The sequence below is a fragment of the Rhizobium sp. WYCCWR 11146 genome, assembly GCF_013591995.1.
GTDB classification, from domain to species: Bacteria; Pseudomonadota; Alphaproteobacteria; order Rhizobiales; family Rhizobiaceae; genus Rhizobium; species Rhizobium indicum.
In genome coordinates, this window is record NZ_JACCEY010000038.1 from 201,035 (window position 1) to 307,601 (window position 106,567).

At 59.9% G+C, this 106,567-nt stretch carries 121 protein-coding genes and 3 pseudogenes (1 of these 124 only partly in view); 59 read left to right on the forward strand and 65 right to left on the reverse strand.

From position 1 onward, the window contains the following. From HX899_RS30295 to HX899_RS30310, 4 genes are all read left to right on the forward strand, one after another. Window positions 1-163, forward strand: the end of a protein-coding gene (locus tag HX899_RS30295) for a phosphoadenylyl-sulfate reductase (protein ID WP_180195696.1). It extends 596 nt beyond the left edge of the window; only the last 163 of its 759 coding nucleotides appear in the window; the start codon falls outside the window, past its left edge; the stop codon is at window positions 161-163. A 132-nt stretch (window positions 164-295) separates the two neighbouring features. After that, entirely contained in the window at window positions 296-1,249 is a 954-nt protein-coding gene (gene cysD / locus HX899_RS30300; protein ID WP_003546395.1) for a sulfate adenylyltransferase subunit CysD, read from the forward strand. Window position 1,250: 1 nt separating this feature from the next. Next, window positions 1,251-2,747 carry a sulfate adenylyltransferase subunit CysN gene (cysN, locus tag HX899_RS30305; RefSeq protein WP_171599283.1) on the forward strand — a complete coding sequence of 499 codons (1,497 nt, stop codon included), beginning with the start codon at window positions 1,251-1,253 and terminating at the stop codon, window positions 2,745-2,747. Window positions 2,748-3,246: 499 nt separating this feature from the next. After that, window positions 3,247-3,888 (forward strand): peroxiredoxin-like family protein, encoded by a 642-nt coding sequence (locus HX899_RS30310; RefSeq protein WP_138328629.1) that lies wholly within the window; start codon window positions 3,247-3,249, stop codon window positions 3,886-3,888. 62 nt (window positions 3,889-3,950) lie between these two features. Here the strand turns inward: HX899_RS30310 and HX899_RS30315 are convergent, their stop codons facing one another. Next, window positions 3,951-4,817, reverse strand: coding sequence for a LysR family transcriptional regulator (locus tag HX899_RS30315; RefSeq protein ID WP_181294091.1), 867 nt, complete (start codon window positions 4,815-4,817; stop codon window positions 3,951-3,953). Between the two features lie 69 nt (window positions 4,818-4,886). Here HX899_RS30315 and HX899_RS30320 point away from each other — a divergent pair, with 69 nt between their 5' ends. Continuing rightward, complete coding sequence (locus HX899_RS30320; protein WP_181294092.1) at window positions 4,887-5,861, forward strand: quinone oxidoreductase; 975 nt, start codon at window positions 4,887-4,889, stop codon at window positions 5,859-5,861. Window positions 5,862-6,127: 266 nt separating this feature from the next. Then, complete coding sequence (locus HX899_RS30325) at window positions 6,128-7,081, forward strand: NmrA/HSCARG family protein (RefSeq protein ID WP_181294093.1); 954 nt, start codon at window positions 6,128-6,130, stop codon at window positions 7,079-7,081. A gap of 1 nt (window position 7,082) precedes the next feature. Here HX899_RS30325 and HX899_RS30330 read toward each other — a convergent pair whose 3' ends face one another. Further along, window positions 7,083-8,003 carry a LysR family transcriptional regulator gene (locus HX899_RS30330; protein WP_181294094.1) on the reverse strand — a complete coding sequence of 307 codons (921 nt, stop codon included), beginning with the start codon at window positions 8,001-8,003 and terminating at the stop codon, window positions 7,083-7,085. A 108-nt stretch (window positions 8,004-8,111) separates the two neighbouring features. Further along, on the reverse strand, window positions 8,112-9,149 hold the full coding sequence (locus HX899_RS30335) for a LacI family DNA-binding transcriptional regulator (RefSeq protein WP_138328634.1): 1,038 nt from the start codon (window positions 9,147-9,149) through the stop codon (window positions 8,112-8,114). Between the two features lie 552 nt (window positions 9,150-9,701). On the opposite strand from HX899_RS30335, the gene HX899_RS30340 reads away from it, so the two are divergent. After that, window positions 9,702-11,201 (forward strand): DegQ family serine endoprotease, encoded by a 1,500-nt coding sequence (locus HX899_RS30340; RefSeq protein WP_181294095.1) that lies wholly within the window; start codon window positions 9,702-9,704, stop codon window positions 11,199-11,201. A 111-nt stretch (window positions 11,202-11,312) separates the two neighbouring features. On the opposite strand, the gene HX899_RS30345 is transcribed toward HX899_RS30340, so the two are convergent. After that, the gene (locus HX899_RS30345) at window positions 11,313-11,687 is read right to left on the reverse strand and encodes a hypothetical protein (protein WP_138328984.1); all 375 of its coding nucleotides are present in this window, start codon (window positions 11,685-11,687) and stop codon (window positions 11,313-11,315) included. A 69-nt stretch (window positions 11,688-11,756) separates the two neighbouring features. Further along, window positions 11,757-12,161, reverse strand: coding sequence for a hypothetical protein (locus HX899_RS30350; protein ID WP_138328636.1), 405 nt, complete (start codon window positions 12,159-12,161; stop codon window positions 11,757-11,759). Between the two features lie 190 nt (window positions 12,162-12,351). Here HX899_RS30350 and HX899_RS30355 point away from each other — a divergent pair, with 190 nt between their 5' ends. The 8 genes from HX899_RS30355 to HX899_RS30390 all read left to right on the forward strand — a co-directional run bounded on the left by HX899_RS30355 (window position 12,352) and on the right by HX899_RS30390 (window position 15,628). Next, a complete protein-coding gene (locus tag HX899_RS30355; RefSeq protein ID WP_018449489.1) occupies window positions 12,352-12,654 on the forward strand; it encodes a hypothetical protein in 303 nt (100 codons plus the stop codon). A 145-nt stretch (window positions 12,655-12,799) separates the two neighbouring features. Beyond that, window positions 12,800-13,063 carry a DUF1488 domain-containing protein gene (locus tag HX899_RS30360; RefSeq protein WP_181294096.1) on the forward strand — a complete coding sequence of 88 codons (264 nt, stop codon included), beginning with the start codon at window positions 12,800-12,802 and terminating at the stop codon, window positions 13,061-13,063. 79 nt (window positions 13,064-13,142) lie between these two features. Further along, window positions 13,143-13,505: a hypothetical protein gene (locus HX899_RS30365; RefSeq protein WP_138328638.1), complete on the forward strand. Its 363-nt coding sequence runs from the start codon at window positions 13,143-13,145 to the stop codon at window positions 13,503-13,505. 71 nt (window positions 13,506-13,576) lie between these two features. Further along, the gene (locus tag HX899_RS30370) at window positions 13,577-13,723 is read left to right on the forward strand and encodes a hypothetical protein (protein WP_017959492.1); all 147 of its coding nucleotides are present in this window, start codon (window positions 13,577-13,579) and stop codon (window positions 13,721-13,723) included. Between the two features lie 66 nt (window positions 13,724-13,789). Continuing rightward, the gene (locus tag HX899_RS30375) at window positions 13,790-14,233 is read left to right on the forward strand and encodes a pyridoxamine 5'-phosphate oxidase family protein (RefSeq protein WP_138328639.1); all 444 of its coding nucleotides are present in this window, start codon (window positions 13,790-13,792) and stop codon (window positions 14,231-14,233) included. 210 nt (window positions 14,234-14,443) lie between these two features. After that, the gene (locus tag HX899_RS30380; RefSeq protein ID WP_017959490.1) at window positions 14,444-14,680 is read left to right on the forward strand and encodes a hypothetical protein; all 237 of its coding nucleotides are present in this window, start codon (window positions 14,444-14,446) and stop codon (window positions 14,678-14,680) included. A gap of 228 nt (window positions 14,681-14,908) precedes the next feature. Next, a complete protein-coding gene (locus HX899_RS30385; protein WP_017993328.1) occupies window positions 14,909-15,091 on the forward strand; it encodes a DUF3606 domain-containing protein in 183 nt (60 codons plus the stop codon). A gap of 336 nt (window positions 15,092-15,427) precedes the next feature. Continuing rightward, window positions 15,428-15,628, forward strand: coding sequence for a hypothetical protein (locus tag HX899_RS30390; RefSeq protein ID WP_138328640.1), 201 nt, complete (start codon window positions 15,428-15,430; stop codon window positions 15,626-15,628). 612 nt (window positions 15,629-16,240) lie between these two features. On the opposite strand, the gene HX899_RS30395 is transcribed toward HX899_RS30390, so the two are convergent. The 10 genes from HX899_RS30395 to HX899_RS30440 form a co-directional block, all read right to left on the reverse strand. Continuing rightward, entirely contained in the window at window positions 16,241-16,426 is a 186-nt protein-coding gene (locus HX899_RS30395) for a hypothetical protein (RefSeq protein ID WP_012556939.1), read from the reverse strand. Window positions 16,427-16,554: 128 nt separating this feature from the next. Further along, complete coding sequence (locus HX899_RS30400; protein ID WP_181294097.1) at window positions 16,555-16,983, reverse strand: DUF1515 domain-containing protein; 429 nt, start codon at window positions 16,981-16,983, stop codon at window positions 16,555-16,557. 16 nt (window positions 16,984-16,999) lie between these two features. Next, window positions 17,000-18,607: a hypothetical protein gene (locus tag HX899_RS30405; protein ID WP_181294098.1), complete on the reverse strand. Its 1,608-nt coding sequence runs from the start codon at window positions 18,605-18,607 to the stop codon at window positions 17,000-17,002. Further along, complete coding sequence (locus HX899_RS30410) at window positions 18,604-18,816, reverse strand: hypothetical protein (protein ID WP_181294099.1); 213 nt, start codon at window positions 18,814-18,816, stop codon at window positions 18,604-18,606. The genes HX899_RS30405 and HX899_RS30410 overlap by 4 nt, the downstream gene beginning before the upstream one ends. Window positions 18,817-18,835: 19 nt before the next feature. After that, window positions 18,836-19,198: a hypothetical protein gene (locus HX899_RS30415; protein WP_181294100.1), complete on the reverse strand. Its 363-nt coding sequence runs from the start codon at window positions 19,196-19,198 to the stop codon at window positions 18,836-18,838. Next, complete coding sequence (locus tag HX899_RS30420) at window positions 19,198-19,662, reverse strand: lysozyme (protein ID WP_181294101.1); 465 nt, start codon at window positions 19,660-19,662, stop codon at window positions 19,198-19,200. The genes HX899_RS30415 and HX899_RS30420 overlap by 1 nt, the downstream gene beginning before the upstream one ends. Beyond that, window positions 19,637-19,891 (reverse strand): hypothetical protein, encoded by a 255-nt coding sequence (locus HX899_RS30425; protein WP_138387826.1) that lies wholly within the window; start codon window positions 19,889-19,891, stop codon window positions 19,637-19,639. The genes HX899_RS30420 and HX899_RS30425 overlap by 26 nt, the downstream gene beginning before the upstream one ends. A gap of 299 nt (window positions 19,892-20,190) precedes the next feature. After that, window positions 20,191-20,751: an acyltransferase gene (locus tag HX899_RS30430; RefSeq protein WP_029874374.1), complete on the reverse strand. Its 561-nt coding sequence runs from the start codon at window positions 20,749-20,751 to the stop codon at window positions 20,191-20,193. A 50-nt stretch (window positions 20,752-20,801) separates the two neighbouring features. Beyond that, window positions 20,802-22,160 (reverse strand): hypothetical protein, encoded by a 1,359-nt coding sequence (locus HX899_RS30435; RefSeq protein WP_181294102.1) that lies wholly within the window; start codon window positions 22,158-22,160, stop codon window positions 20,802-20,804. A 260-nt stretch (window positions 22,161-22,420) separates the two neighbouring features. Continuing rightward, complete coding sequence (locus HX899_RS30440) at window positions 22,421-24,100, reverse strand: hypothetical protein (RefSeq protein WP_181294103.1); 1,680 nt, start codon at window positions 24,098-24,100, stop codon at window positions 22,421-22,423. A gap of 410 nt (window positions 24,101-24,510) precedes the next feature. On the opposite strand from HX899_RS30440, the gene HX899_RS30445 reads away from it, so the two are divergent. From HX899_RS30445 to HX899_RS30475, 7 genes are all read left to right on the forward strand, one after another. Continuing rightward, entirely contained in the window at window positions 24,511-25,578 is a 1,068-nt protein-coding gene (locus HX899_RS30445) for a lysylphosphatidylglycerol synthase transmembrane domain-containing protein (RefSeq protein ID WP_246697207.1), read from the forward strand. A 3-nt stretch (window positions 25,579-25,581) separates the two neighbouring features. Next, window positions 25,582-26,913: a glycosyltransferase family 2 protein gene (locus HX899_RS30450; RefSeq protein ID WP_181294104.1), complete on the forward strand. Its 1,332-nt coding sequence runs from the start codon at window positions 25,582-25,584 to the stop codon at window positions 26,911-26,913. A gap of 2 nt (window positions 26,914-26,915) precedes the next feature. After that, a complete protein-coding gene (locus HX899_RS30455; RefSeq protein ID WP_181294105.1) occupies window positions 26,916-27,698 on the forward strand; it encodes a methyltransferase domain-containing protein in 783 nt (260 codons plus the stop codon). A 2-nt stretch (window positions 27,699-27,700) separates the two neighbouring features. Continuing rightward, complete coding sequence (locus tag HX899_RS30460; protein ID WP_181294106.1) at window positions 27,701-28,450, forward strand: FkbM family methyltransferase; 750 nt, start codon at window positions 27,701-27,703, stop codon at window positions 28,448-28,450. Between the two features lie 16 nt (window positions 28,451-28,466). Then, a complete protein-coding gene (locus HX899_RS30465; protein WP_024322753.1) occupies window positions 28,467-29,330 on the forward strand; it encodes an FkbM family methyltransferase in 864 nt (287 codons plus the stop codon). A gap of 309 nt (window positions 29,331-29,639) precedes the next feature. Continuing rightward, complete coding sequence (locus tag HX899_RS30470; protein ID WP_181294107.1) at window positions 29,640-30,647, forward strand: fatty acid desaturase family protein; 1,008 nt, start codon at window positions 29,640-29,642, stop codon at window positions 30,645-30,647. 18 nt (window positions 30,648-30,665) lie between these two features. Next, complete coding sequence (locus tag HX899_RS30475) at window positions 30,666-31,628, forward strand: bifunctional 2-polyprenyl-6-hydroxyphenol methylase/3-demethylubiquinol 3-O-methyltransferase UbiG (protein WP_181294108.1); 963 nt, start codon at window positions 30,666-30,668, stop codon at window positions 31,626-31,628. Window positions 31,629-31,747: 119 nt separating this feature from the next. Here HX899_RS30475 and HX899_RS30480 read toward each other — a convergent pair whose 3' ends face one another. From HX899_RS30480 to HX899_RS30550, 15 genes are all read right to left on the reverse strand, one after another. Continuing rightward, window positions 31,748-33,757 (reverse strand): hypothetical protein, encoded by a 2,010-nt coding sequence (locus HX899_RS30480; RefSeq protein WP_246697208.1) that lies wholly within the window; start codon window positions 33,755-33,757, stop codon window positions 31,748-31,750. Further along, on the reverse strand, window positions 33,757-34,131 hold the full coding sequence (locus tag HX899_RS30485; RefSeq protein WP_246697209.1) for a hypothetical protein: 375 nt from the start codon (window positions 34,129-34,131) through the stop codon (window positions 33,757-33,759). The genes HX899_RS30480 and HX899_RS30485 overlap by 1 nt, the downstream gene beginning before the upstream one ends. After that, window positions 34,131-35,135 carry a tail fiber domain-containing protein gene (locus HX899_RS30490; protein WP_181294109.1) on the reverse strand — a complete coding sequence of 335 codons (1,005 nt, stop codon included), beginning with the start codon at window positions 35,133-35,135 and terminating at the stop codon, window positions 34,131-34,133. Before HX899_RS30490 ends, HX899_RS30485 begins: the two co-directional genes overlap by 1 nt. Beyond that, window positions 35,101-35,517 carry a GNAT family N-acetyltransferase gene (locus tag HX899_RS30495; RefSeq protein ID WP_171599272.1) on the reverse strand — a complete coding sequence of 139 codons (417 nt, stop codon included), beginning with the start codon at window positions 35,515-35,517 and terminating at the stop codon, window positions 35,101-35,103. Before HX899_RS30495 ends, HX899_RS30490 begins: the two co-directional genes overlap by 35 nt. Next, on the reverse strand, window positions 35,514-37,337 hold the full coding sequence (locus tag HX899_RS30500; RefSeq protein ID WP_171599271.1) for a hypothetical protein: 1,824 nt from the start codon (window positions 37,335-37,337) through the stop codon (window positions 35,514-35,516). The genes HX899_RS30495 and HX899_RS30500 overlap by 4 nt, the downstream gene beginning before the upstream one ends. After that, window positions 37,334-38,041 carry a hypothetical protein gene (locus tag HX899_RS30505; protein WP_171599270.1) on the reverse strand — a complete coding sequence of 236 codons (708 nt, stop codon included), beginning with the start codon at window positions 38,039-38,041 and terminating at the stop codon, window positions 37,334-37,336. Before HX899_RS30505 ends, HX899_RS30500 begins: the two co-directional genes overlap by 4 nt. A 16-nt stretch (window positions 38,042-38,057) precedes the next feature. After that, entirely contained in the window at window positions 38,058-38,630 is a 573-nt protein-coding gene (locus HX899_RS30510; protein ID WP_181294110.1) for a hypothetical protein, read from the reverse strand. A 258-nt stretch (window positions 38,631-38,888) separates the two neighbouring features. After that, on the reverse strand, window positions 38,889-39,674 hold the full coding sequence (locus HX899_RS30515) for a hypothetical protein (protein WP_181294111.1): 786 nt from the start codon (window positions 39,672-39,674) through the stop codon (window positions 38,889-38,891). 22 nt (window positions 39,675-39,696) lie between these two features. Continuing rightward, entirely contained in the window at window positions 39,697-40,671 is a 975-nt protein-coding gene (locus HX899_RS30520; RefSeq protein WP_017990701.1) for a phage major capsid protein, read from the reverse strand. 15 nt (window positions 40,672-40,686) lie between these two features. After that, a complete protein-coding gene (locus HX899_RS30525) occupies window positions 40,687-41,751 on the reverse strand; it encodes a hypothetical protein (protein ID WP_181294112.1) in 1,065 nt (354 codons plus the stop codon). Window positions 41,752-41,783: 32 nt separating this feature from the next. Continuing rightward, window positions 41,784-42,095, reverse strand: coding sequence for a hypothetical protein (locus HX899_RS30530; RefSeq protein WP_181294113.1), 312 nt, complete (start codon window positions 42,093-42,095; stop codon window positions 41,784-41,786). Window positions 42,096-42,107: 12 nt separating this feature from the next. Then, complete coding sequence (locus HX899_RS30535) at window positions 42,108-44,228, reverse strand: hypothetical protein (RefSeq protein WP_181294114.1); 2,121 nt, start codon at window positions 44,226-44,228, stop codon at window positions 42,108-42,110. Next, on the reverse strand, window positions 44,228-45,799 hold the full coding sequence (locus HX899_RS30540; protein ID WP_181294115.1) for a terminase: 1,572 nt from the start codon (window positions 45,797-45,799) through the stop codon (window positions 44,228-44,230). Before HX899_RS30540 ends, HX899_RS30535 begins: the two co-directional genes overlap by 1 nt. Next, complete coding sequence (locus tag HX899_RS30545) at window positions 45,765-46,238, reverse strand: terminase small subunit protein (protein WP_181294116.1); 474 nt, start codon at window positions 46,236-46,238, stop codon at window positions 45,765-45,767. Before HX899_RS30545 ends, HX899_RS30540 begins: the two co-directional genes overlap by 35 nt. Before the next feature lie 22 nt (window positions 46,239-46,260). Next, entirely contained in the window at window positions 46,261-46,497 is a 237-nt protein-coding gene (locus HX899_RS30550; protein WP_012756512.1) for a hypothetical protein, read from the reverse strand. A gap of 948 nt (window positions 46,498-47,445) precedes the next feature. Between HX899_RS30550 and HX899_RS30555 the strand changes: the two genes are divergently transcribed. Both HX899_RS30555 and HX899_RS30560 read left to right on the forward strand, forming a co-directional pair. Continuing rightward, on the forward strand, window positions 47,446-48,480 hold the full coding sequence (locus HX899_RS30555; protein ID WP_138387846.1) for a nitronate monooxygenase family protein: 1,035 nt from the start codon (window positions 47,446-47,448) through the stop codon (window positions 48,478-48,480). Between the two features lie 197 nt (window positions 48,481-48,677). Next, window positions 48,678-49,559, forward strand: a complete 882-nt coding sequence (locus tag HX899_RS30560; RefSeq protein WP_181294117.1) for a dienelactone hydrolase family protein — start codon at window positions 48,678-48,680, stop codon at window positions 49,557-49,559. 106 nt (window positions 49,560-49,665) lie between these two features. On the opposite strand, the gene HX899_RS30565 is transcribed toward HX899_RS30560, so the two are convergent. The 5 genes from HX899_RS30565 to HX899_RS30585 all read right to left on the reverse strand — a co-directional run bounded on the left by HX899_RS30565 (window position 49,666) and on the right by HX899_RS30585 (window position 52,198). Beyond that, the gene (locus HX899_RS30565) at window positions 49,666-50,142 is read right to left on the reverse strand and encodes a hypothetical protein (RefSeq protein WP_181294118.1); all 477 of its coding nucleotides are present in this window, start codon (window positions 50,140-50,142) and stop codon (window positions 49,666-49,668) included. A 14-nt stretch (window positions 50,143-50,156) separates the two neighbouring features. Beyond that, a complete protein-coding gene (locus HX899_RS35325; RefSeq protein WP_348647948.1) occupies window positions 50,157-50,681 on the reverse strand; it encodes a hypothetical protein in 525 nt (174 codons plus the stop codon). 163 nt (window positions 50,682-50,844) lie between these two features. Beyond that, entirely contained in the window at window positions 50,845-51,318 is a 474-nt protein-coding gene (locus HX899_RS30575; protein WP_181294119.1) for a nucleoside deaminase, read from the reverse strand. Window positions 51,319-51,332: 14 nt separating this feature from the next. Beyond that, window positions 51,333-51,752, reverse strand: a complete 420-nt coding sequence (locus tag HX899_RS30580; protein WP_181294120.1) for a nuclear transport factor 2 family protein — start codon at window positions 51,750-51,752, stop codon at window positions 51,333-51,335. Next, entirely contained in the window at window positions 51,749-52,198 is a 450-nt protein-coding gene (locus tag HX899_RS30585) for a VOC family protein (RefSeq protein WP_181294121.1), read from the reverse strand. The genes HX899_RS30580 and HX899_RS30585 overlap by 4 nt, the downstream gene beginning before the upstream one ends. Window positions 52,199-52,249: 51 nt before the next feature. Here HX899_RS30585 and HX899_RS30590 point away from each other — a divergent pair, with 51 nt between their 5' ends. Further along, window positions 52,250-52,852 carry a TetR/AcrR family transcriptional regulator gene (locus HX899_RS30590; RefSeq protein WP_138328671.1) on the forward strand — a complete coding sequence of 201 codons (603 nt, stop codon included), beginning with the start codon at window positions 52,250-52,252 and terminating at the stop codon, window positions 52,850-52,852. 22 nt (window positions 52,853-52,874) lie between these two features. Here the strand turns inward: HX899_RS30590 and HX899_RS30595 are convergent, their stop codons facing one another. Next, complete coding sequence (locus tag HX899_RS30595) at window positions 52,875-53,813, reverse strand: AraC family transcriptional regulator (protein WP_138387852.1); 939 nt, start codon at window positions 53,811-53,813, stop codon at window positions 52,875-52,877. Between the two features lie 79 nt (window positions 53,814-53,892). Between HX899_RS30595 and HX899_RS30600 the strand changes: the two genes are divergently transcribed. After that, window positions 53,893-54,720, forward strand: coding sequence for an oxidoreductase (locus HX899_RS30600; RefSeq protein WP_181294122.1), 828 nt, complete (start codon window positions 53,893-53,895; stop codon window positions 54,718-54,720). 25 nt (window positions 54,721-54,745) lie between these two features. On the opposite strand, the gene HX899_RS30605 is transcribed toward HX899_RS30600, so the two are convergent. The 3 genes from HX899_RS30605 to HX899_RS30615 form a co-directional block, all read right to left on the reverse strand. Further along, a complete protein-coding gene (locus tag HX899_RS30605) occupies window positions 54,746-54,985 on the reverse strand; it encodes a hypothetical protein (RefSeq protein WP_181294123.1) in 240 nt (79 codons plus the stop codon). Then, the gene (locus tag HX899_RS30610; RefSeq protein WP_181294124.1) at window positions 54,982-55,302 is read right to left on the reverse strand and encodes a hypothetical protein; all 321 of its coding nucleotides are present in this window, start codon (window positions 55,300-55,302) and stop codon (window positions 54,982-54,984) included. The genes HX899_RS30605 and HX899_RS30610 overlap by 4 nt, the downstream gene beginning before the upstream one ends. Window positions 55,303-55,376: 74 nt before the next feature. Continuing rightward, on the reverse strand, window positions 55,377-56,096 hold the full coding sequence (locus HX899_RS30615) for an SOS response-associated peptidase (protein ID WP_181294125.1): 720 nt from the start codon (window positions 56,094-56,096) through the stop codon (window positions 55,377-55,379). A 197-nt stretch (window positions 56,097-56,293) separates the two neighbouring features. Here HX899_RS30615 and HX899_RS30620 point away from each other — a divergent pair, with 197 nt between their 5' ends. From HX899_RS30620 to HX899_RS30630, 3 genes are all read left to right on the forward strand, one after another. Next, on the forward strand, window positions 56,294-56,884 hold the full coding sequence (locus HX899_RS30620) for a TetR/AcrR family transcriptional regulator (RefSeq protein WP_138328677.1): 591 nt from the start codon (window positions 56,294-56,296) through the stop codon (window positions 56,882-56,884). 71 nt (window positions 56,885-56,955) lie between these two features. Further along, on the forward strand, window positions 56,956-57,585 hold the full coding sequence (locus HX899_RS30625) for a hypothetical protein (protein WP_181294126.1): 630 nt from the start codon (window positions 56,956-56,958) through the stop codon (window positions 57,583-57,585). 237 nt (window positions 57,586-57,822) lie between these two features. Further along, on the forward strand, window positions 57,823-58,401 hold the full coding sequence (locus tag HX899_RS30630; protein ID WP_181294127.1) for a DUF308 domain-containing protein: 579 nt from the start codon (window positions 57,823-57,825) through the stop codon (window positions 58,399-58,401). 176 nt (window positions 58,402-58,577) lie between these two features. Here HX899_RS30630 and HX899_RS30635 read toward each other — a convergent pair whose 3' ends face one another. Continuing rightward, window positions 58,578-58,958, reverse strand: coding sequence for a hypothetical protein (locus tag HX899_RS30635; protein WP_138328680.1), 381 nt, complete (start codon window positions 58,956-58,958; stop codon window positions 58,578-58,580). 374 nt (window positions 58,959-59,332) lie between these two features. On the opposite strand from HX899_RS30635, the gene HX899_RS30640 reads away from it, so the two are divergent. Continuing rightward, entirely contained in the window at window positions 59,333-61,267 is a 1,935-nt protein-coding gene (locus HX899_RS30640) for an adenylate/guanylate cyclase domain-containing protein (protein ID WP_138387858.1), read from the forward strand. 119 nt (window positions 61,268-61,386) lie between these two features. Further along, window positions 61,387-62,121, forward strand: a complete 735-nt coding sequence (locus HX899_RS30645; RefSeq protein ID WP_138328682.1) for a phosphotransferase enzyme family protein — start codon at window positions 61,387-61,389, stop codon at window positions 62,119-62,121. A gap of 149 nt (window positions 62,122-62,270) precedes the next feature. On the opposite strand, the gene HX899_RS30650 is transcribed toward HX899_RS30645, so the two are convergent. Further along, window positions 62,271-62,765, reverse strand: coding sequence for an SRPBCC family protein (locus tag HX899_RS30650; RefSeq protein ID WP_181294128.1), 495 nt, complete (start codon window positions 62,763-62,765; stop codon window positions 62,271-62,273). Further along, a complete protein-coding gene (locus HX899_RS30655; RefSeq protein WP_138387860.1) occupies window positions 62,746-63,108 on the reverse strand; it encodes a helix-turn-helix transcriptional regulator in 363 nt (120 codons plus the stop codon). Before HX899_RS30655 ends, HX899_RS30650 begins: the two co-directional genes overlap by 20 nt. A 379-nt stretch (window positions 63,109-63,487) precedes the next feature. On the opposite strand from HX899_RS30655, the pseudogene HX899_RS35330 reads away from it, so the two are divergent. The 5 genes and pseudogenes from HX899_RS35330 to HX899_RS30680 all read left to right on the forward strand — a co-directional run. After that, window positions 63,488-63,727 (forward strand): annotated as a pseudogene (locus tag HX899_RS35330) (SRPBCC domain-containing protein); the annotation flags it as partial. Between the two features lie 14 nt (window positions 63,728-63,741). Beyond that, window positions 63,742-64,074, forward strand: coding sequence for a helix-turn-helix transcriptional regulator (locus HX899_RS30665; protein WP_181294129.1), 333 nt, complete (start codon window positions 63,742-63,744; stop codon window positions 64,072-64,074). Then, the gene (locus tag HX899_RS30670; RefSeq protein ID WP_181294130.1) at window positions 64,067-64,552 is read left to right on the forward strand and encodes an SRPBCC domain-containing protein; all 486 of its coding nucleotides are present in this window, start codon (window positions 64,067-64,069) and stop codon (window positions 64,550-64,552) included. Before HX899_RS30665 ends, HX899_RS30670 begins: the two co-directional genes overlap by 8 nt. After that, window positions 64,545-65,165, forward strand: a complete 621-nt coding sequence (locus HX899_RS30675) for a glutathione S-transferase family protein (RefSeq protein ID WP_181294131.1) — start codon at window positions 64,545-64,547, stop codon at window positions 65,163-65,165. The genes HX899_RS30670 and HX899_RS30675 overlap by 8 nt, the downstream gene beginning before the upstream one ends. A gap of 106 nt (window positions 65,166-65,271) precedes the next feature. Continuing rightward, window positions 65,272-65,646, forward strand: coding sequence for a VOC family protein (locus HX899_RS30680; RefSeq protein WP_003557411.1), 375 nt, complete (start codon window positions 65,272-65,274; stop codon window positions 65,644-65,646). 359 nt (window positions 65,647-66,005) lie between these two features. Here HX899_RS30680 and HX899_RS30685 read toward each other — a convergent pair whose 3' ends face one another. Next, on the reverse strand, window positions 66,006-66,938 hold the full coding sequence (locus HX899_RS30685; protein WP_181294132.1) for a LysR family transcriptional regulator: 933 nt from the start codon (window positions 66,936-66,938) through the stop codon (window positions 66,006-66,008). Window positions 66,939-67,059: 121 nt separating this feature from the next. On the opposite strand from HX899_RS30685, the gene HX899_RS30690 reads away from it, so the two are divergent. Further along, complete coding sequence (locus HX899_RS30690) at window positions 67,060-67,752, forward strand: type 1 glutamine amidotransferase domain-containing protein (protein WP_181294133.1); 693 nt, start codon at window positions 67,060-67,062, stop codon at window positions 67,750-67,752. Window positions 67,753-67,817: 65 nt separating this feature from the next. Here HX899_RS30690 and HX899_RS30695 read toward each other — a convergent pair whose 3' ends face one another. Continuing rightward, on the reverse strand, window positions 67,818-68,291 hold the full coding sequence (locus HX899_RS30695) for an AtaL-like protein (protein ID WP_181294134.1): 474 nt from the start codon (window positions 68,289-68,291) through the stop codon (window positions 67,818-67,820). Window positions 68,292-68,324: 33 nt separating this feature from the next. Then, window positions 68,325-69,194 carry an SDR family oxidoreductase gene (locus HX899_RS30700; RefSeq protein ID WP_138328691.1) on the reverse strand — a complete coding sequence of 290 codons (870 nt, stop codon included), beginning with the start codon at window positions 69,192-69,194 and terminating at the stop codon, window positions 68,325-68,327. Window positions 69,195-69,298: 104 nt separating this feature from the next. Here HX899_RS30700 and HX899_RS30705 point away from each other — a divergent pair, with 104 nt between their 5' ends. Continuing rightward, entirely contained in the window at window positions 69,299-70,189 is an 891-nt protein-coding gene (locus HX899_RS30705) for a LysR family transcriptional regulator (protein WP_181294135.1), read from the forward strand. A gap of 189 nt (window positions 70,190-70,378) precedes the next feature. On the opposite strand, the gene HX899_RS30710 is transcribed toward HX899_RS30705, so the two are convergent. Continuing rightward, window positions 70,379-70,957: a pyridoxamine 5'-phosphate oxidase family protein gene (locus HX899_RS30710; protein ID WP_181294136.1), complete on the reverse strand. Its 579-nt coding sequence runs from the start codon at window positions 70,955-70,957 to the stop codon at window positions 70,379-70,381. A gap of 49 nt (window positions 70,958-71,006) precedes the next feature. Further along, window positions 71,007-71,999, reverse strand: a complete 993-nt coding sequence (locus tag HX899_RS30715) for an MBL fold metallo-hydrolase (protein WP_181294137.1) — start codon at window positions 71,997-71,999, stop codon at window positions 71,007-71,009. Window positions 72,000-72,138: 139 nt separating this feature from the next. Here HX899_RS30715 and HX899_RS30720 point away from each other — a divergent pair, with 139 nt between their 5' ends. Further along, window positions 72,139-73,035, forward strand: a complete 897-nt coding sequence (locus tag HX899_RS30720) for a LysR family transcriptional regulator (protein ID WP_173863004.1) — start codon at window positions 72,139-72,141, stop codon at window positions 73,033-73,035. A gap of 469 nt (window positions 73,036-73,504) precedes the next feature. Continuing rightward, window positions 73,505-76,411, forward strand: a complete 2,907-nt coding sequence (locus tag HX899_RS30725) for a winged helix-turn-helix domain-containing protein (RefSeq protein ID WP_171599239.1) — start codon at window positions 73,505-73,507, stop codon at window positions 76,409-76,411. Here the strand turns inward: HX899_RS30725 and HX899_RS30730 are convergent. Continuing rightward, the gene (locus HX899_RS30730; RefSeq protein ID WP_138328697.1) at window positions 76,408-77,550 is read right to left on the reverse strand and encodes an MFS transporter; all 1,143 of its coding nucleotides are present in this window, start codon (window positions 77,548-77,550) and stop codon (window positions 76,408-76,410) included. The two genes, HX899_RS30725 and HX899_RS30730, sit on opposite strands and share 4 nt — an antisense overlap. A gap of 247 nt (window positions 77,551-77,797) precedes the next feature. On the opposite strand from HX899_RS30730, the gene HX899_RS30735 reads away from it, so the two are divergent. The 8 genes and pseudogenes from HX899_RS30735 to HX899_RS30770 form a co-directional block, all read left to right on the forward strand. Continuing rightward, window positions 77,798-78,649 carry a VOC family protein gene (locus HX899_RS30735; RefSeq protein ID WP_171599238.1) on the forward strand — a complete coding sequence of 284 codons (852 nt, stop codon included), beginning with the start codon at window positions 77,798-77,800 and terminating at the stop codon, window positions 78,647-78,649. A 92-nt stretch (window positions 78,650-78,741) separates the two neighbouring features. Next, window positions 78,742-79,170: a putative quinol monooxygenase gene (locus HX899_RS30740; protein WP_180195651.1), complete on the forward strand. Its 429-nt coding sequence runs from the start codon at window positions 78,742-78,744 to the stop codon at window positions 79,168-79,170. Between the two features lie 124 nt (window positions 79,171-79,294). Then, window positions 79,295-80,014 carry an SDR family NAD(P)-dependent oxidoreductase gene (locus tag HX899_RS30745; RefSeq protein WP_181294139.1) on the forward strand — a complete coding sequence of 240 codons (720 nt, stop codon included), beginning with the start codon at window positions 79,295-79,297 and terminating at the stop codon, window positions 80,012-80,014. An 841-nt stretch (window positions 80,015-80,855) separates the two neighbouring features. Next, window positions 80,856-81,842: an aldo/keto reductase gene (locus HX899_RS30750; protein WP_210273883.1), complete on the forward strand. Its 987-nt coding sequence runs from the start codon at window positions 80,856-80,858 to the stop codon at window positions 81,840-81,842. A gap of 89 nt (window positions 81,843-81,931) precedes the next feature. Then, window positions 81,932-82,399 (forward strand): cytochrome P460 family protein, encoded by a 468-nt coding sequence (locus HX899_RS30755; protein WP_171599235.1) that lies wholly within the window; start codon window positions 81,932-81,934, stop codon window positions 82,397-82,399. Beyond that, the gene (locus HX899_RS30760) at window positions 82,399-83,076 is read left to right on the forward strand and encodes a DUF4405 domain-containing protein (protein ID WP_138328702.1); all 678 of its coding nucleotides are present in this window, start codon (window positions 82,399-82,401) and stop codon (window positions 83,074-83,076) included. The genes HX899_RS30755 and HX899_RS30760 overlap by 1 nt, the downstream gene beginning before the upstream one ends. A gap of 354 nt (window positions 83,077-83,430) precedes the next feature. Next, window positions 83,431-83,970 (forward strand): BA14K family protein, encoded by a 540-nt coding sequence (locus HX899_RS30765; RefSeq protein ID WP_138328703.1) that lies wholly within the window; start codon window positions 83,431-83,433, stop codon window positions 83,968-83,970. A gap of 59 nt (window positions 83,971-84,029) precedes the next feature. After that, window positions 84,030-84,360: pseudogene (locus HX899_RS30770) on the forward strand (transposase); the annotation flags it as partial. Between the two features lie 79 nt (window positions 84,361-84,439). On the opposite strand, the gene HX899_RS30775 reads toward HX899_RS30770, so the two are convergent. Then, window positions 84,440-84,928 (reverse strand): limonene-1,2-epoxide hydrolase, encoded by a 489-nt coding sequence (locus HX899_RS30775; RefSeq protein ID WP_246697210.1) that lies wholly within the window; start codon window positions 84,926-84,928, stop codon window positions 84,440-84,442. Window positions 84,929-84,983: 55 nt separating this feature from the next. Between HX899_RS30775 and HX899_RS30780 the strand changes: the two genes are divergently transcribed. Beyond that, window positions 84,984-85,901: an AraC family transcriptional regulator gene (locus HX899_RS30780; RefSeq protein ID WP_138328704.1), complete on the forward strand. Its 918-nt coding sequence runs from the start codon at window positions 84,984-84,986 to the stop codon at window positions 85,899-85,901. On the opposite strand, the gene HX899_RS30785 is transcribed toward HX899_RS30780, so the two are convergent. Both HX899_RS30785 and HX899_RS30790 read right to left on the reverse strand, forming a co-directional pair. Then, window positions 85,858-86,385 (reverse strand): glutathione S-transferase family protein, encoded by a 528-nt coding sequence (locus tag HX899_RS30785; protein ID WP_246697211.1) that lies wholly within the window; start codon window positions 86,383-86,385, stop codon window positions 85,858-85,860. The two genes, HX899_RS30780 and HX899_RS30785, sit on opposite strands and share 44 nt — an antisense overlap. Before the next feature lie 174 nt (window positions 86,386-86,559). Next, complete coding sequence (locus tag HX899_RS30790) at window positions 86,560-87,306, reverse strand: glucose 1-dehydrogenase (RefSeq protein ID WP_138328707.1); 747 nt, start codon at window positions 87,304-87,306, stop codon at window positions 86,560-86,562. Between the two features lie 107 nt (window positions 87,307-87,413). On the opposite strand from HX899_RS30790, the gene HX899_RS30795 reads away from it, so the two are divergent. Beyond that, complete coding sequence (locus HX899_RS30795; protein WP_138328708.1) at window positions 87,414-87,758, forward strand: helix-turn-helix transcriptional regulator; 345 nt, start codon at window positions 87,414-87,416, stop codon at window positions 87,756-87,758. 609 nt (window positions 87,759-88,367) lie between these two features. Here the strand turns inward: HX899_RS30795 and HX899_RS30800 are convergent. Both HX899_RS30800 and HX899_RS30805 read right to left on the reverse strand, forming a co-directional pair. Then, the gene (locus tag HX899_RS30800) at window positions 88,368-88,907 is read right to left on the reverse strand and encodes a hypothetical protein (RefSeq protein WP_246799821.1); all 540 of its coding nucleotides are present in this window, start codon (window positions 88,905-88,907) and stop codon (window positions 88,368-88,370) included. A 1-nt stretch (window position 88,908) separates the two neighbouring features. Next, on the reverse strand, window positions 88,909-89,358 hold the full coding sequence (locus HX899_RS30805; RefSeq protein ID WP_407073941.1) for a hypothetical protein: 450 nt from the start codon (window positions 89,356-89,358) through the stop codon (window positions 88,909-88,911). Window positions 89,359-89,497: 139 nt separating this feature from the next. On the opposite strand from HX899_RS30805, the gene HX899_RS30810 reads away from it, so the two are divergent. Continuing rightward, a complete protein-coding gene (locus tag HX899_RS30810; RefSeq protein WP_181294141.1) occupies window positions 89,498-90,481 on the forward strand; it encodes a phosphotransferase enzyme family protein in 984 nt (327 codons plus the stop codon). A 266-nt stretch (window positions 90,482-90,747) separates the two neighbouring features. Beyond that, entirely contained in the window at window positions 90,748-91,554 is an 807-nt protein-coding gene (locus tag HX899_RS30815) for a class I SAM-dependent methyltransferase (protein ID WP_138328710.1), read from the forward strand. A gap of 257 nt (window positions 91,555-91,811) precedes the next feature. Here HX899_RS30815 and HX899_RS30820 read toward each other — a convergent pair whose 3' ends face one another. The 3 genes from HX899_RS30820 to HX899_RS30830 all read right to left on the reverse strand — a co-directional run bounded on the left by HX899_RS30820 (window position 91,812) and on the right by HX899_RS30830 (window position 96,270). Continuing rightward, window positions 91,812-92,921, reverse strand: a complete 1,110-nt coding sequence (locus HX899_RS30820; RefSeq protein WP_210273868.1) for a sulfite oxidase — start codon at window positions 92,919-92,921, stop codon at window positions 91,812-91,814. 332 nt (window positions 92,922-93,253) lie between these two features. Further along, complete coding sequence (locus tag HX899_RS30825; RefSeq protein WP_138387879.1) at window positions 93,254-95,143, reverse strand: adenylate/guanylate cyclase domain-containing protein; 1,890 nt, start codon at window positions 95,141-95,143, stop codon at window positions 93,254-93,256. Between the two features lie 239 nt (window positions 95,144-95,382). After that, a complete protein-coding gene (locus HX899_RS30830; RefSeq protein ID WP_181294143.1) occupies window positions 95,383-96,270 on the reverse strand; it encodes a LysR substrate-binding domain-containing protein in 888 nt (295 codons plus the stop codon). A gap of 116 nt (window positions 96,271-96,386) precedes the next feature. Here HX899_RS30830 and HX899_RS30835 point away from each other — a divergent pair, with 116 nt between their 5' ends. Then, window positions 96,387-97,091 carry an SDR family oxidoreductase gene (locus HX899_RS30835; RefSeq protein WP_171599226.1) on the forward strand — a complete coding sequence of 235 codons (705 nt, stop codon included), beginning with the start codon at window positions 96,387-96,389 and terminating at the stop codon, window positions 97,089-97,091. A gap of 88 nt (window positions 97,092-97,179) precedes the next feature. Beyond that, the gene (locus tag HX899_RS30840; protein WP_171599225.1) at window positions 97,180-97,749 is read left to right on the forward strand and encodes a pyridoxamine 5'-phosphate oxidase family protein; all 570 of its coding nucleotides are present in this window, start codon (window positions 97,180-97,182) and stop codon (window positions 97,747-97,749) included. 179 nt (window positions 97,750-97,928) lie between these two features. On the opposite strand, the gene HX899_RS35705 is transcribed toward HX899_RS30840, so the two are convergent. Next, window positions 97,929-98,396 (reverse strand): GNAT family N-acetyltransferase; N-acetyltransferase, encoded by a 468-nt coding sequence (locus HX899_RS35705; protein WP_407073946.1) that lies wholly within the window; start codon window positions 98,394-98,396, stop codon window positions 97,929-97,931. Between the two features lie 254 nt (window positions 98,397-98,650). Beyond that, entirely contained in the window at window positions 98,651-99,301 is a 651-nt protein-coding gene (locus tag HX899_RS30850; RefSeq protein ID WP_181294145.1) for a pyridoxamine 5'-phosphate oxidase family protein, read from the reverse strand. A gap of 489 nt (window positions 99,302-99,790) precedes the next feature. Between HX899_RS30850 and HX899_RS30855 the strand changes: the two genes are divergently transcribed. After that, window positions 99,791-100,063 (forward strand): BON domain-containing protein, encoded by a 273-nt coding sequence (locus HX899_RS30855; RefSeq protein WP_025393594.1) that lies wholly within the window; start codon window positions 99,791-99,793, stop codon window positions 100,061-100,063. A gap of 53 nt (window positions 100,064-100,116) precedes the next feature. Next, window positions 100,117-100,416 (forward strand): annotated as a pseudogene (locus tag HX899_RS30860) (hypothetical protein); the annotation flags it as partial. A 37-nt stretch (window positions 100,417-100,453) separates the two neighbouring features. Here HX899_RS30860 and HX899_RS30865 read toward each other — a convergent pair. From HX899_RS30865 to HX899_RS30890, 6 genes are all read right to left on the reverse strand, one after another. Then, window positions 100,454-100,711 (reverse strand): GlsB/YeaQ/YmgE family stress response membrane protein, encoded by a 258-nt coding sequence (locus HX899_RS30865; protein WP_138328718.1) that lies wholly within the window; start codon window positions 100,709-100,711, stop codon window positions 100,454-100,456. Between the two features lie 161 nt (window positions 100,712-100,872). Continuing rightward, window positions 100,873-101,091 (reverse strand): hypothetical protein, encoded by a 219-nt coding sequence (locus tag HX899_RS30870; protein WP_138388037.1) that lies wholly within the window; start codon window positions 101,089-101,091, stop codon window positions 100,873-100,875. A gap of 342 nt (window positions 101,092-101,433) precedes the next feature. Beyond that, window positions 101,434-102,045 (reverse strand): ATP-dependent Clp protease proteolytic subunit, encoded by a 612-nt coding sequence (locus tag HX899_RS30875; protein ID WP_138328721.1) that lies wholly within the window; start codon window positions 102,043-102,045, stop codon window positions 101,434-101,436. A gap of 46 nt (window positions 102,046-102,091) precedes the next feature. Further along, complete coding sequence (locus HX899_RS30880) at window positions 102,092-102,451, reverse strand: SRPBCC domain-containing protein (protein WP_181294146.1); 360 nt, start codon at window positions 102,449-102,451, stop codon at window positions 102,092-102,094. Continuing rightward, window positions 102,448-102,762, reverse strand: coding sequence for a helix-turn-helix transcriptional regulator (locus HX899_RS30885; RefSeq protein WP_003557361.1), 315 nt, complete (start codon window positions 102,760-102,762; stop codon window positions 102,448-102,450). The genes HX899_RS30880 and HX899_RS30885 overlap by 4 nt, the downstream gene beginning before the upstream one ends. A gap of 128 nt (window positions 102,763-102,890) precedes the next feature. After that, entirely contained in the window at window positions 102,891-103,502 is a 612-nt protein-coding gene (locus HX899_RS30890; protein ID WP_181294368.1) for a TetR/AcrR family transcriptional regulator, read from the reverse strand. A 137-nt stretch (window positions 103,503-103,639) separates the two neighbouring features. Between HX899_RS30890 and HX899_RS30895 the strand changes: the two genes are divergently transcribed. From HX899_RS30895 to HX899_RS30905, 3 genes are all read left to right on the forward strand, one after another. After that, the gene (locus tag HX899_RS30895) at window positions 103,640-104,029 is read left to right on the forward strand and encodes a RidA family protein (RefSeq protein ID WP_138328723.1); all 390 of its coding nucleotides are present in this window, start codon (window positions 103,640-103,642) and stop codon (window positions 104,027-104,029) included. Window positions 104,030-104,372: 343 nt separating this feature from the next. Further along, entirely contained in the window at window positions 104,373-104,690 is a 318-nt protein-coding gene (locus tag HX899_RS30900; protein WP_138387889.1) for a PepSY domain-containing protein, read from the forward strand. Between the two features lie 17 nt (window positions 104,691-104,707). Further along, window positions 104,708-105,304: a general stress protein gene (locus HX899_RS30905; RefSeq protein WP_171599220.1), complete on the forward strand. Its 597-nt coding sequence runs from the start codon at window positions 104,708-104,710 to the stop codon at window positions 105,302-105,304. Window positions 105,305-105,426: 122 nt separating this feature from the next. Here the strand turns inward: HX899_RS30905 and HX899_RS30910 are convergent, their stop codons facing one another. Then, on the reverse strand, window positions 105,427-106,290 hold the full coding sequence (locus HX899_RS30910; protein WP_407073942.1) for a ferritin-like domain-containing protein: 864 nt from the start codon (window positions 106,288-106,290) through the stop codon (window positions 105,427-105,429). Window positions 106,291-106,567: the final 277 nt, after the last annotated feature.

The following is a 106,567-nucleotide window of genomic DNA, read 5'->3' on the forward strand; positions in this document are numbered from 1 at the left end:
GCTGCACGCTCGCGGTTATCCCTCGATCGGCTGCGAACCCTGCACGCGGGCGATCAAGCCTGGCGAGCCGGAACGCGCCGGCCGCTGGTGGTGGGAGCAGGACGAAACGCGCGAATGCGGCCTGCATGTCGCCGAAGAGGCCGCAGCGATCGCCGCACAGTAAATCACCCCACGGCTTTCCCAATCAGGGCGCGGCGACCGCCGCAGCCTTGGGAAAGCCAACTTCCCGGGGAAAACCAACATCAAGGAATTGCTTTGCGGGCACCCGCAAACGATCGACAGTCTGGAGTAAAACATGCCCGATAGCCGTCCGGATACGGAACTCAGCAACCCGCAGAGCGCCAAGGCGCCGCTCGACCCGCATCTGAAAGCGCTGGAAAACGAATCCATCCACATCTTCCGCGAGGTTGCGGCCGAATTCGAGCGTCCCGTCATGCTCTATTCGATCGGCAAGGATTCCTCGGTGCTGCTGCATCTGGCGCGCAAGGCCTTCTATCCCGGCCGCGTGCCCTTCCCGCTTTTGCATGTGAACACCGGCTGGAAGTTTTCCGAGATGATCGCCTTCCGCGACGAAACCGCGAAGAAGTACGATCTCGATCTGATCGAACACATCAATCCGCGCGGCAAGGCCGAAAACATCACGCCGTTTACGCATGGATCGGCCGCCTTCACCGACATCATGAAGACCGAGGGGCTCCGCCAGGCGCTCGATGCCGGCCAGTTCGATGCGGCTTTCGGCGGCGCACGGCGCGACGAGGAAGCAAGCCGCGCCAAGGAGCGGATCTATTCCTTCCGCACGCCGGATCATCGCTGGGATCCGCGCAATCAGCGGCCGGAACTCTGGAACATCTATAACGGCATGATCCGCAAGGGCGAGAGCGTGCGCGCCTTCCCGCTGTCGAACTGGACCGAAGTCGACATCTGGCGCTACATCCAGGCCGAGGACATTCCGCTGGTGCCGCTCTATTACGCCAAGAAGCGGCCGTTCGTGGAGCGCGATGGCATGATGATCCTGGCCGAGGATCCGCGCCTGGAACTGCTGCCCGGCGAAGTCCGCCAGGAAGGCATGATCCGCTTCCGCACCCTCGGCGACTTCCCGCTGACCGGCGCCATCCGCTCACAGGCCACCACCCTCGAAGAGGTGATTGCCGAACTCGAAATCGCAACGGTGTCCGAACGCCAGGGCCGCGCCATCGATCGCGACCAGTCCGGCTCCATGGAAAAGAAGAAGCGTGAAGGATATTTCTGAGATGACCGCAGCCCAAACCGCCGTCTCGGCCGCAACCGTCGTCAACCTGCCCGCCGCCGAGCCGCTCAAGGCCGTGCGCGATACCAGGCCGCTGCGCCTCATCACCTGCGGCAGCGTCGATGACGGCAAATCGACCTTGATCGGCCGCCTGCTCTGGGACACCAAGGCGGTCAAGGAAGACCAGGCCGCCACCCTGCAGCGCGATTCCACCGGCAAGCAGAACGATCTCGGCCTGCCCGACTTCGCATTGCTGCTCGACGGCCTGCAGGCCGAGCGCGAACAGGGCATCACCATCGATGTTGCCTATCGCTATTTCTCGACCGACAAGCGCTCCTTCATCGTCGCCGACACGCCCGGCCATGAGCAATATACCCGCAACATGGCGACCGGCGCCTCGACCGCCGATCTCGCCATTCTGCTGATCGATGCGCGCTTCGGCATTCTGGAGCAGACGCGCCGGCACGCGACGATCGCCTCGCTGCTCGGCATCAAGCAGTTTGTGCTTGCCATCAACAAGATCGACCTGACGGGCTATGACCGCGCCGGCTTCGACAAGATCAGCCATGATTTCCGGGAATTTGCCCTGTCGCTCGGCGTCAAGCAGATTACCGCCATTCCGATGTCGGCGCTGAAGGGCGAAAACGTCGTCTATTCCGGCCAGGCCGCCATGCCCTGGTACAGCGGCCCGACGCTGGTGGAAACGCTGGAGCTTGCCACGGTGCGCTCGTCGCAGACGGTCGGCTTCCGCCTTTCTGTCCAGCGCGTCTCGCGTCCCGGCGAAAGCTTCCGCGGCTATCAGGGCACGGTTGCCGGCGGCTCGGTCAAGCCGGGCGACAGCGTCATGATCCTGCCGTCCGGCATGGTCGCCAATGTCTCCAAGATCGTCACCTTCGATCTCGTCCGCAACGCGGCCGTTGCCGGCGACGCGATCACGCTGGTGCTCGACCGCCAGGTCGACGTGGCGCGCGGCGACATGATCGTCTCGATCGACGCCCAGCCGCAGGTCGGCCTTGCCTTCGACGCGCAGATCGTCGCGCTGCAGCCTGAGGGTATCGAGCCCGGAAAACGCTACTGGCTGAAGAGCGGCAGCCGCCGCCAGCGCGTTCAGGTGCAGCCGCTCAGCCAGTTGGAACTGAAGACCGGCACCTGGAATGCCGCCCAGCGGCTCTACATGAACGCCATCGGCAAAGTCCGGCTCGTCTTCGACGAAGCGGCGATCTTCGACCCCTATGAGCAGAACCGGCTTTCCGGCTCCTTCATCCTGATCGATCCGGAGACCAACAATACGGTCGCCGGCGGCATGGTAACCGGCAAGCGCACGGAACTTGGCGGTCTGCACAATGGCGAAGCCCGCGTCATCCTCTCGCTTCCGGCCGACCTTGCCGAGCAGATCATGGCAAGCGAACTCTTCGCCAGCCGCAGCCACGAGGCCGAGGTGCGGCGCATGACGGCGGCAGAAGCCGCCGACCTCTGGTCGAGCGCTGCAAGCGATATCTGACAAGGGAATAAGGGATAAGGGGCCAGCAAGACTGGCCCCCTCACCGCAGCCAAATCCGCTGGCTGCAGGGCTGGCGGATTCCCTGTCGAGCGGCAAAGAACCGATCAAGGGCTTCGTGTCCGCTTCCGGCCGAATAGTGTTGAAAAAGTCGAAAATCCGGACTTAACGAAAAGTCAGCCAATTCGTGATTTGAGCGAATGTTGCCGCTTGATGCTGTTTTACTTCCGCTGCGCGGCCCCACACTGCTTGAACGCAAAATTGACAGGTCCCCCAGCTCAATTTTCTGTGTCTACCGCCCCTAAAAAAATCGGAGTTTGCAGAAAACGGACTTTTTCAATTCACGATTCGCTGTTTACCGCTTGCCCGCGGGCCAATGTGGGGCCATTCTTAGATCGGATCCTGGCGGTGCGGTAAAACGAGAGGTCAGGTCTTGCAACGCTCAATCTCGACCTCGAAGCACTGCCTTTTCTCGACTGATCCCCGAGCGAGGAGGTTGTCCATGTCCACGCGCTATGTCGACCATCCGCTACAACCGGGCGACCGGGTCCCGAACGTTGTGTTTGATGCGATCTCGAGCGAGGGGAAGATCGCACTTGATGATTTTCGTGGCCGCAGCCCATTGTTGATCGGTTTGTTTCGAGGCCTGCATTGTCCGTTCTGCCGGCGCCATGTCGCGGCCATGGCATATCTCAACCCGATGCTGCGTGAGAAAGGCGTCCAATCCCTGGCGGTGGTAAACACCCCGGTTGAACGCGCACGGCTCTATTTCCGTTACCATCCGATACCCGATCTTCTTGCTGCTTCCGACCCGGTACGGGCTTCGCACCAAGCCTTCGGCCTACGCGAGGTCGGGATCGACACGGCCATGGCGATACTGATCGATCTTCCGGGCGAGTTGCCCGAGCCTATGGGCGTGATGGCAATGGACGAATTTCTCAACGAGAAGGAAGGATATCAGATTACGGAAGCCGATCAGCAGATGATGACTGCCGACCACGGGCAGCTTGTCGGTCAGTTCCTAATCGACCGGGAGGGTATCGTACGCTGGAGCTTCACTGAAGTTCTGGAGGCTGGGCTCCAGACATTCCAGGCACCGAATTCCCAGGAATTGATGTCGGTAGCTTCCCAAGTCGTACATTAACAACGAAAAACTCGCTCGACGACCTACCGCCTGGGTGGTGCTCAAGCCAACTGAGCGGACTACTATTTCCCGAGAGCGTTTTTCAGCGCATCGACCACGACGCGGACTGAGGGAACGTCTTTGATGTCCGAATGGACAACCAGCCAGACTTCTCTTGTCAAAGCCTGTTCGGTCTCAATGCGTTGGAGACCGCTGGACTCCAGGACGGCGAAATCGGGGAGCATGACGACACCGGCGCCAAGGCATGCGGTTGCGGCCTGAAACTCCAGAACGGACGACCGCACGGCGATCGGCCGGCCGGCGGCCAGTTCGATCAACCGCAGCTGCTGCGGCGAGGCGTTCATGGTTTCGTCGTAACCGATGAAGGTCCAGTCGGATGGTGGAACCGTTTCGAGATAGGTCTTTGATGCGTAGAGATGGAAGCTTGTCTCGCCGAGCTTGACGATAGAGTAATCGCCGTCTTCCGGACGCGACATTCGCACGGCGATATCGGCCTCTCGTCTGTTCAGGGATGCGAGGCGCTTTTCTCCGACGAGCGTGATCTGAACACCGGGATGGCCTCGCCTGACGGCCGCGATCGGCTTTGCCAGCAGCACGCTTGAGAGAGCGGGAGGCGCGCTGATCCTCACATGGCCACGCAATTCCGTGGCGCTGCTGCGGCCAAGCTGCTCGATTGCCGCAGTCTGCACGGCGACAAGAGCTGCGTACCTGGCAACCTGCTCTCCCTCCGAGGTTAACATGATGCGCCGTCCGCGGCGGTCTACGAGCTTGCGACCCAGGCCGGCTTCAAGCGACGAAACGCGCCGGCTGATCGTCGCGTGTTCGACACCGAGCTGCTTTGCTGCACCAAGCAACGTTCCCGACTGCGCGAGCGCCAAGAAATGCCGAAGGTCGTCCCAGTCGATTTTTGTGAATTCTCTCCCATTCATTGTGAAACAATAGGGAATTTTCACACATCACGCCATCGCTTAATTTGTGCCCATGAAGGAGCACGAGAGATGACCGACCAAATCATATGGCTGAACGCCCCCGGTGACATCACCCAATTCCATGTCGAGGAGCATCACCATTCTGAACCTCCCTGTCATGGCGAGATAAAAATCCGCCATCAGGCGATCGGAACCAACTTTCTCGACATCTATCACCGAAAGGGCATCTATCCGATGCCGTCCTACCCCTCGGTGATCGGTGCCGAGGCGGCGGGCATCGTCGACGATGTCGGTCCTGGCGTCTCCATGATCAAAAAAGGTGACCGCGTCGCCTATGCCGGGCCTCCGGTTGGCGCCTATCGCTCGACGAGGAATATTGCCGCCGAAAGGGCAATCAAGCTTCCGGATACCGTTTCAGTAAAGACGGCAGCGAGTTCGCTGCTCAAAGGCATGACCGCCTACATGCTGTTGAAAAAGACCTATGATGTGGGTGCAGGAACTCAGGTGCTGATCCATGCGGCCGCGGGTGGGCTCGGGAGCATCCTCGTTCGTTGGGCCAGATCGCTCGATGCCACCGTGATCGGGACGGCGGGCTCTTCCGAAAAGGCCGCACTCGCCGCATCTTATGGAGCCGATCACCTTATTGTTGGACGAGGCGCCGATATCGTCGCGGAAGTGAAGCGGCTCACGAACGGGCTTGGCGTCGACGTCGCCTATGACGGGATAGGCGGCGATACACTTCTCAAAAGCATACGCTCTGTCCGCCCATTCGGCATGGCTGTCACCATCGGTCAGGCCGCCGGTGCTATTCCACCGGTGCCTGTCGAGGAACTTCGCCCGGGCAAGGCGCTCTGCCATCCGAGCATCATGGCTTGGTGCGCTGACGTCGGACAGTATCGCGAGGCCGCTCTGGCTGCAGTCGGCGCGATGGAAACAGGGATCGTTTCGCAGATCGGTGCCGAATATCGTTTGGCCGATGTTGCCAAGGCGCACGAGGAGATGGAATCCGGACGCTCGGCGGGCAGTGTCCTGCTGATCCCTTGATGAGCCAGAGAAACAGCGCCGGCAGAGTCCATGGATCGCTGTCGGCGCCTTTCAGTCCTCGGTGCGGGTTTCGACGCGCTTGGCCGGCGCCATTTATCCATAAAACGGCATTATGTTATGTATTTCAGATATCTATAGCCATGGACCTTGTTGAGATAGGGTGCCCGCCATTGCGGTGGGCTCTCGGCACAGGCCGACCGCTCTCCCGCAAAATGACGCTTGGCACCGCAGTCGGCGGCCAATGACAGGGAAAGGTTTACAGCTCTATGTCTGCACATGAAAAGCCACTTATCGCGATTGCCGGTGCAACGAGCAAACAGGGGCGCAGCGTCGCCGCGACACTCCTTGACAGCCAACGTTTCCGGGTGCGTGCTTTCACCCGGAAAAAGGATTCCCCTGAAGCTTTAAGTCTGGAGGAACGCGGCGCTGAAATCGTAACCGTCCCTCTCGAACTTGGCCTTCAGAAAGACCTCGTCGCTGCATTCAAGGGCGCCGATGGCGCATTTCTGATGACGCCGCCGATCGCCCCGCCAGAGACAATCGAGGCGCCTCTCGGCCGACAACTGGCGGATGCCGCCGTTGAGGCCGGCGTCGGGCATATTGTTTTCAGCACGCTTGAGAATGTCGACGAGATCACCAGGGGCACGAAGTATGCGCCGCATTTTACCGACAAAGCGCGTGTTGCAGACTATATTCGCAGCCTGCCGATCTCGCATTCCTTCGTCATGCTGGCATTCTTTTATACGAATCTTCTCGAATATTATGTGCCGCGCATGGAGGGCGATACGCTGCTCCTGCCGGTTTATCTTCCTGAAGATTTCCGAGCGCCTTTTGTCGATCCCTTGACGGCGACCGGGCCGGTCGTCCTCGAAATTTTCTCAAATCCCGAGCGTTACAACGGCAAAACGCTGCCGATCCTTGGCGACATCATTTCTCCGCGCGAGATGGTCGAAACCTTTCAGCACGTGACCGGGCTCAAGGCCGCGTATCGAAACGCTTTCACCCGGGATGGCCTGCTGCACTATTTTCCAGAGTTTGCCGCCAACGAACTTCTCGTTCGGGAGCTTCTGGGGATGGTCGAATATGCCGCCGAATATGGCTATTTCGGCAAGGAGCACGATCTCGAATGGAGCCGCCGCCTGAACCCCGACACGCTCAACTGGGAGCAGTATCTACGGAAGACGGGGTGGCGTGGCGATAAGCGGTCCTTCGGATTCTAAATTATGACGACCGGATTCCCGGCAATTTCAAAATCTCGGCGACGAGAAAGTCGACGAGAAGCCGAACGCGGGCAATGGCTGCACGCTCCGGAACGATCAGCAAGCTCACCGGAACCGGTAAAGGACGATAGTCGCCAAGCACGACCTCGAGCTGGCCGTCGTCCAGAAGATCGTGGACCAACCAGAGGTGTGCAGGACCAATGCCGCGTCCGGCGGCAAAGGCTTCGCGCGCCGCAAGCCCGTGATCGACGCGCAGCTTGCCACTGACGGGGATCATCAGGCTTGTGCCATCGGCAGAGGAAAGAACGAGCCGATCGCTTCCCGCCACATTGGACATCACGACGGTTTCATAGCGTGACAGATCGGCTGGGCGCTCCGGCCGTCCGTGTGCGGACAAATAGGCCGGAGCGCCCACCAGCAGCCGATGGCTCTCTCCGAGCGCATGAAGTTTCATCGCGCTGTCAGCGAGGGGTCCAAGACGCAGTGCCACGTCGACGCCTTCGCGAACCAGATCGATCCGCTCGTCCGTCAGGTTGAGGTCGACCCGGATGTCCGGATGCTTGTTCTGGAAATCAAAGATCAGGCGCGTGACGTGCATCACGCCGAGCGCTGCCGTACAAGAAAGCCGAACAGCGCCCGCGGGGGCCTGACGGGCATCTCGCGCTTCTTCGGCAGCCTGTTCGACCAGGCGCAATATCTGCAGGCAGTTGGTATAATAGCGGCTGCCTTCGTCGGTCAGGGTGACGCGGCGCGTGGTTCGGCTGAGAAGCGGTACGCCGACAGCCTCTTCAAGCTCATTGAGGTGCCGCGTCACGGTGGATTGACCGACACCCAGCTCTCTTGCGACCATCGACAAATTGCCGCGTTCGGCGACTCGGACAAAGGTGCGCATTCTTTCGAGAGACAATCCCGCACTATCCATTTTTCAGCACAATGATCCTCATTCCCTCCGTATAGGGAATAATCTGGAATGTGCCTAGTTCGAGCATACGACAGTTCGGTCGCATTTCATTCGGCAGATCGTATCGGATTACCGCGTCGAGCCGCGTGGGATGATGGAGAAGCCGCAATCGACCTTGTCTTCGCCGGGCGGCTCGTCGCGGATGGCGCGCAGCAGCATGTCGGCGACGCGGTAGCCGATATCGTAGCGTGCAATCTGCACCGTCGTCAGCGTCGGCTGGGTGAAGGCCGAAAATTCCAGATCGTTGAAGCCGCAGATGCCGACATCCTCCGGCACGCGGATACCGCGCACGGCGCATTCGATGAGGACGCCGAGCGCCAGATCGTCGCTTTGGGCAAAGACGGCATCGATATCCGGCACGCGCTGCAACAGGCGGGCAAATAATTCCCTGCCGAGGCCGGTGCTGCTTCCCTCATCTCCGCCAATGGCGAGATCGGGATCGAAACGGCCGGCTTCCCGCAGCGCGGCCTCATAGCCTTCCTTCCGGCGACGCGAGCGAATATCCGTGCCGCGGCCGATGAAGCCGATCCTCTCATAACCCCTCGACAGCAGGAAGCGGGTGGGTTCGGCGCCTGCCGCATGATGATCGAGGCCGACGACGAGCGTTGCCGGCTCCTGGCTGAGATCGGTGATATGGGCGATCGGACAGGTGGCATTCTCGATCAGCGGCAGAAGATCACGATAGGATTCGGCGCCGGCGATGATGACGCCGGCCGGCTTCTGCGTCAGGACGGATTTGAGCTCGCCGGCCTCGCCGTCGGCATGGTGGAGCGTATTGGAATATTGCACGCGGAATTCGGTGGCGCGCAAGCAATCCTCGATGCCGATCATCAGGCCGGCGAAGCCGTGCTGGTGCAAAGCGGGCGTGATGACGCCGATGATGCCGTTATGGCGGCCGGCCAGCGCCCGGGCGGCAAGATTGGGGATGTAACCCATTTCCTCCACCGTGCGCAGGATGGTCTGGCGCAGATCCTCCGAGACGATTTCAGGATTGCGAAGCGCGCGCGAAATCGTGATCGGGCTGACCCCCACCTTCTTCGCCACATCGCTCAACTTCACCTGCGCACCGCGCCTGGCCTTCCGCCCCCGCTCCACTGCTGCCCTCATCGCCCCGTTATATCTAGCCCGCGAGACTCATTTGCCCTCGAATCGCGGCCCTTACTTTCTGAAGAGGAAATAATTTAGAGTCTACTAACATTTTATATTCGCAACAGGATCCCGGAATATAACTTCCGGAAAGAGCAACAAGTTCGTCTGTCGGCGAATTACGGAGGCATACGGCGAACGGATCACCGCCTCCGGGAATAAGTCCATTTATTTTCGAATGAAAACATCGCGAAGGACGCGAGCGCGGCAAAATCGGGCCGGATTTTTTGAGGAGCTCAAACGCTGGGGGAGCGAAGATTAAATTCCAGTCATATCTTACAAATCAGCAATATAAACATGATCAAACTTTAATTTGTAAATCCGCTCGGTGGGATCATATGAATCCCGAGCGCCAATTCTTCTCTTCCCCCCGGTCGCCGCCCCCGACGACTGCGCGTTCCCAAGAGGAATTGGCGCCAAACGCCATCCGACGCCAGGTCCCAGGACATGGAACCACGACGCCATCCAAAACCAACGCTCTCGCAAGGGATCATCACCCAAGGGACCACCACCATGTCACACATCCTCCGCAACCATCGCGCAGCAGCGCTTGTCGGGGCCGCGTTCATCGCCGGCGCGGCATGCCTACCCTTCGCCATCAACGCCTCCAATGCCGTTGCCGGGCCGTCGGATACCGGCGGTACTCTCGCCCCCAGCGGCTCGTTTGCCTCCATCGTCGATGCCGACAAGCCTGCCGTCGTCACCATTACCACCACAATGAAAGCCACCGATGTCAGCGAGCAGGAATCGCCGATGGACGAGCAGTTCCGCCAGTTCTTCGAGGATCAGGGCATCCCGCTGCCGCGCCAGGCACCGCAAAAGCGGCCTTCGCAGCAGGCGATGGCGCTCGGCTCCGGCTTCATCATCAGCCCGGACGGGGTGATCGTCACCAACAACCATGTCATCGACAATGCCGTCGATATCAAAGTGACGCTGGATGACGGCACGGAACTGCCGGCCAAGCTGATCGGCACCGACCCGAAATCCGATGTCGCCGTGCTGAAGATAGAGGCGGGCAAGCCGCTGCAGACCATTGCCTGGGGCGATTCCGACAGGCTGAAGCTCGGCGACCAGATTCTGGCGATCGGCAACCCTTTCGGCATCGGCACTACGGTGACGGCAGGCATCGTCTCGGCGCGCGGCCGCGACCTGCACAGCGGACCCTATGATGATTTCATCCAGATCGACGCGCCGATCAACCATGGCAATTCCGGCGGTCCGCTGGTCGACCGCAGCGGCAATGTCGTCGGCATCAACACCGCCATCTATTCGCCGAATGGCGGCAGCGTCGGTGTCGGTTTCGCCATTCCTTCCGATGAGGCCAAGGCGATCGTCGCCAAGCTGCAGAAGGACGGCTCGATCGATCACGGCTATCTTGGCGTGCAGATCCAGCCGGTCACCAAGGATGTCGCCGATGCCGTCGGCCTCGATAAGACCGGCGGCGCGCTGGTTGCCGCCGTCACCGCCGATACGCCGGCCGCCCATGCCGGCCTGAAGCCCGGCGATATCGTCACCTCAGTCGGCGGCGAGAGCGTCAAGACGCCGAAGGACCTGTCGCGCCTGGTCGCCGACCTTTCGCCGGGCGCGAAAAAATCCCTCAGCGTCTGGCGCGACGGCAAGACGATCGATCTCAACGTCACCGTCGGCACCAATGAGGAAGGCCAGAAGCAGGCGGCGGCCGAAAGCCCCGACACTCAAGACCAGAGCAGCGGCCAGCCGAGCCTCGGCATCGGCCTTGCCGACCTGACGCCCGACGTGCGCCAGCAGCTTAACCTGCCGCGCTCCGTCAACGGCGCGGTGGTCGCCAAGGTCGCTCCGGACAAGTCTGCGGCTGCCGCCGGCATCCAGTCCGGCGATGTCATCGTCTCGGTGAATGACAGACCTGTTCATAACGCCCGCGACGTCAAGACCGCGATCGCAGACGCAGGCAAGGCCGGCCGCAAGTCGGTGCTGCTGCTCGTCGAACGCGACGGCAACAAAACCTTCGTCGCCGTGCCGTTTGGGGCGGCCTGACGGTCACCCGAGCTTTTGCCGCAAACAGGAAAAGCCCGCCTGAGGCGGGCTTCTCGAACCGGTCTGTCGGCAAGAAATCTATAGGGCGCCGCCCGCCCCTCTATTTCCTGCTCAGGAAGATTTCAGCTTCGTTGTCTTTGCGCGCATCCGGGATTTGCCCTTTTGGCGGTTTGCCTCCTGCTGCTTCACCGCATCGGATTGGCTGCGTTGCGCGGCCTCCAATTGCTGCCGCGTCGGGAGATCATGGTCGTAGCTGGAAGCGCTGAATGCCGTCGCGTTGTCGAACGGACCTTTGTGTGGACGCGCCAGACCATAGGCTTGCTTATCAGCGCTATCGATCCCCTGCTCCGCCGATAGTGACCGCGCTTGACGCGCCTGCGTTATCAGATCGTCGGCGGTCGAGCTTGACGTCGCACTTTTCCGCACGGGGGCGATAATCTTGCGTTTCCTGGCCCTGTCCTTTTGATCGGCGTGAATCCCGGACATGTCTTCTTCCTTGTTCGTCATGTCATCGTGACGATCGATGGGGGGCCGTCGACGTCGCAGCAGACCCGTTCACGGGATCTCGGACAATCGTTCAGGCAGCCTGGTTTTGGGAAAGCGGTAAGCTGGCGGCCGCAGCGATGCGTCCGCACGCCCAGACGCCGTATACCGCGCGATCCGATAGGCTTTCACCGGGGCGCCGCCGTCATCCTGCCATCTGGCAAAGGAGCCGTCTTCCAAAGCCTGCGGAAGCGGGCCTGAACTCAACTGTGTCGCCAGATACATTTTCAGAGCCGATTTCAACGCGGCCTCGTCGACGATCCCCATCTGGAAACAATGAATGAGGAAACTTGTGGCGCTGATCTCGCCATCATCGGTCGCGTAGGTTTCGCCGCCGCGAAAGCCGGCCTTTCGGAGGATGCGGTCCAGCATTCTCAAATTATGGATATCGAAAAATTGATCTGATGTGGAAGACATGGTGTCCTCCTTCGTTGGGGCTAGGGTTCACTGGCGCTAGCGTTACTGGCGCGCCCCAAGCAGCGGTGCCCGTATCGTGCCCGCCGATAGTTTAGCTTGCGCTCTTTACCATCTGACCGCAACCTCATTCGGCGGCCGCCATTGATAATGGCGGGGCGGAACCCATTTTAGAGAGAGGAGGATACGCATCATGCAGTTCAACGGTGAAGCGACCCTCACAAAGCCGTCGGCACTGGCGGTTTCGGAAAGGCGTGCGCTCATAGATCACCTCAGAGAGGTGATCGCAGGCCTGGCTCACGGGCTGGCGGCCGACGGATTGCTGGACCTTGTGCCGCCTCTGCTTGAGATAAACAAAGTCCTCCGCGATATGACGGATGAAATTTCTCGTGCGGACCCGGTCTATTCCGACGAGATCATCACTGGTACGGTGCGCTTGATCAAAACGTCGCAGGCTTTGCTTGATGACCGGGTCATCGTGCAGACGATCCATTAAGACCTGCCGACGGTCGGGTATGGCGGCAGGCTGAATGCCAACCGTTGGCATCAAGATGCCCGTTCCGGCCAGCCGTGCATCGACAATCATCGCCGGGTCCGAAGTCCGCACAGCGGCTCCCGCCCACTTCCAAGGATCAACCGCAATGGCACTTATCTTTCCCAACAGAAGCCGCAGCTTCGATGAAGCGCGAAAAGGTGTCCGCTTCACCGGCTATGACGGCATGTTCGAAGTCAGGTTTCTGGTCGAAGAAGCAGCGCTCGGCAGCGCGATCACCCAGAACTCCTCCGAAGCCGCATATCTCAATGCCTTTGATGCAGCGCGTTCTGCCATTCAGGAGGCTGCATCGAGAGTCTATCAGCATCGACGCGGAAACAACTTCACGCTCACGGCTGCAGATTTTCGCTGATCGCGAGAAGTCGTAGGGCCGGTGAACTGAAACGGCCACCATCCTGCTGCTGCCGGATGAGACAGGGGGAGCGAAGCATATGGTTTCCACACGATACCGCCCGAAAGACCTGAAGCTTGCGCGTCGCCATATCGTGAAGGCGGCGCATCGCGTTGCCGATCAGGAAATGGTGATCAGGAAACTATTGCGCAAAGGCAGACCCTCCGGATCGGCCTATGCGCTGCTCAGCAGGCTCTACGACGATCAACGGCGGAAACTCGATCGGCTGAAACTGATCGAAGCGATGGTTGAGGTAGAAGTGCAACCCTGTATGGACGTGCCCCATAATCCCGGCACCTCCGCTCCTCCCCTTGTGATCGTGCACAGCAGCGAGATCTCTCTGCCGGACCGGCAATCCGCCCCGCCTTGTAGCGCAGATGATTGGCGCCCATATTTGGTGTAGTGGCAGTTTGTGAACGGGCGCTGCTTCCCGGGGTAATCAGAGTTACCCGGCCCCAACCAAAGGAGGGCATGATGTCTTCCACGGTAAACATCCATTCGTGGAAACGCCTGGCTCAGCATATCGGCAGGTTCCGGTATATCGACTTCCTGGTGAAATCGACACCAGCCATCTGTCTGGCCTTTATCGTCTATATCATTCTCAACGATGTGTTCTGGTAGCGTTGCAAAGACTGTTGCCGCGAGCCGAAGACGCTTTGCTGCCTATCAAACGAAGTGGATAACGCGATGCAACTGCGAGAAATGGGTGAACAAGACTGCCTCGCCTTTCTGGCAGGCCACACCCGTGGCCACCTGGCATGCCTCGGCGAGAAATATCCCTATATCGTTCCCATCCAGTATGCCTATGAAAGAGACCGGCTTTTCATATTTTCCATGCCGGGCCTGAAGATTGATCTATTGCGTGCCCATTCACCAGCCTGTGTTCAGGTTGAAGAATTCGGCGAAAACCGAACATGGAAAAGCGTGCTTGTTCAGGGCACCTATGATGAGCTGACCGATACGCCGTCCCGGCATGACGAACGCATCCACGCCTGGTCTCTCCTGCAGCAGCAACCGTTTTGGTGGGAACCCGGATCGCTCGCCTTAAACTCGGAAAGCGAAGACAGCCCTGCTCCCTCCATATTCTTCGGCATTTCGATTGAGGTGGTATCGGGGAGGCAAGTGGTTTAGTATGGAGCCTTCAGGCTCGCCGCGATATCCTTGATTCGCAAGGCGGCGCAGCTGCATAATATATGGAACTCCAGACAGACACTTCCAGCTAAACGCTGTCCGATACCAGCCTTTCCCATAGGGGCGCGGATTGCTTGATGCATCCACCAACGTGGCCAGCTGAACCGCAGCACTGCGTTCAATGCCCCGCGACCACTCATAGGGAAAACGATGACAGACGCACCTGAGAATGAAGCGCTTTTCAACATCACCGGACACTATGTGCAGGAATTGAAGGCCGTTCTTCAAAGTGAGAGCATTGTCGAAGGCACCGACTACGAAAACAGCGCCTTTAACGAAAAACGACGGAACGAAGGACTGCACCTGCTGCGATTCCACAAGACCGGCACGGCAGCGCAGGCAACGCAGATCTGGGAAAAACATATGACGGCCCGAGCGCATCGATAGGACGGCACCAAGCCAATTCTTCGATTGAGGCCGGCTTGGCTCGTTCCGGAGCCGATAGAGCATGATGCCGATAAGTGTGAGCGGTTTTCGGACGACACCATGCTGTCACTCTTTAATCGAGACCAGGATTCAGATTTCAGGCCGGCCCGGCCTAAATCATCCTGTTCTAGTGCTGACGCGGCGACATGAGCTGATGTCCGGCGCAACATTGCCTTGAAAGGAAAAATCATGACCAACGACACAACCAAAAAGGCCCAGCCCGCCAAAGCGGCCGTGGCTGACGCCCCCTACGACGTCATCTATTTCGCGAAGAAACACCGCATTTCCAACGAGGATGCCAAGGACATCATCGAAAAGCACGGCGCCAATCGCAAAGAGGCGGACAAGGCGGGCCGGCGTATCAGCGTTTAGGGCGAAAAATAGCCTCGCAGGCGTTCAAATCCTAAAGTCTTTATTTGATGCATGTCGTTGTCCCAAAACCGCTGTACGGTTTTGGGCGAGATGCAGCAGCCTCTATAGTCTTTGCATCTGCTAGCGATGCCACGATGCAACAGCAACGGACGAATTAACCCTACTGGCTTACCTTAATATCAGCATGCGCTTGAATACGTCGACTCCTGTGCCATCGTAGCCTCACGATAAGACTTCTGGTTCGTGAAGCAGCTCGCCGGAACCGTGGCCCGCCTTTCCGGGGAGAGGCCGGCTTGCCTTTACAGGGGCCGAGCTCAATCAAATGGAGGGTGTGCCATGAACAACGTCTTGGAATTTCGTTCAAAATGCCCGCATGTCGAAAGCCTGTCCGACTGCCGGGAAGCCCTTGAACCTGCCGTGATGAAGATCGTCAGCGACGCCATCGGCAGGGGATACACGGCCGCGGAAGCCGCCATGGTGGTTGCCGATATCGCCGATGACTACATCCTCATGCTGTCGCGGCAACTGCAGCATTGACCCACTTTGCGGGCGCGCAGCTGTGCCTTCTTGAGCCATCGCAGGAGCTGAACTCGGCGCGGATCGCTGTGTCTTTGCAGGTCTGGATCTTCCAACAGGCCAGGTGACGGATGACAAAATAGCTTCGCGGTTGCCGATAGCCGGGAGCAACGCCCTTTCTTGAGACGCTTGCATGAGTGGATCGCGCAGCAACTGCAGGGGTAGCAGTGGGGTACAGGAGACGAGACCTGCCGCGCGATCCGCCGGCAAAACCCCTGATATTGTCGGAAGTTCCCCGGCAGAGATACGACGCCACAACCCCGGAAATTCCGCCTGGGATCATTGACAACCTGCCCGGGCACGTTGCGACCGTCACACCGATAAGCTCCCGCCGGGCGAAAACCGACAGGCAAATCACAACGCCAACGAAAAACCCCGCCGGAGCGGGGCTTTCAGCGGTCCAAGTGGAGCAAGCCGAACATTCGGCCCACGTCTCAAACAAGATCGATCATTTCAAAACCCGGCAAAAGCACCTCTTTCGCGAGCGTTCAGGGCGCTGCTCTGTTCCGCTCAATCTTTGAATCATAGCCGTAATGTGGCGTGTAATGATCATGTGCGAGGTGACCCTCCCACCTAACGCCACCTTGGCTGGCGGGGCGGAGCATTGGCCTGGATTTCGTGCAACGGCGCTCGCGCCCCGAGAAGTTTCTTCAGCTTCTTCTCCTCCGCCGGGCCGATCCCAAACTTGCGGCAATGCTCCGCAACATCGTGCTCTCGCGGGCCGGGAATGCGAACTTGGCGATTGCTCATGCTCTTCATGTCTGTTTCCTCCTGAGAGGAAAACCAGCAGGCGGCCGTTTTGTTCGTTAGGGACGTCTAAAATTTGGGGGTTTTGTTTGCTTCGGTTTTGGGGCACGTGAGACTGCTGACGCCCTGGTGCTCGCCGATCAATTGATCTTCAACCAATGCCGAAGCGCCGCCACCGCGCCGTCGCTCGCATAGGCAATCATCCCGCCAATCGTCAGACCGGCGAAGGCAATCAACCCCGATATCCCGTAGCCGATCGTCTTCATCCGTTTCCACTCTTCAAGCGCCGGCCCCACCGCCTCCTGGTTCTTCTCGACGGTCTCCTTGAGGCTCTTGATCTCCTCGCGGATCTGCACATCCGTGCCGCCACTGATCGCCACCCGGGTATCGAGCTGGGCTATCTGCCTAGCCTGCTCGTCGAGCCGCTTGTGGATCACGGCGCGGCTGTCATGGGCGTTGGCCTTTTCGTCGCTGACCTCGTTGCGCAGAAGTGCCACGTTGTCCTCGATGCCTGTCAGCCTTCCCTCGACGCGGCCGAGGGCGCGCAGGATATCGTCATTGGATGTCATCTCTATCGGTGCTCGCCTAGGGATAAAATTTCAGCTTTTCGGATTGCGGCAAGCGGCTGACAAATCGCAGGATCCCTTGCAGCACCGGATGGACGTAAGACGAAACGTCGAGGTTCATGCCGTGGGCGAGCAGCGCCGCATTGTCCTGGACATTGGTGGCAAAGACTTCAATGACCTTATAGTCCGCCGTTCCATCGCCATTGTCGACGCGGTCGTAGGTGGTTCTCGATGTCCAAAGACCAGGCTGATATTCGAACATGATGCGAGTGCCGTTCGGAACCGAAGCCGGCAGCTTGATCGTGTCCCACGTCGTCACGCCGTCCTGATTTCCAGGATGCCCGACGACGTTTCCGAGCGGAAACATTTCAGCGGCCGACGACTTCGTCGGATCAGTGTCCGCAGTCAAGGCAAGCAGCTGATCGATCACCTTGGCGTAACGAGAACTCGCCTTGATGGTGTTGTTCACCGTCGCCAAGGTGGTTGTCCATAAGGCGGGAACGGTATAGCCCGCGACCGTCCGGCCGCTGTCCGACGAAGCGGTCATGGTCGGAATTATGGTAACGCCGACGACATGGATGCCCGCCCCATAGCGCGTCTTGACGCGATCGACCAAGCCGAGCTTGGCGTTCGACCATGTGCTTGCCGTGGCGCTGTTATCGTTGCGGCCGGACTGGTCGAGAACGAACGTCCAGATATTCTTGCCGCCGTTGTATGTGTCCCGGATCGCATCGATCATGGCCCAGCGCTTGGTTGCCGACGTCGCCAGTTCCTGCACCGACTTCGAGCCGGGGACGCCCATGACGAGCGGGATGATACTGCCCCATACCGGATCTCGGACATCAAGCCAGCGCAGCCACATGCCCATGTTGCGCCTGGCATCGGCCGTGGCGGCAATCTCCTGGCGCTCGATGAGGCTATCGGACAGGACCATCGGAACCGGCCGGCCGTCCCACCCCTTGGCCAGGACCATTGCAGGGCCATAGGCAAGAGGCTGCGAGTTGCTCTCATTGCCGACCGTATTATAGAACGTATCGCGGGCTGGCGTGCTCGCCCCGTTCGCCAGGGCCAGCGCCCGAATGGACGTCAGATCGGTGGCCGCCCAATATTTTTCGCCCCGATGGCGTTGGCAGCGATAGCCGCCAATATAGGTCTGCCCGATCGTACCGTGCCACACCGTTCGGATGCCGAAGACAGACCAGGCCGGCAGGGCGCTTGGCAGCGTCACCTGCCCGTAGACAATGCCGGTCGACGCCGTGACGGTCGCGGCCGCGTTGCCGCCGAAGAGCACCGGGTATTCCGTGCCGTTCGGATGGATGAAAAACACCTCATCGATCGCAATATCGGCATTCGGCAAGATCGTCTCTTGCGGCGCAAGGCCGCCCTCCGTGCAGCCGAAACCCACAAAGGGGATAAGGAAATCGTTGGTTTCGTAATCCGGTGAGCCGAAGAACAGCTTCGAACATTGATAGTTCAGGTCGGCCGCGTAAGTTTGCGTGAAACCCGCCGGCCAGCGGGTGCCGGTGGCGGCCGGCATATAGCGGTTGGCATCCGGCACCCATGGCGGCGGCGCCAGGTCGGCTCCAGCCATCGGGTTCGTCAGGGCAAGCGAGATGGCGTTCATCATCGGCGTGTTCCGTATCTGCTGGTGAGGTCGTCGTAGAATTGGATGGTGCGCCCCTGGCGGGCATTGGCGCGGTCGAGCGCCTGGCGCTCGCGGGCGAGGATGGCGATGACAGGGTCGCCTTCGACAACAGGCGCATGCGCTTCCTGCCGGCGCAGATCGTCCGGCAAAGGCGGCAGAGCGATGCCGGCCGCCGCCTGCCCCTTCGTCACCGCCGCCTTGTTCAATCGCTCAGTGGCGGAGCAGCCACTGACGATCAGCAGCAGTGACAGCGCAAGCGCGGTTCTTTTCCGAAAGCTGAAGCTCATAGGATTGGATCTCTGTTTCGAGTGTGTCTCTGGCGGCCTGCTCGGCGGCTTCTGCGGCCTTAAGGCGCTTGCGGTGCTCTTCGCCGGCCTCCGCTGCCGCGTTGCGCTGGCGCTCCATCTCGGCGGCTCTCGCTTCGGCCGTGGTCTTTTCGGCCAGGATGACATAGCCGGCGCGCGCCTGCCTTGCCGCCGAGGGATAGCCGATCGAGACGGCATAGAGGTGATAGAGAATCAGGCCACCGGCGAGGCCGGCGCCCATCTTGAGCGTGTCGAGGAGCCCGAACATCAGATGCCCTCGAGGCAGAACTGGCGTTCTTTCTGCCGGCGCCTGACAAGGCCTGGAAAGACGATGCCGGCGGCGCGGTTCCACTTCAAAAGCGCCTCGCAGCCCTCGGCCGTCCTGCCCTGGTTGATGAGCTTGATAGCGCTCGAACCGCAGGCCGCCTTCACGCCGACATTATAGGCAAAGGAGGTCAGCGCGACGAAGCGCGCATCCGGCAGGGCCACGCGCACACAGCTTTCGACGCCCCCGGCATAGGTCTGCAGCTCCAGCGCCAGAAGCGCCTTGCACTGCTCCACCGTCTTGCGGTCCCCCGGCTTCACGCCATTGGTGCTGCCATAGCAGATCGTCCACGGTTTCCCTCGCGTCGCCGGATCGGGATAGGCATTCTGCCGCAATCCCTCGAACGATCCGACAAGCGCCACAGCCATGGCCGCGGCGGCACTACCCTTCTGCAGGCGGTTTGCCATTCAAATCTCCTGAGATTTTCTGCTGGACGAAGATGCGGGCGATGATCGCCGCAACGGTCAAGAGGCCGGTGATCGCCGACATGGCGAGTTGGATGTAAATGTTGCGCGATACCCAGGTGGCGGCGACGAAGGTGTAGACGGGCTCAACGATGATGAAGAGCAGCGCCAGCGCCATCAACCGCACCGACCAGGCACGCTTCAGCACCTCGCGCCAGTTATGGACGAGCATGGGGTGGGCTCCGGGTTGTGATGGGTGTCGTGGGGCGCGGCTCACGGATGGAGACTCGGCGTGAGTTGACGTCTCAATGGTGCGGGGTGTCCCGTCCAACAAAAGAGGAAACTAGAGCGCGTCGATTGAACGCGGAATCGGCTTGAGGATTCCGCTTTTACGCGACTTCCGATTCCATTGCCTCCGTTGGTGATTTCGTCGGAGGTAGACCCGTGCTTTTAGCGATGATCTTCGCAGCCGCGTTCTGGCTGTGTCACATGATGGAATGTCAGCGCGACCGGACGAGCCGTGTCTGACCGCTATTCACGATATTTGACAACCCTTGCCGGCGAACCGACAGCGATTGCATATTCTGGGATATCGCTTATCACAACGGCGTTCGCTCCAATCACGGCGCCATTGCCGATTTTGACGTTCATCAGGATCTTCGCTCCGGCGCCTATCCAGACATCGTTACCGATCTCAACTGTGCCGATCTCAGCCTTCTGAAGCCTGATCGGCGTATCGCGCCTCATGCCGTGGCCGTGATCGATGATCTGGACATCAGAGCCGATCAGGACATCATTGCCGATTGATATTCGGTTCTTCGCCGTGATGATGTTGCGCCGGCCGATTACGGTGTTGTTGCCGATGAAGACTTTGGGCTCTGGCATTGTAAGTTGAAAGAACGACTGATCTTGGATGGTGACGTTATCGCCAACCTCAAGGACGGCATGACCGACCAGGCGGAACTCAGCGCTGCGCTTCACCACAAGATTTTCGCCGGCCGCGGCGAAGTAGCGGAAGCGCTTGTAAGCAGTGACGAGCCGTTGGATTACGCCGCCTCGATTGCGATATGATGCCTTGTCGACCTGTGCCATTTCTACTCCTGGCGTGATGGCAGCATGTCAAACACAGGTGTGGAGCTTATTCAAGAGCTCCTTCCGCAAGGGAAATGGAAGCCATCATTCCAGATCCAGATGCTGCCGGTAGCGCCGCCCAATGTCATGCGAATTTGCCGACTTGTATTTGTCCATATCTCCTGCGATCCCACTGCGAAACCGTTTGCTACCTGGATAGTGCCGACGTTGGCGCCATCACTGCCGGCGCCGGCAACAAGCACACCTTGTGCAGGGTCGGATAGCAGAACTGCGTTAGTCGTTGCCGACGATGTGAACTCGAAACGCAGCTTCGCCTTGACCTTCACCCCATTTGGCACTGTCAGCGCCAGAAGTGCCGAAGTCGTCGAGATAGCGACACTCACTGCGTCCTTGACCGGCGTCAGGAAGGTATATTCGTCACGCGGATACAGCACAAACGGCCGAATGTTCGAACTTCCATCGGTCAGCACGACGCCGATGCATTTCACGATGGTATAGCCGGTGAGCAGCGTCGTGGTGATGCCGCCGACCGTTGGGGAAGTCGAAAGAACCACATCAAAAGACAGGTCGGCGTCCTTGCGCAGGGCATATGCGAAATAAGCGGCGTTCGCCGCAACGGCGCCGGCGTCGAGGCCGCCCGCGCCCGTTCCGGCCGCAAATGTTCCAGTCACCCTTTTGGTGAATGACGCTGCGCTGGAAACGAAGCTTGCCCCCGATCTGGCGGAGCCGGCGGTGAAATCGATATGGGTGTTCGGGTTGCCGCCGTTGTTGGAAAGGATGAGCCCGACGACGAAATCGCCTACCGCCGAGCTGTCAGCTTTACTCTGTATCCTGGCGAAGAGCTTGTTGGTGAAGAAAGCCGCACCGGAACATATGATGTTGACGCTATAGCCGTCCTTGAGGACAAGCATGGTCGCGCCGTCGATCGTCTCCACCCCGTTGGGATCAATCGTCACGTCCCCGCCGTCGGCAATGACGCAATAGTGCCAGTTTGCGCCGAGCGTCGACGCTGCGGTCAGGGTGAGTGTCGCGGCCGCCGTGAAGCGATGAACCGCATTGTCGTCGGATGCAAGCGCGGTGTAGTCGCCTGACTTGGCCGCATAGACCGAAGCCTTGTCGAACGAGACGTCGACGCCGTTCTGGGTGAACCCAAGCAGGCCGCCGCCCTTCAGATAGAGGCCGGTCTGCGGACTCGAGGCAAAGCCGAGGCCCGGGCCGGACACGGTTCCGCCTGCGGCCTTGAGGGGCGCGACCATCGGCGCCGAGCCGTCGCGCGGCAGCGAGTTGGTGATCTCGTTGCCGAGGTCGGTGGTCAGCGCGTTCCACGGCACCGGGTCGATAACCTGGCCGACGGAAGGTGTCGTGCCGGCGGGTTTGGAATAGACGCCGGTGGATGGGTTTCTGGGCATTCATCATCTCCAAAGAAAAAGGCCCCGCGGATTGCGAGGCCGTTGTGGTGGTGTGGCGACGGCGGGTGCATGGGCGGCCGTATTTTGCACGAGTTGAGCACCTGGAAATCGACAGCCTCGATCTGCCGCCTCAAGATCGTGGATATGGCAATGCACCCGTCTCTTCCAAGGCGGTATTTCAATTTGTCCGTTGTTGAGATCGGGCAACGGGGGGAAGGCCGGACCCGAGAGAGCCACCCGGCTTTCGGCTGACCTGACCCTCAAAGCGCCCGCAGCGTTACATTTACCAGTTCAGCCAGATAATTTTTCAAGCCACTAGGCTCGATGAAGCGGTAATAGAGATATGCAGATGCGACGGAAGCATTGTTCCATGGTCTTTGCGTGGGTGTAATTTCCAGTTCCGCTTGCGGACCGCTCAAATCAATATCTTTTGCGCTGGCCCAAGCATTGCAGAAATATGCGATGCGATCAGGAAGTTTGGAGTGGACGGGTCTCACGCCCGGCTGTGTATCAATACCGAAGAATGAGATGTGCCCGGGTGTGAAAGCCATTCTGGTCTGTCCGCCCCAAAGCATGCGAAATTTGGAGGTATAGTCAGCAAATCCGTACTCCGAGGCTTCCGGAGACATCGGAAGTTTGTCGGCTATCCAATAAACAGAAAAAGCAGACCATTCAGGATGATCAGCGAGATACTGAGACACAGCCAGATCCTTCGCTGCCCGCGCTTGCCATGCCGCGTAACTCTCCCACCACCGGCCGGTAAACACGATGAGAAGTCCTAGAAACACCACAACTGCTACGCTCTGGCTTCGAAGGTTGGTCGATCTGAATTTGACAACTCGCCATATGCCGATGCCCACCACGGATATTGGCAACGGCATAAGCATCGCGTTTCTCATCAATACGCCGGGTGCAGGGCTCTTATTAACAAGGATATAAGGGAGCGTTCCACATAGCAGCAAAAAGAGCCCAAAGCCGATAATCTTGAAACCGTCGCCACGTCGTTCATCTAATTCAGCGTTTCGAGCATCTCCCCTGTTCACGAACACGAAGCACGCGACAAAAAGGATCGAACTCACCGCAGCTCCCAGGTAAAGAAAAGAATTCCAATCATCAAGGCTCTTTGCCAAAGGAAAGACTATTCCATTGACAATGAATTGGTAGGAATTCTTTGCAATGCTTTCAACATCGAGACTGAAGCCGTTGTAGTTACTGTACAACCCTGATCTTTGATAGAAAATTGCCTTATAAACCCAGTACACAATGGGCAGAAGGGTGAAATCCGCTCGGGCCAGGCAGAATGACCAAAATGTCGAGATCAATTCCCGCGCATGACGAACTCGGCGCCCTGTCCTTCTCAGCCACACTGCATAGACGAGCACGAAACCAGCCGCATAGAGCACCAGCAAGGAGTTGAGCGTGAATGCAATGAAATAGACGCAAATTGCCAGCGCTCGGAGGAGATAGTGGCTCCTCCCCCGCATCCATTCAATTGACAGAAACAAATACGTAGCCAATAGAAAAAGGGCATAGGCAGCAAAGTATATCGAATATGTAAAAATAACCGTGATTGTGGGGATTGGCAGCAACTGCGTGAATATTGCGAGCACCAAAGACTCTCGCTCCGAAAAAAATCCAGACTTTGAAGCTAGGAGATAGGAGAAGATCGCAATAAAGTAGACGCCGATTATGACAGTGGATTTTAAAAGAAAAACATTCCCAACGAAGGCCATCGGCCAAACATAATACGTAAAGACCGGCACCCCTGCTGAGGAAAACATGTCCGCGATGGCGATCCAATCATTGTAGATCAACGTTGGAAATAAACCAGCATCCTCGGCAAAGATTCCTTCATTGAAGAAGGCCATCCAATGGGTGAAGAGAACAGCAATCGTCAGCAAAAGCAAACTACTCAGTTTCGGCTTGGCTTGAAGCTGCATCTCATTTCCCGCGCACTAGAATTTTCGGATATCGAGCCTTTGCGGAGCGATTTTCTAAATCAATCACGGTCGTAAGCAAGAGCAAATCCCGCTCATCCATGCTTGGTATTTATCTGCCCCGGTTCGCGCCTACCTAGCGAACCAACTGATTCAGCTTGCTTAAGCTCCTCTTTCGCAGAACGCCACTCAAGGCAACGAAAGCAGCAACTCGCCGCCGGGCGATGGTTCGGCGCCGTTGGCCGCGCCGGAATAAACACGCCTGTGTGCGACCCGGAAATAGGAGACTTGTGGGTACCGTAAATTGATATTGCATCGCAATAAAACTATTGGTAGCGGGCCGCCGGTTTGTGTTGTAGGGGGTCGTTTCATCCTTGACTCGCACTTGCCGCCAATTGAAACGCAGGCCCTTTATGCTCAAACGTCTCGTCAAAAACGCTCTACCCAGTTCGCACTGGCGGATGCGTGAGAGGTTGCACAAATCATGGAGCAAAGCAGCGGCGGCGGCTCCCGCGTATCAACGCCTGCAGATGCTTATAGCCTCGGCAATAAGCATTGTCCTCCTGATATGCCTGCTAAGGGCGGTGGATTGGGAGGAAGCCATCCGCATTTTTCGTAGCGGAATATCCGTCACATCGCTCCTGTGGTTTCTGCTTGTTACCTTCGGTATCGCTGTAGGTTATGCGGTGCGATGGCGCCTGTTGCTGGATGGTAAGATCGGTTACGGAACGTCCCTCATGGCCTCCCTACTCGGTCTAGGCGCCAACATGTTCCTTCCTGCGAGAGGTGGAGACCTTTTGCGTGTACATTACAGCCGAGTTGTCGCGACTGTCCCCTACGCAGACGCTCTTGGTAGGCTTCTGATCGAAAAGATGGTTGACTTGGTGACGATCATTTCTGTCGGCATATTTTCTTTGGTTTTACTGAGCCATACATTGAATTCCGAATACCGAAATGTTCTTCTGGTCATCATGCTTGGTGCAATAGTTGGGATATTTCTATCGGCATTGCTGGTAAGGTATTTCGGCGATCGGCTTGTCCCGATATTGCGGCCAGTCTTTGGTGTTATGCGACTGCAGGATTTCTTTGACCGTCACATCACCAATTTCATTCGAAATTCGGCACAAAGCTTATCTCTTTCCGTGACCATCGTTCCGGCCGTTCTCACGCTAGTTTTGTGGCTTTCGGCATACGCCCTTGCGTATATCTTCGTCGCTCGGTTTGTCGGCGTCGCACTGAGTTATCAAGAATCGTTGTTCGTGTTGTTTGCCGGCGGATTGGGCCTGATGATCCCAGCTGCACCATCCGGAGTCGGTACCTTTCATGCATCCGTCGTTTCGGCATTCGTACTACTAGGGCGCTCGCCCACGGAGGGGTTGCTCCTGGCGACGGCCGTTCATTTTCTGTTTTTTGTGGTGTACGTCGTGCCTGCAGCCCTCATTCTGGGACATTGGCGCTTGAACCGCTTGGCGCCGAGGTAACTTATGAGAGACTATTTCTATTCTCAATTGAGAAGGTACATTGGCCTCTTTGTCTTGGGCCAGAATTCCGTGGTCGAGATCGATCCGACGACGCCGCTGCTGATTGGTAGATTTCCTCAGGGCAAGGTAACTTTTCGCTCGAGAACGCAACCTGCAGAACCTGTGAATGAGTTTGACGAGCACAAGGTCGTCAAGATCGAAGACGTCACTGACACCAAACCTGATTACCTGGTCATCAGTGGCCTCATCCATTACGAACGAGACATACAGAGCATGTTCGCTCAGGCACGTGCATTGTGTTCGCCGGAGACACGCCTTGTTCTTACCTATTACAGTAGTATGTGGCGGCCGCTTGCGACTCTCGCATCCAAGTTCGGTCTGCGCCGGCGGGTTCCTGAATCAAACTGGCTTGCCCATGAAGACGTCCAGAATCTTCTGACGCTTGAAGACTTCGAATTGATACGGCTGGACCAGAAGATCCTGATCCCGTTCTATATCCCACTTATCAGCGGGTTCGTTAATCGCTGCCTTGCTCCTCTTCCGCTTCTTCGAACTCTCTGCCTTCTCAATATTGCGATTGCTAGGCCGATTGGCTACGCCGCTCCGAAGGCCGAACCTTCGGTTTCGATCGTCGTTCCGGCGCGAAACGAGGCCGGAAATATCGAGGATATCGTCAAGCGGCTCCCGGATATGGGGCCGGATGACGAACTCATTTTTATCGAAGGCAATTCTACGGACACGACTTGGAACGCGATCCAAGAGGTGCAGCAGCGTTATGGGGGCGAACGGTCCATCCTGATTGCCCAGCAGGACGGCAAGGGAAAAGGCGACGCCGTCAGGAAGGGTTTCTCCATCGCCACAAAGGATGTCCTGATGATTCTTGACGCGGACATGACCGTTCCGCCCGAGGATTTGCCCAAATTCTACAATGCGATCAAGGACGGGAAAGGCGAGTTCATTAACGGCACTCGGTTGGTCTATCCCATGGAAAAGGAAGCGATGCGCTTCTTCAACCTTCTGGGCAACAAGTTTTTTGCATTGGCTTTCTCCTTCGTTCTCGGCCAGAGGTACAAAGATACGCTATGCGGAACCAAGGTAATCAGCCGCTCCAACTATCTGAAGCTTCAGGCGAACAGATCCTACTTCGGTGATTTCGATCCTTTCGGCGATTTCGACTTGATCTTCGGTGCAGCGCGGATGGGCCTTAAGATCGTCGAGGTTCCGATCGGTTATCGCGAACGAGTCTATGGTGAGACAAACATCTCGCGTTGGCGCCACGGTGCCATTCTGTTGGCCATGCTGGTTTTTGCCGCAAGACGGATAAAGTTTCTCTGACGATGGAAATCGAAAGCGCTCTTTATGAGGCCGATCTTGCTCAAACGCTGGCAAATCGCGAGCGGCTGAGCGCAAATCCGAACCTGATGCACTGGTATGGTGAGCTCTACAAGGAGATGTTTCGGCAGGAACCGGATATCGCCACGAAGACCGTTCTGGAAATCGGAAGCGGAACATCGCCTCTCAAGCGCTTCCTGCCGAATGTCATCACTTCCGATGTTCTGAAGCTAGATTATCTGGATATTGTCTTCGATTGCCACGAGATCGGGATGCTGCCTGATATCGCGGACCATAGCGTCGATGTGATTACCATGACCAATGTTCTGCATCACCTGAAGGACCCCCTCATGTTCCTGCGCGGTGCGACGCGCAAGCTCGCAAAAGGCGGCAGGCTGTATGCGACGGAACCTTACCTGTCTTGGTTGTCCTACCCGATGTATAAACTTCTGCATCATGAGCCGGTGGATCTCAACATCCGTCGTCCGGTTCTAGATACCGTGCAGGGGCCTCTTTCGACTTCAAATCAGGCTATGCCGCATATGATTTTCTTTCAGCGGCCGGACTGGCTCGCCGAGCTTACGGATTGTTATAGCCTGGATGAGACTAGAATCAGCTATTTTACTTCGCTCTCCTATATGGCGACCGGCGGAATATCGAAGAAATTTCCTGTGCCTGGTTGGGCTTATAGGCCGTATTTCCAGCTCGACAGGGCAATGGGCAGAACGCTGCCTAAGGTATTCGCCTCGTTCTTCACAGCCCGTCTCACTTCACGAGATCAGGTGTAACGATGGTCCTGCTTCGCCTCGCCGATTGGCTCTATCGACATTGCTATCCCATTTACTATCCGCTCTACTCCCTATGGAAGGCGGTCTCGGAACGACGTGAGCGCACGCTGATGCGCAACATGATTTCACCGGGCATGATCGTCGCGGATATCGGTGCAAACATCGGAATTTACACCCGCATGTTCTCCGCACTGACGGGAGCAACCGGCCATGTGCATGCCTTTGAGCCGGCACCGGCGAACTTCGAGAAGCTTGAAGCGACAGTAAACGGCTTGTCGAATGTATCGCTGCGGCACGCGGCGGTAGGAGCCGACAGCGGCACCATAAAGCTGTATGTTTCTAACGAGCTGAACGTTGATCACCGAACATTCGATAGCGGCGACGGGCGAGCGAGCATCGACGTCCCGTTGGTGAGGCTGGATGATTATTTTTCTCCGGGGCAACGGGTCGATTTTATCAAAATCGATGTTCAGGGTTACGAACTGAGTGTTCTACAGGGTGCGGAGCGGGTTTTACGGGAAAACCGCGACATCAGGATATTCATGGAATTCTGGCCTTACGGCTTGTCGAAGGCGTTTGTGAATCCGTCCGAGCTGACCCGATTCCTAGAGATGCTGAATTTCGAGTTCCACAATATTGCGAATCCACCAGGCACAGCTTTCAGCTACGAAAGCCTCGATCCAACCAACGCGGGCCACTACTGCAACCTAGTCGTTGCAAGAAGAGCTTCCGCTAAACAAGATATCAATTAAAGGCAGCGTGCGGACGATGTTATCCACCAGCAACAAAATCCTGATCGCTCGTTACCTATCCAGGGCCGTCTTGTTCGTCCGCGGTTGCGTTGGCTTGCCTGCAACGATCGTAGCGCAGCGCCGTGGAATAAACTGGTCGCTGGACTTGAGGGACGGCGTCGATTTCGCGATCTACCTCCTGGGCGGGTTCGAGGTGCGAACGCTCGACAGATATAGAGAGCTGATAAGGGACGGAGATATAGTCCTCGATATCGGCGCCAATGTCGGTTCTCACACCTTGCCTTTGGCTCAGTTGGTGGGCGGAAAGGGCAAGGTGATCTCCTTCGAGCCCACGGCTCACGCATTTTCGAAACAGAAGACAAATATCTCGCTCAACCCGACGCTCGCCCAACGAATTGACCCTCACCAGATGATGCTGATGGCAAGTGCGTCCGAAACAATGCCCGAAGCGGTCTATTCGAGCTGGCCGCTTGAAGTCGCAGACGATCTGCATAGCGAACATCACGGTCGTCTCATGTCGACGCAGGGCGCGCGGCTCGGTACCCTGGACGAAACTCTGCGGGGTCTTGGGGTCGACAAAGTTGATTTCATAAAACTTGACGTTGATGGCAATGAGCTTGAGGTTCTGCTCGGGGCGACGGCAACTCTTGAAAGATCCAAGCCGCGTATAATGCTTGAATTAGCGCCGTATGTTTATGCCGAGAATCCCGGAGACTTCGATCGATTGTTGAAGCTTCTCTGGGACGGTGGCTACCAAATTGGAGACGTGGCATCGGGTAGAAAACTGCCGGAAGACGCCAGCAAAGTACGCGCGATGATAGCTGATGGTGGTGGTATGAACGTGATGGCTTTCGATAAGAGTCAAAAGGATTCTAGGTAACATGTCTCAGCTACCAATTGTTGCAATGCGTCCTTTCCTTAAGGTGGCCGTGGCTTTTAGTGCAGGATTTCTCCTCTCGGCAGGAGACAGGCGATACGCAACGCGCTAACCCGTTTCTACTTGGTTGCCATCTCAATTGTGGTGTATTAATCCGGCGCCGGACACCGCAAGCGATACAGCCAACGGGTTTTTTGGAGAAGCGTCTTTGTCGCGCGGTTTCATCGTAAGACTAAGCAGTTTCGATATCAGCCTTTGGGCTGGCGCTTGCAGATGCGGTTAAATCTTCAAAATCTGAGAATTGGTCACTGAATGGATGCGCAGTTCAATGAATGCATGAAGGTAGCAAGAAAGCTTGTCGACCCAAGTTTCCTTGAATCGTTGAAAAAGCCGCAACCGCGCGCGATCATCGTGGCGACCGCGATGATCTGGTTTCAGATAGTTGTCTCCTGGTCGATCGCACTCCTCGGCCCTTGGTGGCTGCTATGGCTGCCATTCCTGATCAACTGCGCAGTAACGCAGGGCATGTTGCTTTGGGTTCACGAGGCATCGCATTTCCATCTCTACTCCGACCGCCGTAAAAACGATATCTGGTGCGATGTGTTCTTTGCTGCGCCTGTCGGGATGTCAGTCGCCGCGTATCGGTTGCGCCACATGAGCCACCATGCACATCTGGGTACAGAGAAGGATGCGGATGGCTATCCCTATCGCGAGCCGATCAAGGGCTTCCGGGCGCTCGCCTGGGTCATGGTAAAGGCGTTGAGCGGTGGCATGGGAGTGTGGCTGGCGGCCGACAAATACGGTGGTTCGGCCCGAAAGGCGGCGTCGGCGAACTCGCTGTCGCCTTCCTGGTTAGCGCCAGTGGTGACGATCGTCTTCAACGGCTTACTGTTCGCGCTCTGCATTGTGACAGGCCGCTGGTATCTCTACATTCTCTTATGGGGCTATCCCATTGCGGCTGTAGCGATCGCCCTGAATATCGTACGCACCATTGCTGAGCATCAGCCTGAGGACTATCCGCTTTACGAGGACGGGAGGGAGAAGGCCATGATGCCGCTGGCTCGGACGACTGCGCCCAATTGGTTTGAAAAATGGCTTATGTACCAAGCAAATTTCAACTATCACATCGAACACCACCTTTTCCCAGCCATTCCGCAGCACAATCTCGCAAAACTTCATAGGCACCTCTTCGACAGAGGATTCTATGAGCATTTTCCGGGATGCCTGCAGCGCAGCGGTTTTGCAAAATTCATCCGACTCTCGAGAAATCGTAAGAACGATGATTTCTCGGATTCGGTTCAAGATGCATTGGCTCTCTAAGGTGTTGCACGGGACAAAATGAATTCTCAAGTGACAAACCAGATAAGATCAACGTCTACGATATGCTCCGGTTGTGGCGGTGAGGGCTGCACTGTTGTCGCTGCCGGGCAGGACTATATATATCACGGCACTGAAGACACCTTCAGATACGTCCGATGCGATGGTTGCGGTCATTTCTATCTCAATCCGAGGCCCGACATCAGCCAGCTGTCTTTGATGTATCCGGCCAACTACGGCACCTTTTCGAACAGATTTCAGGGCCGGGCAAATCTTCTTGGTAGAATAAAGACCATCGTCAATCGAAAGCGCCTGAAGGGCGTTGTCGCGCATCTTCCTTCGGGGGGAAGGGTGCTCGATGTGGGATGCGGCAACGGCGAGCTTTTGATCGCACTTCGTCAAGCGCGTCCTGATCTTGAGCTCTTCGGTCTGGATTGGCATTTCCCAGTTGAAACGCGCAACAGCCTCGAAAGCCAGGGAATAGGTGTTATCGAAGCGCCGCTTGAAGCTGCGGAATTGCCGGCACAACCCTTTGATTTCATCATCATGCTCCAACTTATAGAGCATCTTTGGGAGCCGGAGGAAAGCTTGCGACGCCTCGTCCGTGCCTTGGCGAAGGATGGCCGGCTGTTGATCGAAACGCCTAATACTGACGGCTGGGACAGGCGGCTCTTCGCGGGCGGTGCGTGGGGCGGGTATTATTTCCCGCGCCACTTGAACCTTTACAGTTTTGAGCGATTGGCTGAACTCCTGCACAAAGTGGGGTTGGCCGTTGAATCTCAACGCAATCTTCCCGCTCCATTGATCTGGATTTACTCCCTCCAAGGAGCTGTGCAGGCGCGTTTCGGCTGGAAGAGTTCCTTGACGAAGATTTTCGGCGTCAAAAACATACCTTTGATTGCTGCCTTTGCTTTTCTTGATATCGCCGCCATCGCGATGCGGTTTACAACGTCAAACCAACAGGCAATATCGAGGAAGGTATAGACGGCGATATCTGGCCTCGTTTTGCGACCTGCGCGGCGCCACCCTCGGTCTGATCATCACGCTCTCAATCTTGCTGCTGAACGCTATCCGATCCAGATCGCCTTCGAGGGTGGCTGAGATCATTTTTGCTTCTCACCCGGCAAGAGCGGATAGGCAGCCCTCCCCCCGCCCCCCTGGAAGAGCGCATTGATCAGCGCCATGCGTTGCTGGTCGATGATGTTTTCGGGTCCCAGGCGCATGAGTGCCTCCATTAGCTCATCACGCGGCTCGCCGCGAAGCACACTCAGCGGAGCGACTTCATCGGCGACGCGAGCTGCGTGGGCGCCTGCATTCTCCTCAAGGAGGGATCGCGCGAGACGGCGAGCCATAGTCAGGCCGAGATCGCCCCAGCTCTTATCCGTTGGAATTTCTTGAGGCTTGGATACCTTGCCGAGATACTTCTCGAACCCGGCCTCCCCTGCCGTGTCAGCTGCGCTGGTTACACCATTTTTCGTGTTGGCAAAAAAGGCTTCGCGATCTATGGCATTGAGTGACGCATCGGCTTTTTCAGGCCCGAACATCATGCCCAGTTTTTCGCGGTTCCAGTCGCCTTTACCGCGAATAATTTTGCCCAGCGCGTTTATATCACCGCCTTCGGTTCCAACCGCACGATAGATGTCGCCGAGGGTTCCCTGCCGTATACGTGCAGACTCCGCAGAGGGACCGACTAGCGTACCCTGTGGTTCGGCACCTGCCACCAGTTTCTCCTGAAGCTCTCCGGGGCGCATGGCGCGCGGGCCATCGGCGAGAACAGACTGCCCCTGCAGTAAGCCCTCTCTTTGTCGACCCAATTCGGCAAACTGCGCATCAAGCTCCTTCACGCCGGAGGCAGATCGAGCAAGCTTCTCATCGAGCATCCCGCGAACGCCGCGGAGCGTCTCGAGGACTTCAGGATCGTCGGCAGTCTTCATAATCCGATCGATTGCGCGGCGTGTTTCGTACGCTATAGCAGGATCGGAAGAGAGGGTGTCTTTCCCGAAGTCATTGAGCATGTTCCTGACGTTAAGAAGGTCGCTCTGTTCACCACCGCGCCGATACGGAATCAATTTATCGAGACTCTCCGCAACGGGCGTGAAGTCAGAAGGCGGTAGCTCCTCAACCGCAGGGCGGTACTGACTTTTCACCTGCGCCTGACTGGCTTTGAGTTCGCTGTCGATCGTGGATGGAACCGGATCAGGCCCAAGGTTGGTCTCGAAGTCCGACTTGAGACGGTTACTCGCCATAGAGCCGCGCTCATTCAGAGGACCCACGACCTTGCTCCGCGTGGATTCCCGGGCTGCACCGCTCTTGGCGACACCGCGCCATTCTGGCAAGGCGTCTGCAAACATCGCGTCAGGCCCGAGTTCGTCGAAACGGTCACGAGCGGCGGCGATCTTATCCGGATCAGAAACTTTCGCGAGCCAATTGCGAGAATCCCTTGTCAGACCTGCAAGTATATCCCGCACCGGCTTTGAAGCCACTTCTTCTCCAAGGAGCGCGCGTGTGAGAACCTTGGCGCCAAGCGCGCCTGCTTTGACACCGGCTCCAATAACTTCCCCCGCTAAAGGGCCACCCAATCCAAGCAGCCCCCCCTCAATTGCGCCCCAGCGGGTTTTCTCAGGATCGCCGCCACTTCTCACGTGAGCGTCCGCGGCACCAATACCGGTGCCGGTCAAGCCTGAGACCAGCGAGCGCATCAACATGCTGCCGCCGGCAGCGCCGAATGCTTCGGGTGCAGCCAGTATTGCTGGCACGGTGCCAACGACGCCACCCGTTATCTGCGCAGCCTTATCGATTCCCGGGTTAGCCTTCTTCTCTGCGTCTTCCCACTCGTGGGCTCGCTTGAGCACGTCGTCATAGTATTGATCCGTGAGACCGGCAACTATCGCCGCTGGAATCTGGTTTAATCCTTCGCGGATAATTGGCCCAGCGATTGGAATTCCCTCAAAAAGACCGCCACCGGCGGTGTGGATCATTGACCCAACGTCGTCGGCTGGCTTTGGAAGACCACGCGAAAGCTCATCCACGATCCGATCCTGTTCCTCCGGAGTCAGATTCAAAAAGCTTTCGTCGACAGGAACAATGTGGCCATTGACGGTGATTGACGCCATTATCGTTCAACGCTCCATGTGGATCGGTTGGATGTCTTGTTTGGTGTGGAAGGCGCGCCCCACCTAGAAGCCGGGATTTGCCTCTCACCGTTGAAACCCGGAACCTTATTGCCGCCGACGAGCGACGACAGGAAGCCGGGAGACTTCGCTGGCGCGGCGGGAGTCTCGGCAGCCCCTACCCGCCCCTCCTCATTCTGCTGCCTGATCTCCAGCCCACCCATCAGCGCCTGCGCAAGCCGCGCCGCCCCTTGCCAGGGCGATTGGATCGGGCTCGTATCCATACCCTGCTGCAGCATGGCGTAAGCCAGCCGCTTGCGCTGGTCGCTAAGGTCGCCCTGCGTCTTGCCGGTGTCGCCGCCGAAAATGAACGCCATCAGCCCACCGCCCTTCCGTAATCGACGCGGTCGAAACCGTCTGCGTGTTCGAACACCGCGTCCGGATGCATCGTGCGCACATCGTCGGACATCAGGCCGATCTGGGTCGGGCCGCCCTCCTTGTACCGGAAGGCATAGACCGCCAGGCCGTTATCCAGCGTGCCGACGCGTTTGATGTTTTCCTTCAGCCGACGGTCGGATTTCGCCCAGCCGCCGAGCAGCGAGCCGCCAAGACCAAACAGACCGCCCATTGCGGCGTTCGACTGGGCGAGCTGCTGGTTGTAGAGACCCATCTTCTGATTGAAATTCTCGTTGATCAGCCCAGCCTGATCCTCAGTCGGCAGTTGCGTCGTCGGCGTGTTGACATAGCTCGGCTGGTGGACCTGCGAGCCCGACATCAGTGCCGAAATCTCGTTCAGCGGCTGGTTTCGTTCGGTCAGGATCGAGTTCTGGGCATTCGAATACATGTCGCCGAGATACTGGTCGGATGCGGCCTGCTTGCGCGTCGAAAAATCGCTCAGCGCATTGTCATAGGCGGCCGAGCCCATCGAGATGCCCTTGTCGGCAAGGCTCTGATCGAGGCTCGCCTGATCGCGGTCCCACTGGTTGTTGAAGCCGGACCGCCAATGATCGTTGACATATTTGTCGACATTGCCGGCGCTGAGATCGACATTGGTGCCGAGCACGCCCGAAATCTTGCCGGTCTGGTCGTTGGCGAGCTTGGCAAGGCCGAGCTGCGTCTGCTGCGTCTGGTCGTAGATCGCCTGGTTCCCGGGCGAATAGGTCTGATAGGCCGAATAGGTGGGCAGCCGATAGGTCTTACCGTTCTGGTCGGTCATCGTCTGGTAGCCGCTGACCTTGTATTCCAGCGAACCATCCGGCGTGTATTGGTTGGTGTGGCTGAGGCCAGCATTGGCAATGGCGGTGTCGACGTTGGTGGCCGTCTGCGCCGCTGCGGTCTGTGTCGGATCAGGCGCCTTTGGGGCCTTCGGCGTGGAGACCATAGGGAAAATCCTCTTTCATGATTGCGTAAAGCAGCGCGTCGCAGTCGCCGAAATAGGCCTGCTGGCAACCTTCCAGGCGTGCACCGAGTCTTGCCAGAACCTTCTGGGATTCGGCATTGTCGGCGCGGGTCCTTGCGGTTGCGCGGCGGCAGCCGAGCTGATGCACGACATAGCGAAAGACCGATCGCATCAGCGTCAGTGTCAGCCGATCGGCGGCAAGCGAAACTTCGACGTCATGCTCGGTCCAGACGTTGAAGACGAAGCCGGCGATGATCCGGCCGCGGTCGATATGGGCAAGCGTCGTGTAAGGCGGGTGAAAGGTGACCCCGATCCTGTTGCCGACCCAGGCCGCGATCTGCTCGCGCGGTTCGGAGACGATCAAATCGGCGCGCCCTTTTCGTAAAGCACCGAGCCGCCGACCACGGCCGCTTCCGAGACGGAGCCGGACGAGCCCGAGATCAGCGCCCGGATCGTCGGCGCCAAGGCCGAACCGGCGCCGCCGGCGGAGGCGAATTTGCGGACAAGCGAAATGCCCGGAAATTTCGACACGCCCCAGACCGCCGTTCCCCACTTCGCCGCCGTATTGTTCTCGATCGACGACAAAAGCGCGTTGGGAATCTTGGTCTGATAGTCCACCGAGATCCCGGCATACATCAGCGTGGAAACCCCGATCTGCGCCGTCACCCCGATCAGCTTCGAGAGCTTGGTCGAGAGCCCGTCGCCATAGCGGCTCCAGGCGCCGACCATCAGCGCGTCGATCGCCATGCCATTGTCGTTGGCGCCGACCTCGGCCTCATAAACCGTGCCGTCGCCCGCGCCGAAGAACAACCGGTCCTGCCAGGTCGCCCAGCAGGAGGCCGGCATGCCGACGAAGCGGCACCAGGCCCCAGTTTCGGTGTTCATCACATATTGATAGGGACCGAAGGAGGACGGCAGATTGACGATCGCCATCTGCCTGGCCGGGAAGCTCGAAAGCTGCCACTCCTCAGAGGTCGTGCCGGTCGCCGCAACGGTCTCGCGCCAGGTCGGGCCGATCTTGGCGGTGATCGCGCCGAGACTGGTCGCACCCCGGTCGAGCTGCACGGCCTTGGTGATCGGCACGATGCCGTCGGTGGTCATGATCGCCAGATCGGCGCCGACCGACAGCAGGCATCGATCGGTGCCGAGCGGCCGGCCGAGCTTGAAGGTGCCGATCAGGCCCCAATTGGAAGCACTCGAGGGATCGGAACCCTGGAAAACGATCACCTCGCCTTCCGAGGAGATCAGCACCAGGCACTGCTGCAGGCCTGTCGAAACAGGGATGGTCCAGACGTTGATCGCAATCAGCGTGCCGCCATATTTCATGTTGCCGCCGACCGGCAGAACCGTCGCCGTGCCGCTGACGGCATCGGTGGCGAGATACCAGACATTGGTCGAATTCTTCTCGATGAACCAGAGACGCGAACGATAGGCGGTGACGGCGATCAGCAGCGAGGCGTCCGGAATGCCCGTAATCATCGTCGAAGGAACGTAAGCTGTGGCGACCGCGCCCGTCTCAAGCTGCGCATTGGTGACCGTTCCCGAGACGGTGACGACAAGCGTGCCGGCCGCCGGCGTGAAGGTGAGCGTCACCCGGTTGGCGACGCCCGTGCCGTTCAGCGTGCCGGTGAAGGCGCCGGAAAGGGTGACCGAGCCGGTGCCGAAGAAGCTCAGCGTATAGGGCGTGTTCCTGACGGCGACGTTCTGGGTGGCGAGCGTTGCCGTGCCCACCAGAAAATTATTCGTCCAGGTGGTACCGTTGAAGAGCAGCGGCGTGTCGAGGCCGTTGACGAGGCGCAAAAACTCCTGGCCGGCCGGGTTGGTATATTGCTGCACCGACCAGTGGGCGCTGGCCATGCCGGAGACGACGGGCGCACCGGCGGCGCCACCCGCCGTGACGTCGAAGATCTTGTCTCCGGCGGCGGCAAACAGCCTGTTGCCGACGCCCGAATAGGCAATGACCGTCTGCACATCGGCGCCAAGCCCGGTGGCGAAAGCGAGGAAGCCATAGCGGGCGCGCACCCGGTTTGCTTCGGGAAAGAAATTGTCGAGCTGAAACGCCGCATCGGCGGGCATATCCGCCATCTCGACATCGGTTCGCCAGCCGCCGATCGGCGCGATCCAGTCTTTGCCTGGTGAAACGCGGCCGGTGCGCCCATTTTGAGGGACAGGTCTGCGGGTCATGGGTTGGACACCGTGATCGTGCCGGGCCAATAATTCTCAGGCGCCTGCCCCCTGCCCGGCAGCGAGAGGTCGACGGGCGCTGCGGCGCGATCGGCGCCGATCGCGGCTTCCTTGGATCGCTCGAAACTGGCGATCTCCTCGCCATAATCGAGGCCCTTGGCCCGCTTCCAGCGCCAGATCAGCGAAAGTTCGAGAAGGTCTTCGGGAAAACGGGCCGTATCGGTATCGTTCGCCCAATTGGCGGCATAGGTCGCCTCGCCGTTCAGCGCCACCCAGAAGCCGGAAATATACTCGTAAGCCATCGTCTCGCCTGCAGCGTTCGGGTGGATGTCGAGCCTGCCGCCGGCCATGCGCCAGATCTGCGGGACCGGGTTCGAATTGATGATCCTGTTGCGCTGCCAGGTCTGCGGCTCCACCGGGCCATTCAGCTGCCAGAGGCGCGAGGCATTCCAGATCTTCGAATTGGCGGCGAAACGGTCCCAGTCAGCGGGCGGCTCGGCCGGTTCCGGGTTGGCGCCCGTCGTTGTGAATTGCCGCTGCACCATCAGCGTCGACCAGTCATGCTCGCGCATCAGGTCGCGGCCGGCTCGGGTGGAGAGGATGCGCAGCTGCATGATCTGCGGATCCGCCGAGGACATGACAGCCGTCGGCGGATCGAGGTCGATTTCCGCGCAGACATTCTGAATGATGGTCAAGAGCGACATGCGCGGGATCTCCGGTTCAGGCGGCGACGCGGCCGCGGGATTTGGCCCCGCCTTGACGTTCGTTTTCGAGAGTCTCGAAGCGGGAAGCCATCTCCCTCATCTGCTCCTGCAGGCGGGTGACCTCGCCCTTCAGCCGCTCGTTTTCGGCGGCAAAGGCCGAGGCAGCACTCGAATTCTCGGCGGTGGCCAGATAGGCCCGGGCGGCGGCGACGAGCTCGTTCGCCCCCATGCCGATCTTCTGCTTGACGGTGTCGGAGAGGGCGGCGAGCTGCTCGACGGTATAGATGTTGACCGCTTCCAGCTCCTTGATCTGGCTGGGCTTGAGATAGGGCCATTGCGCCAGCGGCGTGCCGGTCAGCTGCTCGCGGGCGGCAGCGCCTTCCTTGAAACGCTTATAGGCATCGGAAAAGCGCTGTTTGTCATTGTCGGTCACCTCGCGATAGACTTCGGTGTGCTTGTCGCCGGAGATGAAGATGCGAACGAATTCCTTGTCGGCGAAAATCGGCCGGCCTTCCTTCTCCGTCAGAAAGGTCTGTTCGACCGGTTCGAGGCTGAAGGAGGCATAAATTCCGGTGCTGCTGTCGGGCATGGTGTTTGTCTCGCTGTTGATGGCGGGGGGATGTGGATGGCGATGTCGTGCGGATGGCTGCCCCTCACCCTAACCCTCTCCCCGTAAAAACGGGGAGAGGGGACCTGCCCTACGAGAGGTCAGTGGGAACGTAGAGGTTGCCGCATATCCCCTTCTCCCCGCGAGCGGGGAGAAGGTGGCGGCAGCCGGATGAGGGGCACGCCACGCATAGAAAGATTGGCGAAAACGGGCGCCGAAGCGCCCGTCGATTGACGTGATTTAGTTCACCTTCGACAGGAACGGCCGCATCAGCGTCGCCTCGAGCACACCCGTCGCGGTGATGGTGATGCCGGTACCGTTAGCGGTGGCGTTGGCCGAGAGGGTGATGCTCTGGACGACGCCGCTCGGGTTGTAGGTGATGCCCGAGATGGTCGTGCCGCCGGCAATCCCGGTGCCGGCAACGGCCGCCCCGATGAACGGACCGGAACCGGCATTCAGACCGGAAAGGCTCGTCAGCAGGTTGGAGCCGTTGACGGTGGTTGCGGTAAACGTCTGGTTGGTCGCCGCAAAGTTGACGTTGGCGATGGCCTTGGTGGTGGCCGTGGCCGATGCCGGGGCGCTCGCCTGGCCTGCGGTGGTGGTGGTTTCGGCAACGACGAGGGCCGCCGTTGCGGTTGCGATCAATGCCGGAGCCTGGCCATTGCGCTGCAGCCAGACGTAATAGGTGCCCGGTGCAAGGGTGATGGCACCGACCGGGCCACCGGTCAGTGTCGGGGGCTGAGCAGCACCCGAAAAGACGCCGCAGCGCTGGCCGACGACGGCAGCCGCCGTGGTCAACAGCGAGGCGACATAATCCCTGGTCCACTGGAACCACTGGCCGGGCTGAAGGGTCGTCTGCGAGGCCAGCACCAGCTGGCAATAGACCCATTCGGATTCGCGGTCTCCGCCGGCGACAGCGCCGAGGGAGAAGTTCGGGCCCGGAATACCGGAGCCGGAAACGATCGGGCCTTCGACGACGAACGGGTTCGCGCCAAGACGATCGGACTGGATTGTTGCGACCGACATTTGCTTTTCCTTTCGTTGACGATCAGGCGAACAACACGCCCTGCAGGAAGGCGTTGTTCATGGTGAGGTTACCGGCGAAGCCCATGAGCTGCACGAAGGCATCCTGGTTGGTGTTCATGCGCTCGTCGCCGATCGGCGCCATGTCGCGGTCGCGGTGCGGGCGGTAGAACAGATACTTGGTGTTCAGGAAGAACATCTGGTTGAGAGGCGCACCGCCGCCGAAGCCGCCGTCGAAGATCACGTCGGCGCCCATGTACTGCAGCGACTGGAAGCCGGCCATGCCCTTGTCCGCCGAGGTGATGCGCTGGATCGCCTGCAGCGATTCCCAGTAGAGGCGGAAGAAATTGTTGTCGGCGACAACAAGGTCAGGCGCGTCGGAACCGCGAACGCAGGACATATAGAGCCGGTTCATATAGCTCTGGATGTTGGCATTCGAGGCCGCCGCACCGCCGTCGGCCGAGGCCGAGAATTTCTGGTTGCGCCAGAAACCCCAGGTGGCGCGAGAAATGCCGCCGACGGTGCCAGAGGTCGGAGAGGTCGAGATCAGCAGCTGCAGCCCGCCGATCTGACGCCCGCCATCGGCCGTGCCATCGGAATAGCAGTCGAGGGCGATGTTGTTCTTCAGCGTGGTTTCGGCGTTCTCGATGCGCTGCTCGAGCAGATCGAGGATCGCATCCTCGCCGGAATTCTGCAGCTGTTCGAGACCGGACATGGAGACGGCGACCGCGGCCTGCTTGAGGTCGTATTCGGCCGCGGTGATGACGTCGGAGGGCTGGACGTTGAGGATATCGTATCCGGAATAGCGCTTGAAGGTACTGTTTTCCTGGTACTGCAGTTCCTGGACGATGGTGCGGCCGCCGGAGATGGGCTTCTTGCGGCCGCGGCTGTTCAGACGGGTGAGAAGACCGTTGTTCTTCGTCACGTCGTCGGCGACCGTGCCGCTGCGGTTGCGCAGCGTCGTGGTGACGATTTCAGAGAGGTTGGGCGAAATGGGCATTGATCATTCCTTTGATCAGACCTGACCGCGCGAAAAACGCATGGCGTCGCGCAGCGAGTCCCGGATGGAGGTGGGCTGGCCTCTTGCCGCGTCGCGGGTCGGGCCCGGCGCGGAGGAACCAGAGATGGATCGCGAGGCGCGGCGGGCTTGATCTGCCGCTGCGGCCCTCTGGGCTTGCTGTGGATGGACTGGAGCCGCTGCAGTCTGACTGATCAACTGCCGGCGAATGTCCGGGCGCATCCAGCATGCGGCGTCGTAGGCGTCCTGAAGCGTCGATGCCCGCCCTGCATTGATAAGGGCGACCATGTCGTCAAGCACATCTTCGGCGTGCGCGTTTGCCGGGTCGGAAAGGAAGGTATCGACTTGAGTTTCGGTGTCCCTTTTCCGCAGAACATGTTCGACCGTCGCCTCGACATTGATGGGTCGCGGCTGCGGTCCTCCTTGCTGTGGTCCGGCCTGCTGCGAACTCCGCTGCAGGACGTGATCCATCTCGCCATTGACCAGGGCGTGAAGATTGACCCCGGCCATCCTGGCGACGTGAACGACGGTGTTGACGGGATCGTGGATGAGCGCCTTTTCCCAATCGATCGCCCGGCGCATGACATCGGCATGGGTCATGCCGGCCTGGCGGATGAGCGGCGTGAACTCCTCGAGCCCCTTGTAATCCTGCAGGACGCGGAAGCCGTTATCGACCTCCTGCTCCCGCTTGGTAATGGCCGCCTGCACTTCCCCGGGAAGGCTTGAAAATTGCGCCTTGGCCTCCGTCGACCAGCCGGGCGGAACCCGGCTGCCGATAGCTGCCGGCTGTTCCCGGGACTGCATCTGGGTCTGTGCTTGGGGCGTCTGCTGAGTGGCGTTTGCCGCGGGCGCCTGCCCTGCCCTTGCCGCTGCGGCTTGCTCCTGCCCCTTGGCCAGGAAGCGGCCATTTTCCCCGTCGCGCGGCTGGCCGGCGATATCGCCCGGTCCATTGCCTTCGACGGTGTCGATCGCCGCCTTCAGGCTGTCGCGGATGCTGACCGGCTGCTCGTCGAACGCGCCAAAATCTTCGCTGCCGTTGCCGGCCTCGTTCAAATCTTCCATAGGGTATTCCTTTTTCGGGGATTGATGCCCGTTCAGGCGTTGTATTCGGCGTGAACTCGCCGCAGTTCTTTGCGGATCTCGTTGCGATCCGTCTTCGGTTTCTCGATCGGCTGCGGCTTTTCGTTGCCGATCTCGACCACGCCGGCCGATCGATAGGCCGAACGCAGCTTGGCCTTCGAGGTGTAATACCTGCCGTCATGCATCGACTGGATGTCGATGCTGTCGCTGACGAAATGCGGCGCCGGCAGATCGGACTGCGCCGGGTTTTGCGCCGGCATGCAGTTGTGCGGCCATTTATCGAGCGCGTGCCAGCCGCCGCAGACGCGGCAATAGCGTTCTCTCATCTCTCACTCCGTTCACTGATAGGCGGGTTGCTGCGCCTGGAACTGCTGCAAGGCCTGCGCCGCCGCCTCGCCGCGCGCCTGTTCCACCGTGGCGCGATGTTCGATCTCGGCCTGGGCGACGCCAAGCTCGGCTTTGCGCTGTTCCGCACCCGCCTTCACTTCAGCCGTTTTCAGCTTGATCATCTGCTCGGCCGGCGGCTGCGGCGGCGGCTTGGGCGCGGTGGCGGCCTCGGAGAGCTGGGCGCCGACCTGCTCCAGTGTGCTTTCGAGCTGGCGGCCGGCCCTGAAGCCGCGGGCGGCAAAGAGCAGCGTCTCGACCATGACGGGCACCAGCATCGGGTTCTGCTGCGCCATGGCGCCAGCCTGCTGCAGGAAGCCGCCGACCATCTGCACGAATTCCATGCGGCGCTGCTTTTCGGCATCCTCGTCGGGCTCGATGGTCGAATCCGTTTCGATGTCGATCTGGAAGCCGCGAATGCTGTCATTGCGGAGCAACTGCACGACCTCGTCGATCGTCGGCTGCTGCATCATTTGTTGGAGCTGCGGCGGCATATCAGGCGGCGGCGGTGCCGGTTGACCCATCTGTTGGGCACGAGCTGCGGCCTGCTGCGCCGCCATTTGCATCTGTTGCATCTGCATTTGAACCTGCTGCTTCTCGGCCATGGTCGGAAGCTTGATGCCGCTGACCAGCATCAGCGTTTCCGGCTGAAACTGGTCGCAGATGATTTCGCCGGCAAGGCGGATGATGTCACGGGCGAAGCGGGCAAGCTCCGACTGGCGGTCGCGGATGCGGATCGAGCCCCACTGGCTCTTGATGCGCTGCGCCGTTGCCGTCTCCGACGCCTGAGTATCGCCGCGGACGATGTCCGAGATGCCGGTGATCTGGTAGACGTCCTCGATCAGCTGCTTGCGGGCCTGGATGCAGGCGATGATGACCTTCTGCACTTCGTCGATCGGCAGCGTCACGATGGCTTTCGAGCCGCCCTTGTCGGTAAAGGCCGCCCATTCCGGGATCGGCACCATCACCGTATCGTTTTCCGGCCGCATCGCCTTCTCGATCGCCGGCGAGATCGCGCCGTCGCCGGAGGGATAGAACACTTTCAGGCGCAGCTGATCGGTCAGCTTGTTGACGCGCTTGGTCAGCAGGTCGATCTCGTCGCATTGCTGCTGATAATAGACATAGTCGGGAACCGGGATCAGCGAGCTGGTCGACATCGTTCCGTAGGCCGGGCGCGGGCAAGGCCAGAAATGCGTCAGATCGAGCGGCGGCTCCGACACTTCGAGCGCCACCGGCGCGCCGTCGGCGATCCAGACGGTATAGTTTTCGCTCTTGCACCAGATTTCCCAGACATGGGTCTTGCCCTCGTTCTCGGCACGTTCGGTCTGGTTGCTGCCCTTGTTGCTGCCGGCAGCTTGCGCCTGGAGCGATGTCATGGCGTCAGAGCCGAAGCGCTTCTCCAGCTCCTCCTCGGTCATCGGCACGCGCCGCGCCACCCATGTCACATCCTTCCAGCGCCGCGCCGGCGAATGCAGGAAATCGGACCAGTGGACATAATCGATGCACACCCGCTCGTCGCTGATCACCTCGGGCGGAACGTCGCCATTCTCGCCCATGCCACCGGGTAAACCAGTGGGAAGCCCCTCGGGAAAGCCACCATTGGCCGGCGCGTCGGAGGGCTGGACGCCCATGTCGAGCGGCTCGAAATCGGCCTCGTAACGCAGCCACACCGTGCCGCGGGCGCAGAGCAGGAAATCATCGCGCACCGCCCGCATGATGGAATCGATATCGGCTTCGTCGCCCATATAGGCGAGATTGCGCTCGACCAGTTCCGAAGCCATGCGCGCCACCGGCTGGGCATCCTTGAAGCGGCGCTCGACGACCGGCTGCGGCACCCGGGCATAGACGGCCGGCTGCAGCACCGAGGTGTTGGCCCAGAGCATCGGAAACCTTCGCTTGGCGGCATTCGTCTGGTCGGACTGCTGGTCGAGATAGATCTTCTCGATCTTGACGCAGCGGTCATGCCAGGATTTGAAATAGCGCTGGGCGCGCTCGAGCTCCTGCTGCCAACGGGCGCCGACCTTTGCCAGGTCCGATTGCTGCCCGCCCGCCAAAGCCGTTGTTTCATCTTCCATCAAACACGCTCGCTATATGCAGGGGTGGAATCGGCAAATTCATTGAATGTCATCGTCTGGAAGGTCGGCAGGGATTTCGGTTGCGGCTTCAGCGGTTCGGGCGCCAAGCCGGTGAAAATGATCGCCAGACCGCCGAAAGCGTCTGCACCGTGCGACGCCCAATTGTGCAGGGGCTCGTCGCGGAAGACGCTCAGATCCTCGTCCCAATCCTTGCGGTAATTCCTCAGGCATTTGATCCCCTGGATGCAGCCGGCCTGATCGAACTCGATCTTTGCCAGAATGCGCCTGGTGCCGTTGATACGGTCATGGACATAGGCGCGCTCGATCTTGCGGACCGTGCCGAGACCGCGGGCCTTGACCTCGTTCAGCATGACCTCGATGCGGGTCATGCCGCCACGCGTCCATTCCCTGACCTTGATGTCATGCGGCATGTTGTGCACGCCATAGACATAGCCATGTTCTTCGGCGCGCCGCTCCAGCTCGTCGAGCATGCCGTCCATGCCGGTGCCGGTATGCTCGAAATAACCGATCATCCTCACACGGCCGGGCAGCACCTGAAACAGCCAGACGCTGTTGGTATCGTCCATGCCGATGTCGGAAATGGTATGGACGGGATAGCCTTCCACATGCGGGAAAACCCCGATGCGCTCTTCGGCATCGGCCACTGCCATCTGGTCGGCGTAATAGGCTCCCTCGACGCTCGCTTCGAACGCTTCGGCCGGCGTCGAGGGATATTCGCGCTTCATGTCGCCAAGCTGGGTTTCGGCCTTTTTGACGTACCAGGCCTTCTGCCCGTCCGTCAGCGTGATGCCCTGGTCGGCCAGATTGCGGAAATATTTGACGAAAGCGTCGGTGATGATGACGCCTTGAGGCGCGATCGAATATTGCGGCTCCTTCCACCAAGGGAAGAAATGGAACTTGAAGTCCAGTTCGGTCAACTCTAGCGCCTGGCGCTGCTTGACCTGGCCATCCTCGCAGAGCGAATAGAAATGCCCCTCCTGGCCTTCCGCCGTGCTTTCGACGAAGACCAGCTGGCCGGCCTGCACGGTATTCAAAGCTCCGGTGCGGACTTCCCTAGCCTTCTCGGGATATTTAGCGCAAAGCTTCCCATATTCGGAGATATGCAGATATTGCAGCGTTCCCGAGCGCAGCGAGGTGCCGACACGGATGCTCGAATTGTTGCCAAGCAGCAGTTCGGTCTGGTTGGCTCTGACGACAGGCACGGCGTTGCGGATACCATCCGGCAGATTGTCATAGGGGTACTTGATCTTATCCCGGAAGATCGTCTGCACGTCGCCCAGCGTATGGGCGATGGTGCCGGCGCGGATATCCCGGTTGAAGACGCAGGCATCGAGCATGAAGATCTGAATGAAGGTCGTGAGACCCAGCTGGCGGGCTTTCAGCAGCACATTGAGGTAATGCATCTGCTCGAAAAAGGTCATCTGCGTCCAGTTCATCTCGAACCTGACGCGTTTGCCTGCCTTGTCGGTGATCCAATAGAGGTTGTTCAGACGCCAGCGCCAGTCGGAAAACTGGTCAATTGCCGTTTGGAAGTCCGCGCGTCTTGCCATTGATATCTTCCAGCAACTGCGAAACTTCGCCGGTCACGGCGCCATGGTCGGGCTCGACCTTGGAACCGTATTTCTTCGGCCTCAGCTTCTCGGCGACCCACTGACGGGTGGCGATGCGGAGCTGCGACCGCCGGATGGTTTCGCCATTCTCCTGCCAGCCGGTGGTCTCGCCGCTCGCATTCTTCTTTTCGATCCAGTCGTCTGCGCGGTCATCGGCAATCTCGACCATCTCGTCGACAAAACCATCCGCCTGAATCTCGCGCGCCAGGGCGTATTTGGCTCGAAAACCGGCCTTATCGCCATCGGCGAGCCAGGACAGCACGCTCGACATCGCCGGCATCTCTTCATCCCGGCAGATCGACCGCAGGCTTTCCCTGTCGGCGATGCGCTCGCAAATCCTGTCGGCAAGCGCCTGGGTGAACTTGATGGGTCTGCCCATAAGGCGCCGCTTCTGGAGGGTTCTAGAACAGCGCGACGATATTGGATGCCGTGGTCCCGGTCAGCGCCACGATGGCAGCATGAACCGGCAGGATCGTCCCGGCCGGCACGCTCTTGAAGATGACCGGATCCATGTCCCGGCGCGGCGCAATGGCAACATCGCCCGTCGTGCCAATGTAAAGCGCGCGCGCGCCGACGATGGCAGTATCGTTCGGCGTCACCACTGCGGCCCGCGAGGCCGGAGCAATCGAAGGGTCCATTACAGTTCTCCTTGAAAGAGACAAGCGCTACCCGGCCCGATCCCAATGTGATCGAAGATGAGAGGTCAGGCGGAAGAAGATGGGGGATCAATGATGATCTGGGGAAGCTGGCCGGACGGTGGCAGACACACCGATCGGAGGGCGGCGCCGACTTGGTCGACATCACCGTCTGGATTCAAATTTCGCAGCTTGGATTTACGGTAGTCTTAACTGATTTGCCGGGGGGTGATCAAGGATTGATTGTAGGTCGCGGGTTGGTCTGGAATCTAGCCTGCCCGACCAAGCGGGCGTCAGAATGCCATCGGCCCTCTGGCGAGTTTGGCAAAACACACGCCCCATCCTCCGTCATCCCAGGCCTTGAGCCTGGGATCCATGCCCGTTGCTGATGGAGGCCGGCGTGGATCCTCGGGTCAAGCCCGAGGAGGACGGAGCAAGGGGTGAGCTTTGTGGCAAACCCGCGATCGTCGCTCAGTGACGCTGGCCGGCCGCCGACTTGGTCGACATTCCCTCTTGATTCAAATTTCGCAGCCTGGATTTACGGTAGCCATAACGGATGTGCCAGGGGGTGATCAAGGGCCGGTCGGGGTCGTGCGCAGTTCGTGCGCCGGTGGGGAGTTTGGCGGACGCTTCCCCAACCTCCGTCATCCCAGGCCTTGAGCCTGGGATCCATGCCCGCTGCCAATGGAGATCAGCGTGGATCCTCGGGTCAAGCCCTCGTTGGAATCGAACTCGGCAAATTGTGAAGAACGCTTGAGCTGGTTCACTCGCAAGCAGCATGTTAAGTTAGAGCCATTGCATATAGACAGGCCTTCAGCCGCATTCTCCAACGAGCTTATCTAGCGTTCGAAAGGCGTTGCATTCTCCTGTCTTCGCAGATCCTGCGGACAGCCGGGATGACCGCTCTCAGACGCCCAATCAACAAGCGCGTTCAGAAAAGGAAGCACCCTCATGGATGCCGACGGACCAATTACCACTCCGTTCACTCGCTTGCTCGGTATTCGCCACCCAATCGTATCGGCGCCGATGGGACGTGCCTCTCAACCGGAACTTGCCGCAGCAGTGACCAACGCCGGCGGCCTCGGCGGGCTTGGTTTCAGTTGGGACAGCCCGGAGCGCATCGAAGAGCTCGTTGGTGCCGTGCGGCAGCTTACCAATGACGGTCCCTTCCTCGCCAACTTCGCCCTTGAATGGGATCAGCACCAGCGGATGGATGCCGCGCTTTCGGCCGGCGCTCGGATCATCTCTTTCTTCTGGGGTGACATCGCGCCCTACGTGGATCGAGCAAAAGCCGCAGGTGCGCTGGTCGTCCACACCGTCGGAACTCCGGAAGAGGCGCGTCGATCGATTGATCTCGGTGTGGATATTCTGGTTGCGCAGGGCAATGAGGCCGGCGGGCACGTTTGGAGTCGGCTATCGACGATGGTGCTCGTACCGCTTGTGGCCGATGTCGCCGGCAAGGTGCCTGTTCTCGCCGCTGGTGGAATTGCCGATGGTCGAGGTCTTGCAGCGGCTCTCATGCTGGGCGCATCAGGCGTGTGGATCGGCACACGGTTTCTTGCCTCGACCGAAGCGGCCTGCCACGCCGACTACAAGCGCCGCCTCATCGAAGCTGCCGCGAGTGAGACGATCGAGACCACTCTTTTTGACGGGGGCTGGCCGGACGCACCGAGTCGCGTGCTGCGGAACCGCGCAGTCGAAGTATGGGAAGCGGCGGGGCGCCCCAAGTCGGGTTCGAGACCTGGGGAGGGCGAGGAGATCGGACGCACACCCGACGGCAAACCCGTACGGCGCTACTCGTTCCCCAGCCTGCTCAGCGGCGGTCAGGGGGATATCGACGACTTCGCCATTTACGCTGGCGAGTCCGTCGGACTGGTGCGTGAGATTCTACCGGCGTCTGCCATTGTCAGAGCCTTGGTCGAGGATGCGGCAGAGATCATGGCGCAGCGATCCGGGCATCGCAGTGGCCACTCGACAAAGAGCTGAAAGGCTGGAGTTCCTGTCGGAGGTGGCGGCTACGAACAAATCTCGCAGCCTGGATTTACGGTAGTCATAATGGATGTGCCAGGGGGTGATCAAGGGCTTTTGATCGCAGGTCATGCGCCGGTTTAAAGTCGACTCAACCCGGCCCAATCGGCGGCAGAACGCCTCGCCGCTTTGCGAGCCTTCAGGTCCGGCGTACAATGCGCAGGCTGTTGGTCAAACGGTGGAGAAGTTCAGTGAAAAACACGAGACTTTTTCTTTGCCTCGTCGCTTTTCTCAGCGTCACCTTCGCTGGAAACCCGGCTGATGCCGACGAACTGGTTCACTTCGAAAGCGCGCCCGTAAAGCTAAGCCCATTTCGAATAAGCAAGGCTAGAGAACAGGGAGAAATTCTTTCTCAACCGCAAGGTACACCCCTGCTGGGATATCTATCCCGCCCCGGGGGTGATGGCCCCTTCCCGGCGGTCGTCGTCCTGCATGGATGCGAGGGTATGCGTCTGAGCGTCAAAGACCTTTGGCCGAAACGACTGGTCTCATGGGGCTACGTCGTGCTCGTCGTCGATAGCTTCACCACCCGCAACATCAAGGACACGTGTCAAAGCCATCTCCCCGATCGCGTCTTCGACGCCTATGGCGCTTTGAATTTTTTATCGAAACAAAGCTTTGTCGATATCAGGCGCGTTGCCTTGATGGGCTTTTCAACCGGCGGCACGGCGACGCTGGAGGGAACAAAAATCGAAGGCAACGAACAGCTGATGGACCACAAATTCCAGGCAGCGGTTGCCTACTATCCCCGCTGCGCGGCAACTCAGGGCGATGCGACGGTGCCGATCCTGATTTTGACTGGCGAACGAGACAATTGGAGCCCGGCCGAGCGATGCCGGAAGAGGCTTGCCAATCTGAGTGACGATAGCCCGCCCATCGAGCTCAATATCTACAAGGGTACTTACCACGATTTCGATGCGCCGGAGTTTAAGGTGGGAAGGAAGGTGTTGGGTCACATCGAAAAATACAATCCAGATGCCGCAGAAAAATCCATCCGCAGCGTTCGCACATTCCTTCGAAACTACATCTCGAACTAAAGCACGAGGCTCAGAGCGCGCCGCTGGCAATTTGACAAAACCGCGCCCCACCCTTCGTCATCCCAGGCCTCGAGCCTGGGATCCATGCTCGCCGCTGATGGAGACCCTATCGCGAGAGCATCGCTTTCAGTCGCTGCTGCAAGACAAGAGGTTCGCTGGACATTCGAACCTGACTGAGCGCATGGCGCATGGCCGGCGTGAATGGCAGCCAATGTTGCAGACGATCCAGCAAGTCTTCCGACATCATATCTTCGAGCGGGCCGGCGCCCAATTGGCCGAGCGCTTTTTCGTGGCGAGGCAATTGGGCTTGCTCGATAATAGCGAGCACTCGCTTCAAGACGATCTCGCTCGGATCATGCAGCAAAAGTGTCGTCCAATACCATTCGCCGGGATCTGCGAGATAGGCATCTACATAGGCATCAGCAGTAAGCGGTGGCTTTCCAACAGCCGTCATATCCGGCAGCCACGTCAGATCCGATGCGAGCGCGCTCCGGGTGAACGCGTCGACCGCTGGAGCGTCGGCGGTGTGTTTTCCCGAGCGCGGGTTGCTACGGTTTTTCCTGGTCACCTTTGCGCCTTCCACGTCCGCGGCTTATTCTACGGTTTTTTGAGGACTGACGTCTCGACCCAAACATTCAACAGGTCTTTACCAACGACGACGACCGTCATCCACGTGTTCTCACCCTCGATCAAATAGGCCATGCCGCTTTCCTTGCGGTCTTTCGTGACAGAACCCAGCGACGCTGCCACAAGCCCAGCTTCGAAGGCTTCGATTTCAGCGCTCGAACAACGCAGATCCTCCGAACGATCCGCCGCCAGGACGCCAAAATAATCGAGCGTACAGGTAGCAGAAAAGAGCTTTCGGTATTCCTCATAATACATGGCGAACCGCAGTCCGCTCGGCATCGTGTAGTGCTCGCTGCCGGTTCGAGGCTCAGAGGTCGGGTTGACGGGAGAAGAAGGCGCTTCAACGGTCCAATCGCCTCGATCGACGCCGTTGTGCAGGGCAGCCAGGCTTCGGCCATTCAAGACGCAAAGCTTCAACGTATCATTGAGAGGGCATGCAACCGCCCCGTCCCCACTCAATAGGATCGCAATCACCAAGGCTGCAAAGAAACGCACTCGACTATCCCGAAAGTCATCACCATTAAACCACCGGCACCGTAGTTCAGATGCCGGAGAAAACAAGGCAATGGCGCCAGAGCATGATGCCGAAAGTGTGCGCGGTTTTCACGCGACGTCAGGCTCTCACTCTGCTCTAGGTTCAGGAGCTGTTGATGAGGCTCTAAGCCTTACCCAGATGCTTCGGCCAGAATTGCTGATGGATTTCGGCAGCTTCTTCTTCGAGGTTCGTCGGGCCAACCACAGTGACGATGCGCGCGCCGGTTTGCAACACCGCCCGGCTCGGCACGTTCAACCCGATCCCGGCGATCTCGCCAAGCCGTGTTTCGGAGCACGCAAACACCATGCGCCCGATGCCCGACCAGTAGATCGCCCCGGAGCACATCGCGCACGGCTCCGTGCTGGTGTAGAGCGTGCAGCCGGCGAGAAAAGCAGTGTCGTAGTGTTGTGCCGCCAGTTTCACCAGGTTCATCTCGGCGTGGTTGGTCATATCGTGGCCGGTGAAGACGCTGTTTTCGGCGCGCAGGATGACTTCGCCGTCCTTCACCAGCACCGAGCCAAACGGTTCGTCGCCGTTTTCGACCGCGGATTTCGAGAGTGCAATCGCCTCGCGTAAAAACGGCTCGTGGTTTTCCATCAGAGTCCCCTCAGCTAGAGCGGGATGATCTTGTCTTGAATCGGAGCGATTTCCAAGGGGCTGCAAACAGGGGTGAGGTGGGTCAGTACGCACCGCCACCTGTTACCCTCCCGGTGATAGACGTCGGTGATCCATTCGTCGGCTGATATCGGTTCGCCACGGAACATCCCCGTGTTCTGCCCGCGACCGGTAACCGTGGCGACATTGCCGAGCAGATGGACGTGATGCGTCGTCTTGGTCATCGTGTCGTGGCTCAGGACACCGGATCCGATCGCCGAAAGAATAGCCTGTGCAGGGATTGGGCCACGCTCAGGCGTCACCAGCACCCAATCGTCCGTGATACAGGCGGCGATCTGGGCGGGATCGTTGGAAACCATCGCCGCGTTGAAGGCGCGCTCAGCCGCCTCGAGCGCTTCAAGGGCTGCGGCACTCACGCCGACATGTCCTCGTTCCAGCGGCGTTGCATCTCCTCAGCCGTGACCTGCTCGATGGTTTGCGACAACATCCAGCGATGACCGAAGGGATCAAGCACCTGCGCCACCCGCTCGCCAAAACTCTGGTCGGTCGCCGGGCGCAACATCGTCGCCCCGGCCGACAGCGCCTGCGCCAATGCTTCGTCGGTCGACACCGTGTCCATGTGGAAAGTTACCGGTGAGCCTCCGACGGTATCCGGAGACAGGGCGCCGAAGTCCGGATATTCGTCTGCCAGCATCATCAGCGTCTCTCCGAAACGCAGCTCGGCATGGCCGATCCGTCCGTCCGAAGGATCGGTCATGCGGAAAACTTCCGTGGCGCCGAAAGCCTCCTTGTAGAAGTCGATGGCCCGTGCCGCATCCTTGACGATGAAGTAGGCGCTCACTTTTCGGGCAAAACTCGGCATGGATGATCCTCCTTGACTGGGTCCTTTATTAACGTTACGTATCGTAAAGATATGAGTCAAGAGAATAACGCAACACCGAAGAAACGCGGGCGGCCGCCAAGCGCTGCCGCGCAGAGGCGTGCCTTGGAGGCCGCCCATGAGATCCTGATGGCCGAAGGTTTTGGCCGCATGACGATCGAAGCCGTGGCGGCGCGGTCCGGTGTCGGCAAGCCGACGATCTACCGCTCCTGGGCCAACGCGCAGGAACTGGCGATGGCCGCTCTTCTGGTCAACCGGCTACCGGAAGCGGAGGTTGGAGGGGCCACGGCGCAGGCGGCTCTCGGCGCGCAAATGAGCGGGCTGGTGACCGCCTTTGCGAGCACGCGCGGGCGGCAGATCACGATGGCACTTGCGGCCGCCGACCCGGAAAGCGAATTTACCAAGGCCTTCCGCAATCAGGTGATCCTGTCGAGCCGCAACGCGGGTCGTGTCATCCTGGAGGAGGCTCTGGCTCGAGGAGAGATCGTTGCGCCGCTGGATATGGAGGCGCTGCTCGACATGATCTACGGACCGGTCTTCTTCCGGCTGCTGGTCGGCCATCGCCCGGTCTCGCCGGAGTTCGGCGATGCGATCGTCAGGACTGCGTTGCGGGCCGTTGCACCGTCGGGCGCGTGACGCAGGCGGCCGACCAGGCGACCTAGCCGTGATCGCCACCCAGTTCGCCAAGGTGGCGCTGGACCCACTTGATCTCTTCCGACGCGGTGCGCCCGAAATGCCGTTTGAAATCGCGGCTGAACTGCGCAGGGCTTGCGTAGCCGACGGAAGCCGCGATCTCGGCGATCGTTCTCGTCTGGCGGGCGATCATCAATCTTGCTTCGTGAAGGCGCATCGCCTTGACGTATTGCATCGGACTGCTGCCGGTCAGACCCTTGAAATGGACATGGTAGGACGGAACGCTCATGCCGACGTCTCTTGCCAGATCGGTGACCGCGACCTCCAGGCCATAGTTTTCTCGCAACCAGGCCAGGCTCTGGATGATCTTTCCGGATCTGCCTTTCTGCTGGAGGGCGGCGATCATCGCGCCGCCTTGCGGACCGACCAGGACGCGGTAGTGCAGTTCGCGCAAAATGCCGGCGCCAAGCACATCCGTCTCAACGGTGCTGCGTAGCGCCGTCAGCAGGCGCAGCAGGACATCCTCGATATCAGCAGACATCCTGCTCGACACGAGACTTCTCGCCTCGTCGCCTGGCAGTTCGGCATGCTTTTCCACTTGCAGTGCGATCTCGGCTGCCATCTGCATGTCGAACTCGACATAGACCGCAAGCAATGGCCGCTCGGGACTGGCCGTCGACGTCATCCGGAATGGGACGGGCAGCGACACCGCCAGATAATGCTCCTCATCATAGAGGAAGACCTCGCCTTCGAGGATGCCCTGCTTGCTCCCCTGCAGGACGAAAACCGCGCCCGGTCTATAGAGGACAGGGATGTCGTGGAGCACGGCTTCGGTGCGCAATATGCGGACGGGAGCAAGCGCGGTCGGATTGTATCCGTGACGAGGGGCGAGACGTCCGGCCAGCTCGACCATCTCCCCTCGCCTCGATAGGCCACGATCACCATTCATAGGATTTGGCAACATTTTGAGAGAATCCGCAATCGATTCGCCGGTTTCTCCATACTATTTGTCAAATCGCATCCTCAATCAAGGAATAATGCTGATGTCACGAAAGACCTTCTTCATCACCGGATCGAATTCCGGCTTCGGGCTGGCCATCGCGTCTGCGGCGCTTCAGGCGGGCCACACGGTGATCGGCACCGTCCGCTCGCAAGCCGCGCGCACAGCGCTTGCCAAAACCCTGCCTGCCCTGCAGCCGGTCCTCTGCGACGTCACCGAATTCGACCGTATCGATGATGTCGTTGGCCACGCAGAGGAGGAGCATGGGCCGGTCGACGTGCTGATCAACAATGCCGGCTACGGCCATGAAGGCGTGATCGAGGAATCGCCGATCGAAGAGATGCGGCGGCAGTTCGAGGTGAATGTCTTCGGCGCCGTCGCCGTCGCCAAGGCGTTTCTGCCGCGGTTTCGCACGCGGCGCCAAGGGTTCATCGTCAACGTCACCTCGATGGGCGGCATGATCACCATGCCCGGCATCGCCTATTACTGCGGCAGCAAATTTGCGCTGCAAGGCATATCGGAGGTGATGCGCGCGGAAATGGCTCCGTTCGGGGTGCATGTGACGACCCTTTGCCCCGGCTCCTTCCGGACAGACTGGGCCGGACGATCGATGGTCCGCACAGAGCGGTCGATCGCCGATTATGATGGCCTGTTCGACCCGATCCGCGAGGCGCGACAAGCCGTCAGCGGCAAGCAGCGCGGCGATCCCGCCAAACTGGCAGCGGCGGTTCTGGCGCTCATCGAATCCGATAATCCGCCGCCGCAGCTGCTGCTCGGCAGCGACGCCCTCAAGCATGTTTCGGAGAGGATCCTGCGCCTGCAGCAGGAGATCGAGGCTTGGAAATCCGTCACCGTCTCGACCGACGGCTGACGGCGGAACATCAATCAGCCAGCCCTCATTGGATGATTTTCCCACCCTCGGCCGCCTCCAGCTTCCGCCTGAGTGCCTGCTCCTGTTCGTATGATTTATGCGGGAAATGCTCAAAGCACCACCAGCGCGTTGGCACGGCCGGGGATGGGCTGTGGCCCCAGCCTCCCCATTCCTTGCAGCCTGTGCTGTCGGCATGCCGGTGCTCGCAATAATGTTCAACGATCACATTGGCGCCCGGCGCACTCGAATGGCCTTCGATGCTCATGGGTGCGCCGTCCTTGGTTTCCCACCTTTGATGCTCTCGTAGATCATTTCCAGCCGCCTCGAGGCGACATAGGCACTGTCCTCGTATCCGGCTGACGGCCAATCCAGTCGAGGGTTGCCATCTGTCGCCACGATCCAGAACCATCGATTATCGATCCCTTCGCCGGCCTGTGAGCGGAATATCCTTCCGATCTGGGTATCGCCGTCAAAAGCGACGTAGTCGTCACCGGGTTTCTCCTTCCAGGCGTGCCGCCATTTGTATTTGATTTCTCGGCCGCTGACATGTTCCCACGATTTCCATGTGATTTGTTCTGGCATGCGTCGTCCTGTCCTCTCGCGAGGTTCTCTTTGACCGCATGGTTGATGGATGGCTCCCGCCCGAGCCGGTGAATTCAGATCAGCGTCGGTTCCGGATCGGGGTCGATCGGATCGATAATGTCAGCCGTGTCATTCTTGGGCGAACCCACATTGCGGCCGATCGGCCACATGGTCATCAGCTCCGCCGGGAACGGCTTCATCAGGTCGTTCGGATCGGGTTCCGGCGATAGCCAGCGTTCATAATCCTCACGATGCAGGATGACCGGCATCCGGTCATGGATCTGCGCCATCATCTCATTCGGCTCACAGGTGACGATTGCGAAGTTTCGGACGTCTATGCCTTCCGGGCTGCGCCAAATCTCCCAGATGCCGGCGAGCGCAAAGGGCGAGCCGTCAGCCATGGCGATCGCATAAGGCTGCTTGTTCTTGCCCGTGCCGAAGATATCCTTCCACTCGAAGAAGCCGTTGATCGGCACCAGGCAACGGCGCGATCTGTAGGCCGAGCGGAACAGGCCGTTGGTACTGATGCCCTCGCAGCGGGCATTGATCGGCGGCGGCCGCCCACCCGGCTTCATCCATGCCGGCATCAGACCCCAGCGCGCCGAGGCGAACACCGGCCCCATGATATCAGGCTCGCGGATCATGTCGCGAATGATGATCGGATAATCCAGCGTCGGCGCGCCGTTGTAGCGCGGAAATCGGTTCCCGAGCGCATCGATCGCGCCTCGCTCTGCGAAGGCGAAATTGCGCACCAGTTCCTCAAGCGATGTCTTGATATAGACGCGGCCGCACATCCAGAACTCCATTCCGTATATTAGGTGTTCTGATTATGTTCTGGGTGTCCGAGGCGAGTCAAGGCCAGTCGCTACAACCGATGCCATCATCACTTTCGCCCGCATCAAGGTGAAGCCGGTGACCGCCTCGACGACCGCTGACGGTGGAAAATCTGCTTTCGGCTTGACAGCCTTCCTACTGGAAGGTAGATAGCCTTATGAGCAATCTTTTGACGACGTCAGACGAGATCCTGGCCTCCGCCCGCGCACTGATCATGACCGGAGGCTATAATGGCTTCAGTTATGCCGATATTGCTGCCGTCGTCGGCATCCGCAAGGCCAGCATCCATCACCACTTTCCGAGCAAAACCGACCTGGTGCGCATGCTTGTCGTGCGATATCGCGAAGATGCCGAGGCGGGTATCGCGGGCCTGGAGCAGCATGTGAAGGATCCCCTGGCACTCCTCAAAACCTATGCGGGCCATTGGGCCCAGTGCATCGAGGACGCCAGCCGGCCTTTTTGCGTCTGCGCCCTGCTGGCGAGCGAACTGCCGGCGCTGCCGCCGGAGGTCGCGGCCGAGGTCAAGGCTTTCTTCCGCTTTGCGTCGGCATGGCTGACCTCGGTGATGGAACGGGGCGCTGAGAACGGGAGTCTGACGCTGTCGAGCGAACCGCGCGTCGAGGCCGAAGCCTTCATGGCCTCCGTCCATGGCGCCATGCTGTCGGCCCGTGCCTACGGGACCCCGGAGATCTTCGCCACCATTCTGGCCCCCACCTTGGAGCGGCTTACTCCGGCCGCCGCCCGATAATGCTCCGGGCGGAATAAAGCCCGGAGCGACAACGACGTTCAGCGAAACTACCAACTAGTAGGAAGAACGATATGATCAAGACCATTCTGCCCGCCCTCGTGTTGGGGCTCAGCGCCATCGCGACGGCGGCACTTCCAGTGGCGCCTGTCCAGGCCGAAGACCAGAAGCCCGAGCAGATTCATGTCAGGGGCAGCATCGTCACCTACAGCGGCTCTGTTCTCAAGGTGAAGACCCGCGAAGGAGAGACCGTCGATGTGACGCTTGCCGACGGCTGGCAACTGGCGAGCGTCGCAAATGCCGCGGTCACCGACATCAAACCGGGCGACTTCGTCGGCATCGCATCGCTGCCGAGCGCAGGCGGCGGCGATGGCGCGCTTGAAGTGCTGATCTTCCCGCCGGCGATGAAGGGTGCGGGTGAAGGCAGCTACGGCTGGGACCTCAAGCCCAACAGCAGCATGACCAATGCGACCGTCGCCGACGCCGTCAAGGGCGTCGATGGCCGCACCGTCACCGTCTCCTATCACGGCAAGGAAAAGAAGATCGCCATTCCGGACGGCACGCCCGTCGTGACCATCGCTCCGGCCACCAATGACGATCTCGTTCCCGGCGCCGCCGTCTTCATCCCCGCCGAAAAGGCTGCCTTGGGTCCCCTCGCCCATCAGGTCCTTGTCGGCAAAAATGGCGTGGTCCCGCCCATGTGACCACGTCGTCGCCGGTCGGCCGGGCCGCCCCCGGTTCGACCGGCGATTTACCAGGGAATGCGGCGTGACCGGCAGCCGATCGATCCGAACGACGGAGAACACCGGCTCGACAGCCGCCCGGCAATGCTCGGGCCGTTCCGGCAAGCCCATGAAAACCAATCTCGATAACGGACGACGCCACTCACGACGGTGAGCCGCCTTTATCAGACCAACACCATCACATTCAGGAAAGAGATCATGATGACCACAGATCAAACCACCGTCGCGTCTGGCGACAGGGAAGAGTGGCTGACGCGCTATTATTTCACCCGAGCAGCCTTTTCCGCCATCTGGGTCGCAGCCGCCTTGACGGCCGGCCAGCAGTCGCTTGCCGTCGCGGCCGCCTTGCTGATCCTCTACCCGGCCTGGGATGCCGCCGCCAACCTCATCGACGCAGCGCGGAACGGCGGCCTGGCAAACAACCGCAGCCAGGCGATCAACGTCGCCGTCAGCGCGGTGACGACGGCGGCCGTGATCGTCGCGCTGACAATGAGCATGAACTGGGTTCTCGGCGTCTTCGGCCTCTGGGCGATCTTTTCCGGCCTGCTGCAGCTTGGAACCGCTGTCCGGCGCTGGAAGACCAATGGCGGCCAGTGGGCGATGATCCTCAGCGGCGGCCAATCCGCGGTGGCAGGCGCGTTCTTCATCGCCCAGGCGCAAATGCCGGAACCGCCGTCAATCGCCAACATTGCCGGCTATGCCGGCCTCGGCGCCTTCTATTTCCTGGTGTCGGCCGTCTGGCGGAGCGTCACGCAGATGCGGCGGAATCGGGCCTGAGGCGAGCGGAGCGGGAGAGTGCCGGGGCGGGGTCGGGCCGGCCCGCCTGCACCGCTTATCTCCAGACCGACGGGATCGGAGAAGGCTTTCCAGGGGTGATAGCCGCTTGAGCGAAGCGCTATCATGTGGTCGCCGACTGTCACCTGATTGCGGCGGCGGCCAGCCTCGAGCCTCACTCAAGATCCGATGGTGAACGTGAACCGGCGATCACCGATCCAGCCTGTGCCGGTTCCCTTCTCGCGCTTAGAAGGGCGAGTGAAGGAGAAGGAGCCGCTTTGTCCGCCATTACAGGTGAACGTCCCTTCGCCCTTGCGGCGGGTAACGCGGCCAGAATAGCCTTGGCAATCAATCCCCTTGCTACTCCAGATGTGAAAGTCGGTAACACCGTCTGCAAATCTCATAGCAGAGCCTGTGAACGTTTCGTCCTCGCTCTCCATCCGCCCCTCCAGAGGCAGCACCGTTGTGCAACCGGAAAGTAGAACGGCGAGGAGTGCCAAGGGAATAAGCGATTTCATGGATTGCTCTGATAAAATCATGTTGCGAACGGCATCAAGCATATTGCCTTGCCCAGTGCCACAATCTTTTCTCACCCCTTGCCGCAAAGGCGGACCGTTTTGGGCATCATCCGCCCCACCTTCCGTCATCCCAGGCCTTGAGCCTGGGATCCATGCCGCTGCTGATCGAGGCAAGAGTGGATCCTTGGGTCAAGCCGGAGGAGGAAGGAGCGTGCGGTGGCGTCCGGAGCAAGGACAGCGGCGCATGCGGACATGATCGGCGACAGCTCGCACGGTCGCCGATCTTGTTCTGCCGAAACGCGCAGCGGCGGTGTGGCCACACTCACCGCCTTGTGTAAGTTTTCAAAAAGCGGTTAGCTGCCATCGTTGACTATACTTCGTGTGCTGAGACGTGTCCGCATTTCGGGGGAAATCTCGTGCACTGGTCCAAACCCCTAAGACTGCATCTCGGCGTCCTGGTTGTCGCATCGCTGCTTTGCACGTCGACGCCGATCATCTGGCTGGCGTTCAGGCAAGGAAGCGATGCTGCGGTCAGTGCGGGCGTGCAGCAGATGCGCGAGATGAGCCTGCGGCTGATCGAGGGGTACCGCAATACGCTGCAGGGCGGCACCGAGGCGGTGGCACTGGCATCGACCCTGCCGCAGCTCACCTCGCCGCCGCCCCAGGATATCACGGAGAAACAGCAATTCTTTCTGGAGGTTCTCAGAAATGTCCCCAACGCGACGAGCGTCTACACCGGCTATCCTGACGGCTCGTATCTACAGGTCATCAACACGCAAAGGCAGGATGTCCGCCGGATCCTCGCAGCACCCGATGGCACGGCTTTCGCCATCCGCACGATAGCACGCAGACAGGGGCCGGACGTCATATCGACGTTTCGCTTCCTCGACCGCCAGGCAAGGCCGATCGCCGAGCGTGACGTCGACTTTGCATCATTCGATCCGCGGCAACGCCCCTGGTACCAATCCGTCATCCAGCAGGGCGAGGAAGTATCCGTCGGACCCTATGTTGCCGGAACGCTGCAGCTTCCGACGCTGACGATCGCAGCACCGATGAGAGACGACGATCAGGTTGTCGTCGGCATCAACATCCACCTGATGACTGTCAGCCGCCTGCTGGATGCGCAGGAAATTTCGCCGCGGGCGCGCGCCTACATCATCGATGATGCCGATGATCTGATCGCCCATTCCGACCCGGCGATCATGAACAGGCTTCTCGGCATATGGTCGAAAAGTGCCGGTGACGGCGCCGTTGCCGTCGATACGACGACGGACAGTTACGACACGAGCCTCGAAACGGTGGCGAGGCTCAGGCGGGATCCGGCCTTTGCAAATGGCGGCGTGGTGCGGATCGATCTCGATGGCGAACGCCAGATCCTGCAGATCGCCCCCGTCGGCGTCTCCGGTCTGTTCAAGGGAAGCGTCGCCGCAATCGTCGTGCCCCTGGAAGATCTGGTGGCTGAGGCCAATCGGCTGCTCATGCACAATCTCCTGATTGCGGCCGCCTTCGTGATCGCGGGCGTCGCTGCCTCCGTGATGCTGTCGCGCATGGTCAGCCGCTCCCTCTACCGGCTGGCGGACGAGGCGCGCAGGATCGGCGATCTCGACGTCGGCGAGAAAGGCGTCTCCCATTCCTTCATATCGGAGATCAACACGCTCGCAGGCGCGCTGGCGGCAAGCCGCCATGCCATCAGCCAGTTTGCCCTCTATGTTCCGCGTGAAGTCGTCAGGCGGATCATCGATCCCAAGGGAAGAACCGCCGTCAAGGCGCAGCGGCAGGATGTGACCGTGCTGTTCACCGACATTCGCGACTTCACCACCATATCCGAGCAGCATTCGCCCGAGGACGTGGTCGATACGCTGTCGGCCTATTTCGAACTCTTGAACACTATCGCCGAGCACAATGGCGGGACTGTCGTGCAATATCTCGGCGATTCCATTTTCGTCATGTGGAACGCCCCTGTTCCGGATGCCGGACATGCCGAAAACGGCTGCCGATGCGCGCTGGCCATGAAAGCGGCGGTCGACGAGTTGAATGAAGCCAACCGCCGGAATGGCCGTCCCGCGCTCATCACGCGATTTGGATTGCACACCGGCCCGGCGGTCGTCGGCAGTTTCGGCGCGATTTCGCGACAGCAGTACACAGCCATGGGCGATACGATCAATGTCGCCTCACGGCTGGAAGGACTGAACAAGGAATTCAACACCTCGATCCTGGTGAGCGCCGCCATATACGAGGCCGTCGCCGATCGCTTCGCCCTTCGCCCGCTTGGCCTGGTGCAGCTCAAGGGGCGCGGCGAGAAGGTCGATTTATGGGAACTTGTCGAGGAAGGCCGGAGGCCGCAGGAATGAATGAGGCGTTCGGGTTGCTACCAACGGCAGCTTCGCGCCCGCCGCCAGCGGCCTTGTGGCGTCGCAAACTTTCTCTATTTCTTCCGTCAATTTAATCATGGCCGCCAAGGGTATCGCCAATGGGATGGGAAGCACTCGGGCAATGGGGTGAAGACGCGGTTCGCATCGAACCGCTCACCGGTGGAGTTGCCAACGACGTGTGGAGCGTTCGCTTAAACGGGCAGATCGCGGTCGCTCGTCTCGGCTCCAGGAGCGACGCTGATCTTGCATGGGAAGCCGAGCTGCTCCAATACCTCGACCGTGAAGGCATGACCGTTCCGGTGCCGATGCCGACGACTGACGGCCGGCTGTTCGTGGACGGGCTGGTGGTGATGAAATACATGGAGGGCGGACCGCCCGAGACGAAGTCCGACTGGCGTCGCGTCGCCGACACGCTGCGCGAGCTGCATCGGCTGACGCAGGGCTGGCCGCAGCGCCCGGGCTGGCGGTCGTCGAGCGACCTCCTGCATACCGAAACCGGAACGAGGATCAACCTTACCGCGATGCCGCCTGAGGGCGTTATTCGATGTCGAGCGGCGTGGGCACGGCTCATCGGGCGTCAGACATGCGTTGTCCACGGCAACCCCAACAGCCCCGGCAACGTCCGCATGACTGCAGATCGGGTCGCGTTGATCGACTGGGATGAGTCACATGTCGACGTCCCCGACCTTGACCTGGTGCTGCCCGACAATGCTGCCGATCTCGACGACGGCGCACATGACATCGCCGCGCAAGCCTCAGCCGCATGGGAAGCCGCCGTCTGCTGGCAGGACGAATACGCAGTCAAGCGGCTTGCCGAGGTTCGGGCGGTCTGAGTAGTTTCGCCGGATCGACAGGCGGCATCCACCCGTGAATTGCGCCATCGCCAGCGGAACATGGGTTGGCGGCGGACTTCAGGAAGCAGTCACGCTGCGCCAATTCCCTGTTTCGTCCTGTTCGAGGCATGGCCGAATGAGTCGAGCTGTCACACGCTCGCACTGAGCGTGATGAGAAGTTCATCCAACTGCTCGAACTGCTCGGGCAACGCGTCTTCCATACCGACGAAAGACTGGTCGAGCGCTTCCTTCGAGGGATAGAGTTCCCGCAGCACCAGCAGCGTCCTGCCGTCCTCTTCCTCGAAGGTCACCGTGGTGACGGCGCCCTCCTCCCCGCCTTCGTCATTGCTCCAGACGAGGCGCGATGGCGGCGACACGTCGAGATATTTGCCGAAGAAGGCCATGGCGTCCGAGGCGTCGTGTCCGAACGCGATGCGATAGCTGCCCCCGGTGCGAACATCCATCTCGCAGGAAAGAAGGGGCACGCCCATCGACTTCGGCGCCCACCACAGCTTGAACAACTCGGGCTTGGTCCACGCGTCGAATACGAGGCGAACCGGGCCGTTGAAGGTGCGCTTCACCACGAGTTCAAGCTCCGATCTCCGTTCGACCACCGTGCGGCCGTTACTCGCTCTGTCCCCCATCGACTTTCTCCTTCCGTTTCAGGGCCTCGATGACGTCATCAAGCGCGTCGAAGCGTGCGTTCCAGATCTGGCGGCGCGCTTCGATCCAAGCCGCCTCTTCCTCGAGTCCGCGTGAGCCCAGCCTGCAGGTCCGCACACGCCCGACCTTCTCCGTCGTCACCAACCCCGCCTGCTCCAGGACGCCGATGTGCTTCTTCATACCCGTGAGGGTCATGTGGAATTTCTCTGCGAGCTCCGTGATCGAAGCATCCGCACTCCCGAGCTGCTCCAGAACGCCGCGTCGCGTGGCGTCCGAGAGCGCGGCAAAGGAGGCATCAAGGCGAGCTGTCGAAAACTGAACCATATAGTTCAGTGTCTAGCACGCGGGTCGGTGTCATGCAAGGGACCGAGATCGGCCTCAGGCGATCGGCGCAGATATCTCGGCGTGGAAGTCGCCGCCCCACCCTCCCTCATTCCTGTGCCTTTCACAGGAATCCAGTGCGCCCAAGTCCTTGGGCGCGATAGACTTTCTTGTTTGGACGAGAGTCATTCACGGCACGGACGCGCCGTGGCTGGATTCCTGTGACAAACACAGGAATGAAGGAGGAGAAGTGGGCGCCAGCCAGTTCTCGCAGTGCGGCGGCCGGCATCGCCCCAAGTCACAGGCTAGCGTTGGAAAGTGAGGGGATGGTGCCGCTCGGTGACGTTTCCGCCTTGACGGTGCAGTCGGCTTCCAGGCCGTGCAGCGCTTCCCGAACCTCATGCACTTTCTGAAGTTCGTGCCGAACGAGCGGATCGTGATGGGCTATGGCACGCCCAATCCCGGCGACCCCGAGCATTTCCGCCCCACGGTGACTTTCGATGAGCACGCTGACGGCAAGACGTTTCTGACGCTGCGCCAGCGATTTTTGCCCCGTGATTTCGCCCATGCAAAATTGCCTTTGACATTTCGCCGAACCGAATATATCCATGTGGCTATATAGCTAGATGGTGATGTATGAACGACAAGCTCGATGCGATTTTCTCCGCACTCGCCGATCCCACGAGGCGAGCAATTCTTGGACGGCTTGCGAACGGCAAGGCGACGGTGGCTGAACTCGCTGATCCCTTCGAGTTGTCTCAGCCTGCCATATCAAAGCATCTCAAGGTCCTGGAACAGGCCGGATTGATCCGCTCCGGCCGTGAAGCGAATTCGCGTCCCCGCATCCTCGAGCCGGCCGCGTTGAAGACGGTTGCTGATTGGATCGCCGATTACAGACGCTTCTGGGATCAAAGCTTTGATCGTCTCGATGACTATCTGTCCAAAGTACAAGGATACGACAATGAATAATCAAGAGACCGACACCGCCAATACCCGCGACCTGGTTCTCGTCCGAAGGTTTGATGCTCCATGCGATCTGGTTTTCAGGGCGTGGACCGACCCCAAAGCGTTGGTGCAATGGTGCGGCCCTCACGGTTTCAAGGCGGTGGGCGATCGGCTTGAAGCCTGGCCCGGCGGCAGACACCGCGCCTGTCTGATCGCGCCAGATGGAGAAGAGCATTGGGTCGGCGGAAAATATCTGGAGGTCGAGCCGCCGCATAGGCTTGTCTTCACACATGCCTGGGAGCTCGCAACCGGCGAAAATAGCCCGGAAACGGTCGTCACCATCACATTCAGGGACAGCGACGGAGGCACGGAAATGACGTTTCGGCAGAGTGGATTTGATAGCGCATCGTCACTAAAGGGTCATGAAGACGGCTGGTCGCAAAGTCTCGAGCGGTTGAGCTTCTTTCTCGGGACTGAATCCGAAGGGCCGGATCATGGGTAAGGCGACGATGAAGCTCTATTATTGCGAGACGCTCAATCCCCGGAAGGCCTGCGCCGCCGCTCGTTATCTCAAAGCCGACGTCGAGTTCGTCAGGGTTGACCTGGCAAGCGGAGAACAGCGCACCGCAGAATTCCTGGCGCTTAACCCGAACGGGAAAGTCCCGGTGCTGCAGGATGATGCCGGAACTTTATGGGAAGCGAACGCCATCATGTGCAGGCTGTCTGACAGCGTCGCATCGGATTTCTGGCCGCATGACCACCGGCAGATCGACGTGCTGCGCTGGTTGAGTTGGGATGCCAGTCACTTCACCCGGCACGGAGCAACGCTGTGGTTTGAAACCTTGATCAAGCCGTTGTTCGGCGGGGAGCCTGACGTCGCCGTGATCGAAGATGCGAAGACGAGTTTTCGGCTCCATGCTCGCGTGCTCGACGATCATTTGGCCAACAACAGCGTCGCCGTCGGGGAGACGCTGACTGTGGCAGACTTCGCATTGGCCGCTGCACTTCCTTTTGCAACCGCCGCCGGGATTCCACTCGCCGAGTTTCGGCATATCCAAGCGTGGTACGGACGGCTTGAAGAACTGGATGCGTGGCGAAACCCTTTCCCAGCCTAGAGAGCACGGGCGAAGGACCTTTGCCAGGGTGAAAGGCGTTGGCAAAAGCACGTGAATTTATCGAGATCAGCCACTGATCTATTGGCTACCTTACTGGAGATGAAGCATGTTCACCCACGTGATGATTGGAAGCAACGACTTGGAGCGGGCCAGAAACTTCTACGACGCCACGTTCGCTGCATTGGGAGGCAAGCCGGGCGAGATGGATGCAAGAGGCAGGCTGATCTATGCCCACGAGGGTGGTCGGCTGATGATCACGAAACCGATTGATGGCAAGCCGGCGACCGTAGCCAACGGTGGGACTATCGGTATCGCCGCCGCGAGCCCCGACCATGTTCTAGCGTGGCATGCCGCCGGTACTGCGCATGGTGGCACAGCGATCGAGAGCCCGCCACGGGAACGTCCGAACGGGTCGTTCGTCGCATATCTTCGCGATCCTGACGGAAATAAACTGACCGTACGGTCGCAGCCGACGAAATGAGTTAGCCTTCAGTAGCGCCTACTGCACAGCATGGTCGAGAGCGACCCATGTACCATCAATCCTGCGCCGGCTCCCACAGCTCGACTGGATTGCCTTCGGAATCGTGAATCCGGGCAAAGCGGCCGTCAAGATAGTCTTTAAACCAAGCAGATACTCGCTATCAGGCAGGCGCTGGCCTCATCCACTTCCCGGAAGGAGGAGGCCAGAATGGATCCTCGGGTCAAGCCCGAGGACGACGGAGCGCGGGGTGGCGTCCGCAGCCGGAACAGCGACGTATGCCGACATGATCGGGTGCCATCAACACCGGTTTGGCCCGCAATTCGCCCGTGAAGGCCTAGCCGAGGTCTCGGACAGCCGTTTCAATTTCCAGCCATCGCTTCTGCCACCGGAGCGCCGGAGACATCCTTTGCCACCTCTGATATCAATGACCTCAGCCACCGATGGGCGGGGTCGTTTCGGTAGCGGACATGCCATGCCAGCTCGACCGGGAAGCTGCCGAGATCGACCGGTGCGGGCAGGACTTTGAGACGCGGGTCGCGGGCAAGGCGATGGCAGATCAGCCGGGGCAGCGTCGCGCAGTAGTCCGTGACGGCCACCATTTCCGGGACCGCCAGGAAATGGGTGACGGAGACCGAGACGTCGCGCCTGAGACCTGCCTGCTGCAGCATCTGGAACAGGCCGACGCGCATCCGGCCGGGCGGAAGCACGTTGACATGCCGCATCCGCTGATACTGTTCCTCGGAGATGCTTTCGGCGATCTCGGGATGATCTTTGCGCACGACACAGGCCAGCCCATCATCCATGAGATGCTGCACGACCATGTTATCAGGCGGCTCGACGATCCGGCCGAGCACCATTTCCGTCGCCCCTGATATCGCGCCGGTCTCGGCCAGATCATTGCCGAAGGGCGTCAAGCGAAGCCTGATCCCGGGCGCGCATTCGCGCAGCCGCGCCACGATCACCGGCATCAGCACGAACTCGACGTAGCTGTTGGGGGCGATGGTGAACTGCCGTGTCGCTCGCGCCGGATCGAACGCCTGCTGACCGAGAATGACGTCATCGAGGCTCGCCAATGCCCCGCGGATCACCGGAGCAAGTGCCTCTGCCATCTCAGTCGGCTTCATGCCGTAGCGCTCGCGGATGAACAGCGGATCGCGCAATGTCTCGCGAAGGCGGTTCAAGGCGTTGGAGACGGCCGGCTGCGTCATGCCCAGTTGTTCGGCGGCGCGCGTGACATTGCGCTCTTCCATGAGCGCCACGAAGACAGGCAGGAGGTTGAGGTCATACTTCATCCAGATATATTGCCGAATGCATAACTGAAATCAAAGAAATAAATTTTAGGAATGAGAGCCGCCAAGGCATGATCCCCTCATCGAAAGCAACCGATCACATCTGTCTCGAAAGGATCTCCAGATGAAAATCCTCATGGTTCTCACCTCGCACGACGAACTGGGCGACACCGGCCGGAAGACCGGCTTCTGGCTCGAAGAGTTCGCCGCCCCCTATTATGCCTTCCTCGAAGCCGGCGCCGACATCACCGTCGCATCGCCGAAGGGCGGACAGCCGCCTCTCGACCCGAAGAGCGACGAATCCGGCTTCCAGACCGACCAGACCCATCGCTTCCATGCCGACCCGGATGCCCAGGCCGTGCTTGCCTCGACCGTAACGCTCGCTTCGGTGTCCCATGAAGATTACGATGCCGTGTTTTATCCGGGCGGCCATGGCCCGCTTTGGGATCTGGCGGAAGACAAGAATTCGATCGCCCTCATCCAATCGCTCTATCAGGCCGGCAAGCCCGTCGCCTTTGTCTGCCACGCCCCGGGTGTGCTGCGCCACGTCAAGGCTTTGGACGGCACGCCGCTGGTTCAGGGCAGACAAGTCACCGGGTTCAAGAACTCCGAAGAAGACGGCGTCGGTCTCACCCAGGTGGTGCCGTTCCTGGTCGAGGACATGTTGAAGGAGAATGGCGGCATCTATTCCAGCGGCGACGACTGGTCGTCCTATGCTATCAAGGACGGCCTGCTCATCACCGGGCAGAACCCCGGCTCATCGGTGGAGACCGCCGGCATTCTGCTCGCTGCCGTGACGGCGGCAAAGGCCGCCTGACACACGGCGGCTGGTCGGGGATAAACCCAGGACCAGCCGCTCTGTTATTTGTGTTGCGGCGATACTCAGAGCTTTCCCTCTGCCAGCAGTTCGCGGGTCCGCTTCAGTGTCGATAGCAAGGCGGCCCTGTAGCCCGTTTCGCCATCGAATTGTGCCTGCTCGGCCTGCTCTTCCGGGCCGTTCGGCTCTTTGCCGCGCAGCCCGATGTAGCAGTAGAAGCGCAGCTGCAGCCGACCGTCTTCATCCTCGAAAAGCTCGTTGACGATCGCTCCCTCGCGTGGCCCCGTCGCCTGAAAGAAGGTGACCTTGCTTTGCTGGTCCAGGGTGATGATCTCGCGCAGATCCTGCCCGGCAATCGTCGCCTCGCGCACGAAATGGGTCGGGCTTTCCTCTACGACATCGCAACGGGTGCAGAGACCGGCGGGAAGAAAGAGCCGGGCGTCGCGCGCCTTGCGTTCGAGACCTTGCCAGGCCTCAGCGCGCGTCAATGGGGTTTCGCCTTCCGGGTTCACCGGAACTGTGGCGGTCGAATAGATCATCGTGATCGTCCTTTTGAGATCGCTGTTGCTGCCTCAGGCGGAGGCAACGGTTTCCGCGGCGAAGGCGGAATAGGAGCGCAGCGGGCGTCCGAGCAGCCTTGTCAGACGCTCGACGTCGCCGGCCTCAGGCAGCATCCCGTCGGTCAGGAAACGCTCGCCCATCAGCCGCATGTCGTAGGCCATCCAAGCAGGCATGAACTGCCTGAGATTCTGCTCGAAGCCCTCGGTATTGTCGCCGCCATAGTGGATCGGACGGGCGAGCACGTCCGACCAGATGGCGGCGATATCGATTCCGGTGAGTGTCTCCGGACCGACGAGGTTGATCCGCTCGAGCGCCAGCGGCTCTGCAGCCTGTTCGCGGCGCAGCAGTTCTAGGGCGGCGATCTCGGCGATATCACGCACGTCGATCATGGCGAGACCCTTGGGCCCGATCGGCATCGGGTAGGCGCCGTAGCCGGTGATGACGTCTTTGACCGTCAGATCGTTCTGGATGAAGTAGGCCGGGCGGAGGATCGTCGCCTTGAAACCCATCTGCTCGATCATCCGCTCGACACCGAACTTGCCGGCGAAATGCGGCACGTTGACGTAGACGTCGGCGTGGATCACCGAGAGATAGACGATCCGCTCGATGCCGGCCGACCGGGCGACATTCAGCGCAATCAAAGCCTGGGTGAATTCGTCCGGCACCACGGCGTTGAGCAGGAACAGCGTCGACACGCCTGACATGGCGTTGCGCAGCGCGTCGACGTCGAGGAAGTCGCCCTGCACGACGCTGACGCCAGCCGGGAATTCGGCTTTCGACGGGTCGCGGACAAGAGCACGGACATCGGCGCCGCGCTTGACGAGGTGTTCGACGACTTGGCGGCCAACATTGCCTGTGGCGCCGGTGACGAGAATGGTCATGGTCTTTCTCCGTGTTGGATTGCTTGACACGTCGAATATGTGTGGTTCATTAGCAGCCCGATAGACGGCGATTTTAGACAGTCCGTCTCGCTGGTGGAACAGACATGGATCTTCTTGCGCTTGCCGATTTCAATCTCGTTGCCCGCCATGGTGGCTTCGGCAAAGCGGCAAGGGCGACAGGCCGGCCGAAGGCAACCCTGTCGCGGCGTGTCGCCGAGTTGGAAAGCAGCCTCGCTCTGCGGCTGTTTGAACGGGGCGCGCGTAACCTGAAGCTTACCGAGGAAGGACGGGCGCTGTTCGAGCGAACCGGCGCGCTGCTCGCCGAACTGGACGAGACAGCGTCGGCGATTGCCTCCGGCGGTCAAAAACCCAAGGGCAGATTGCGGATCAGCGCACCCTTGCATTTCTCCCAGACCGCAATGGGAAGGATCGCCGCCGGCTTTGCCCTCCAATATCCGGAGGTGAGGCTTGAGGTGACGAGTGAGGACCGACCCGTCGATATGATCGAGGAAGGCTACGATCTGGTCATCCGGGTCAATCCCGATCCCGACGAAAGCCTGGTCGGACGAGCGTTTCTGCGCGACCGCCTGGTGGTGGTGGCAAGCCCCGATCTCCCCCGCCCGACCGGCGGACACGCCGCTCCAGGCGTTGCGCGCGGGACAGGCGAAGCTCAAACATGGCAGGTGAAGACAGCCGGCGGCCGGGCGACGATCAAGATCGAGCCGGTCCTCACCTTGTCAACACTCATCACGATCCGGGATGCAGTGCGTGCCGGCGTCGGTGCAGGACGTCTTCCCATTTCGCTGGTCAGCCACGACCTGGCTGACGGCACGTTGGTCAATTGGGGGGATATCGACGGCCCCGAGATCGCTCTCTGGACGCTCTACCCCTCCAGGCGGCTGCTCAGCGCGCGCGTCTCGGCGTTCCTGGACTTTCTGAAACAGGCCTTCCCCAACGGCACGGCCGACGAACTGGCCGCCTATATCGGCAGGTGATGACCGAACCCGCTTTCGGACGCAGAGAATCTGGCCCATAACCGACGAGATCGACATCCAGAGGAGAGCAGCGTGTTTCGTTATTGCTTGCGGAGAGGTATTGCGGGGCGGAGCCGAAGCCGATGCGCCCGCTCTGCGCGCCGTCATTCGTCTTGATGCTGTTTATGATGTCAATTCCATCCCCAATGATTATTTTGGTTGAGTTCGCCAACGCTCGAGCTCAGCCTGCGTGAAGCGCGGCGTGATGTGCTGCGGGCAGTTCCAGTCGAACGCCTCCACCGCGATGAGGACGAGACGTTCCACGCGAGCGGGGTAGTCAGGCACGGTCAGCTTCTTCGCCAGCACCGGATCGTCTGTCGCATCGATGATGCACATGTGACCAAAGATCTTCAGACGCTGCCGGTGCGCATAGTCCATCAGGAACAATGAGACGCGGTCATTCGTGCGCACATTGCCCGTAGTGATGTATTGCCCGTTACCGCGAAAATCCGCGAAGCCCAGCGTCGATGCATCGACGGTGGTGAGAAAGCCCGCGGGGCCGCCACGGTACTGGACATAGGGCCATCCGGTGTCCGAGACACTGCCGAGATAGAAACCATCGCGCGCCCTGATGAAGGTCCTTTCCGACGGACCCAGGCGCTGGCTCTGCCCGGTATCGTCTGCGTGGCCGCGCACGCCTATCCGCTCCCACTGCGCCGCGCTGCCATAGTGTTCCTGCGCGGCCGCGACGGAGGCCGTCGTGGCGATACCGAGATATCTGGTGCTCATGCCGTTTCTACCCTCGCGACTGCCGCAGCGGGGCCCGCCGTAGCGGACCTCAGTTCTGCAAGGCCCAGTCCGCTACCTGCCAGCGCATCTGCCCGCGGTCGGCGACGACACGGCCGAGCCCTGGGAAGGGCATGTGCGTGGCGGCGATGAGCGCGCCCTCCGAAGCGGCGCGAGGAAAAAAGCGGTCGCGCATCGCTTTGGCCGCTGCAGGGTCCTGCTCGAACAGGAAGAACACATCGGTCGCCCCAGGATGCACGACCGGAAAGATCATATCCGAAACCATGATGAGGCTCTGCCCGCCATCTTCGACCCGCACGCCGATATGGCCGGGTGTATGGCCGGCAAGGTCGACAATGGAGACGCCCCGCACAATCTCACGCTCGCCGTCAATCGCCTGGAGTTTCGGGTAGAGGCGCACGACCTCCCCCGCCATTTGGAAGCTGGTCTGCAGATAGTCGGGCGCGCCGCTGCGCTTGGCCGGGTCGGTCCAATGGGTGACGTCGCGACGATCGATGTAGAGCTCCGCCTTGGGGTAATTGTTCTTGCCCCCGACGATCAGACCGCCCATGTGGTCCTGATGCATATGCGTCACGATCACCGCGTCGATCTGGTCGCGTTGCAGGCCGAGCGCGCTGAGCGCCTGCGGAAGTTCGCCGGTCTGCCCGATCGAGCCCGCCGGACCGGCATCGATCAGGATGCGGCGCTCGCCATCCTCGACGAGATACTGGTTGAAGAGGAACCGCACGCCGCTCGGCCGGGCGGTGAACTGCGCGATTGCCGCCTGTTCGACCTCGGCCGCGGCGCGTCCCGGAAAATAGTCGTAGGGCATATCGGCATACCCGTCCGTCAGGGCTGTCACCGTGAAGCGGCCAATGCGGATCTGCGCCAGCGGCGTAACGCTGACCGGCGTCTTAGCGGTATCCGGCGTCGCGGCAAGGGCGGGCGCGGGAGCGCCACCGATTATGTCTCCTCCGAGGAGGCTCCCCCCGATGAGGCCCAGAGGAAGCGCGCTGGCAAAGGCGCGACGTGAAAGTTGAGGCATGGCGTTTTCCTCCGGATCTTTGGCAATACGGGAGCCAGCCCGCCGGCGTCCCCTGGACGACATGAAAGCTATGATATCCACAATTGATAGGGTATCCTGCCATTTAGAGAACTTACCTCTCAAATTCCGGAAGGTTTCGATGGATCGGTTCGAAGCAATGTCGGTGCTGCTGGCGGTGGTCGAGGCAGGCAGCCTCTCGGCCGGGGCGCGGCGACTGCATGCACCGCTCGCCACGGTCAGCCGCAAGGTCGCCGATCTTGAAAAGCACCTTGGTGTGCGCTTGGTCCTGCGCACCCGCCGCGGCCTCGGCGTGACGGAGGAGGGGCGCGCCTTCGTCGCCGCGTCCCGTCGCATTCTGGAGGAACTGGACGCGGCGGAGCGGCAGGCCAGCGGCGATCATGGCGCGCTGCGTGGCGGGCTGCACGTAACGGCACCGATTGCCTTCGGCGAGCGCCATCTGCTCCCAATTGCGCTGGAATTCCTGAAGGAGCAACCCGATATCAACCTGCGCCTGACCCTGGTCGATCGGCAGCTAAGTCTGGTGGATGAGCACGTTGATGTGGCCCTGCGGATCGGGCATCTGGCGGACAGCGCGCTTATCGCAACGCGCGTGGGCGCCGTCCGCCGGGTGATGTGCGCGAGCCCCGACTATCTCGCCCGCCGAGGAGTGCCGCGTCAGCCGGATGACCTCGCCCAGCATGACGGCATAAGCTTCCAGGGCTTCGCGACCGCGCCGGAATGGCGCTACCGCCGGGATGGCGCGGCCTTTGCCGTCGAGCCGCGCTCCAAGCTCGCGGTCAACACGACGGAGGCTGCCATTCAGGCTGCACTGGCCGGTATCGGCATTATCCGCGTTCTGTCTTACCAGATCTCCGATCACTTGCGCTCCGGCGCGCTGCAGGAATTGCTGGCGGAGTTCGCACCGGAACCGCTGCCGGTGAACGTTGTCCATGGACCAGCCGATCCCATGCCGCTGAAGGTGCGGTGTTTCCTCGACTGGATCGGGCCCCGCCTACGCGCGCAGATGGCTCGCTAGCGTCCCCGCTATCCAGGCGCGCCTCCGTTAATCGCGGTCAGGCACACTGTGAGAATGCTGCAAGGTGCAACGCACCTTCCCCAAGCTCCTGACATGTCGGGCTTTCCAGAAAGAGCCAAACATCTCCAGGACTGCAACGAGGGCGCAGAACTGCCGTTGATTGGAAGTGGGACGATAATCTTCGGACCGGCAGCGGAAATAATTTCCGTCAAGGCGCAATGGTCCCAGGTTCTGAGCTCTGGCCCGATGGCATGGGGACTTGTACCTTCGGTGCTTCAAGAAGACATTCAGCATTGCTGTCACAGCCCCAGAGCGGACCCCGCAGCCTGTAGGTCGGCTGCTCCTGTCGATCGATCTGCGATGTATTTCACATGTGATATTGGTTATTGTCCTGGGGCTGTGAGCGGTTTCATTAAGCGATCGTTCACGTATTCAAGGGGTTTGTACGTTTGCGTCCGGAGCTTCGATCGTGCTTTCCTACTTCTTTGGCCCGTACGTACTTGTACCAGAGCGGCAGTCGCTGATGCGGGATCAGACGGCCGTTCGTGTCGGTAGCCGCGCACTGGAAATTTTGGCGGCGCTGATCGAGCGTCCCGGCGAACTGGTGGGCAAGGCTGAGCTTGTGTCGCGCGTCTGGCCGGATACCTTCGTCGAGGAAAGCAATCTCAAGGTAAACGTTGCGGCTCTTCGTCGCGCGCTTGGCGATGCTCCGGGCGACATGCAATACATAGCGACGGTGAGCGGCCGGGGCTATCGGTTCGTCTTTCCCGTGCGTATTTCGGGGCAGAATGACACCTCCGTCACGGCGAAGTCTCAAGGTGCCCGCACGCACAATCTGCCTGTTTCAACAACCCGTTTGGTGGGAAGAGGCGATGCTGTTGATGCAATCCGGTGCGCACTTGAGGTATCGCGCCTCTTGACGATCGTTGGCCCGGGGGGCGTCGGCAAGACGAGGTTGGCTCTCGCAATAGCTGATCAACTTACTGCTGCGTATCACGATGGCATCTGGTTCGTTGATCTGGCGACCGTGAACGATGCAACTCTCGTACCGACGGCGATCGCCACGGCGATGGGATTGAGGGTCCACTCGGAGAAGATCAAAGCTGCGGTCGCGGCCTTCGCAACCGACCGGGAATTCATGCTTGTGCTCGACAATTGTGAGCACGTCATCGAAGCGGTGGCCTCCTGCGCAGAAACGCTCCTGGCCGCCGCCGCGAGGGTACGGATTCTCGCCACGAGCCGTGAACCCATGCGGGTTGTCGGAGAACAGGTCTATCGCCTGCCGCCTCTCGAAACACCACCCGAAGTGTCCGAACTTTCCGCAGCCCAGGCTTTGGCGTTCCCAGCGGTGGAGCTCTTCGTCGAGCGCGCGGCCGGAAGTCGCGGCGAGTTCAAGCTTAACGACGGGAACGCACCAGTCGCTGCTGAGATCTGCCGCAGGCTCGATGGGCTGGCACTCGCGATCGAACTCGCTGCGCCGCGACTGGATGCGTTCAGTACACGCGAACTCCTCGACCTTCTCGCCGATCAATCTCATGTGTTGAGCGATAGGCGGTGTGGCGACCCTCGCCACCACACCTTGGCTGCAACGCTGGACTGGAGCTATGGCCTGCTCGCCGAGCCTGAGCGCGTCCTGCTGCGACGCCTCTCGGTCTTTGCAGGCGCCTTCAGTCTCGAATCGGCCTGCGCCGTTGCAGTCGACAAGGGTCGTGCCCGCTCCGGATGCATTCACGGTGTCGCGAACCTCGTTGCGAAGTCGCTTATATCGACGGAGAGAGGAGAGCTCGGGACGCACTACAGATTGCTCGATACAACCCGCAAATATGCGCTGCAGAAACTTGCCGAGAGCGGCGAAAGCAACAGCCTGCGCCAGCGCCACGCCGAACATCTCCTCGAACTCGCCAAACGCGCCGAGGCGGAATGGAAAATCCGGCCGACGGCCCAATGGCTCGCCGAGTACGGGCGAAAGATGGACGATATCCGCGGTGCTTTGGGCTGGGCGTTCTCCGGGAACCGCAGCGTTGCCACCGGCGTAGCGCTCACGGTTGCTGCTCTCCCGTTTTGGGAACATCTTTCGCTCCTGGAGGAGTGCCGCACCGGGGTAGAACTCGCTCTCAGTCGTTGTTTTGCCGATTTCCGTAGTGCGAGCGACGACATGAAGCTGCAGCTTGCCTATGGCACGGCGCTGCTTCACACCCGCGGCCCGCTGCCCGAAGTCAAGACCGCCTGGACCACAGCCCTCGGCTCCGCCGAAGTGCTCAACGACACCGAATACATGCTCAGGTGCCTGTGGGGATTGTGCGACTATTTCACCTGGACGGGCGATCACCAATCGGCCTTGGGGATGGCGGATCGGATAAGAAAGCTGGCAACCGACCGCGGCGATCTGGATGCACGCAACAATGTCGATAGGCAGACTGGAACCGCTCTGCGCTACTTGGGAGAGCTTGGCGAAGCACGGCGTCACCTCGAACGCATGATCTCCCGATATGTCCCTCCCGTGACCCGTTCCGACATTGCGCGTTTCCAGTTGGACCCACGATCTGCGGCAAGGGGCACCCTTGCGAACGTCACCTGGCTGCAGGGGCATCCCGACAGGGCGGTTGCCATGGCGCAGCGTCAATTGGAAGAGGCACGGGCCTCGCAGCACGCCCTCGCGCTCTGCAATGCCATCGTCCACACGACCTGCCCCATTGCACTGTGGACGGGAGACCTTGCTGCCGCGGAGCGCCTGCTTGTTGGCATCGAAGCCCATGTCGCGGAGCACGCGATGTCGATTTGGAGTGCCATGAGCCGCTGCCTGCGCGCAGAGTGGTTGCTGCAAAGCGGTGATCCGTCTGGACTGGCGATGTTGAGAGGCGCGCTCGATGAGCTTCTTGTGGTAGGTTTCCGCATGCGTTGCCCTTTCTATATCGGCGTTTACGCTGCGGGTCTGGGGGATCATGGGGACGTTGATGCGGGGCAGACCGCGATCGGCGAGGCAGTCGCGCTTTCGGCATCGACCGGCGAAATCTGGTGCATGCCGGAACTGCTGCGCATAAAGGCGGTTTTGTTGGGCAAGGAAAGCGCCAACCGGACGGTAAAAGCCGCAGAAGCCCTTTATTTTCAGTCGCTCGACCTCGCGCGCCACCAAGGTGCACTGTCATGGGAGTTGCGCGCCGCAACGGCTCTCGCCGAGCATTGGGCTCAGTCGGGACAAAGCGAAAGGGTTGGCGGGCTTCTGGCACCGATTTATCGACGCTTCGGCGAAGGGCTCACCACCCGCGATCTGGTGAAGGCGCGCGCACTCCTCGATAGCCTGGGGGATGCTGGCAAGGGGAGCAAAAGCGCTGCTCGTCAGGCTCGTCGCGATGGGCATACAAGTCCGAATTCCTAGCGCGTTAGCGCTCGCGTACGGCGATCCAACATGAGAAGGATCGGAGCGATCGCGGCAATGCCCGCGAAGATTGAAAAGGCCTCGACGTAGCGCGTACCTTCGGCGGCCATGATGTGCAGCGATGCCGGGCCAAGTCCAGCGCCCATGGTCAAAGCCATGTAGTTGATGCCGAAGAGCTTGCCGAAGCTTCGCATTCCGAACCGTTTCGACAGCAGGTAACCGATCGCGTCGCCCTCCGCTCCGGTGGCGAGGCCGAAGAAGACGGCGCTGACATAGACGGGGATCAGAGCTTCGGAATTCAACAGAATGAAATGACCGACAACGGGTGACAGAAAAGCCAGGCTGGTCAACGGGACCGGGGGAAATCGATCGAGCAGTGCCCCGAAGCCGAGACGCATGACAATGAAGGACAACCCCACAAGGCTCATGACCAAGGCCGCCATTGCCGGATCCGCTCCGCGATCCGCCAGCACGACAGGGAGCGAAATAGACCCGGCGGCAGCGGCGAAGTAGTTGAGAAAAAATGCGCCCAGCATCAACCAGAAGCTTGCCGTCTCCACCGCCCGGCGAACAGTGTGGCCCTCGCCCCCTGTGCGGTCGGGTCGCTGAAGCACGGGCGGATCACGAATAACGAAAAGCGCGACGGGAAGCGTGACCGCAATTGATATCAGACCGGCTGCCATGAAGGCAAAGCGCCAGCCCCACTCGGAAATCAGGAATGCAAGGAACGGAGGAAGCGTTGCGATCCCAAGCCCCACGAAGGAAAGCATGACACCCAGTGCGAGACCGCGTCGCGCGGAGAACCATCCGACCACCACATAGGTGTAGGGCACGCCGGTCTGCGCGGCACCCATAAGGCTTGCCACGGCGACGGCCACGATGAATGTAGTCAAATTCTGCGACGCAATGCCGACCCCGATCAGGCCGATCGCCATCGACATGGACGATACGGCAAGCACCCGGCGCGGGCCGAACCGATCCGTCAACGCCCCTACTACAGGCGACATAAGACCGTTTACGACGGCTATCGGTGCGACGACGGCGGCCACCACGGTCCGATCCCACCCAGTATCCTCGGTGATCGGCACGATGAAAACGCTGAAGCCATAGATCAGCACGATCCCGATGCTGAAATACATTCCCGCGCCTGCACCCAGCACGATTGCAATCCGTCTGGTCCGCCCCGCCGTTGTGTCCATATCCCTTATGAGCCTTTGTTGGCCCCGGTCCGGGGGCCGCGGTCCGCGCGCAGGAAGATACCAGGTCGCCGTTATCGTACTGACCGGATGGCTGCTCGGTTCACCAAATTTCCCAGATCTTAACCAGCCTCGCAAGCGCGGACGCGCTAGAATTTGCGCAGTCACCCCGCGAACACAGGAGGCAACGATGTCTCGCGATCAAAAGCCAGCTACCCAACCGGACGACCCGGAGCGCCGAGCCATCCTTCGCGCCGCCGGAGGCGTTGCAATCGGCGGAATTGCCGCTGCCCTAGCAGGCGATGCAACTGCGTCCGCACATACGCCAGTCGCAACCGGCGATCCAGGTTCGCTGGGTGCCCGGCTTCAGGGCGTACAGCATTTCGGCCTGACCGTGCAGAACATGGAACGCGCGTACGAGTTCTACACAGCCGTACTCGGTGGGACCGAAGTCTTCCGCCATGGTGACTTTCAAGGCGACGCCGTGCAGAACACACTGCTTGCCGACCAGGAAATCCTGGCCAATCAGCTCGGCGTCAATCCGCGGACGATCGGCGTGCCTGACCTCAGGGACGGCGCCCAACGCCTCGATGTGCGATTCATCCAGTTCGACAACGTCGTTATTGAGCTCTTGCAGTATCGCGATGCGGACCAACCGATGGGTGGTCCCAAGGCGTTCGCGGAACCTGTGGAGCATATGAGCCCGGCTTTTCCGCGAATGATGCACATCTGCTTCTACGTCCGGGATGATGTCGACTTCAACCAGTTTATCGCCGATCTCGAGGCGGAGTCCGAGCGGCGTGGCATGACGCAGGTGCGGGCAAATCGCATCATACGTGTTTCGACAGAAGACGAACGAAAGGCGGCCCCCCAGAGCGCCAACACCAACAAAGTGACCGTTGCGCCATCAGACGGCTGGGAACTGATCTATTGCAAGGGCCCGGAGGGGGAACAACTGGAGTTCGTGAAGGCGCTTGGACCCGTGAAAAAACGGTTTGCCGATGCATTGGCGGCGCATCTGCAACTTGCGAGCGCGAAGTAAGCGCAAAAGGCATCAGCATCACTTTGCAGGCCGGCACCCGGATTTGGCCAGCGGGCCATCTTACCGCGCTTGGCAAGATAAGGAGAAACGACATGATCACTACGCTGCGGCTGCAAGCTTCGGCTATTCTGCTCGGGGGCCTGCTCGCGGGACCCGTTCTCCAAGCGGACGCGCTCGCTCAGGAAGGCCCGGGCCAGGGCTATGCCAAAATTGCAAGTGGGGCCTATTCGGTTGTTGCCGAGGTCCGTGCCAAACCGGGCAAGGAGGCCGAACTACGGGCCGTCACGCTTCCTCTTATTGACCTTGTCCGCAGCGATCCCGCAAACCTCGTCTATTTTCTTCAGGAGAACCGTGAGACCCCCGGACACTTCATCTTCTACGAGATATTCGCCAACGAAGCCGACTTTGAGGCTCATAACGCCATGCCGTATGTGAAGGAGTGGTTTGCCAAGCTGCCCGAACTCGCCGATGGCGGAGTGAAGGTGATGCGAATGCAGATCCTCGCGCCGGCTGGCGACTAGCACGCTTCCCACGAAACTGGACGTCGGCGAACGAGGGCCATCGCGGATTGCTCGGGGAAGAGCACGCCGCGCCGCAGGCGCCGCTTTTGCACACGACACCATCAAGCCAAGAAGGAGCTGCAAGATGAGACTCAAGGGCAAGGTTGCATTGGTCACAGGAGCCGCAGGTGGTATCGGTTTCGCAGTCGCGGATCTGTTCAATAGCGAGGGCGCCATTGTCATCGCCGCCGACATCAAGCCGTCCGAAAAACTATATCCCGACGCCGTCGAAGCAGTGACGCTTGATGTGACCAGCGAAGAGCAATGGGCAACGGTCGTTGCCGCGATCGTCAGGAAACATGGCCGACTTGACGTGCTTGTAAACAATGCCGGCATTATCGCCTACGAGCCGCTCGACAAGCTGGAGATGAAGGACTGGCTGAAGATGATCGCCGTCGACCAGACTGGTGTCTTCCTCGGCATGCGGGAAGCAATTCGAGTCATGCGCAAGCAGCAAGCGGGTGCGATCGTCAACATCTCCTCGATCTGGGGCAGTGCAGCGGTTGCGGGTGCGCATTCCTACCATGCCGCAAAAGGTGCAGTCCGCAACATGTCGAAAAACGCGGCGATGACGTACGTATCCGACGGGATCCGGGTCAACTCCGTGCATCCGGGCTTCGTACACACGCCGCTGACGGATGCACAGGCGCCAGAGCTCAATGAAGCTGTCATCGCGGCAACACCGATGAAGCGCGGTGGCAGGTCGATCGAGATCGCCTATGGCTGCCTGTATCTAGCTTCCGAGGAGGCAAGCTACGTGACCGGCGTCGAGTTGAACATCGACGGCGGTTATCTTGCCCAGTAGCGCAATAGACATGCGGGTCATCGCGGGCGGCTCTCTCTTACGAGCCGCAGACGCGATCAGTCAGACAACTTGATCCGGACCTTGTTCTCCATTTTTCGGGACCGTCTTGGGCAAGAGTCGGGAACGAATCCATCCGCGCAGTCGTGCGCGTCAGCAGTGAATGTCTGCTTTCGATTCCGTTAGCGCAAACGCCAATGACTGGATTGGGGGCGCATGACCGCCGCTCAGCGCCGCAACCTTCATGGTCCGCTTTGGCGGATGTTTTTGAAAGCCTAGTATCTTTCCCCTGGTCCGGGCGGCAGATATTTGGGCCACGTTGCATATTGCCTCCTGAGGTCATCGATATCGGCTCCGTCAGGTAAATGGCCGAAAATAACCGGCCTTCCCCAACGGCACGCCGGAGGAGCTGGCCGCCTAATATCGGCAGGTGATGACGGCGCTGCCGGTGTGGCGGGTCTGGCATAGGACCGATCGACAATACGCCTACCGGCATTTGTCCAGCGCTGAGCAATCGTCCGAATTCAGAAGCTCCATTTCTAAACCCATGCAGATATTCCCGCCTAATCGGATGATCTCGTGGGGCTTATATCACTAACCGCCAACATGAGCCGCAAAGAGCGGGGTCATCGCTTTCGACGTCAAAAGAACGTTTCGCGAAGCGACGCCCGTTTGGTCGCGGTCAATCAGGAGACTGATCATGAATAAGCAAAGACGGATCGAGCTGAGCATCGGACGACGAGATTTTGTGGTGGGGGCGGCCCTCACTGGAGCAACCCTGCCGCTCGGATCAATGGCTGGCGCCGCGACCTCGGATACGTCAACCACGCAGACAGGATCGATTATGGAAACACGTAGACTGGGAACTCTGGAGGTGTCGGAAATCGGCGCCGGCGCCATGAGCATCAGTGGCACCTACGGCCTACCGGCCGATATTGCCCAAGGCATCCAAACTTTGCGCACCGCACATGACAACGGCGTGACCTTCTTCGACACCGCCGAAGTCTACGGGCCCCATACAAACGAAGAGTTGGTGGGTGAAGCCTTGGCACCCATCCGCGACAAGGTGAAGATCGCCACCAAATTCGGCTTCGCCCTCGACGGCACGACCGCGCGGGACAGCCGGCCGGAACGCATCAAGCGAGTTGCCGAAGAATCGCTGAAGCGCCTCAGGACAGATCGCATCGATCTGTTCTATCAGCATCGCGTCGACAGGAACGTGCCGATCGAGGACGTGGCAGGCGCCGTCAAGGACCTGATCCAGGAAGGCAAGGTGCTGCATTTCGGCTTGTCTGAAGCGAGCGCAAAAACCATTCGGCGAGCCCATGCCGTGCAGGCGGTCACGGCTGTGCAGACGGAATACTCGGTGATTGAGCGCAGTCCCGAAACGAACGGTGTCCTGGCGACATGTGAGGAACTCGGGATCGGCTTCGTGCCATGGGGACCGCTCGGGATGGGGTATCTGACAGGCAGGATCGATAGCAACATCAAGTTCGATCCGAAAACGGACCTTCGCGCGAACTTTGAACGCTTTAGCGCGGAAAACATGGCGGCGAATATGCCGATCGTTACCTTCCTGAGGCAGTTCGCGGCGAAAAAGGGAGTAACACCTTCTGCTGTCGCGCTGGCATGGCTGCGAGCACAGAAGCCCTTTATCGTGCCGATCCCTGGCACCCGCAACATCGACCACCTGGTTGAAAATCTCGGGGCGCTTCGTGTCGAACTGACGCCTGAAGATCTCGCCGAGATCAATGCCGTGCTCTCCACCATAACCGTGCATGGCGGGCGCATGAGCCCGATGTTTACGGAATCGGTCGACGTCGAAGCCTGATCTTCCGGAACGGCGGGCGCTCAAGCGGCGCCCGCTGGCATTTCCGAAGCCGCCACAGGTCACATTTCCCATATCCAGAAAGGATCCTCATGCCATCGTTCCGTTCTGTCCTTCTAGCCCTCGGTGGGGCCGCTCTGCTCCTAGCATCCGGCCTTGCCGCCGCAGCCGCCAACCGCGCGACCTTCCCGAAAGATTTCAAGCAGATGGTTATGTATGGAGATTACAGGCGCGGCTCAGGTGGCGAGCTGGCTTATGCCCTGAAGGAAACGATCGACATCGCGAAGGCTGGCCAGCCGTTACCCCCGGGCACCAGGCTTGTACTGGAGATTTATGACGACGGTGCCCTAACCGGCTACTTCGTGATGGAAAAAGGCGTGGATTGGGGCCTCGAAGTCGAGGAGGAGAAGCGCACCGGTGACTGGCATTTCCAGCAGTTCGACACCAACGGCCAGGTCAACCGCACCTCGATCGCGGAACGTTGCGAGGCCTGCCACCAAGGGCAGGAAAGCAATGATTTCATGTTCACCCGCGACCGCATGGAAGCGTATCTGCCCTGATGCCGCTTCAGGTTCGCCTGCTGATGAACGCCGTGGCGGGTGGTCTGCTAGTGGCTGCCCTGGCCTATGATTGGCTGGGCAACCTTACCCATGAACTGATCGGCACGGCCATGTTCGGGCTGCTGATCTTCCACAACGCCTTCAATCGCCGCTGGTACGGTTCGACCGCCCGCAAGGGTAGCCGGGATCTGCGCGGCTGGCTCAACATCGTCACCATCGGCGCACTCGCGGCCGCAATGCTAAGCCTGCTGGTCACCAGCTTGATCATTTCGCGCTCTCTATTCAGCCTCTTGCCGATTGCCAGCTCGTTCGGGGCACGTCAACTGCACGCCCAGGCCGCCTATTGGGCGCTGGTGATCGTCGCGGTCCACGTCGGCATGCGCTGGGCCATGATCATGGCCTCGATGCGCGCCTGGCTGCGACTTGGCACCCCCAGCGTCGGTAGGACTTGGATCCTCCGCGCCCTGGCGCTGGCCGTAGCCGCCTACGGCGTCCACAGCTGGATGGTCATGGGTACCGGGTCGCGCCTTATGGCCGAAATGACTCTTAATCTCTGGAATTTCGAAGAAGCGGCATTGCGGTTCTTTTTGCACCAGGGCGCCATTGTTGCGCTGTTCGTCTGCCTCGGGCACTACGCAACCAGCCTAATGCAATTGCGCAGGAAAGGCTCACGCTGAGTGGCATTCCGTCACAAATGACAGGTCGCGATTTCGATTCCCATCAAGACCCGATATGGCCGCTTCTGGCGGATACCGCTGACAAAGTCGCGTCGCAGGTGATGACCGCCTTTGCCGGCGTCATGGATGAGCTCCGCGTCGCATGTTTCATGGAGCGCGCAGCGGCTTATACGGGATGACGGAGAGTGGGGCGCGTGCTTTCGCCGGGAGCCCCGCCGTCGAAGAAAATCCTTCCTGCGAAACTCCTCGAATCAAAGTCGATTTTAGGGTAAAATTAACCAGTGCATTGAGAGGGCTGAAACGCCCTTGCGCGCCGCATGCGTCGCGCAGCGCTTACGAAGGAAAGATGAGCCAATGAAAAGGTTAGCAATCGTTATCCTGTCGCTGGTGACGGCGCTGACGAGCGTCCCGCCGGCCATGGCGTTTCCCACCGTTGCCGTGCCGAAAATCGAAGCTGCGGAGGCGCAGCCGGTCCAGTACAGAAATTATCGCGGCGGCTACCGCGGTGGATACCGAGGCGGCTATCGAGGCTACCGCGGGGGTGGCTATCGCAACGACAATTGGGCTTGGGGTCTCGGCGGGCTCGCGACCGGCGCAATCATCGGCGGAATGCTAGCGCAGCCGTATTATGGCCGAAGCTATTACGGTCGGGGCTACTACGATCAGGGCTACTACGACCGGGGCTACTACGGATCGCCCTATTACGGTCCGCCGCGCTACTACGGCTCGACGATTTACCGTCCGCGCTACTACGCGCCACGTTACCGCCAGGTCTATAGTGGCGGCAACGGACATACGAGCTGGTGCTACTCGCGCTACCGGTCTTACAGGGCTTACGACAACACGTTCCAGCCCTATTACGGTCCGCGACGGGCGTGCGTCTCGCCCTACTAGGCTCAGGACTTATTAATTTGGTTTGAGATGTGATTCAGGCTTCCAACAGGAGGTCTGTGATGGGTGATCTGTTTCTGCTGAGCGAGCGCCAGATGGCGCGGATGTCGCCGTTCTTCCCGCAGTCGCGCGGGGTTCCGCGGGTCGATGACCGGCGGGTGGTGAGTGGGATCGTCTACGTGATCCGCAATGGCCTGCAGTGGAAGGACGCGCCGGCAGGTTATGGGCCGCACAAAACGCTCTACAATCGCTTCATCCGCTGGAGCCGGCTCGGCGTCTTCGACCGCATCTTCGCTGGGCTCACCGGCGGACGGTCCAAGCCTGGGCGCATCATGATCGACGCGACTCATCTGAAAGCCCACCCGCACGGCTGCGAGCCTGCTTAAAAGGGGATGTTCCCGATTGGGCGCGTTGTGCTGATCGCGGAGACAATAATCTCCGCGTCCAGCCCCATCGTTCGCAAGCCGGCGTCTCAGCCGGCAGAGAACTTCTGGACGGCGGTAACGTCGAAATAGTCCCGCCACTCGACAATCTTGTCGTCTTCGATCTCGAAAATGCCCATGATCATCACCCGTCCGATTTCGCTGCCGTCGGCACGCTCGAACCGGTCGAGCCTTTCGGTGAGAACGCGAGATCCGTCGGCGGCAATCGCGAGCATGTCGATATGGACAGTCGAGATGCCCATCGACGTCTCCAATCCGTCGATCATGGCGATAGCCTCTTCGACGCCGTTCGTGACTGAAACGCCTTCGTTGACCCAGCGCGTGTTGGGTGTGAACCAGCGACGGACGGCTGGCCTTCCGCCGTCTTCCAAGAATGTGGCGCAAAAAGCCGAAACAGTTTCGGTTGGGGTGGGCATGGCAGCTCCTCGTAGGTGATTTAGAAGCCTCATGGCCTCGGTGTTGAGCCTGAAGATAGGCTTTGAACCGCGACGCCACGATGCCAGATCTTCCGCCACCATTGCCTGATTTTCCGGAAAGTTTGATAATTATGGGCAATCTAGTTAAGATGCCTTGATGAGCGAACTCGACAAAATCCGCGCCATGGCGGTGCGCCACGCTGGCCGTCAGAGTCCTCAACTGCCGAGACTGTTCGCTTACACCCTCGACCATACAACCGAGATCGACCCGCTGATCTACGATCCTGCGGCGTCCCTGGTGATCCAGGGAACTCAGCGCATGTTTATCGGCGACAAGATGTTTGAGTACGGCCCTGGCCAAAGCATGATCGTCGCGGCTGAGATCGCTGCGTTGGGTCAGATCTGTGAGGCGTCAGAGGATCAACCGTTTCTCGCAGTCGGTCTGTTTTTGGACCCGGCCCTGCTGTCGGATCTCGTACTTGAAATGGCAGCGATACCAGAGTTGCCGATTGAATCGGGATACGGCGTTAGCACCGCGAGCGCGTCGCTTCTGGGCGCTTGGGGAAGACTACTGGAACTACTCGATCGCCCAACCGAAATCCCGGTCATGGCTCAGTCTCTGGAGCACGAGCTCATGTTTCGGCTGCTGATGGGACCGCACGGCGGCCTGCTCCGTCAGATTGCCGGATCTGACTCGCGCCTGATGCACATCCGAAAGGCCATGGCTTGGATCCGCGATCACTACACCGAGCGCCTCAATTTCAAGGCGGTCGCTGCGCTCGCGGGTATGAGCGTATCCGTGTTTTACGATCGCTTTAAAGCCGTTGCCGCCGTCAGCCCGCTTCAGTATCAGAAATATATCCGGCTCCACGAGGCCCGCCGTCGCATGATCGCGAACCAGGTGAGTGCAGCCGAGGTGGGGTTTGCGATCGGCTATGAAAGCGCCTCGCAGTTCAGCCGTGAGTACAAGCGTCTCTTCGGAGCGCCGCCGGGTCAAGACACCGAGAGAGCGAAAGCGGGCTTGGGGGGAATCAATCGGCCAAGATCGCCTGGTGCTCGGCCAGATGTTGCTTGAAACGGCGACCGTAGTCCCGCCCCACGGCCGCGACGACGCTCGCTCGTAGTGCCAAAGCCTCACGCCATATGGATACGCGTGGGAGACCCTGAAATATTATCTGCGTCACGGTCGGGTTGATGAGGTCGAAATACCGGAACAGAGGCGCGAACACCGCATCGACCATGCTGAACGTCGATCCAGAGAAGTAGGGCCCTTGGTCACGCACATCTTCGAGCCTCTCTAGCCGGTTTCGGAACGCTGCCCGCTTGGCGTCTGCGGTTGCACGATCCTTGGCGTTTAGGAATTGCCAGGCTTCGGCTAGTGCCGCCGTACCATATTCGATCCACGCGCGCTGTTGAGCGCGAGACAGCGCGTCCTCAGAGTAGAGCCTTGCGCCGCCCTGCGTCTCCTCTAGATATTCGCAGATCACCATGCTTTCGAACAGAGTTGCGTCCCAGTCATCCGCTCGCTCCATCTTCGGCAAGGGCACCTTGGACGACATCACCCTACTAAAACATGTCGCGCAAAAGTGTGCAGCGGTTTTGCGATAACGACATGCGTAAAAACAAAGAGCTAAAGCGCGACAAGCGAATCTGAAAGATCGCGACGCGCTTTAGCCGTTTAATTCAGAACAGCATTCAGGTTTGAGGCCGACCCGGTATCACATCATCATGCTTTAGCGAAAACCGCCGCTGGCGGACAATCGTTCGCCGCTCAGCCAGCGGGCATCGTCGGAAGCGAGGAAGACGGCGACACCGGCGATATCATCCGGCTGGCCGATGCGGCCGAGCGGTGTCTGGGCGACGATGGTCTGCTGGAAATCCGAGCCGATGACGCCCGCCGTGTGCGTGCCCTCGGTTTCGACCATCCCTGGCAGGATGGCGTTGACGCGGATCTTGCGCGGGCCGAGTTCCTTGGCAAGCACGCTGTTGATGCCCTCGACGGCTCCCTTCGTCCCGGTATAGACGGCGGAGTCTGGCGGCGCCAGACTGGTGACCACCGAGGAGATGTTGATGATGCTGCCGCCCTCGCCGAGATGCTTGACCGCTGCCTGGGTGGTCAAGAGAACACCGAGAACATTCACGTCGAACATGCGACGATACTGTTCCTCGGTCACCTCACCGATTGGCGCGAATTCATAGACGCCTGAGTTGTTGACCAGCACGTCGAGCTTGCCGAACTCCTTGACCGCAGCATCGACCAGTCCCTGTGCCTCACCGGCCTTCGAAACATCGCCCTGCACCGCGATGGCTTTGCCACCGGCCGCGCCGATCGCCTCAACCACGGCGTCCGCTCCCGCCTTGCTCGAAGCGTAGTTGACCACCACTTGCGCACCCTCTGCTGCGAACGCCTTGGCAATCGCAGCGCCAATGCCTTTGGAGGCGCCCGTTACGACAGCGACCTTTCCTGTGAGCTTAGCCATTTCTCGTCCCTTCAGATCTGGATAGCCGCCGGGATTGGCAGGCTTGTTCCATAGTTCAGAAATTCGGAACTGTTGATCTCGATGTCAAGGGACGCTATATAAAATTCATGAGACCGCTCTTTCACCCAGCCCTGGAGGACATCAAGCCCGAGGCGATCCTCTATGCGCTGTCCGATCCGGAGCGCGTTGCCATTTATGCAAAGCTTGCCGGCGCCAGCGGTGGCGGGACGTGCTCTGCGCTTGCCGATCTCGGCGATCGCGTCATTCCAAAGTCGTCGCTGTCCAACCATTTCAAGGTGCTGCGCGAATCCGGGCTGATCATGAGCGAGCGCCAGGGTGTGGAGATGCGCAATCAAACGCGCTGCACCGAGCTGGACGAACGCTTCCCGGGCCTGATCAAGGCCATTCTGACGGCTTACGGCCAGCTTCCCGGGCAGCCGAAGACGGACTGATCGCCCTTAGAGCATAATCCCCGATTGTGAGTGACGGCGCGGGTCGAAGCTGATTCAAGGTCCACTTTGGAGAGGTGGATGGCACAAGTCTTGAGCGATGATCTTCGATTGCGAGTGTTGAAACATGGGCTTCAGTGGCAGCGATGGCGAAGCTGGACTCAACAAGACTTCAATTTTAGCGGGGAATGCATTGCGATATACGATCATTATTCTGAGCGTTGTAACGGCTCTAGCGTCGTGTGCTACTTCACCGTATGACACCCCAGAGATACGCCGCGTCGGGTCAGCCGGGAGTGCATTGGGCAAGTGCTTGGAGCGGACCACAAAATCGTATCTTGTTTCAAACAAAGATCCGCAAAAAGTCGCTTCAATGCTTGATAACTCATGCATGGCGGAACGAAAGGCAATGTCGGATGCTAAGCTCGCGGCTGGTCTGCCGGTGGATTATTTCGATTACGGAAAAGGTCGACACGAAGTCTCATTATGGTGGGTGCACTATTTACAGTAGACCCAGAATAGGCGCTCCCCACGGGCCTCGGAGAACGAGGCGGGCGTGACGATGCCGGATGAATGCAAGGAGCACCGCTGCGGCGGTTGCGCTTGTTCGGTCTACGGGCTCAGACTTTCCGCAAAGAGGCCCAAGCTGGTGCCTCGACCGGTGACGACAGCAGGCTTACCCGGCAACAGGCTCATCCTGACATCGTCTCGGACACGGCAAATTGTGTCGAAGAGAAAGGGTAGGCCCTCGAACTCAACTGGTGTTCGGCATTTGGAGTCGCCCCAATAATCGGCATGTGCCACGGTGAAAGAGAGCTCGACCTGATGGCCCGCGACTATGGCAAGCGCCATCGGCAAGGCAACAGCGAAAAGGTTCTTTCCCAATAAGTAAGCAAAGATGGGGGCTGAAAACATGGCAATAGCCGCCTTCCCATCGCCGAGCGGAGTAACGTCCATGGCTTTCCAGGCGACCCATGACAGAAACGCCGCAGGGAGCAGACCGGCCGCAATCGAAAGATCATTCGTTTTGGATGTCCATTCGATGGACGGCAGGAAGTAAAAGCCAGCCATCCTCACGAAAACGGCAAGCATTCCCGGCAACAGCCACACCAGCAGCAAAATCGTGACTAATTTCCTGATGAGACGCTTCACCCTAGTTCTTGATCACATTGATGTTGACCGTGACGTCCTTGATGGTCCCCTCGCCGTAGGACACCCTCACCTTATACATGTCGGGTCCAGAATAGCCGCTGTTGGAAGTATAGTATTCCGACACGCCGAGAGATTTCCTGGAATTGCATTTAATGCGGATGCCATCCTTGTAATTTGAATAAATATTCTCTTTGACGAATTCAACCGAGCCATGCGCCGGGGCTTCTACCAATTCTATATTGGCCATTGTTGCAGCCGTGCAGTCTTCATTCAAATTGTAGGACTGGCCCATCTTTGTCCGCTCTCCACTCAGAGCCCGACTGTGATCCGCAGAAATAGCGACACCGTTTTGAGTGGTGACACATCCAGACAGACCGAAAATGATGGAAAGCACAGAAATCGAAATAGAGTTTTCTTTCAAAAATCGCGAAGCCTGCATTTTGTTTTTCATCTCTTGGTTTTATTAATAGCGCCGTTCAGCTTATCCAATCAGCAGCCTATTGCAATCGTAGGTGCCTGCGGCCGCCACCGCCTTCATGGCCTTTCACCGCGGAAGCAGTCTGCCAGCAAAGCCCGATGGTACAGCGCCCATGCTCGATTTTAATCCGCTCTATTCGACCCCGCAGGTTGCGGCCATCGAACAGTTCATCGATCGGCATTATCCGCTTGCCGGGCCGGTTTCCTGCCGGATGCTTCAACGCGGCCTGAATGATGTGTATCTTGCCGTCGGAAGCAACGGCGAGCGTTATGTGTTCCGGCTTTCCCACCGCCGCGCCCGTGGTCCGGCCGACGTCAGGACCGAAACGGCGTTCCTGGCGCATCTTGCTCAATCGGGCGTTCCCGTCGCCGGCCCCATCCCGACACGCGAGGGCAGCTTGTTCGTTGAGGGACAGGCGCCGGAGGGCCCGCGTCAGGCAGTGCTCTTCCGGGCGATCGACGGCCGCAAGCCGGATGGGACGGATGCCGGCGATGCGCGGGCCAACGGCAAGACCCTTGCTTTGATGCACGACGCCGCCGAGACATTCCAGCCGGACGGAGCGCTCTATCGGCTCGACCTCGAACACTTGCTGCATCGGCCGCTTGCCCGCATATGCGATAGCGGCGTCGTGGAAGACCCCGAGGTCCGCAGCGATCTTGAAGACATCGCTGCGCGGACCGCAAAGGCGATAGAAGCCTTCGTCAATCTGAGCTGGACTTATTGCCATGGCGACTGTCACTGCTTCAATGCGCGGATCAACGATGCCGGCGAAGCGGTATTTTTCGACTTCGATGACGGCGGTCCGGGATACCTCGCTTACGACTTGTCGGTGTTCTTGTGGGCGCAAACATCCTTCGGTCGGAGGTCGACCGCCATGTGGGACGCCTTCGTCGATGGCTATCGGGCCGTCAGGCCGATCACGCCTGATGACTTCGAAGCCGCCCATCGCTTTGTGATCGTCCGCCACATCTGGCTAATGGGTGAGTATGCCAGCCGGGCCCAGGAATGGGGAAGCGAGACTGTCGGCTGGATTGCCAGGCAGGCGAATTTCCTCAAGGCGTGGGAGACCGAGCGATGTGTCGACCGGCTATTCTGAGTTCAGCTCTGCTCGGCAGCCGGAGGATCGGCGGTGCGCCGGCGCAGTCGGCGATCGCTTCGACCTTCGCCCACTCCTGGTGCCGATAAAGGAACGCCCGTGAAGGTCGATATATGGGACTTGGCGGGATATCAGCACTCCCGCTGTGTCATATTTTCTTGAGAAGCGTTAACATGGTTCCGCTGGATTGCCCGGTGTGACGGCGGTACGCGCGACCCGAATGGCCGTGTTACGGTCCATTCTTGATCGGGAGAGGATGGTAAGCCATGGAAGCCGCAGAACTACGATATAATTGGGCTGATCCCGACGTCTACGAGACATTCATAGGGCGCTGGAGCGAACATCTGGCAAGCCCATTTCTCACACGTGCCAATATTGCTCCGGGCAGTCGCGTGCTCGATGTAGCATGTGGGACAGGTGTGTTGTCGAAAGCGCTGGCCGAGGCGGGAGCGCATGTGATCGGTGTTGACGCATCGGAGGGATACCTGGAAGGAGCCCGCCGTCGACGATCCCACCCCAATATCGCATATGAACACGGCGATGTCCGGCACATGCGGTTCGACACTAACTTTTTCGATGCGGCCGTTTCCACGCTGGCCCTGGACGTTATCCCGGAAATTGAACAGGTAGTTGCCGAGATGATGCGCGTTACCCGTCCAGGCGGCGTGGTCGCGTCCGCCGTTACTCAGTTCTTGGGCGGCATGCCCGCCTTCGATCTCGTCATTAACACCGGCGCCGTGCTTGAGACCGACTTCGCCAGGCTGAGATCCATGCGGGCGGGGCGCCAGCTCTTCTGGCCTAATGGTCAGGCGACGTTGTGGCGGAAGATCGGCCTCGTCGACGTGACGGAGATTCCCGTTGTCGTGGATTGCGAGTATGCGTCCTTCGCGGATTATTGGGCTACGTTCACCGACGGGCCAGGCAGCATCACAAGCATATTGATGGCACTTTCGGACGACGCCCGCGGTTCGATCGAACAGCATGTTCGTGCCGGGTATCTGGTTGGCTTGCCCGATGGACCCCGGTCATTTCCCATGATGTTCCGTGCGGTGCGTGGCTTGGTCCCAGCCTGATTCTGGAGAGCATGCAATGGGCCTGCGAGGGCCCGGTGTGGCCATTCTGAGACCATAATCCCCGCGGGTTGATCGTCAGCTATCGTTCCTCGGCAGCCAAAAGCTGCCAGGCCTCTAACGGCTCCAAATGCCGATCAGCAATGCGCCTCTTAAAGGTCATCGAGCACCCCGTCGCTGTAGCTGCAAAGCGGACATGACGCAGTGACAACGCGGCTCGCAGTTGCGCCAAAAGCCGCCATTCCGCCCCATGCGGGTGATTAGATCACGAATTCCTCCTCGTACGTCTGTGGCTCGGGAACGACCGTAACCTCCACTGGAACGATCCAATTGGCCGCGTAACTCTCGCAGTCGGCACGCTGGAGGTCGGGCTGCACGCACCCGGCCCCATCGATCGCGCGACATCGTAGCATATATCGCCCCACGTCTTCAGGGGTCCACATGTACTCCCACAAGCGCCATGCAAAGGGACGTTCTGTTTCGAGGAGCCTTCCCTCGCGCCAGCCCCTGCCATCTCCGGTGCAGACCTGCACCTGCCGGATAGCAGCCTCTCCGCTCCAGGCGGCTCCGAAAATCCGGTACGGTTGGCCGGCAATGAGACGCGCCCCCTGTACGGGACGCGCGATCTGCGCTTTGACCTCCATCTCCGCAAGGGGGACCAGCCTGGGTTCCCCGAGGCTGCGCTCCCACCGGAAATAGTCGCGCGCCTGCCAGTAGCCAAGGAACGGTTGCTCTACAACCGTGATATCAGTGATCCACTTGACCCAAGCCATGCCGAACCAGCCACCCACGACCGCGCGTAGCGGGTAGCCATGATCGCGCGTCAACGGCTCCTCGTTCATCGAATAGGCAAGGATCGTGCTGTCAGCGACGGCCTTCTCAAGCGGTAAACTGCGCGCAAAAGCGATGGGGCCGGGAGAAGCCGTTTTCTTGTTCGTGTCGACGACGCCGCTGTCGGCGCCTGCGAGCAGAACCTCACATGCGGTTTGCTTAACGCCCGCCATTTCCAAAATATCGCGCAGAAGAACACCTGTCCACGCGGCATTGCCGACGGCTCCATTCTGCCACTGCAATCCCTCCTTCGGCGGCTCATAGTAGACGCGGCCGTTCCCTGCGCACTCGACGACGGCGGTCAAAGTCGTGCTTCGCATCGCCTTGATGCTGTCGAGGTCAAGTTCGATCGGCCGCTCCACCGCCCCGCCAACGCGCAATCTCCAGTCTCGCGCATCGAGTTCCGGCGACGGGAAATGGTTTCGCACGAAGAACTGCTCGGTTGGGATCAGCCAATCGGAGAGCGACGCAAACGGAAACTCGATGTTCGGTGGGGATTTCTGTCGAACTATTAGACTGGGTTGCTGTGGTGTCGGCATCGTCCTCGTCTCCCCTTTCAACAGCACAACGTCGGCTCTCGGTCGCGCGAATTCCGGTACGATCACACCGCCCCTCGCAGTGTGTCGGTCGCATTCCGACTTCGGGCCGCATTCTAGCACATACCGCACGTTCCTCGGATCGACCTCGAACGGCAGCAAAGGGGCCGACGGCGGTCTTGACCGCTTTGCGCCCATTTCCAGACATACGTCTCGCCGACCGGAACGAGCGACGAGCGACGAACGCCGCATCTGGGCTTTCGCGGTCAGTGAAACGAAGGTCGCGTCTCGGACCCTTCGAAGCGTTTGTCATCTGTGGCTGCTCGTCAACGCGATTAGGGCGAAGCACACTCCGGCAGGCGCAACGGCTTCTTTAGCTTCGTGAGCTCTTCCGCTTTGGCGCAATCAGGAAAACCGACGAGCCGCATGGTTTCGATCAACCGCTGGCGCTCCGCTTCATTGAATCCGGGAATATTGGCAAATCCCTCAACGGTCAAATTGGGAAACCGCCTGAGTGCGTCCGTTACTGAGACCTTCGCCTCTTCAGTTCGGCCAAGAGCCGCAAGCGCGCCAGAACGCATCACCCAGTGTTTCCTTCCATAGTTTTCCGCCGTCAAGCGGTCCAGCATCCGCAGGGCATCCTCATACCGGCCAGCCATGAAGTAGGCATGAGTGAAAATCCTGGCACTCCACATCGGGAAACCGGGGTTGAGACTGACCGCCTTGTCGACCAGTTCCGCGGTGCGCTCAGGCTCGCCGAAGGTCGAGGCCCAATCGATATAGAAAGTCAGAACTTCGAACTGACCGGGAGCGAGGCGCAGCGCGGTATCGAACTCTACCTTGGCGCGTCCAAATTCGCCTCTGTCGCCTAAAACTATGGCATAAACAGCATGCGCCTCGGCATCGCTCGGGTCGAGCTGGACGGCGCGCTCGGCAGCCTCGGCAGAGAGAACCCGGTTCTTGTCGGGTTCAACCCCAAAACCGGTCAAGACACCATGGGAATGGCTAAGTTCGACCCAGGCGCGGGCAAGACCGGGGTCCAGTTCGACCGCGCGGGTGAGCAGCCTGACGGCCTCCTCGACATCCGCCTGATTGACTTGCTCGAGTTTTTCGGTGCCGAGCAGATAAAGTTCGTAGGCGTTGAGATTCCCGGGCGGCTTTCGGTGGGCAGTGATGCGGCCCGCCTCCTGGACCAAACCTGCGCCGCCGCCGAGGCGGTTCGAAATCTGCTCGGATATTTCGATCTGGATTGCGAACAAGTCCTCGTCCGGCCGGTCCCAGCGCTGCGACCAAAGATGTTTGCCCGTCTTGGCGTCGCTGAGCTGCGTCGTAATTCTTACGCGGTCAGACTGACGCTGGATGGAACCCTCGACCACAAATCCCGCGCCAAGCGCCTTACCCACTTCACTCGGCGCGGCTGGTTTGTCCCGGTATTGTTCAGTCGAGTTACGGGCGATCACGTGGAATTCAGGGAACCCCGCCAGATCGGTGATGATGTCCTCAGTGAGGCCATTGGCGAGGCGTCCGGTCGCCTCGTCGCCGCCATAGTTGTCGAACGGCAGCACCGCTACCGACGGCTTGCCGCTTACTGTCGCGGTCGGCCAGAATTGCCAGACCGTCCCGGCCAAGACCAGAATAAGGACTGGCACGGCTGCTGCTGCCCAAACCCAGCGCGGAGGCGATGACCGCGCTGGTTGGCGTGGGGCTTGTCCCTCTAGGATGACGCGGAAGGCCTGTACCGGTTCGGCGATATTCTTCACCTTCTGCTCGCCCATCGGCTCGAAACCGAAAGCCAGCTTCTTCTCAACCTCCCTTGCGACCTTTCCCGAAACACAGATGCCGCCAGGGTCTGCCAACTGCTGAAGCCTGGCCGCGACGTTGACGCCCTCGCCATACCGGTCCTCGCCCTCAACGATCACCTCGCCGAGATTGATCCCGATCCTGACCCTGATCCGCTGGTCCTCGGGAACGGCGGCGTTCCGTTCCGCCAGCCCGCGCTGCAGCGAGACGGCGCATTCCACCGCGTCCACCACGCTGCCAAATTCGGCGAGCATCCCGTCGCCCATCAGCTTGAAAATCTGGCCGTGATGGCGAGCAATATCCGGCTCAAACAGTTCCTTGCGTCCCGCACGAAGGCGCTCGAATGTACCAGCCTCGTCGCGCTCCATCAGCGCGGAATAGCCCACGACATCAGCAGCGAGGATGGCGGAAAGCTTGCGGTCCATTGGTTCGGCCTCACCCGCCCTATTATAGGACTGGTCGCACTTAAATGAAACGACCGACCTCAACAGCGCTTCAGGGGAACCCGCGTTTCATCCAACGCTTCCACTGAATGCCGCAGGCAGTCCCTCGGTGTGGAATGTGAGCCCGATTGTTCGTGTGCCTACCGCAGCAATGTGAGGACCGGCGTCGAACGCAGCCCCACTGTCCGGTGTGGGCGGCGAAGCGGCGCATGACCTAACCATCAGTTCTGCACCTGCGAGCGCAGCCAATCCTGAAGCTTGTCCACCGCTTCGGACTTCCGGTATCGCGGCTTCACCAGATAGAAGTGCGAGCGCGCTTTGAGGGCACCGTCGAAGACCTGCCTCAGCCTGCCCGCCTCAATGTCGGTCGAGACGAAAGCGCGGGTCGCCACGGCGATGCCCTGCCCGGCGATCGCAGCTTCGATCGCATGCGATGTCTGCGAGAAGCTGATGCCCCGAAACAGCGTGGGATCACCGCCGCCGAGGAAGCGATCGATATATTCGGGCCAGGAATTATGGGCATCGTGAAGCAGCGTGTAGTGCGAGAGTTCTTCCGCGTTCTGAGGCTCGGCTCCCTCGGCGACGAGGCTCGGATTGCAGATGGCAATGATCTCCTGCTCGAACAGCAGTTCGGCGGCAAGGCCAGGACCGAAGGGAGGGCTGCCATAGCGGACGGCGAGATCGACGCCGTCGACCTGGAAGCTGGAAATGCGGTCTGTCGCCAGGATGTGGAGATCGAGACCGGGATGCCTCGAAGTGAAATCAGGAAGACGCGGGATCAGCCATCTCGAGGCGAAGGTCGGTGTCGTGCTGACCACCAGTTTGACCGGCTGAGGCTTCAGGTTCGCCGTCGCGTTTGCGAGCAGTTCGAAGGCGCGCCTTACGTCGGCGACATAGCTTCGCCCCTCGCCCGTCAGCGCCAATGACTTCGGCAGGCGCTCGAACAATGTCACCCCGAGTTCCGCCTCAAGCCCGCGCACGTGCTGGGCGACAGCCCCTTGCGTGACGCCGAGCTCTTCGGCCGCGAGCCGGAAGTTCAGATGACGCGCCGCCACGTCGAAGGCCTTGAGGCCGTTGAGGGATGGAAGATTGCCGATGGACATGGACATTCGATAGTTTTTCTACTGGAACATTTCACGAAAACTGGTTCGATCTCGCTTGAAGCCCATGGTATTCGAAGGATCAACGCCCGGCAATGGGTGCAAATCGACTAGGGAGAGCGACGATGACAGTAGAAAAGGTAGCGATCATCACGGCTGGCGGCAGCGGCATGGGTGCGGAGGCCGCGAAGCGGCTGGCGGCCGATGGCTTCAAGGTCGCCATCCTGTCCTCTTCAGGCAAGGGCGAGGCGCTTGCCACCGAACTCGGCGGCATCGGCGTCACCGGCTCGAACCAGTCCAACGACGACCTCAAGCGCCTGGTCGATGCCACGATGGAGAAATGGGGCCGTGTCGACGTCCTCGTCAACAGCGCCGGCCACGGCCCGCGCGCGCCGATCACCGAGATCACCGACGAACAGTGGCACGCGGGCATGGACATTTATTTCATGAACGTGGTCCGTCCCGTGCGGCTGGTCACGCCGATCATGCAGGCGCAGAAGTCGGGCGCAATCGTCAATATCTCCACCGCCTGGGTGGCTGAACCGTCGGCGATGTTCCCGACCTCGGCCGTCTTCCGCGCCGGGCTTGCCGCCTACACCAAGATTTATGCCGATACCTATGCGGGCGACGGCATCCGCATCAACAACGTGCTGCCAGGCTGGATCGACAGCCTGCCGGCGACGGAGGAGCGCCGCGACAGCGTGCCGATGAAGCGCTACGGCACCAGCGCCGAAGTGGCGGCGACGATTTCCTTCCTCGTTTCCGAAGGGGCGGGCTATATCACCGGCCAGAGCCTCAAGATCGACGGCGGCCTTACCCGGTCCGTCTGACAGGATCGCTTTCAACGCCAAGGAGAACAGCGATGTGCTTCAACTGGAACGTCAAGGCCGGCGAGATAAGGAACGCGGAGGCGACGGAGTGACCCTCGCCGAGGTCGATGCATCGGCCTGGGCCGAGCTGGAAGGCGCTGCCGCCGATCCGCAGTCGGCCTTCCGCTACCTGAACCTGTGTTCGGTCGACGCCGGCGGCCGGCCGCAAGCCCGCATGGTCGTGCTGAGGCGCGCGGATGTGGCGCGACGCATCCTGGAAATCCATACGGATGTCAGAAGCCCGAAATGGCAGGAAATATCGGCCAATCCTCGGGTCACCCTCCTCGGCTTTGGCCCGCAGCCGAAAGTGCAGCTTCGCCTTCAGGGGTCGGCCGAACTCAATGGACCAGCAAGCGAGTGCGCGACTGAAGCCTGGAGCCTGCTGCCGCGATCGACGCGCAGCACCTATATGGGTGGGCCGCCGGGCGACGACATCGGCGAGCGGCCGGCAAGCGAGGGTAGCATCGCAGACGCCGATGGACGAGCCTTCTTCGGGGTGCTGATATTCCGAGCCGAGACGCTGGACTGGTTCCAGCTACGCCACGCAGACAACCGACGCGCAGTCTTTGCCTACGACCATCTGGGGGCGCTGACCTCCTCCCGCTGGGTCAATCCCTGAATACCAGACGATGTGGATGACCAGCTATCAGCCTTTGCGGTAGGTCGGTCGGGTTTCGAACGTCCGGAGGCTGCGCGACTGTTCCGGAACTATAGGTTTTTTTCCCCAATCTGTTCAGAGGCCCGCAAATGGCGAGACGGTGTCGAGACACTTCGGCCGCTGTCGACCCGACGTGGCCATCAAGAACGCGGCCAAGACCCGACTGGAACCAACCATACTAATCCCTGCCAAGGTCGAGACGTTCTTATCGTGAAATCTCGCGATGAATCGCGGACAAGTCCGAGCTTCCGCATCACGCTTTGGGAGCGGAGGTTGTCACCACTGGTGTATGAGACGATTTGGTCTAGCCTGATATCATGGATTGCGTGAGAGAGGGCTGCTCTGGCACTCTCGAAAGCGTAGCCATTTCCCCATGCCGCTCGTCGGAATCGCCAACCCACTTCGTAGTGGGAACCCAGCGGATGTTTTGGGTCCATCCGCGGCATCACCCCGGAATAGCCTAGGAAATTGCCATTCACGTCTTCCACTGCCCATCGCGCGACTCCATGTTCGGCTTGTGCGGCGAGGTAGCGGGCAAATTTGAGGTCGCTCTCGACATTGTCGATTGGGCTGCCGAGATCCGCCATCACTTCTGGATCGGCGTGCATCTCGGCAAATGGTGATCGGTGATGGTCGGCGAAATGGTGCAATTTCAGGCGCGTCGTCTCAATCACTTTGGGTTCCCGCTTGATCCGTCGCACCTACTTTAAACGCCATTGCGACCTTAGCAACGGCAGGTCTCTGGCGCAAAGCCGTCGACGGAGGGCGGGGTGCCACCAGCTCGCGGATCATGACCGCTCCACCAGCAGGCCTGCCGCCAAGGCCTGAAAAGCCTCGACCGCCTTCGGCCGGAGCCGGGCAGCTAGTACAGTGTCCTTCGGTAGGCTTGCTCCAGTTCTTCGTCCATCTTTCGCATTTCATCCCCGTCCTTCGGCGCTCCTGTCGTCTCGTCCAGAATGATCTTTATCAGCGAGGGCATCTCCGTGCGGTCCTGGAAATGATCCGGGCTCCACAGGTGGGACCGTCTGAAGGCCTTGGCGCAATGCATGAAGACTTCGCTGACGTTGACGATGATCGCGAGTTTCGGGAGACGATCAGCGACGCTCATGCTCGTCAACAATTGAGGATCATGGGTCAGACTTGCCCGCCCGTTGACGCGCAATGTGTCGTCGAAACCGGGGATAAGAAACAATAGCCCGACGTTCGGGTTGGCGATGATGTTGCTTAAGGTATCAAGACGATTGTTGCCAGGTCGATCCGGGATCGCCAGGGTGCGCTCGTCGAGAACCTTGACGAAGCCCGGAGGGTCGCCGCGAGGACTGACATCGGCCTTTCCCTCCGAACTCTGCGTGCCGATGCAGAAGAATGGCGAGCGCCGAATGAATTCCTGCGCGTGCTCGCCAAGCGAATTCTGACACTTCACGATTGCCAGAGCGTGGGTCGGCTCGAACAGCGCCCGAAGCGACTGCTCATCCGCGATGGCAAAATCTGGATTGAGTTGTAAGGCCGTCATGATCCCCTCCCGAAATCCCTCTTATCGCATGGCCGAACGGTCGGTCCGGAACCCTGACCTCGCTCGTCTCCGTCCGCAAGCCATGGACATGATGTACGTACCTCAGAAGATATACATGAGTTGCTACCCGGGATCAATGAAGGTTTCCGTCGATGCCGCCATCACCGAGATAGCCAAAGCCACCAAGCGAGTGTTTCCACTTTATCGGATAAATCCTGGTCACCACCTCTAACCGCACGCGAAGCATTCCGTTGCTGAGCTCGGACCCTCGACAGTGGTCGATAACTTGGCGCGTCATCAGGGAGGTTCTGACTGGAGTTCAGCAAACATTGCTAAAACCTCCCTGATGTCCTTTCAACAAGGATCAGGAGAAATCTTGGTGCCGAGGGAAAGGTGGACTTAAGTCCAGGTGGTGATGTCAGGACACGCTGCTCATATCTAATGCGAGGTAACGTGTACGTCCGTGGAGGGGCGGGACAGGAGGAGAATATGAAGTTCGGCCCCGATAACTACAATCACGAAGAGCGCTGCTCGCAAGGCCATAGTTCGGCATCCACGATCGCCACAATCGAAGCAGCCCTTTCCGCCGATCCGGATATCGACAGCAGTGCCATCGAGATCAGGATGCTCGGCCCTGTCGTCCTGCTCGAAGGCTTTATAACCAAGGCCGCAGACCGCGACAAAGCTATCTCCCTTGCTGCGATGATCGTTGGCTGGGAGAACGTCCAGGACCGGATGCTGAGCCGTTTTCCCACGCAGTAGGCAGGCGAATCCTGTTCTACATTATATAGTTAGAGCATGATGTCGCCCGATTGGCCGAACTCAATGGCCCGGCAAGCGAACGCGCGGCCGAGGCCTGGAGCCTGCTGCCGCGATCGACGCGCAGGACCTATATGGGCGGGCCGCCGGGCGACGAAATCGGCGAGCTGCCGGCGAGCGAGGGTAGGATCGCAGACGCCGATGGACGGGCCTTCTTAGGGGTATTGATATTCCGAGCCGAAACGCTGGACTGGTTCCAGCTGCGCCACGCCGACAATCGACGCGCGGTCTTCGCCTACGACAAACTGGGCGCGCCGAGCGGACGACCACGCGTGAGCGCTAACCCGAAAACGTGATGAAGGCGGCCGGTTTGCGAAGCCGCCTCCTGTTTGATCAGGCCGTACGTCTGACCATTCTCGCAACAGCGATGAGGATACAGGCTCCGATGAAGCCCGCGATCAGATAACCCAGCCATCCGCCAAGGGCGACGCCGAAGAGCGACAGGACAAAGTTGGCGACGATGGCGCCGACAATACCGAGAAGGACGTTCATCAGCACGCCCATGTTGCTCTTCATCAGCAATTCAGCGAGCCAGCCGGCAATGCCGCCGATGACGATTGCGGCGATCCAGCCGATACCTGCATTTTCCATAACAATTCCCCTTGTGAATTATGAGCGGCCGCGCGGGCAATCACGTCTCGCAGATCCGGCTAAACCGATTGCCAAGCGACAAGACTATAATCTTCGCCGCGCCAGTTGGTTCCATAACCCCCGCCCCAAGAGGTCGCGGCCCCTCCCCGATCGGCTTCAGGTCATCTGTCGGCCGCGGGCCAGTCGTTCGCAGGCTCCTCTATGACGGCAGTGTCGTCGTCCGCGGGGTCGGGATCGCGCTCAAGGGCTGCGCGCAGATCGCCGATCTCCTTGATGATCGCATCGAAGACATCCTGCTGCCGGGCCCCGGCGACAACGCAGTCGTCGACGAGATGCTCGAGCTTCGCGCGAAGCCCGACCTTCCAATTATTTTTGCTCATAACCTTCTCCTCCTCGTTCTGACAGTTCCCACCGCCGTTGATAGGCGGCTTCTACGTTCAGGAGAAGTGCTGGTTGGCGGTTCGATCATCGCGAGATCCTGCTCAGCGGGATGAGGTCGCGGCGAACGGGTAAAGGTGCTCGCCTGGCGTTTCGTTGCCCGCACCGAGAAATCGGAAAAACCGGTGCGTTCACCATCTCCGTCACGTCCGATTGGCACGCCGCGACCTCGGCGGATTAACCGATAGCCGCCGCAACGGTTCCGCCCGGCCTGGACTCTTTTGCCGGCATCACAAAACCGTCTATTCTGCGACGTTGCAAAAGTCAGGAAAACAAGTGTCGCTTCAATCGGGAATTTCGTCTTCCCGAACCTTTAGAATACGGTCGATAAGACCCCATTCCAATGCTTCTTCCGCCGTCATGAAGCGGTCGCGATCCATTCCGCGCTCAAAGTCTTCATAGGAGCGTCCGCAATGCTCCGCGTAGAGCCGCGTCATGCGCTGCTTGGTCTTCAGAATTTCTTCGGCATGAATCATCATGTCGGAAGCCTGCCCTTGGAAGCCACCGGATGGCTGGTGAATGAGGATACTGGCATTGGGCAAAGCAGCTCTTCCGCCGGCCTCGCCTGCCATCAGCAGGAACGATCCCATAGAACGGGCTGTCCCCATGCAAAGCGTATGAACCGGCGCGCGGATAAAGCGCATGGTGTCGTACATGGCGAGGCCGCTGGTCACGACGCCGCCCGGAGAATTGATGTAAAGATTGATCGGCTTCTTTGGATTCTCGGCCTCAAGAAACAGCAACTGCGCGCAGACCAGAGCGGAAACGGTATCGTTGACCTCGCCGTTGAGAAAGATGATGCGTTCGCGCAGAAGGCGGGAGTAAATGTCAAAAGACCGCTCCCCTCTGCTGGATTGTTCTATGACCATAGGGACGAGTTGCATCGCTTCGCGCATCGGCGAACTCCAATCTTGCAGAAATCAAAGGGGAGAGCTTGCCGCGTCAGGCGGCGAGCATGAGGGGCGGACTGTTGCCGTTCGCGGGCGTTTTCACCATCCGGTCAAGCCTCGCGTCGGTTAGCTCGTGGATGATGCGCAGGCGGGTGCCGCCGGTCGCGTTCGGGACGATCGTGAACGTCACCGTGCTTTCAAGGAAAGGTGGAGCGGCGTCGCGCAGGCTATAACGGACTTCCTCGCCAGGTGTGATCGTGGCCGGAGTGGGATCGGCTAAAGCGTCTTTCGGCAACCAGTTTTCCCGAAATTCCGGAATGCTGATTGCACGCCAGACCTTTTGCGGCGGCTCATCCAGATCGAATTCCAGTTCGATGCCGTTTTTCTGCTCCTTGGCCTTTCCATCGTTCATTGGTCCATATCCTTCAGCAAGACCTTGAGAGCTTCGATGCGGGCAGGCCAGTAGGCGCGATATTTCGCCAACCATTGTGCGATGAGAGCCAGCCCGTCCGGATCGACTTCGTAATTCACGAAACGCCCCTGCCGTTCTTCCCTCACGAGCTTTGCGCTCCGCAAAACCGAGAGATGTTGCGACATTGCCGGCTGGCTGATCTCCATGCCCTCACGCAGGGCACTGGCGTTCATGCCGCCCGCCGCCAGCTTCTCGAAGATCGCGCGGCGGGTCGGGTCAGCCAAGGCTCGGAAAATGTCATTCTCGATCATGCCAACACATAAGCACACACTTATGCGATTCGCAAGTCTATTTCGCGATGGCTTTTCCGTTGTAGAAGGAGCCACTTTCGCCGTTACTGCGGGTGAACGTCCCTTCGCTCGACTTGGCCCTTGGTCGATCACAAACGCTCCACAAGCAGACCTGCCGCCAAGGCATGAAAAGCCTCGACCGCTTTCGGCAGCACGCTCTGCGGATCTTCGCTGGCGGCGATCCAGAGAGCCGCATTGAGAGCCGCGCCGCTCAGCAACCGGGCCGCCGCCTCCGGGTCAAGCGGCTTGAGGATGCCTTGGGCGATCAGGCGCTCCACCGTGCTCTTGGTCACCTGCAGACAATTGTTCTGGCTCGGCCACTGCGAGGGATCCCCCAACACTGCAGGTCCGTCGAGCAGAACGATGCGTTGCACTTCCGGATTGAGCGTCATCTCGATATAGGCCGCACCCTCGGCGAGCAGGCCCTGCCAATCATTACCCGCGCGCGCCCCGATCTCTTGAGCGCGCACTGCCATTTCCGTGTCGATCTGATCGACAACCGCCGCCAGCAGCCCACGCTTGTCTTGGAAGTTGTGGTAAAGCGCGCCCCGTGTCAGACCGACGCCAGCCGTCAGCTCGTCCATCGATGCCGCGGAGTACCCCTTTTCCGCAAAAGCCTTTCGCGCCGCCGCGATCAATTTGACGCGGTTTTCCTGCATCGTTTCGCTGCGTTTCCTGGCCATTCGATCCCTCAATTTCATATACGAAGCGTATATGGACTTGACATACGATGCGTATCTCATACATTTCACATACGAACCGTATATCAAATGGGGCGCGAGATGTGAAGCGATACGTCGCGCTCAACGGTCGTTGTCAACAATGAAGAGAGACCAGAATGACAAAACGCGAAGCAATCTTTCCAGCCGACAGGCACGCTCTTTACGAGAAGCACGGCTATTCCGCCGCCATCCGGTCCGGCGATCTGTTGTTTGTATCAGGACAGGTCGGCAGCCGTTCGGATGGAACACCCGAACCCGATTTCGAAAGCCAGGTGCGGCTTGCCTTTGACAACCTGAAGGCCACGCTGAGTGCTGCCGGCTGCACGCTGGATGATATCGTCGATGTCACTACTTTCCACACCGACCCCGAAAACCAGTTCGGAACGATCATGGCCGTCAAGCAGGAGATTTTCAGCAAGCCACCCTACCCGAATTGGACTGCCATCGGCGTCAACTGGCTCGCCGGCTTCGACTTTGAGATCAAGGTTATCGCCCGTATCCCGTGAAGTCACTGACATTGCCGGGGCCGCATCCGTCACCGCACGAAGTGCCGGCAGCAGAGTGGCCCCGCGCTGCCACCCCCTGGCACATTTGACAGCAGCACAACCTTAGGAGTTAAAGGACCGACCTCACTCCGAGAGGTTTCCTCAAGGCGCCCGTGGATCATCGGTTACGCTCCCCGTTATTATCTGCTTACATTGCCCCGGCGCCGCAGAGAATAACCCCGCAGCGCGCCGCGTTGCCATATATTTAGAAAAATCAACCGCATAATCTTCGGGAACAAAGATCTCCTCTGCGTGTTTTGACCGCATGGATCGTCTTCTGATCCGCAAAATGGAGAAAACACCTATGAAGAAGATCGTCTTTGCGGCGGCAATTCTCGGCGCGTCTGCCCTTGCAGCCTTTGCCCAGACAACACCGGCTCCATCTCCGGATGGAAACACACCTGCGGTTGCAACCCCAGACACCAAAAATCCGACTGCGCCCGTTGAGGGCGCCAACAGCTTTACCGAAGCTCAGGCGAAGGATCGCATTGCGGAAGCGGGCTACACCGACGTCAAGGATCTCAAGCTCGATGACAAGGGGATCTGGATGGCCGCCGGCATGAAGGACGGGAAAGCCGTCTCCATCGCCCTCGACTATCAAGGCAACATCGTCGCCAAGTAACCCCAAGGAGAAGCATGATGAGAACTATAACCGGACTATTCGACGACTACTCGGACGCTCGCTCCGCCGTCAGCAAATTGGAAGCGGCAGGCGTTCCCTCAAACGACATCAGTATCGTCTCCAACAAGGCTGGCCGCATTGATCGCGACAATGACGTTGGCGAGGATGCCGCAACGGGGGCCGGCATCGGCGCTGCCGTCGGTGGCGCTGGCGGCCTGCTCACCGGACTGGGCCTGATGGCCATTCCTGGTGTCGGGCCGGTGGTTGCCGCAGGCTGGCTTGCCGCAACTGCGGCCGGGGCCGTCGCCGGCGCCGTCGCTGGTGGTGCTGCTGGTGGCCTGATCGGCGCCCTCACCGACTCCGGCGTCCCGGAAGATGATGCTCACCTCTATGCCGAAGGTGTCCGCCGCGGCGGCAGCCTGGTCACCGCCAAGGTCGACGACGCCCGCGCCGCCGAGGCGCAGGCTATTCTCCAGGGCTCAAACTGGGTCGACCCGGTCGAACGTCGGCGTGCCTATAACGAGCAGGGCTGGACCCGCTTCGACGACACGCTCGATCCATACGCCCCTGAGCAGATCGCGCAGGAGCGCGACCGGTATCGCCGGACGATCTAACCGCCCTTGAGCTCAACCCTCCTTGCACGTCGCAAGGAGGGTTGAGGCGTTAATCTCACACAGAGCAGCGGATACCAATCCGCTCAGTTTCCGGTGGCCAATCGTCACTCGTCGCAATTGGCTCAGGTGGTCTTGAGCGTGCCGTTCATCCCTTCCGGATAAAAGCCGCCCTTGCTCACTCCGTCCTTGTCAGTGAGGTAGACGATCCGGAGCACCTCCTGCGGCGTTCTGGTGAACGCGATCGCATCGGGCGTCGAGGGAACGATGTTGGCTTTTCCGTCCTCCTGGATCCCCTGGTCCTTATCGTCTGATCCGTCGATTTTGTCTCGGGCATTGGAGACCGCGTTGGCGGCCTTCCAGGCTTCCTCTCCCTTTCGGTACAGCGTAGATCGCGCCATTCCCATGTGATAGGCCTCCACCGCCAGGATGCCTGCGGCTGCGGCAAGGAAGTCCTTGTTTTTCAGAACTGTCGCCGCACCGGCATAGGCGGTGACGCCGACATCCTCGAACAACATCCCGCCGAGAACGAAGTTCGTCTCGTTGCTGAAGGGGTCGAAGTCCGGCCCGAGGCCCGCTGCTTCCGCGACGGCTTTGAAGCCCGCATCGAAATCGATGGCCGGCCTGTCAACCGCGTTGGTTCCAAGCGTCTTGCGGTAGAAGCGGACGTGCGCGAGTTCGTTTTCCGCGACTTCCTGCATGAATTCGCCGATGGCCGGCGTCTCGAACGAGACTTGCTTTCCACCAACGACGTCGCCGGGTTTCGAACCGGCATCGGCTGCGTCGATGCCCATTCCGGTGGTGCCGCGGAGGTAGTATTCAGCCTCCATATATTCGAGGTTGAGCGCAAAGCGGAAAATGTCCTCGTCCGATATGTCCTGTGCCAATACCGGCGAAGGCCGCGTAATTCCGCTGAGTGCCACTCCGGCACCGAGTACGATAAGTCCCTGAAGCGACTGACGCCGGGATAGGTGAAGTGCGCCCTGCATGGCGGTCTCCTATGTTTGTTGATTCAACACCGCTGTCAGCACCGCGGCACCGAATGCATTTGCCTGACGATTAGATGGTCCGGGCCGCCAAAATATTCCCGTGTCCCGCTACAAAGGCCCTGCGAAAGGAGCCGGCGTAATCTCGGCGTGGACGGCGTCTAGAGCCTTTCCGGGTTAGATTGAAGCATTCTGTTAGCTCAAACGGAGTCGGATGGTCGACCGGCCGGCGCGTGTCGTAGCCCGGCTCTACGGCCAAGCCGGCCGGTCGATCAGCCGG

Bases quoted from the DNA above. Each gene is read 5' to 3' on its own strand.
- HX899_RS30345 (WP_138328984.1), bottom strand. From the start codon at position 11,687: ATGTCCGGGATTCACGCCGATCAAAAGGACAGGGCCAGGAAACGCAAG.
- HX899_RS30470 (WP_181294107.1), top strand. From the start codon at position 29,640: ATGGATGCGCAGTTCAATGAATGCATGAAGGTAGCAAGAAAGCTTGTC.
- HX899_RS30480 (WP_246697208.1), bottom strand. From the start codon at position 33,757: ATGGCGTCAATCACCGTCAATGGCCACATTGTTCCTGTCGACGAAAGC.
- HX899_RS30655 (WP_138387860.1), bottom strand. From the start codon at position 63,108: ATGGTTCAGTTTTCGACAGCTCGCCTTGATGCCTCCTTTGCCGCGCTC.
- HX899_RS30805 (WP_407073941.1), bottom strand. From the start codon at position 89,358: ATGAAAAACAAAATGCAGGCTTCGCGATTTTTGAAAGAAAACTCTATT.
- HX899_RS30905 (WP_171599220.1), top strand. From the start codon at position 104,708: ATGAGAACTATAACCGGACTATTCGACGACTACTCGGACGCTCGCTCC.
- HX899_RS30870 (WP_138388037.1), bottom strand. From the start codon at position 101,091: ATGAGCAAAAATAATTGGAAGGTCGGGCTTCGCGCGAAGCTCGAGCAT.
- HX899_RS30880 (WP_181294146.1), bottom strand. From the start codon at position 102,451: ATGAACGATGGAAAGGCCAAGGAGCAGAAAAACGGCATCGAACTGGAA.
- HX899_RS30885 (WP_003557361.1), bottom strand. From the start codon at position 102,762: ATGATCGAGAATGACATTTTCCGAGCCTTGGCTGACCCGACCCGCCGC.
- HX899_RS30450 (WP_181294104.1), top strand. From the start codon at position 25,582: ATGAGAGACTATTTCTATTCTCAATTGAGAAGGTACATTGGCCTCTTT.
- HX899_RS30325 (WP_181294093.1), top strand. From the start codon at position 6,128: ATGTCTGCACATGAAAAGCCACTTATCGCGATTGCCGGTGCAACGAGC.
- HX899_RS30820 (WP_210273868.1), bottom strand. From the start codon at position 92,921: ATGCCGACACCACAGCAACCCAGTCTAATAGTTCGACAGAAATCCCCA.
- HX899_RS30530 (WP_181294113.1), bottom strand. From the start codon at position 42,095: ATGAGAGAACGCTATTGCCGCGTCTGCGGCGGCTGGCACGCGCTCGAT.
- HX899_RS30890 (WP_181294368.1), bottom strand. From the start codon at position 103,502: ATGAAATTGAGGGATCGAATGGCCAGGAAACGCAGCGAAACGATGCAG.
- HX899_RS30370 (WP_017959492.1), top strand. From the start codon at position 13,577: ATGTCTTCCACGGTAAACATCCATTCGTGGAAACGCCTGGCTCAGCAT.
- HX899_RS30705 (WP_181294135.1), top strand. From the start codon at position 69,299: ATGGATCTTCTTGCGCTTGCCGATTTCAATCTCGTTGCCCGCCATGGT.
- HX899_RS30320 (WP_181294092.1), top strand. From the start codon at position 4,887: ATGACCGACCAAATCATATGGCTGAACGCCCCCGGTGACATCACCCAA.
- HX899_RS30680 (WP_003557411.1), top strand. From the start codon at position 65,272: ATGTTCACCCACGTGATGATTGGAAGCAACGACTTGGAGCGGGCCAGA.
- HX899_RS30400 (WP_181294097.1), bottom strand. From the start codon at position 16,983: ATGACATCCAATGACGATATCCTGCGCGCCCTCGGCCGCGTCGAGGGA.
- HX899_RS30665 (WP_181294129.1), top strand. From the start codon at position 63,742: ATGAACGACAAGCTCGATGCGATTTTCTCCGCACTCGCCGATCCCACG.
- HX899_RS30365 (WP_138328638.1), top strand. From the start codon at position 13,143: ATGGTTTCCACACGATACCGCCCGAAAGACCTGAAGCTTGCGCGTCGC.
- HX899_RS30595 (WP_138387852.1), bottom strand. From the start codon at position 53,813: ATGTTGCCAAATCCTATGAATGGTGATCGTGGCCTATCGAGGCGAGGG.
- HX899_RS30695 (WP_181294134.1), bottom strand. From the start codon at position 68,291: ATGATCTATTCGACCGCCACAGTTCCGGTGAACCCGGAAGGCGAAACC.
- HX899_RS30360 (WP_181294096.1), top strand. From the start codon at position 12,800: ATGGCACTTATCTTTCCCAACAGAAGCCGCAGCTTCGATGAAGCGCGA.
- HX899_RS30310 (WP_138328629.1), top strand. From the start codon at position 3,247: ATGTCCACGCGCTATGTCGACCATCCGCTACAACCGGGCGACCGGGTC.
- HX899_RS30620 (WP_138328677.1), top strand. From the start codon at position 56,294: ATGAGCAATCTTTTGACGACGTCAGACGAGATCCTGGCCTCCGCCCGC.
- HX899_RS30780 (WP_138328704.1), top strand. From the start codon at position 84,984: ATGAGCGAACTCGACAAAATCCGCGCCATGGCGGTGCGCCACGCTGGC.
- HX899_RS30605 (WP_181294123.1), bottom strand. From the start codon at position 54,985: ATGAGCATCGAAGGCCATTCGAGTGCGCCGGGCGCCAATGTGATCGTT.
- HX899_RS30380 (WP_017959490.1), top strand. From the start codon at position 14,444: ATGACAGACGCACCTGAGAATGAAGCGCTTTTCAACATCACCGGACAC.
- HX899_RS30855 (WP_025393594.1), top strand. From the start codon at position 99,791: ATGAAGTTCGGCCCCGATAACTACAATCACGAAGAGCGCTGCTCGCAA.
- HX899_RS30445 (WP_246697207.1), top strand. From the start codon at position 24,511: ATGCTCAAACGTCTCGTCAAAAACGCTCTACCCAGTTCGCACTGGCGG.
- HX899_RS30465 (WP_024322753.1), top strand. From the start codon at position 28,467: ATGTTATCCACCAGCAACAAAATCCTGATCGCTCGTTACCTATCCAGG.
- cysN (WP_171599283.1), top strand. From the start codon at position 1,251: ATGACCGCAGCCCAAACCGCCGTCTCGGCCGCAACCGTCGTCAACCTG.
- HX899_RS30835 (WP_171599226.1), top strand. From the start codon at position 96,387: ATGACAGTAGAAAAGGTAGCGATCATCACGGCTGGCGGCAGCGGCATG.
- HX899_RS30635 (WP_138328680.1), bottom strand. From the start codon at position 58,958: ATGCTTGATGCCGTTCGCAACATGATTTTATCAGAGCAATCCATGAAA.
- HX899_RS30355 (WP_018449489.1), top strand. From the start codon at position 12,352: ATGCAGTTCAACGGTGAAGCGACCCTCACAAAGCCGTCGGCACTGGCG.
- HX899_RS30650 (WP_181294128.1), bottom strand. From the start codon at position 62,765: ATGGGGGACAGAGCGAGTAACGGCCGCACGGTGGTCGAACGGAGATCG.
- HX899_RS30510 (WP_181294110.1), bottom strand. From the start codon at position 38,630: ATGCCCGACAGCAGCACCGGAATTTATGCCTCCTTCAGCCTCGAACCG.
- HX899_RS30670 (WP_181294130.1), top strand. From the start codon at position 64,067: ATGAATAATCAAGAGACCGACACCGCCAATACCCGCGACCTGGTTCTC.
- HX899_RS30420 (WP_181294101.1), bottom strand. From the start codon at position 19,662: ATGGCAAACCGCCTGCAGAAGGGTAGTGCCGCCGCGGCCATGGCTGTG.
- HX899_RS30910 (WP_407073942.1), bottom strand. From the start codon at position 106,290: ATGCAGGGCGCACTTCACCTATCCCGGCGTCAGTCGCTTCAGGGACTT.
- HX899_RS30645 (WP_138328682.1), top strand. From the start codon at position 61,387: ATGGGATGGGAAGCACTCGGGCAATGGGGTGAAGACGCGGTTCGCATC.
- HX899_RS30560 (WP_181294117.1), top strand. From the start codon at position 48,678: ATGCGCAGGCTGTTGGTCAAACGGTGGAGAAGTTCAGTGAAAAACACG.
- HX899_RS30600 (WP_181294122.1), top strand. From the start codon at position 53,893: ATGTCACGAAAGACCTTCTTCATCACCGGATCGAATTCCGGCTTCGGG.
- HX899_RS30435 (WP_181294102.1), bottom strand. From the start codon at position 22,160: ATGCCCAGAAACCCATCCACCGGCGTCTATTCCAAACCCGCCGGCACG.
- HX899_RS30485 (WP_246697209.1), bottom strand. From the start codon at position 34,131: ATGGCGTTCATTTTCGGCGGCGACACCGGCAAGACGCAGGGCGACCTT.
- HX899_RS30405 (WP_181294098.1), bottom strand. From the start codon at position 18,607: ATGATGAACGCCATCTCGCTTGCCCTGACGAACCCGATGGCTGGAGCC.
- HX899_RS30390 (WP_138328640.1), top strand. From the start codon at position 15,428: ATGAACAACGTCTTGGAATTTCGTTCAAAATGCCCGCATGTCGAAAGC.
- HX899_RS30790 (WP_138328707.1), bottom strand. From the start codon at position 87,306: ATGGCTAAGCTCACAGGAAAGGTCGCTGTCGTAACGGGCGCCTCCAAA.
- HX899_RS30785 (WP_246697211.1), bottom strand. From the start codon at position 86,385: ATGTCGTCCAAGGTGCCCTTGCCGAAGATGGAGCGAGCGGATGACTGG.
- HX899_RS30740 (WP_180195651.1), top strand. From the start codon at position 78,742: ATGATCACTACGCTGCGGCTGCAAGCTTCGGCTATTCTGCTCGGGGGC.
- HX899_RS30745 (WP_181294139.1), top strand. From the start codon at position 79,295: ATGAGACTCAAGGGCAAGGTTGCATTGGTCACAGGAGCCGCAGGTGGT.
- HX899_RS30430 (WP_029874374.1), bottom strand. From the start codon at position 20,751: ATGGCACAGGTCGACAAGGCATCATATCGCAATCGAGGCGGCGTAATC.
- HX899_RS30735 (WP_171599238.1), top strand. From the start codon at position 77,798: ATGTCTCGCGATCAAAAGCCAGCTACCCAACCGGACGACCCGGAGCGC.
- HX899_RS30765 (WP_138328703.1), top strand. From the start codon at position 83,431: ATGAAAAGGTTAGCAATCGTTATCCTGTCGCTGGTGACGGCGCTGACG.
- HX899_RS30505 (WP_171599270.1), bottom strand. From the start codon at position 38,041: ATGTCGCTCTTGACCATCATTCAGAATGTCTGCGCGGAAATCGACCTC.
- HX899_RS30335 (WP_138328634.1), bottom strand. From the start codon at position 9,149: ATGAGGGCAGCAGTGGAGCGGGGGCGGAAGGCCAGGCGCGGTGCGCAG.
- HX899_RS30715 (WP_181294137.1), bottom strand. From the start codon at position 71,999: ATGCCTCAACTTTCACGTCGCGCCTTTGCCAGCGCGCTTCCTCTGGGC.
- HX899_RS30630 (WP_181294127.1), top strand. From the start codon at position 57,823: ATGATGACCACAGATCAAACCACCGTCGCGTCTGGCGACAGGGAAGAG.
- HX899_RS30350 (WP_138328636.1), bottom strand. From the start codon at position 12,161: ATGTCTTCCACATCAGATCAATTTTTCGATATCCATAATTTGAGAATG.
- HX899_RS30545 (WP_181294116.1), bottom strand. From the start codon at position 46,238: ATGGGCAGACCCATCAAGTTCACCCAGGCGCTTGCCGACAGGATTTGC.
- HX899_RS30425 (WP_138387826.1), bottom strand. From the start codon at position 19,891: ATGCTCGTCCATAACTGGCGCGAGGTGCTGAAGCGTGCCTGGTCGGTG.
- HX899_RS30555 (WP_138387846.1), top strand. From the start codon at position 47,446: ATGGATGCCGACGGACCAATTACCACTCCGTTCACTCGCTTGCTCGGT.
- HX899_RS30775 (WP_246697210.1), bottom strand. From the start codon at position 84,928: ATGGTGGCGGAAGATCTGGCATCGTGGCGTCGCGGTTCAAAGCCTATC.
- HX899_RS35705 (WP_407073946.1), bottom strand. From the start codon at position 98,396: ATGCACGCCGATCCAGAAGTGATGGCGGATCTCGGCAGCCCAATCGAC.
- cysD (WP_003546395.1), top strand. From the start codon at position 296: ATGCCCGATAGCCGTCCGGATACGGAACTCAGCAACCCGCAGAGCGCC.
- HX899_RS30395 (WP_012556939.1), bottom strand. From the start codon at position 16,426: ATGAAGAGCATGAGCAATCGCCAAGTTCGCATTCCCGGCCCGCGAGAG.
- HX899_RS30385 (WP_017993328.1), top strand. From the start codon at position 14,909: ATGACCAACGACACAACCAAAAAGGCCCAGCCCGCCAAAGCGGCCGTG.
- HX899_RS30315 (WP_181294091.1), bottom strand. From the start codon at position 4,817: ATGAATGGGAGAGAATTCACAAAAATCGACTGGGACGACCTTCGGCAT.
- HX899_RS30455 (WP_181294105.1), top strand. From the start codon at position 26,916: ATGGAAATCGAAAGCGCTCTTTATGAGGCCGATCTTGCTCAAACGCTG.
- HX899_RS30415 (WP_181294100.1), bottom strand. From the start codon at position 19,198: ATGTTCGGGCTCCTCGACACGCTCAAGATGGGCGCCGGCCTCGCCGGT.
- HX899_RS30515 (WP_181294111.1), bottom strand. From the start codon at position 39,674: ATGTCGGTCGCAACAATCCAGTCCGATCGTCTTGGCGCGAACCCGTTC.
- HX899_RS30540 (WP_181294115.1), bottom strand. From the start codon at position 45,799: ATGGCAAGACGCGCGGACTTCCAAACGGCAATTGACCAGTTTTCCGAC.
- HX899_RS30850 (WP_181294145.1), bottom strand. From the start codon at position 99,301: ATGACGGCCTTACAACTCAATCCAGATTTTGCCATCGCGGATGAGCAG.
- HX899_RS30675 (WP_181294131.1), top strand. From the start codon at position 64,545: ATGGGTAAGGCGACGATGAAGCTCTATTATTGCGAGACGCTCAATCCC.
- HX899_RS30900 (WP_138387889.1), top strand. From the start codon at position 104,373: ATGAAGAAGATCGTCTTTGCGGCGGCAATTCTCGGCGCGTCTGCCCTT.
- HX899_RS30760 (WP_138328702.1), top strand. From the start codon at position 82,399: ATGCCGCTTCAGGTTCGCCTGCTGATGAACGCCGTGGCGGGTGGTCTG.
- HX899_RS30575 (WP_181294119.1), bottom strand. From the start codon at position 51,318: ATGGAAAACCACGAGCCGTTTTTACGCGAGGCGATTGCACTCTCGAAA.
- HX899_RS30460 (WP_181294106.1), top strand. From the start codon at position 27,701: ATGGTCCTGCTTCGCCTCGCCGATTGGCTCTATCGACATTGCTATCCC.
- HX899_RS30610 (WP_181294124.1), bottom strand. From the start codon at position 55,302: ATGCCAGAACAAATCACATGGAAATCGTGGGAACATGTCAGCGGCCGA.
- HX899_RS30875 (WP_138328721.1), bottom strand. From the start codon at position 102,045: ATGCGCGAAGCGATGCAACTCGTCCCTATGGTCATAGAACAATCCAGC.
- HX899_RS30590 (WP_138328671.1), top strand. From the start codon at position 52,250: ATGAGTCAAGAGAATAACGCAACACCGAAGAAACGCGGGCGGCCGCCA.
- HX899_RS30625 (WP_181294126.1), top strand. From the start codon at position 56,956: ATGATCAAGACCATTCTGCCCGCCCTCGTGTTGGGGCTCAGCGCCATC.
- HX899_RS30690 (WP_181294133.1), top strand. From the start codon at position 67,060: ATGAAAATCCTCATGGTTCTCACCTCGCACGACGAACTGGGCGACACC.
- HX899_RS30700 (WP_138328691.1), bottom strand. From the start codon at position 69,194: ATGACCATTCTCGTCACCGGCGCCACAGGCAATGTTGGCCGCCAAGTC.
- HX899_RS30710 (WP_181294136.1), bottom strand. From the start codon at position 70,957: ATGAGCACCAGATATCTCGGTATCGCCACGACGGCCTCCGTCGCGGCC.
- HX899_RS30750 (WP_210273883.1), top strand. From the start codon at position 80,856: ATGGAAACACGTAGACTGGGAACTCTGGAGGTGTCGGAAATCGGCGCC.
- HX899_RS30865 (WP_138328718.1), bottom strand. From the start codon at position 100,711: ATGGAAAATGCAGGTATCGGCTGGATCGCCGCAATCGTCATCGGCGGC.
- HX899_RS30585 (WP_181294121.1), bottom strand. From the start codon at position 52,198: ATGCCGAGTTTTGCCCGAAAAGTGAGCGCCTACTTCATCGTCAAGGAT.
- HX899_RS30520 (WP_017990701.1), bottom strand. From the start codon at position 40,671: ATGCCCATTTCGCCCAACCTCTCTGAAATCGTCACCACGACGCTGCGC.
- HX899_RS30685 (WP_181294132.1), bottom strand. From the start codon at position 66,938: ATGAAGTATGACCTCAACCTCCTGCCTGTCTTCGTGGCGCTCATGGAA.
- HX899_RS30475 (WP_181294108.1), top strand. From the start codon at position 30,666: ATGAATTCTCAAGTGACAAACCAGATAAGATCAACGTCTACGATATGC.
- HX899_RS30895 (WP_138328723.1), top strand. From the start codon at position 103,640: ATGACAAAACGCGAAGCAATCTTTCCAGCCGACAGGCACGCTCTTTAC.
- HX899_RS30500 (WP_171599271.1), bottom strand. From the start codon at position 37,337: ATGACCCGCAGACCTGTCCCTCAAAATGGGCGCACCGGCCGCGTTTCA.
- HX899_RS30830 (WP_181294143.1), bottom strand. From the start codon at position 96,270: ATGTCCATGTCCATCGGCAATCTTCCATCCCTCAACGGCCTCAAGGCC.
- HX899_RS30490 (WP_181294109.1), bottom strand. From the start codon at position 35,135: ATGGTCTCCACGCCGAAGGCCCCAAAGGCGCCTGATCCGACACAGACC.
- HX899_RS30755 (WP_171599235.1), top strand. From the start codon at position 81,932: ATGCCATCGTTCCGTTCTGTCCTTCTAGCCCTCGGTGGGGCCGCTCTG.
- HX899_RS30340 (WP_181294095.1), top strand. From the start codon at position 9,702: ATGTCACACATCCTCCGCAACCATCGCGCAGCAGCGCTTGTCGGGGCC.
- HX899_RS30440 (WP_181294103.1), bottom strand. From the start codon at position 24,100: ATGCAGCTTCAAGCCAAGCCGAAACTGAGTAGTTTGCTTTTGCTGACG.
- HX899_RS30535 (WP_181294114.1), bottom strand. From the start codon at position 44,228: ATGGAAGATGAAACAACGGCTTTGGCGGGCGGGCAGCAATCGGACCTG.
- HX899_RS30730 (WP_138328697.1), bottom strand. From the start codon at position 77,550: ATGTATTTCAGCATCGGGATCGTGCTGATCTATGGCTTCAGCGTTTTC.
- HX899_RS30795 (WP_138328708.1), top strand. From the start codon at position 87,414: ATGAGACCGCTCTTTCACCCAGCCCTGGAGGACATCAAGCCCGAGGCG.
- HX899_RS30615 (WP_181294125.1), bottom strand. From the start codon at position 56,096: ATGTGCGGCCGCGTCTATATCAAGACATCGCTTGAGGAACTGGTGCGC.
- HX899_RS30330 (WP_181294094.1), bottom strand. From the start codon at position 8,003: ATGGATAGTGCGGGATTGTCTCTCGAAAGAATGCGCACCTTTGTCCGA.
- HX899_RS30375 (WP_138328639.1), top strand. From the start codon at position 13,790: ATGCAACTGCGAGAAATGGGTGAACAAGACTGCCTCGCCTTTCTGGCA.
- HX899_RS30525 (WP_181294112.1), bottom strand. From the start codon at position 41,751: ATGGAAGATTTGAACGAGGCCGGCAACGGCAGCGAAGATTTTGGCGCG.
- HX899_RS30810 (WP_181294141.1), top strand. From the start codon at position 89,498: ATGCTCGATTTTAATCCGCTCTATTCGACCCCGCAGGTTGCGGCCATC.
- HX899_RS30720 (WP_173863004.1), top strand. From the start codon at position 72,139: ATGGATCGGTTCGAAGCAATGTCGGTGCTGCTGGCGGTGGTCGAGGCA.
- HX899_RS30815 (WP_138328710.1), top strand. From the start codon at position 90,748: ATGGAAGCCGCAGAACTACGATATAATTGGGCTGATCCCGACGTCTAC.
- HX899_RS30825 (WP_138387879.1), bottom strand. From the start codon at position 95,143: ATGGACCGCAAGCTTTCCGCCATCCTCGCTGCTGATGTCGTGGGCTAT.
- HX899_RS30550 (WP_012756512.1), bottom strand. From the start codon at position 46,497: ATGGACCCTTCGATTGCTCCGGCCTCGCGGGCCGCAGTGGTGACGCCG.